Origin of the sequence: Kaistia defluvii, from assembly GCF_040548815.1 — a bacterium.
Lineage (GTDB): Bacteria > Pseudomonadota > Alphaproteobacteria > Rhizobiales > Kaistiaceae > Kaistia > Kaistia defluvii_A.
In genome coordinates this window covers 1,301,544-1,415,718 of the sequence record NZ_JBEPSM010000001.1, presented here as the reverse complement: position 1 = coordinate 1,415,718, position 114,175 = coordinate 1,301,544, and the positions used below count along the sequence as shown (strand labels likewise).

Below are 114,175 nucleotides of genomic sequence, written 5' to 3'. Positions count from 1 at the left end.
AACGGCGCCGGCAAGTCGACGCTGATGAAGGTATTGGGCGGCAGCTATCGCCCCGACAGCGGCGACGTGCTGCTCGAAGGCCAGCCTGTCCGCTTCCAACATCCGCGGGAGGCGAGGGCGGCCGGCATCTCGATCGTGCATCAGGAACTCAGTCTGCTGCCGTTCCGCACCGTGGCCGAGAACATCTTCACCGGCATGGAGCCGACGCGCTGGGGTTTGCTCGACCGACGGCAGATGCAGGACCGGTCGCGCGCCCTGCTGCAACGCCTCGGCGCCTCGATCCCGACGACCGCGCTGGTGGCCGATCTGTCGATCGCCGAGCAGCAATTGGTCGAGATCGCCAAGGCCATGCTGATCAACGCCAAGGTCCTGGTGATGGACGAGCCGACGGCGGCCCTCGACGATCGTGATGCCCGCGCCTTGCTGGATCTGGTCGGCCGGATGAAGGCCGAAGGCGTGGCCATCATTTATAGCTCGCACCGCATGCCGGAAGTGATGGCGATCGCCGACCGGGTGACCGTGCTCAAGGATGGCCGCCATATCTGGACGCGCGACCGGCAGGACGTGACCGTGCACGACATCGTCACCGCCATGGTCGGGCGCGAGTTGCAGGACTTCTACCCGCCACGCGGCGTTGCGAAGCCCGGCCTGCCGGTGTTGCAGATCGTCGGCGGTCACAACCGACATCTCCGCGACATCGACATGGTGGCGCGGGCTGGCGAGATTGTCGGCGTCGCGGGGCTCGAGGATTCCGGCAAGAACGCGCTCGCGCAGGCCCTGTTCGGCGATGCGCCGTTCGACCGCGGCGAATTCCGCATTTCCGGCAAGGTCGTCACCATCCATTCGGCGCGGCAGGCGACCGCGGCGGGGATCGGCTATCTGCCGGGAGATCGCAAGCGGGAAGGCATCGCGCCGCGCCAGTCGGTACGCGACAACGCACTGCTGACGCTGCAGGCGAGGGCGCCGGCCCTGCCCTCGCCGCATGGCGGAGGGCGAGCGCGATCGAAGGTCGATGAGAGCCTTCGGGCCATGGATGTGCGGGCGGGCGATTTCGGGCAGGAGATCGCGACGCTTTCGGGCGGTAATCAGCAGAAGGCGATCATCGCCCGCTGGCTCCTGCAGGATCCGCGCGTCTTCGTATTCGTGGAGCCGACGCGCGGCATCGACGTCGCCGCCAAGGCCGCGATCTACGAGACCATGCGGACGCTTGCGAATGAAGGCCGCGCCATCGTGATGGTGTCGTCGGACCTGCCGGAAATCGTCGGGGTCAGCGACCGCATCCTCGTCATGCACCAGGGTCGCATAGCCGGCGAACTGCCGGGCGGCGCCGAGGAAGGGGCTGTCATGGAATTGGCGCTTGGGGTCTCGGCTGCGGTTGCCGCGGGGAGGCCGTCATGAGCGTCGATACCGTTGCTGCCCCCCGGACGAGTCGTGGCTTCCGGGATCTGCCGGTGCCGCTTGTCGTCATCGCGCTCGCGGCCATCATCTACGTGACCGCCGCAGTCGTGACCGGACAGACGAACCAGATCTCCCTTGCTGGCCTCGCAGGGCTGCTGCAGCGGACCGTGGCGCTCGGGCTGGTCGGCCTGGGCCAGACCTTCGCCATTCTCGTCGGCTCGATCGATCTTTCCGTCGCGGCGCTGATCAGCACCGTCGCCGTGCTCGCCTCCTATCTGATGCAGGGCGATCCCGGCATGATCGTGCCGGCGGTCGCAGCCTGCCTGGCGCTTTCGCTCGTCATCGGCGCGATCAATGGCGGACTGGTCGCCTATTGGGGCATCAATCCGCTGATTGCCACCCTAGCGACCGGGCTCATCCTGCAAGGCTTGCTGTCGGCCGGCTTCACCTATCTCGGCGGCCGCGTCGCGCCGGAGTTCCAGGCCTTGGCCTATCAGGGGCTCTTCGGCGTGCCGCTGCCGGTGCTGCTGCTGGCAGTTTTTGCGCTGCTGGCCTGGTTCGTGCTGGCCAAGACGCGCTTCGGCGCGCATCTCTATGCGGTTGGCGGCAACCCGGATGGCGCCAAGCTCGCGGGCCTGCGGGTCGAGCGTTTCGTGCTGTCGGCCCACATCCTCGCCAGCCTGGGCGCTTGCATCGCCGGCCTCTATCTCGCCGCGCGCCTGCAATCCGGCACGCCTTGGATCGGCCGCGACGGCATCTACGATCTCGAATCCATCGCCATCGTCGTCATCGGCGGGACGGCGCTTTCGGGCGGCAAGGGCGGCGTGCTCGGCACCATTGCCGGCGTCCTGCTGTTTGCGAGCCTCGATGCCAGTTTCAACATGTTCGGCGTCGATGCCTTCCTGAAGCAGGTGTTGCGCGGCGCCATCGTCATCGCGGCGGTCGCGGTCTATGCGGTCCGCAACAAGGGGCACGTCGCATGACCGCCATTCCCGACACCGCCCGTCCGGCAAGGCGCATCTCGCTGCGGGGGCTCAATTTCGCGCTTCTGATATTCGTCGTCCTCTATGCGGGGATCGCGATCCTGCAGCCCAACTATCTCGACGCCGCGCTGTTCATGAACTTCCTGCGCCGCGCCGCCCCTCTGATCATCCTCGCCTGCGGCCAGCTCTACGTCATCCTGTCCGGCGGCTTCGATCTTTCGATGGGCGCCGTCGTAACCCTGGTCGTGCTGGCCGCGTCGATGCTGATCGGCGGTGATCCCACCATGACCTGGCCGGTGATCGCCGGGCTCTATGCGATGGGGCTGGCGGTCGGTCTCGCCAATGGACTGATCGTGTCGTTCCTGAAGGTGCCCTCGATCATCGCCACCCTGGGCATGATGCTGCTCATCAACGGACTGGCGCTTGCCTGGTCCGGGGGCGCGCCGCGCGGAGACCTGCCGGACAACTTCCGCGATCTTGGCCGACTGGTGCTGCGCGACGTGCCGCTGCTCGGCGTCCTGCCCATTGCGGTCATCATCCTGGTCGTTGTCACGGCTCTCGCGTGGTGGGGATTGCATGCGACCGCCTATGGCAAGCGGCTGCTCGCCGTCGGCGACAATCCGCGCGCAGCGGAACTCGCCGGTGTCCCGGTTAAGCCGACGCGTATTGCCGCCTTCGTCATTTCCGCGCTGTCAGCCGTCACGGCCGGCATCCTGATCGGCGGCTTCTCGGGCGTCTCGGTCAATGCGGGGCGGGGACTGGAATTGCAGGCGATCGCCGCCTGCGTCATCGGCGGGGCGCAGTTGCTCGGAGGGCGCGGCTCCGTCGTCGGCGCCCTGTTCGGCGCGCTCAGCCTGTTCGCGCTGTTCACCTTGCTCAACCTGCTCGGCCTTCCGCAGGCACTGCGCGACAGCCTGCAGGGCGTCATCCTGATTGCGGCCGTAGGGGCGAGCGTCCTGCGCCACCGCCGCTCAAGCTGATTGTCCGCTCCGGCGGCAATTCAAGAAGAAGTTCGTCAATGGAGAGGAGACGAGGGATGCAATTCAGATCGATTTTGGCGGCAACGCTGGCGGTCGCGTTTTCAACCGCTGCCTATGCCCAGGAATTCAACGATCCCGTCGAGTTCAAGAAGCAGCGCGACCTGCTCTCGACCAAGGCCGAGGGCCCGGATGGCAAGCCCTGGGAGCAGCATCTCGGCGGCGCGATGATCGATACCGCCAAGTTCAAGAAGGACGGTCCGCATACGATCTGCTTCTCGAACGCCGGCGTCTTCAATCCCTGGCGTGTGGTCGGCCTCAACAATCTGAAGGGCGAGGCCGCGCTTCAGAAGGACCGGATCAAGGAACTCGTCATCCTCGACGCCGAAGGCAAGGACGACAAGCAGATCTCCGACATCCAGTCGCTGCTCGATGGCGGCAAGTGCGACGTGCTGATCGTCTCGCCCACCACCACCGCCGCGCTGACGCCCGCGGTCGAGGCCGCCTGTGAAAAGCTGCCGGTCATCGTCTTCGATCGTGGCGTGAACACCAAGTGCCCCGTCACCTACATCCACCCCGTTGGCGGCTATGGCTTCGGCATCACCTCGGGCGAATTCATCGCCAGCAAGCTGCCGAAGGGCTCCAACGTGTTGGCGCTCCGGATCGTCGCCGGGGTTGACGTGCTCGAGACGCGCTATTCGGCCGCCAAGTCGATCTTCGACGAGGCCGGCATCAATGTGATCGGTTCGGAATTCACCGGCAGCGATCGCGCCAAGACCAAGTCGGTGGTCGAGGACTACATCAACCGTGGCCAGAAGATCGACGCGGTGTGGATGGACGCCGGTGATACGGCGACCGCCGCGCTCGAAGCCTTCGAGGATGCCGGTCTGCCCTATCCCGTGATCAGCGGCGAGGACCAGCAGGACTTCCTGCGCAAGTGGCAGAAGGAAAATCTGGTCGCCATTGCTCCGTCCTATCCGACCTATCAGTGGCGTACGCCTGTTATCGCGGCGCTCGATATCCTCGACGGCAAGTCGATCCCGGGTCCGGAATGGAACCTGCCGCAGCCGGCCATCACGCAGGAGACGCTGGCGAGCTATATCGACGAGCGCATGCCGGCGCTGCATTACAGCCTCTGCGGCTGCCAGGACCTGCCGGGCTACCCCGAGCAGTGGGGCGGCAAATAGGCTTGGCTCCGATGCAATCGGTTCCGTCCTGCAAGGGGCGGGGCCGGTTCCTCTCGCCAGCGCAGGACAAGAAGCGTCGCGAGCCCTCGCGACGCTTCTTTCGTTTCCGTCACCGCGCGCTATAACCTCATGCAAACATGAGGTTTTCAATGTCGGATCCAGAACGCAAGGCCATGCTGGCGGTGGGCGAGGTTGCCCGTCGCAGTGGGATTGCCGTCTCCACGGTGCATTTCTACGAGGCCAAGGGGCTGATCGCCGGCGAGCGTACGCAGGGAAACCAGCGGCGTTACCCCCGCTCGGTGCTGCGCCGGATAGCCATCATCCGCATTGCCCAGCGCGCGGGCATCCCGCTTGCCACGGTGAGCGAGGCGTTGCGCGACCTGCCGCACGATCACACGCCAAATGCGCGCGACTGGCGTCATTTCACCGAGACCTGGAAGGACATGCTGGAGGCGCGGATCGAGAGCCTGGTGCAGTTGCGCGACCAGCTCACCAGCTGCATCGGCTGCGGCTGCCTGTCCCTGGAAGATTGTCCCCTGCGCAATCCCGACGATGAACTGGGTCAGCGTGGTTCCGGCCCGCGCCGCCTGTTGCCCACCGAGGCGGCAAGCGATGCGGATCCGACCCTTGACCTCAACATTGGTTGAGGTTCTATAAGCCGTGTCGGTTGGCGACGACTCGTCGCCCAATGGAGTGCCGACATGAATTTTGATCTCGATGTGCCAGCGCCGACCGCTGGCCAGATGGTGGCGAGTGCGCCGCCGACTTCCCCCGCGGGTTGGGGCGAATTGCTGACCGGCAAGAACGCCATCTATGCGATCGCGCTTTCGGGCGGCGTCACACTGCATGCGGTGAACATGTATATCGCGACGACCGTGATGCCCTCGGTGATCGTCGATATTGGCGGTCTCGACTTCTATGCGTGGACCACCACGCTTTTCGTCGTGGCGTCGATCCTCGGCGCGGCGCTGACCGCCAAGCTGCTGCGAAGCGCCGGCCCGCGCGCCGCCTATGTCGTGGCGTCGATGCTCTTCGCCGGCGGGACGCTCATCTGCTCGCTCTCGCCCAACATGCCGGTCATGCTGGTCGGGCGGAGCGTGCAGGGGCTGGGTGGCGGATTCCTCTATGCGCTGGCCTATGGCCTGACGCGCCTGGTCCTGCCGGAACGGCTCTGGGGCAGGGCGATCGGGTTGGTGTCGGCGATGTTCGGCGTCGCCACGCTGGTCGGACCGGCCGTGGGCGGCGTGTTCGCTGAATATGGCGCCTGGCGGGCGGCGTTCTGGTCCCTGATCCCCTTGACGGTCGCTTTCGCGCTGCTCGCCTTTGCCACGCTGCCAAGAGCCAGCCGGGATGGGCAGGAACAACAGTCCGTGCCGCTGCTGCAACTCGTTCTTCTGACAGGGGCGGTGCTGGCAGTTTCGGCCGGCAGCCTTTCGGCGGAATTGTCGTGGAATCTCGCGGGCTTGCTGGCCGGTCTCGCCATGATTGCCCTGATTGCGGCGGCGGATGGCAGGGGCGGCACGCGGCTGCTTCCCAAGCGGGCCTTCAGCATCGCGACCCCGCTCGGCGCCTTGTACCTCACCATCGCGTTGCTGATGATCGGTATGCAGCCCGAGGTCTTCGTGCCCTATCTGCTGCGCCAGTTGCATGGCCAGTCGCCGATCTGGGCCGGCTATCTCGCCGCCCTGATGGCGCTTGGCTGGACGGCGGCGTCGCTGCTGAGCTCGCGCTGGCAGGAAAGCCATGGCGACAGGCTGGTTGTCGCCGGGCCGGTACTGGTCACGACAGGCCTGACGCTGTTCGCCTTCTTCATGCCGGTGCATGGCGCGGGCGACCCCGCCTATCTGCTGCCGATATGCGTCGGCCTCGTGCTGGTCGGGTTCGGCATCGGCCTCGCCTGGCCCAGCCTGGTGACGCGGGTCTATGGCAGCGTCACCGACGGTGATCAGGATCTGGCCGCCGGCGGCGTGACGACCGTGCAGCTCTTTGCCATCGCCTTCGGCACGGCCTGCGCCGGCATGGTGGCCAATTTCGCGGGAATCGCCGAGCCGGGCGGCATCGCCGGGGCATCGAAGGCGGCGCTTTGGCTGGGGTCCGTCTTCGCGCTGGCCCCGCTGCTCTGCATCGTCGTCGCGCTTCGGGCCGTCCGCCTGACATCGAAGGCAAGGCGTCGACCCGCCTGACCGGGACGCGAATGGAAGAGGCCGGCATCGCCAAGGCGGCGCCGGTCTTCGCTCCGCTTCAGGCACGGCAAGGGTTTGGCGCGTCCGCCCGAATGGCTATAAGGCCGCTTCAGATCCTCCCGGACGCCGCGGACCCCATGATTCGTCTCGATAACATCTCCAAGCAGAACGGCCATCAGATCCTCTTCATCGACGCGTCGATGGGACTGCAGAAGGGCGAGAAGGTCGGCCTCGTCGGACCGAACGGCGCCGGCAAGACCACGCTGTTCCGCATGATCACCGGCGAGGAGAAGCCGGACGACGGGCAGGTCTCGATCGATCCGGGCGTGACGATCGGCTATTTCAGCCAGGATGTCGGCGAGATGTCGGGCCGCAGCGCGGTGTCGGCGGTGATGGACGGCGCGGGACCCGTGAGCGAACTGGCCGCCGAGATGGCCGAGCTCGAGTCGGCCATGGCCGATCCCGACCGGATGGACGAGATGGATGCCATCGTCGCGCGCTATGGCGATATCCAGGGCCGCTTCGAGGAGCTGGATGGCTATGCGCTGGAGGGCCGGGCGCGCGAGGTGCTCGCGGGGCTGAGCTTCAGCGAGAAGCGCATGGACGGCGATGTCGGCGGGCTCTCGGGCGGCTGGAAGATGCGCGTCGCTCTCGCTCGGATCCTGCTGATGCGGCCGGATGGCATGCTGCTCGACGAACCGAGCAACCATCTCGATCTCGAAAGCCTGATCTGGCTGGAGGCCTTCCTCAAGGGCTATGACGGCGTGCTGCTGATGACCTCGCATGACCGCGAGTTCATGAACCGCATCGTCAACAAGGTGGTCGAGATCGACGGCGGTTCGCTCACCACCTATTCTGGCAACTACGATTTCTACGAGCAGCAGCGCGCGCTGGGCGAAAAACAGCGCCAGGCGCAGTTCGAGCGCCAGCAGGCGATGCTGCAGAAGGAAATCAAGTTCATCGAGCGCTTCAAGGCGCGCGCATCCCACGCCGCGCAGGTGCAGAGCCGGGTGAAGAAGCTGGAGAAGATCGACCGGATCGAGCCGCCGCGGCGCCGCCAGTCGGTGCAGTTCGAGTTCCGCCCCGCGCCGCGTTCGGGCGACGACGTCGTCAGCCTCAAGAACGTGCACAAGGGCTATGGCAGCCAGTCGATCTATGCCGGCCTGGATTTCCAGGTCCAGCGCAAGGAGCGCTGGTGCATCCTGGGCGTCAATGGCGCGGGCAAGTCGACGCTTCTGAAGCTCGTCACCGGCACGTCCGATCCGGACCAGGGGACGGTGACCCTCGGCGGCAGCGTCAAGATGGGCTATTTCGCCCAGCACTCGATGGAACTGCTCGACGGCGACGAGACGGTGTTCGAGTCGCTGGAAGGCTCGTTCCCGCAGGCGGGGCAGGGCGCGCTGCGGGCGCTCGCCGGCTGCTTCGGCTTCTCCGGCGACGATATCGACAAGCGTTGCCGCGTGCTGTCGGGTGGCGAGAAGGCGCGTCTGGTCATGGCCAAGATGCTGTTCGATCCGCCGAACTTCCTGGTGCTCGACGAGCCAACCAACCATCTCGACATGGCGACCAAGGAAATGCTGATCGCGGCGCTCTCGGAATTCGAGGGCACCATGATCTTCGTCTCGCACGATCGCCACTTCCTGGCCGCGCTTTCCAATCGCGTGCTCGAACTGACGCCGGACGGCATCCACCAGTATGGCGGCGGCTACAGCGAGTATGTCGCCAGCACCGGCAGCGAGGCGCCGGGACTGCATCCCGGCGGCTAGCTCTCACGGTTCGGCTGCGCTTCAGGCGACCTTGGCCTGGCGCGCGGCGCGGGCAGCCTCGAAGGCCGAGGTGTCGAGCTCGACGACGTCATAGGCCTGCAGGCTCGGCAGGTAGGTCTCGGCATCGTCGAGAAAGAGCTGGCGCGTGATGCCGAGCGCGATCCGGTCTGTGCTGAACTTCAACTGCGAGATGCCGGCCGCGCCGCCAAGGCTCGCCATGGCGCCGAAGGTGTGGCTGTAGACATGCTTAAGCCATGGCGCGCCGCCGGGCACCTTCTCGGTGAACTGGAAGCTGCCGGAGAGATAGGGATAGCCGGCCAGCGTCTTGTCTTCCTGGCCGGGCGCTGGCTGGAAGCGATCGGACCAGAGCGCGATCTTGTCGGCGAAGCCGGCGGTTTCCGGCCGATTGGTCAAGTCGATGACGAAGCCTGTCCCCACGATCAGGAAGTCGCAATCGAACGTGCCGCGCGGCGTCCTCAACCGGATCGCGTGGCCGTCGAAATCGACGCTATCGAACGGGCTGCCGAGATGCAGATCGAATTGATCGAAGCGGGCGCAGCGTTCGAAGGTGTCCTGCGGCGGCGGCTGGTTCATGCCGAGGAAGTGCCGCATGAACGACCATTTCTGCGCATCGTCCAGATCGCCGAAATGGCGCATGAAACCGACAAATTCGATCCAGCGGTTCGGATTGATCCGGGGCAGGACGCGGCGACGCGCGAACAGGTCGACGGAGGCCGCGCCATGCTCCAGCGCGGTCGCGGCATTGTCGAAAGCCGAGGCGCCGGCGCCCAGTACGGCGACGCGCTTGCCCTGGAGGGCCGCGAAGTCGATGGCCTCGGAGGTGTGCGCATAGCGCTCGCGCGGCAGAGCCTTCTCGATGAGCGCGGGAACGGCCCAACGCCCGGCGCCTTCGATGCCGGTCGCCAGGACGACATTGCGCGCCAGGATCGTCTCGACCACGCCGCCAATCCGGGCGGCGACCGCGAGGTAGCCGTCCTCGCGGGGCGCGATGTCGACGACTTCGGCGTCGTGGGTCGTGGGGATGCCGACCGTGTGCCGCATCCATTCGAGATAGTCGTGCCAGTCGCCGCGCGGGATCTTGCCGAGCCGGGCCCAGGCTTCCTTGCCGTATTTTGCCTCATACCAGGCCCGGACGGAGAGGGCGGCCGTGCCGAGCTCGGGGCCGGAGACCGTCTTGGGCGTGCGCAAGGTGTGCATGCGGGCATAGGTCTTCCACGGCCCGGCGCGGCCGGCCGGGTTGCGATCGAGCACGCGGATATTGGTGACCCGCTCCTTCATGAGGCGAAACGCGAGGGCGAGGCCGTTCTGGCCGCCGCCGACGATGACGACGTCATGCACGGGCTGGCCGTCCACGAAACGCGGCGTCACCCATTCGCGCGCCGGATAGTTGACGCAATCGAGCTCGAAGCGGGCGCGCTGCGCCAATTCGTCGAGTTCCCGGGTGTCCTGTGTCATGCCTGCTGCTCCGTGATCGCGCGCGCCGGCCGCCCGGTGGTCCGGGCGGCGCGGTCACGTTCGATCGAAGCAAGTGTCGTACCAGCGCAGGAAGGCGCCGTTGCGCGCGCTATCCCTTGGCGAGCGCCACGACCGGATCGAGCCGGGAAGCGTTGCGCGCCGGCAGATAGCCGAAGACCACGCCGATCAGGCTGGAGCAGAAGAAGGCGACGACGATCGAGGTGGTCGAGTAGATCAGGCTGAAATTGGAGCTGAAGGCGCTGAAAACGGCGCCGAAGCCGAGCGCCGTGCCGATGCCGATCAGCCCGCCGATAAGACAGACGAGAATCGCCTCGATCAGGAACTGTTGCAGGATGTCGCCCTGCCGCGCGCCCACGGCCATGCGCACGCCGATCTCCGAGACGCGTTCCGATACCGAGACCAACATGATGTTCATGACGCCGATCCCGCCGACGATCAGCGAAATGACCGCGATCGAGGCGACCAGCAGCGTCAGCGTCGCCGTCGTGGCGGTGATCGTCTGGCGGATGTCGTCGGTGTTGAGGATGAAGAAGTCCTTGGTGCCGTGTCGTTGGGTCAGGAACGTCGTGACTGCGGCTTCGGCGAGGTCGGTCGGCACGTCGTCGCTGACGCGGACCGTGATGGAGCGCAGCGAGGGGCTGCCGAGGAAGCGGGCCTGCACCGTGGTGTAGGGCAGGAACAGCGACAGATTCTGGCTTGAGCCGAAGCCGCCCTGCTGCGGCTTGGCGACGCCGACGATGCGCGCCGGCACCTGGCCGATCAGGATGACCTGGCCGACCGGGCTGCCGTTGAAGTCGGAAAACAGCGCCTTGCGGGTGTTCTCGTCGATGACGACGTCCTGCGCCATCGTCCGCACGCTTCCCGCGTCGAAGAACTGGCCGGCCGCAAGTGTCGTGCCCTTGGCGGCGAAGTACTGTTCGCTGACGCCATTGACGAGCGCGCTTGCCTCCTTGGAGCCGAAGCGGACCGAGCTGCTGGTGGAGACGGTGGGCGTCACCGCCGCGACATAGGGCTGCTTCGCCAGTTCGTTGGCGTCGGCCACGACCAGCGTCGTGATCTTGCCGGAGCGTATGTCGCCGAAATCCTTGCCGGCGAAGATCTCCAGCGTGTTGGTGCCGAGGCCTGAGATGTTGGCGAGCACCTTCTGGCGCGAGCCTTCGCCCAGCGCGACCACGCTCACCACCGACGCGATGCCGATGATGATGCCGAGCATGGTGAGGAAAGTGCGCAGCTTGTGGGCGCGCATCGACAAGAGCGCCATGCGCAGCGCTTCGCCGGCGCGGTCGAGGATCGAGGTCCAGCGGCGACCCTTGGACCTTGCGGGCGATGTGCCGCGATCGGAGGCCGGGGCAGGGATCTCCTTGGCCTTGCGCGTATCCGAGATGATGACGCCGTCGCTGATCTCGATGATGCGTTCGGCGCGGGCTGCGACCGCCATGTCGTGGGTGACGATGATGACCGTCTTGCCCTCGGCATGGAGCTCTTCGAGGATCTTCAGCACTTCCTCGCCGCTATGTCGGTCGAGCGCGCCGGTCGGCTCGTCGGCGAGGATGACGTTGGCGCCGTTCATCAGCGCGCGGGCGATCGAGACGCGCTGCTGCTGGCCGCCGGAAAGCTGGCCCGGGCGATGGTCGGTGCGGTCGGCCATGCCGAGCCGGCCCAGCAGGGCGGCGGCGCGAACCTGCCGGTCCTGCGGGGATTGGCCGGCATAGACGGCGGGGATCTCGACATTGCCGAGCGCGGTCAGTTCGGCCAGCAGGTGATAGCGCTGAAAGATGAAGCCGAAATGTTCGCGCCGCAGCGCCGCCAGCTCGTCCGGCTCCAGCAAGGAAGTCTCCCGGCCGGAAATGCGATAGCTGCCGGTCGTCGGCCGGTCGAGGCAGCCGAGAATGTTCATCAGCGTCGACTTGCCGGAGCCGGAGGCGCCGACTATGGCCACCATTTCGCCGGCGGCGATCGAGAGATCGATATCGCGCAGGACCGCGATCGTTTCCTCGCCGGAGGGAAACTCGCGCCGGAGACCAGTCAGCTTGATCAGCGGCTCCGTGGCCGAAGGGGCGTGCATCGGCTCAGAACCCCATGGGCGGGCCGCCCATCCGGCGTCCGCCCGGGGCGCGCGCCGTGGCCGATCCCTCGCCCGTCACGACCTTGTCGCCCTTCTGCAGGCCGGAGCGGACTTCGGCGATCACCTTGTCGTTCAGGCCGATTTCGACTTTGCGGGGCGAGATCTTGTCGCCCTCGACGACCCGCACCGTATAGCTGCCATCGGCGTTGCGGGGCCCAAGCGCCACGGCCGGCACGATCAGGGCGTCGTCGGCGCGGCCGAGCACGATGTGCACCTCCGCAGTCATGTAGGTGCGGAGCCGGCCATCCTCGTTCGGGACGTTGAAGATGCCATTGTAATAGATCGCCGACGACGTCGCGGAGGACGAACTCGTGGTGGCCGACGTGCTGAAGCTGCTGTCGTTGCGGATAGATTCAGGCGCCGGCTCGATCGAGGCGAGGGTCGCCTCGTAGCGCCGCTCGGGATCGCTCAGGATGGTAAAATAGATCGGCTGGCCCGCCTTCACGCGGACGATGTCGGCCTCGGAGATTTCGGCACGAACCGTCATCACGTCGAGCTGGCCCATGATGACGATGGTCGGCGCCGACTGCGCGGCGTTGACCGTCTGGCCTTCCTGCGTGACGACGGACAATACGGTGCCATCGATCGGCGCGGTGATCTGCGTGTAGCCGAGATTAGCCTCGGCGGTCGAAACGGCGACTTCCGACTCGATGATGCTGGCGTCGAGCGCTTCGATCTGGGCGCGTGTCGTCTTGACGTTGGCCTCGGCGGTCTCGAAATCGGCCTGCGAGACGGCCTTCTGCGCCAGCATGGACTTCTGCCGTGCTAGCGTCTGCTCGGCCAGCCGCAGCGAGGCTTCCTTCTCGACACGTTGCGCGCGGATGTTGGCAAGCGCGGCTTTGGCGGTGCGGAGCGCGTTTTCCTGCGTCACCGAGTCGATCTCGGCGATCAGGTCGCCCTTCTTGACCTGCTGGCCCAGCTCGACCTTGAGCGATGTGACCCGGCCGGAAACCTGCGCGCCGACGGCAACCAGCTTCGACGGCTTCAGCGTGCCGGTCGCCAGAACGGTTTCCTCGACGGCGCCGGTGGAGACGATCGCGGTCATCATCGGCGGTGCCTCGGGGCCCGTGAAACTGGACCGGAAGAAATAGCCGACGCCCGCCAGCACGATCAGCGCAACGACCAGGAGGGAGATGCGGGACTTTCGTCGCGGGGATTTCGGGCTCATGCGGACGGCTTTCGAACAGGTTGTGGGAGACGCCGGGACCGGGTGCGCGATCGGTCGGCGCACGACGTCGGTTGGGCGGTGTCGTCGGAAAGGGCGGCGGCGCGGTGTGGACTAGGGCCGGGCAAGATGGGGGCCCGTCCGCTTGTCGACGATGACCGGCCGCGAACTGTCGATCGCGCCGTCCCAGCCGCCGCCCAGCGCCTTGTTGAGCGCGATATAGTCCGTAGCGATGGCGACCCGGCTCTCGATCCGCGCGTCCGACGCCGAATAGAGCGAGCGCTCGGCAGTGAGCACGTCGAGGAAACTCGACGAGCCGGCCTGGAACAGCGTGCTGGCGAGGCGGTTGGCCTCGGCATAGGAGCGCGCCGCGGAGGCGAGCTTGCCGGAGCGGATGCGCTCCTGCGCCAGCGCGACAATGGCGTTCTCCACGTCTTCCAGCGCGGAGAGCACGGCCGCCTGATAGGCGATGAAGCTCTGGTCGCGCTGCGCCTGGGTCACCTCGACGGCGGCCTTCAACTGTCCGGCATTGAAGATCGGCACGGTCAGGCTGGGGCCGAAGGACCAACTGATCGACGAGCCCTTGCCGAGGTCGCCGAGCTTGGCGCCGCTGGTGCCGATGTTTCCGGTGAGGCTGGCGCTGGGATAGCGCGCCGCTTCCGCCTGGCCGATCTTCGCCGTGGCGCTGGCATATTGCGCTTCGGCAAGGCGGACGTCCGGCCGGGCCGTCAGCACATCGGCCGGGATGCCGGTCGGGATCGGCAGGCGAGGGGCGGGAACCGGCTTCGGTGCCTTCATGCGGTCGACGAGCGCGCTCGGCGCGCGGCCGGTCAGGACGGAGAGCCGATGCACGGTTTCGGCATAGGCGGCTTCGAGCGACGGAATGCCGGCCTCGGTGCTGCTGGCCTGGCCCTCGGCGGTCGCGACATCGGCGGCCGTGGCGCCGCCGGCCTCGAACTTGTTGCGGGTGATCGCCGCCGTCTCCCGCTGCGAGGCGGCAGTGCGCTTGGCGAGCGTGATGCGTGCCTGATAGCCGCGCGCCGAGACATAGTTGGTGGCGACGTCGCCGATCAGCGTCAGCAGCGTGGCGCGCAGCTCTTCCTCAGCCGCATCCATGCCGTAGCGGGCCGCCTCGACCGCGCGCTTGTTGCCGCCGAACAGGTCGAGCTCCCAGCTGGCGTCGAGCCCGGCCTGGAACTGGTTCGAGACATAACCGCCGCTCTTGCCGCGATCGGCGCCGGCCGAGCCATTGGCGGAGGGAAACAGGGCGCCGACCGTCTGGCGGTAGCTGGCGCGCGCTTCGCGGATGCTGGCCTTGGCGCTGGCGACGTCGAGATTGCCGGCGACGGCCTCGTTGACCAGTTCGTCGAGCATGGGGTCGCCCAGCCGCCGCCACCATTGCGAGAGTTCCGGCGGCTTGGACGGCTTGGAGGCGGTGCCGCTGCCCCATTTCGTCGGCAGCGAAAGGTTGGGCTTCTGGTAGTCCGGTCCGACGACGACACAGCCACCCAGCGCCGTCGTCAGCGCGAGCAACAGCGCCAATCGGGGCAGGGACGTGCGACGGCGGAGCCCCCGGCCCTGTCCATCGGGCATCGAGCGCGGAGCGGCGGTCAGGCCGGCGGCCGGAAGCCTTTGAACAGTCAAGGGTGAATCCACGTTAATGATAATGCAACCGAAGCTATATTCGGCGTGCCATCTGCAGGTCAATCGCACCGGACAGGGCGCATGGCCGCATGCCCTGGGTGACGGGGCTTTCTGGCACGCGGATGTGCCCGCGCCGCGCGCAGCCCGTTATGATCCGCGGAGGGAATCGGCGGCCTGTTCCGCCGCCGCTGAGATCGACAGGAGAGACGGCGTGACGGTTACCATCTACGGCATCAAGAACTGCGACACGATGAAGAAAGCCCGGCAGTGGCTTGATGCGAAAGGCGTTTCCTACGCGTTCCACGACTACAAGGCGACCGGAATCGACCGGGCGCATCTCGACCGCTGGGTCGGCGAGCTCGGCTGGGAAACCGTGCTGAACCGGGCCGGTACCACCTTCCGCAAGCTCGCCGACGCGGACAAGCAGGATCTCGACGCGGACAAGGCGATCGGCCTGATGCAGGCGCAGCCCTCGATGATCAAGCGCCCGATCGCCGATCTCGGCGACGGTCGACTGCTGATCGGCTTCAAGCCGGAAGCCTATGAGGCGGCCTTCCAATAGCCGAAGTCTATGCGGATATAAGGATATCTTTATATCCGACTTGACGGACCACAGCGCTGTCCCTAGGAGTGGTTCGTCGTGGTTCCCTGGGCCGTTTGCGCGGCGCCAGGGCTAAGAGGGAATCCGGTGCGTCTCGTCCGAGGCAATACCGGAGCTGCCCCCGCAACTGTGAGCGGCGAGCCCGGGTCCAATTCGTGTCACTGAAGCGATCGCTTCGGGAAGGCCGGACCGGGGCGGCGACCCGCGAGCCAGGAGACCTGCCGCGACATCATAACGTCCCTGGGCGGGGTGTCCCGGTGGTGCGCTTGCGCCCGCCGTTCCGACGCCGGGACCTCACGCATGCGTCCGCTCGGCCTTTGCCCCCAAACAATTGGGGTAAGCCGATGTCTTTCTCTTCTCTTCCCGTTGCCACGCTCGGCACGCCGCGGATCGGTCTGCGCCGCGAGCTCAAGACCGCGCTGGAAAGTTACTGGTCCGGCCTGTCGAACGCCGACGACCTGCTCGCCAGCGCCGCTGCACTGCGTGCCGCCAACTGGGCGCGCCAGCACGCCCATGGCGTCACCGTCATCCCTTCGAACGATTTCTCGCTCTACGACCATGTGCTCGATACCAGCGTCATGGTCGGCGCGATCCCGGAAATCTATGGCTGGCCCGGCGGTCCCGTGCCGCTCGACATCTATTTCGCCATGGCGCGCGGCAGCCAGGGCGATGCCGGACATGCGGATTGCGGCCATTCTCACCACGGCGCCGCCCAGGGCGTGCCGGCGCTGGAAATGACGAAATGGTTCGACACCAACTATCACTACATGGTGCCGGAATTCACGGCCGGTCAGCGCTTCAGCCTCGCCTCGATCAAGCCGCTCGACGAATATCTGGAGGCGAAGGCGCTCGGCTATGAGACCCGTCCGGTGCTGCTCGGACCGGTGAGCTATCTCAAGCTCGGCAAGAGCAAGGACGCCTCGCTCGATCCGCTGTCGCTGCTGCCCGGCCTGCTGCCGGTCTATGTCGAGATGCTGCGCCGGTTGGCGGCAAACGGCGCCGACTGGGTGCAGATCGACGAGCCCTGCCTGGTGCTCGACCTCGACGACAAGACGCGGCAGGCGCTTCGTGTCGCCTACGGCATGTTCGCCTATGCGCTGCCGAAGCTGAAACTGATGCTGACGCCCTATTTCGGTGCGCTCGGCGACAATCTCGATACGGCACTGGAACTGCCGGTGGCGGGCCTGCATCTGGATCTCGTCCGCGCCCCGGAGCAGCTGGACGCCGTGCTGGCCAAGGCGCCGCGCGGGCTTGTGCTGTCGCTCGGCGTCATCGATGGCCGCAACATCTGGCGCGCCAATCTTGCCACCCTGCTCGACCGGCTAGAGCCGGTAGTCGCGCGCCGCGGCTTGGACCATATCCAGATCGCGTCTTCCTGCTCGCTGCTGCATGTGCCGATCGATCTGGAGCTCGAAGCGGAACTCGACGCCGAACTGAAGAGCTGGCTGGCCTTCTCGGTCCAGAAGATGGACGAGTTGGCGACGCTCGGACGCGCGCTTGCCGGAGGCCGGCAGAGCGTGACGCCGGAGATCGCCGCCTCGGTGCTGGCAGCCAGCACGCGCGCGTCGTCGCCCCGCGTGCATGATGCGGCGGTGGCTGCGCGTTCCGCCGCCGTCACGGCCGAGCACGCCCGCCGTACCAGCCCGTTTGCCGAGCGGCGCAAGCTGCAGCAGGCGGTGCTGGACCTGCCTTCCTTCCCGACGACGACGATCGGTTCGTTCCCGCAGACGTCAGAGGTGCGCAAGGCGCGTGCGGCGCATGCCAAGGGCGCGCTGGACGAGGCTGCCTATGAGGCGTTCCTGCGGCAGGAGACGGAAGCCGCGATCCGCTGGCAGGAAGAGATCGGGCTCGACGTGCTGGTGCATGGCGAATTCGAGCGCAACGACATGGTGCAGTATTTCGGCGAGCAGCTTTGCGGCTTCGCCTTCACCAAAGCGGGCTGGGTGCAGAGCTATGGCTCCCGCTATGTCCGCCCGCCCATCCTGTTCGGCGACGTCTCGCGGCCAAAGCCAATGACCGTCGCCTGGTGGGCCTATGCCCAGTCGGTCACGGACAAGCCGATGAAGGGCATGCTCACGGGGCCGGTGACGATCCTCAACTGGTCGTTCGTGCGCGATGATGTTCCGCGCAGCGTCGCCTGCCGGCAGATCGCGCTCGCCATCCGCGACGAGGTGCTGGATCTCGAAAAAGCCGGCGCGCGGATGATCCAGATCGACGAGGCGGCGCTTCGCGAGGGGTTGCCGCTGCGGCGTGGCGAGTGGAGCTCCTATCTCGACTGGGCCGTGGAGAGCTTCCGGCTCTGCGCCTCGGGCGTTGCCGACCGGACGCAGATCCACACCCACATGTGTTACTCCGAGTTCAACGACATCCTCGACGCCATCGCGGCGATGGATGCCGACGTGATCTCGATCGAGACCTCGCGCTCGAAGATGGAACTGCTCGAAGCCTTTGTCGGCGACAATTACCCGAACGACATCGGCCCGGGCGTCTATGACATCCATTCGCCGCGCGTCCCGGCCGTGGCCGAAATGACCGACCTGCTCGGCAAGGCGGCCGAACGGCTCCGGGCCGGGCAGATCTGGGTCAATCCGGATTGCGGGCTGAAGACCCGCAAGTGGGAGGAGGTCCGTCCGGCGTTGATCAACATGGTCGCCGCCGCCCGGCAGCTGCGCGCACGCTTCGCTGAAGCCGCCGAATAGCGTCTCCTTTCCAATCAGACATGCCGGGGAGAGATCTCCGGCATGGCGAGGCCCTGGCGCCGACAAAAGCGAATCCGGTCAGAGCTTTGCGCGGTTATCCTCGCAGCGCGCGCAAGGCATTCAGGATCACGGCGACGTCGATCGCCTCCTGCAGCAGCGCGCCCTGCAGCGGCGGCAGGTAGCCGAGCGCGGCGGCGATCATGGCGAGGATCGACAGCCCGAGGCCAACGACCACGCTCTGCAGGGCAATTTTTGCCGAGCGATGCGATATGCCGATCGCGTCGGCCAGGCGGTCGAGCCGATCGACCAGCAGCACGACATCGGCGGATTCCGACGAAGCCGCCGCGCCGCGTGCGCCCATGGCGACGCCGACATCGGCGACGGCAAGAGCCGGCGCATCGTTGACGCCATCGCCCACCATCATGACGGGGCCGGCCGCGCGGGCGGCCAGCACGACATCGACCTTCGCCTGCGGTGACAGATCGGAGCGCAGTTCGTCGAGACGCATCTGGTCCACGATCGGTCGGGCGACCGCGGCGCGGTCGCCGGTGGCGAGCACGATGCGGTCGATGCCGGCCTTGCGTAGTCGATCGATGACCGATGCGGCATCGGTGCGGAGCGGGTCAGAAAGCACGAGAATGCCCGCCAGCGTGCCGTCGACGACGACGTCGATCGTCGCGGTGCTGCTCGGAAAGCGCGGCGTCACCCGGTTAGGCGGGAGGGTGATGTGAGACTTGGCGAAGGCGCTGCCACCGACCGCGACCCGGCGGCCGTCCACGACGCCGGAAAGCCCCGCGCCGGCCATCTCGTCGACCTCGGTCGGCGTCGAAAGCTGAAGCGAGCGGGCGTGCGCCGCCTGGATCAGCGCCTGCGCCATGACATGGGTTGACGCCTGGTCGAGCGAGGCCGCCAGCCGCAGTACCTCATTGGCGTCGAAGGTCGGCGCGACCCAGGTGTCGGTCAGTTCCGCGTGGCCATGGGTCAGCGTTCCCGTCTTGTCGAGCACGGCGACGCGGGCGCGGCCCAGCGCTTCCAGAGCATCCCCGCCCTTGACCAGCACGCCCAGCTTGGCGGCGCGCGATATGCCGGCGATGATCGCTACCGGAACGGCGAGGATCAGCGGGCAGGGTGTCGCCACCACCAGCACGGCGAGCGCCCGGATCGGATCGCCGCTCCAGATCCATGCGCCACCCGCCAGAAGCAGCGTCAGGGCGAGGAACCAGAGCGCATAGCGATCGGCCATGCGCACGGCCGGCGCCTTGGATTGCTGCGCCGCCTCGACGAGGCGGACGATGCCCGCATAAGCGCTTTCCGCCGCCGGTCGGGTCGCGATCAGATCGAAGGAAGAGCCGATCCCCATCATGCCGCTCAGCGCTTCGTCATCGGCCGATAGCCTGACCGGCATGGATTCGCCCGTCAGGGCCGACGTGTCGATCTGGGCACTTGCGGAGGCGATGCGGCCATCGACGGGCAGGACCTCGCCCTTGCGGATCAGAAGCCGGTCGCCCGGCTTGATCGAGTCGATGTCGACCTCGCGCAATCCGTCTGCCGTGTGCAGCATCGCGGTTCGCGCGACCCGGCCAAGCAGGGCCGTCATCTCCAATCGCGCGCGTCGCTCGGCGTAGTTCTCGAGAAACTGCCCACCCGCATACATCAGCGCCACGACATTGGCGGCGAGCGGCTCGCGGAAGATCAGAGCCGCCGACATCGAAAGCGCCGCGATGATGTCCAGCCCCGCATCCCCGCGTCGGAGCGAGGTGACGATCTGGACCAGCAGGCTGAGAAGGACGGGGAGGGTGGCGAAGCCCCAGACAAACGATGCCGATCCCCGGCCGCCGACGAAATAGAGCATCAGTCCGGCCGCGAGTCCGCCAAGCGCGGCCGCCAGGAGCGCGACATTGCTGGACCAGATCGGCCTGCGCTTTTGCGGCATGGGTAGCGAGATCCCCCAGACGGTGTGCGTGGGCGGCGATGGCGAAGACGAAGGGCGCGGTTCCGATAATGCCGCGCCGCGTGCGACACCAGCGCATTTTGTCATGGCTGTCGATGGGGGACGGTGGAACTAGGCTACGCCAGGTGCCGAATTTCCGGATTGCAGCACTTCCTTCAGCACGACCGCCTGATTGTGCGCCTCATCCTTGGCCCCGTAGAGCAGCGTAGTGACTTGGCCGGCGCATTTTTCCCGCAGCGCGGACACAGCCTCGGGATTGGCGGCCAGTTCCTGGCGGTAGCGGAGGACGAATTCGTCCCAATTGGCCGCCTCGTGATGAAACCACTGGCGCAGTTCGGTCGAGGGCGCGACATCGCGCGCCCAGAAATCGACCGCGGCGCGCGCCTTGGAGACGCCGCGCGGCCAGAGCCGGTCGACGAGCACCCGGAAGCCATCTTCCGGACTGACGGGCTCGTAGATGCGCTTCAGCTGAATCATGCGGCGATCATCCGACGAAGCCGGTTTCTCGTCCAGACCCGAGCCTCGCGCTCGATTTTAACCCTTGGCCGGGGCGAGCGTCTTGGGCGGCGTCTGCTGCGCCCGCTGGCCAAACCAGATGCTGCCGAGCACGGCGACCATGCCGAGCCACTGGGCGGGGCTCAGCGTCTGGTCGAGCCACCACCAGCCGAGGATCACGGCCGTCAGCGGGCTCAGGAAGCCGAGCGGCGATACCGTGGCGGGGCCGAGCCTCTCAATGCCGCGGAACCACAGCGTATAGGTCAGCGCCGCGCCGATGAGGCCGAGATAGACGAAGCCGACAATGTTGGCGCCTGTGAGCGGGGGGAGCGCTGGCTCCAGCCAATAGGCTAGCGGCAGCAACAGGATGCCGCCGGCGGTCAGTTGCCACGCGGTGAAGGTGAGGGGCGATACCGGCGGTTGCCAGAGCCGCGTCAGCACGCTGCCGCAGGCCATGGAGAGCGCCCCGGCGAGGCCCGCCGCGACACCCACTGGATCGAGGCTCGCCTGCGGCGTCAGGATCAGCAGCGCGACGCCGCCAATGCCCACGATCGCCGCCAGAATGGCCGCGACGCGCACCGCCGTGCCGAGCAGCGCCCGCGCCAGCAGGATCACCACCAGCGGCTGGATCGCGCCGACCGTCGCCGCGACGCCGCCCGGCAGGCGATAGGCCGAGACGAACAGCATCGCCCAGAAGATCGAGAAATTGAGCGCCCCCAGCACCAGCACTCGTCCCCACCAGACGCCATGCGGCAGCTTGCGCACCACCAGCAAAAGCAGGATTCCGGCCGGCAGGGCGCGCAACACGGACACCGTCAGCGGGTAGCCGGCGGGCAACAGCTCCGTGGTCACCAGATAGGTGCTGCCCCAGATCGCCGGGGCGATCGCCGTCAGCAGGAGGTCGAGATTGCGGTGCATGGCGCGAGCCTCGGTAATTTATCTTGACATCAAGATACCCAGATATGTCTTGACGTCAAGATATCTTCGATGGGACGATGCGGGCATGGACGCTGTCGACGAAATCCTGGCGCAATGGAACCGCGAGCGGCCCGATCTCGATTTCGGGCCGATGGGGCTGATCGGCCGTCTTGGCCGAATCGTGCACTTTCTGACGCGCGAGATGGACAAGACCTTCGTCGAATATGGCCTGACCGGCGCGAGTTTCGACGTGCTGGCGACGCTGCGCCGCTCCGGCGCGCCCTATAGCCTGTCGCCGGGCGACCTGCTTTCGACGATGATGATCACCTCTGGCACGCTGACCAACCGGATCGACCAGCTCGAAAAGGCGGGGCTGGTGGCGCGGTCGCACAACCCCGATGACCGCCGCAGTGTTAGCGTCCTGTTAACCCCAAAGGGCCTCGCGACGATCGAAGCGGCGGTGACGGCGCATGTCGCGACGCAGAAGCGGCTGATCGCGCTGCTGTCACCCGACGAGCAGGCGGCGCTCGATCCCTTGCTGCGAAGTTTCCTCGCCGGCATCGCCGGACGCGCGTCAGGCTGAAGCCGTGTGCCGGGCCTCGTGGTCGAGCAGCCAGCGCTTGCGCGCTGTCCCGCCGCTATAGCCGGTCAAGCCGCCATCGGCCCCGACGAGCCGGTGGCAGGGGATGATGACGCACCACGGATTGGCGCCATTGGCGTGGCCGACCGCCCGCGCCGATTGCGGCCGCCCCAGCCGTTCGGCCAGCCGGCCATAGTTGAGGGGGCTGCCGGGCGGGATGGTGCGCAGAGCCTGCCAGACCGTCTGCTGGAACGGGGTGCCGCCGGATCGAACCGCGATCGCATCCAGGGCGGCGAGGGCGCCGGCGAAATAATCCCGCAGGCTCGCGGCGATGGCAGCCGGGACCGCTTCCCGCGTCAGCGCATAGCCGCCCCGACCCAGCCGGCGATCGAGCAGCCGCGCCAGCCGATCTTCGCAATCGGCGAAATCCGCCGCGCGCAGAAAACCCTCTCTGTCGGCGACCAGCAGCATGTCGCCGATCGGCGTCGGGATGACCTCGAGCGACAGGCGGATCGCGCCGCCGCTTGCCGCAGTCGTCCCGAAGCCGGCCGGGCGCGGGTCGGCGTTCATCCGCACGCTTCCTTGTCCAGCAGCGCCCGCTTGCGCTCGACGCCCCAGCGATAGCCCGACAGCGCGCCGTCATTCCGCACTACGCGGTGGCAGGGGATCGCCACCGCGATGGCATTGGCGGCACAGGCGCCGGCCACCGCCCGCACCGCCTTGGGCGCGCCGATGCGGCGGGCAATGTCGGCATAGCTCGCCGTCTCGCCGGGCGGGATCTCGCGCAGCGCCTGCCAGACCCGCTGCTGGAAGGCGGTGCCGCGCACGTCGAGCGGCAGGTCGAGCCCGAGTTTCGGCGCCTCGACGAAGCCGACCACCTGCGCCACCAGCCTTTCGAATTCGGCGTCGCCGCCGATCAACTCGGCCTTGGGAAACCGGTCCTGCAGCTCGCGCGCCAGCGGCTCGGGGTCGTCGCCCAGCGTGATGGCGCAGATACCCCTGGAACTGCGGGCGACCAGGATGGCGCCGAGCGAACATTGCCCGATCGCGAAGTGGATCCGCGTGTCGGCGCCGCCGGCCCGGAACGCTGTTGGCGTCATGCCGAGCACGGCGTTCGAGGTCGCATAGAAGCGGCCGCTCGACTGGAAGCCGGCATCATAAATCGCCTCGGTGACGCTGCCGGCCCCGCCCGCCAGTTGGTTTCGCGCGCGCGACGAGCGGTGCGCCGCCGCATAGGCCTTGGGCGTCACCCCGGTCAACGCCTTGAAGATGCGGTGAAAATGGAAAGGACTGAGGCCGACCGCGCCGGCGAGCTTGGCGAGCGACGGCTCCGTCTCGGCCTCCTCCAGGATCCGGCAGGCGCCGGCCACGATTTCGGCATGCTGCTCGGCCAGCGACGCGGCGTTGGGCGTGCAGCGCCGGCAGGCGCGGAAGCCTGCCGCCTCCGCGTCCTCGCAGGCGTTGAAGAAGCGGACATTCTCCGGCCTGGCGTGGCGGGAAGGGCAGGAGGGCCGGCAATAGATTCCGGTGGTTCGGACCGCGAAAACGAACGCGCCGTCGAAGGCGCGATCGCGCGCCAGCACCGCCCGCCAGCGCGGATCGCGCTCGACTGGCGCAAGCGCATCAGCGGGCGCGGCGGCCTCGGCGGGGGCAGGGACGTCTGGGTGCAGGGCGTGGGCCATGGGCATCATCCTTCGCATGGATCATGCTCCCTAGGTAGGCCCCGGAGACTCCGCGCGCACTCCGGGCCTTGCTTTTGAATTTTTTGGGGGAAGCGAGGAGCTTGGCCCCTGTCCCCTGGCTTTGCGCTCCATTTCCGGCAGTCTTCGCCAATTGCACTTTTCCTCAACAGTTACCGTTGGCGCTCTGAGCGAGAAGGGCCGAGTAGGGGTGGGAAGCGTCCTGGCTGTTTATGGGCGGCGGGACTGACACAGCGGCCGTTCTATGGCCGAAGACTGCAGGTTCGCGGCAGGTGGGACATGTGATAAAGCTTTTGGTTGGACTGCAAAGGCAAATGGAATAATGCTTCGTGGAATATTTGGATCGATTAGAGTATAATCGTCATGGCATTCTCGAACCCGCAAGTATACATGGACGAACTCGCGGCGCCACTCTGCCGTCGTTTCGAGGCGGAGCCGACCGCCTACGACCTTGCCATTTCTGCCTGCATAATTCTGTACCACTTTGCTGATGTAGTGGCGCACGTCCGAAGCGGAAAGCCGCACGACGTCGCGGAGGAAATTGCAGCGAAGGTCCCAGCCTTCCACACGATCCGGGCAATTGCCAACGCCGGCAAGCACGTAGAGCTTACACGCCACCCGAAATCCGAACTAGTTGGGTTGCGTGCTGAGCACCTGGTCAGAGGGAAGGGGGCGGCGTTTGACAGCGGGTCTTACTATTCCGATGTCACGACGCATTCTGACGCAGGCGAGACTGTTGTGGTAGCTACACCGGATGGAGAGAAACACGATGTGCTGCACGTCTGCATGTCTGTGCTAACCGCAATTTCCAATGAGCGGGGGTTCTTCGAGGTATAGCGCCTGTTGAGGGCTGCAGTCCGCGAAATACTCTATAAGCGTCACCGCTTTGGTCGGCTTGAGTTCCCATCTGGTCTTTCGACATGTTTGATCGAAAGGCAGCGGATACGATGTCTTGCCGTTCGGCTTCTGTTCCTTCATACATTTCTCGGGGAACCAACGCGTACTGAAGCAACAGGGTGGGGCTTGAAATGAAGCTGAAGCAGTACCGGGTCCGTGAGTTCCGCAGCATCTGGGACAGCGGGCAGATTGAAGTTGATAATCAAACCACCTGCTTCGTGGGCAAGAACGAGGCGGGAAAGACCACGGTTCTCACCGCGCTCTACCGCACGAACCCGATCCGCAAGGCCGATGCTGTGTTTGACGAGACCTACGACTACCCGAAGCGGGAGGTCGAGGACTACCGCTTCGCCGTCGAGAATGGTGAGCGCGAAAAAGCCGTCGTGGTCGAATGCACCTACGAGATGGAGACGGCCGACTTCAGGGTAATTGAAGATGTTTTTGGCCCCGAAGCGTTCACTGACAAGACGTTCAGGCGAGAAACCTACTATGGGAAGTCGAACAGCAGGGCTTTCCTGAGCGTGAGTGAATCAGGTGCTCGTAAGCACCTATCGGCGAATCCAGCACTTCCTGATGATCTGAGGACAAAACTTTCAGCGGCCAAAACGTGGGATGATTTCGGCGCAGAGCTCGATGCGTCGGAAGCCACGGAAGCAGTTCTTGCGCTCAAGAATCTTGTGACGAAGGTGCGCGAAAACGGTCTGCGCTCTTATATATTCTTCTCTCTCATCTGGCCCCGCGCGCCGAAATTCCTGTACTTTGATGAGTACTATCAAATGGAGGGGCAGGCCAACCTCAACTCCCTGATCGCGCGCGAGGAAGACGACAAGCTCCTCGACTCGGACTACCCGCTCATCGGCCTCATAAACCTCGCGCGTCTCGACCACCGCAAACTCGTGGCCACCAACAACACCGTCGAGCTGAAGAACAAGCTGCAAGGTGCCGGGAACCATTTGACGCAACGTATCGTCAAATACTGGTCGCAGAACAGGCACATACAGATGCGGTTCGATGTTCGTGACGCCAAAGCTGGAGACCCTGAGGGAATGCAGCAAGGGGTTAACGTATGGGGCGAGGTCTACGACTCCGTGCACTGGGCTACCACGCCATTGAGCAACCGCTCGCGGGGCTTCGTGTGGTTCTTCTCATTCCTTGCATGGTACGAGGACGTGAAACGCCAAGGGCAGAACGTCATTTTGCTATTGGACGAGCCTGGGCTGTCGCTGCACGGTCGCGCGCAGGCCGACTTGCTGCGCTACTTCGACGCCGAGCTGTCGGGCCACCAGCTTCTGTACACCACGCACTCGCCGTTCATGATCGACCCGACCAAGTTCGAGCGGGTCCGGATCGTGCAGGATCTAGGCATCGACGCACCCGAGGCACTTCCCAAGGATGAAGATGGAACCAAGGTGCTGGCCGATGTGTTCGACGCGACCGACGATAGCTTGTTCCCCTTGCAGGGCGCACTCGGCTACGAGATCCAGCAGACGCTTTTCGTTGGGCCGAACTCGCTCATCGTCGAGGGCGTCGCCGACATGCTCTATCTACGGTCGGTGTCGGCTCAAATGGAGCGCGAGGGCCGCGAAGGGTTGTCTGAGCAATGGGTCATCACGCCCGTCGGCGGCAGCGGGAAAGTGCCCACGTTCGTGGCGCTCCTTGGCTCGCAGAAGGGGGTCAACGTGGCCACGCTGCTGGACATTCAAAACAGCGACAAGCAGCTCATCGAAGACCTGTATAAGAAGAACCTACTCACCAAGAAACAGGTATCGACCTACGCGGACTTCACTGGCACCGCTGAGGCCGATGTGGAAGATATGTTCGACCGGTCGTTTTACATAGAGTTGGTCAATGGCGAGTATGGCAAGCAGCTTACTTCGAAGATCACGCTCGCGAAGCTCAACCAGAATGTACCGCGCACGCTTCGGGCGATTGATGCCTGGCTTGCCGACCACCCCATGAAGTCTGGTTCGTTCGGCCACTACAGGCCCGCGCGCTACTTCACCGAGCAGTTGGCCACGCTTTGGCCGAAGGTGTCCAACGAGACGAAGGATCGATTCGAGGCGGCGTTCAAACATTTGAACGGGCTCTTGCGCAAATAGCCGCCGCCGACCGCATCCTTCGTGCGCTCCAGAGTCGGCTTGAACAATCTCTGTACTGTGAACCGGACAGGCAGGTATCGACCAGTTCTAGCCGAAATCCGGATGCCTTTCGAACGGCAGGTTTCGGCTTGCGAGCAAACATTGCTGAACGACCACAATGGCGTCGGTAACTGCCGCTCGACTGTAAAGCAATGTGGCTGCCTCGCTTTCCTCGTCCGAGACGCACTTTACTAAAATCGCCTCCAAAGCCGGTCTCGGTCCCAATGCGTCGTGAAATCGGGCATCCGTCGAGCGCCGCTCTCTCCCGCTGAAACCTTCCCATGCGGAAGGTGGCGTCGTATAATGGGAACGTAGGACAGGAACCAGGCCGCAGCGCGCTTTCTAGCGGCATTTCCGTTGCCGTTTCGATCCCTGCGACGGCCTGCCAGAGGGCGCGGACAAGGGCTAGCCAAACGCACCCGCGCACTTCTTTCGCCGGCAAATTTTTCAGGAGGAAGACATGGCCGAAATCAAGGACGTCGATGTCAATGCGCCGCCGCCGAGTGCCGAGTCGTTGCGGAAGGCCATTCTGGAAGAGCGGATGAAGGAGGTCGCCAAGGAACAGGCGCATCGGTCGTCGCAGAACGAGGCGCTCAACCAGTTCACCGAAAGCTTCCTGCGCGACCAGGTCAGCGACGAGGAGATCGCCAGCGTGCGCCGGGTGGCGATGAACGCGGTCAAGAACGGCAAGTACGAGGCGATGGTCTACACCTTCCCCTCCATGCTCTGCACCGATAGCGGGCGGGCGATCAACAGCGCCGACCCGGACTGGCCCGAGACGCTGCAGGGCAAGGCCCGGCAGTTCTATGAACGCTATCTCCAATACGCCAAGCCGCAGGGTTTCCGGCTCAGCGCCATGATCATCAATTTTCCAAACGGCATGCCCGGCGATGTCGGCTTCTTCCTGAGCTGGAAGAGCGAGGTCCAGTAGGGCGACCCGCCGGGAGCAGGCCATGGAGAGGCGGAGGACAACCGCCTCCCCGAATGGACCCAGGGCGGGCGGCCTTACTTGGAAGCAGCCTTGGCGCGCGACGTGCGGGCGATGCTTTCCGCGAAAAGCGGCGTCTCGCGGCTGTTGTGGTCGCCGCCTGCGGCCTGGCGCGCGGCTGCGGCCTGCTCGAAGGTCTGGCCGTGTTCCGCGATGAAGGTCATGAAGACGTCCGTCGGGTGACAGGTGACCTTGTTGGTGTAGCGGGTGCGGTTGCCCTCGATCGGCTCGGCGATCAGTTCCCAGATGACATTGACCTGCGTCCGTCCGCCGGTGGGAGGGAACACATCGGAGATCGAGTTCATGCGGCAATAGGACGGCGTCGCCTCGTCGGCGACATAGTGCTGGACGACCAGGCTGGTGCCGATCATCTCGACATTGATCGACATCTTGCGACCATCGTCGGTGGAGGTGGTGCCGGCGGCGATATGATCGGGCGGGCAGCAGCGCTGATACTCGGCCTCGGGCAGATTGAAGAGCCAGTCGGCAATGTCGATCTGGTCGAAGGGAATGTCGAGTTCGTGGCTGAAGGCGGACTGCGAGAGCATCTTGTCGGTCAGAATTTTCATAATGTATTCCCTTCCTGCTGTTCGATATCGCGGCCGGGACCGGCGGGTATTCCGTCGGCGCCTCGTTGGCGATGGCTGCCAAGCCCGGTGCGTTGGCTCGAGGGGAAATCTGACAGCCGGCGGGCTTCGCGAAAATTATACACGCAGGGCCAGGCACTTATCCTTTGGTATAGACGCCCCTGGGGAACCCGGGAGCCGAGCCTGAGGGAGGCCTTTCGGGAACCGGTGGTTCGCGCCCAGCGAGGCGGAGTCTGCGCAGTCCTACCGGGACGGGCCGTCGGCGCGCATGCCTTTGGGCCGGATGAATGGTCCCGCGGGACGCGGCGACGCTCGGGCGCGGACCGGCGCGCGCGAACCGACATCCCGCTCGCGCCAAAAAGGAGTTCAGCCCAGAATGTCCGGGACGATGTTGCGCGGCGCAGGGTCCTCGGTGAAATCGGACGGGCGCTTCTGCCGCTTGCCGAATTTCGGGATGTCGAAGGGCACGTGCTCGTAGGGAATCTGGCTCAATATGTGGGCGATGCAGTTGATCCGCGCGCGCTTCTTGTCGTTGGACGGCACGATCCACCAGGGCGCGTGGCGCGTATCGGTGGCGCTGATCATCTCGTCATAGGCGCGGCTATATTCCCACCAGCGATTGTAGGATTCGATATCCATCGGGCTCAGTTTCCATTGCCGCAGCGGGTCCTTGACGCGCTGGCGGAAGCGGCGCTCCTGCTCTTCCTCGGAGACATCAAGGAAATATTTGAGCAGGGTGATGCCGCTCTCGATCATGGCGGCCTCGAAGCGCGGCGTCAGTTCGAGGAAGCGGCGGGCCTTCTCCTCGCTGCAGAAGCCCATGACGCGCTCGACGCCGGGGCGGTTGTACCAGGAGCGGTCGAAGATCACGACCTCGCCGCCGGCCGGCAGATGCTGGACATAGCGCTGCATGTAGATCTGGGTCTTCTCGCGGTCGTTCGGCGCGGGCAGAGCGACGACGCGGAAGACCCTGGGGCTCACCCGCTCGGTGAGGCGCTTGATCACGCCGCCCTTGCCGGCCGCGTCGCGCCCCTCGAAGACGATGACGATGCGGGCGCCGGACTTTTTCACCCAGGACTGGAGATGGGCGAGTTCCACCTGCAGCCGCGCCAGCTCGCTGGCATAGCTCCTGCCCTGGCCGTCCGGCGCTGCCTCGGCGACGACCGATCCCGAGCCATGCGGGGCTGATGCCTGCTTGGCCTGCTTGGCCTTCTTGTCCTTGCTCATTCCCACCTCCTGCTGCGCACCGTTGTGGAGCGATCAGCGCCTCGCCTCGAACGCCTGATACGCGTCCTCGAGGATGTCGAAGATCATGTCGGCGCCGACGATGTCGATGATGCCGGCGCGCTCGAGCATGTCGCGCGCCTCGGCGTGCAAATCGGCGAGGCCGAGCCGGATGTCGCGCTGGCGCAGTTCCTCGCAGACCTCGCCGAGCATCTCCGCCGCCGAGCTGTCGATCTGCGCGACCGCGCTGGCGTCGAGCACCAGCCAGCGCGTGCCAGCCGGCAGGCCGGCGGCGATGGCGCGCAGGCGCGTCGCGATATAATCGGTGTTGAAGAACAGCAGGCTGCCCTGGATCAGGCAGACCGCGAAGCCCGGCACGGCGCGCGCCTCCGGGCTCCGGTGCAGCTTGTAGAAGCCCTCGTGATCGGCGATCCGGCCCAGCATGGCGTCTCGCGGGAACATCAGCTTGCGCAGCACATAGGCGAGCGTCGCGCCGATGGCGATGACGACGCCGTTGAGCACGCCGAGGCCGATCGGCCCCCACATCGCGATCAGCGCGAACACGAATTCCATCGGGCTGATGCGCCAGATCTGCCGCATGGCGCCGATGTCGATCATGTTGAGCGCCGTGGCGGCGAGGATGGCGCCCAGCGCCGGGAGCGGGATGATGCGCAGCGCCGGACCGAGGAACAGCAGCGTCGCCACCAGCGTCAGCGCGGCGACCAGGCTGGTCAGCTGCGAGCGGCCGCCGACGGCGAGGTTAACGGCGGTGCGCGAATCCGACGCCGAGACGGGGAAGGCGCCGAACAGGCCGGCGGCGAGGTTGGCGGCGCCGAAGCCGATCAGCTCGCGGTTGGGGTCGACCGTCTCGCCCGAGCGGGCGCCGAAGCTGCGCGCGGTGATGATGCCGGCGCCATAGCTGACCAGGAAGATCGCCGCCGAGCCCAGCGCCAGCGTCTGCAGCGGCAGGCCGGCGAAGCGGGGCAGGGTGAGGTGGGGCAGGCCGGCCGGAATGTCGCCGACGATGGCGATGCCGCGCGCCTCGAAGCCGAACACCGCCGAAAGCAGCACCGACAGCACCACCACCAGCACCGGCCCCGGCACGGGGAACTTCGTGATCCGCACGATCTGCAGCAGCGCGAACATGCAAAGCGCCAGGATCAGCGACGGCCAATGGATCAGATTGGCCTTGCGCAGCAGGTCGATCAACGGCCGCAGCAGGCCCTCGGAATCGACCTTGACCCCGGTGACGCGGCTGATCTGGCCGATCAGGATCGAGAACGAGATGCCGATGAAGAAGCCGGTCAGGATCGGCCGCGACAGGAAGCTCGCCAGCACGCCGAGCCGGAACAGCCAGGCGAGCAGGCAGAGCAGCCCGACGCCGAGCGCCAGCATCGCCGCAATCGCCACCCGCTCGCCCGCGCCGACATCCGGCACGCTGGCCGTGACGGCCGCGAGCGTCGCCGCCAGCACGGTCATGGTCGCGGCATCAGGCCCGACGATCAGGTTTTTCGACGGGCCGAACAGCGCATAGGCAGCGAGCGGCGCGATGCTCGCATAGAGCCCGGTCTGCGGCGGCAGGCCGGCAATGGCGGGATAGGCGATGGCGCTGGGCAGGCCGACGGCCGCGACCGCGAGCCCGGCCGAGAGATCACGCGACAGCCAGGCCGGCTGGTAGCCGGCAAGGCCCGCGGGCATGCGAAGCGGAAAGGTCCACCGGCCGGAGTGCATGTTGACCACCTGAGCCGGCTTTTGCTCGAAGGCCGGCCTCCCTCGTCATGCGATGCAGTCCATCGACCACGCCGCCGAGCATACACCGGATGACCCAAGGGAAACAGGTGGCGCGGCGGGTGCCTCCCGCGCCGGTTGAAGGCGGACGCGGCGTGCCGCATCCCCCGCCGGCCCGGCCGCCTCCCATCTCCGGTTGCGAATGCGCCGCGCGTCAATTGACCGGCGCGGGGCGGGCCTGTTCAATGCAACCGGGAGTGCACAGGGGACTGCCATGCAAAGATTGATTCGAAGACTGGCCGCCGTCGCGGTGCTGGCGCCGGCGCTGCTGATCGCGCAGGGGGCGCCCAGCCACGCCAAGGACGGCCGCAACACCGCCGCCATCCTGGGCGGCATCGCCGGCGTCGCCGTGGGGGCTGCCATCGCCGACAGCGCCAACCGCAACCGCGAGATCTATGGCGCGCCGCCGCCGCCCGCCTATCGCCCGCCGGCGCCGTTCTCGCCCGCCGGCGGCATCATCTGCTATCCCGAACAGCGCGCCTGCTACAACAATGGCGGCGCCTATAGTGGCAACTGGACCTGGCGCGTTTATGGCCGCTGAGGGGAACACCATGCTCGCACATAGCTTCCGGCCCGCCCGCGCGATCCGCGGCGCGCTCGCCGCCACCGCGCTCGCCGCCCTTTTCGCCGCCGCCCCCGCCTGGGCGCAGACGGCGAACATCGCCCCGGCGCCGCCGGCCGGCGCCACCGCGCCCGCGCCCGACGCCGACAATGACCGCGTCGACGGAGCCTGGGCCGATTTCCTGGAGACCGAGGGCGCCATCCTCGCCGATGCCCAGTTCGCGGCGCTGAACAACCTCGCCTTCCAGGCGGCGGCGGTCCGCGTCTGCGAAGGCCACGGCCTCGCCAAGGAAACGTTCGGCAAGGCGATCGGCGACGTGATTGCCAGCGGCGACAAGGAACTGACCGACGAGCAGGCCGAGGAACGCAAGACCGCCATCCTCGTCGCCTTCGGCGCCCGCTACGGCCTGTTCATCGCCGAAGCCCATGGCGACAAAGCAGACTTCTGCGCCGCCGCCGCCAAGCTGAAGGCCGAGCCGGACGGCACGCCGGTGTTTATGGAGTAGGGATTTTTGGGGAAAGGGGCGGCGCCTTGGCGCCGCTCTAGTGGCGATTTCCGTCGTCTTAGGATAGCGCCACGGCTATACTTAGCGTCTGCGATAAGCAGGTTTGCAACGATAGCGCCATGCGCAAATCTGCACTACCAAGTAAAAGCTCGTTAGTTCGTCTCCGACGAGGCAGTTGGCTTGATTCAGCCTAACTGGAAAATGGCGATCCGGTCTAGTTGGTGAATCCGAGTTTCTCCATGTCTCGAACAGCCGCGTTCAGCAGTATAATCTGATCAGGCGTCAATGTCTTTTTTTCTGCGAGATGCATCTTAATTTTGTTATGTAAAAAGCTAAGATTAATCACGTCAGTATTTTCTGCCGCCTTAAATGTATATTCGACACCTTCCTGGCTCGAGCTTCTGTATACCATCCCCAGCAAAAGGTTAGCCGTGAATGTTCCGCTGCGCTCGACGCCTTGCTGAATCCAGTAGCGAATATCGTCAATGTCACCTAAATGCTTCCAAGAAACAATTATAGGCCAGAAGATCGGATAGTTGCCGAGGGAGTCGTCCTGCTTCGCTTTGAGTATTTTTTTCAAGAGAATACTCCCTAATGCGTCAAACGTATCTTGGTCGATTATCGCTTCCCTTGGGCTGTCGGTTGGGAATACGCCCAATTCTCGCCCTCGCAAAACATAGATGGCTGACAGTGTTAGCACTGAGCCAGCGGAGGAGAATAATTCCAACAGAGTGCGCTCAACGTCATTCTTATTCAGCGCCGCTAAAATGTCCGTGACCAAAAATTGCAGAGTCAGGTTGGGTTCGACTGAAAGCATCTCGCCGCTCCAAGGAATTCTAAAGACGTCATCTCCGATGGAGACTAACGCCTTGAGAAAGCCCAAAACCTTTACGGGGTTGTTTTCATTGAGTCGAAGGCGAAGATCTCGCAAAAGCAAGCCGATCATTGGCTTGCCGAGGCTATTTATTTTGTTAAGATAGGATTTTAGTACTCTGGACGCCTCCGCCTCGCTGTCGAAGTTGGCAATAATATCATCAAGTACGGCCTTCGGGATCGCGTCAGCAGAAGGATGGAGCGCGAAATAGCCGTCGTATCCGGCTTCGCTGGCTAGACCCCGGCGATTTTGAACGGAGATATTTGTCTCGCCAATCGAATAGCTATTTTCGAGAAACCACTTAGCGTGTAGCGGAAATAATGTGGCGAGCAGCTCGAGACTCGCAGAAGAGGAATTATCGGATAGTAGTTCTCGAATATTTCGGACGTGTGACTTTCTTTGCTCATCGTTAGCGATAAAAAACTCCCCCTCGTTAAAGAAGAAGTCTCGATTTGTTCGAATCCAGTCAAACATTCGTGGTTCGAATAGCCGAATCCCTTCTATCGCGACAAGATCTGCTCCGTCGAACTCTTCTCGCAGCGCTGGCCAAGAGAATTTGAGTGCGTTCGCTAGGCGAAGGACATCGCGCGGACTTCTAACCCAGCGATGAACGCCATTGCTAAGGAGGGAGTGCCAGCGCGTGGAACCTTCGATTCTTTTTAGCAGGAAGCTAATTTCTCGATCCAGTATTCCTAGCAACGCGCCCCTTGATGGTTGAGGTAGCGCGACCTCCTGCTGGACTATCTTTTCAGTGAACCTTGGGGACGGCTCTTTCACGTCTGCATCGATTGCGACGGATACAATGTCTCGATCATACGACAGGATGTAAATGACATTGGGCAGTCGGCCGATGGTCTTGACCATCTGCATGACTGATCTGATCTCGTCGTTGTCTAGTCGATCAATATCGTCGATCGTAACGACAAATTTTCGTCCGCTCGCCAGGAGTTGTTCTCTAAGATCTTGATAAGCTTTCTGGAGAGAAGGCTCCTCAAGATATCGGCTAAGTAACTGCGGAAGGGATGTTTTTGCTAGCCCACCCGCAATGCCGGTGACCGCTCCAAAACTTGGGTCAGCAGCAATCGCCAGTGTTGCAGCCGCATCGATGAGTGGATCTCGCGCCCTATATAGAAATCGCACTCTGCTCCTAATTGATCTCTTAAGGCGGCCTTCGGACGGTCCAAGATTTTCTGACAGAATTTTGAAGAATGCTGCAATTAGATCGTGTTGGCCAGACACGATCCATGGGCGGAATTCAATGCATTCGACTTTTCTGGAATTACCTTCTATTTCTTGGTTGTGCTTATCGATGTGGGAAAGAACGAAGTTGATAGCTGTGGTCTTTCCACTTCCCCATTTCCCATGAATACCAATCACGAAGCCATTGGGGGCCGCCATGTTAATTATAACATCCGCCAATCGCCGGGCGAATGGAGCGTAGCCAAGTTTGTCTTCCCGCCACGGATTCTGTTTCGGTTGATCATCACCTAAGCTATATTCGTCCCAACGCATCTCGGCGTTCCCTTTCGCGAAACGACTTCGGGACTACTATCGCTTATTTAGAATTGCGTACAACCTCATGGGCATCGGCTTGGAGATTGTGCAACTCTCAATATTGGCGAGCGGGTCAAAGTGCCGATAGAATTTTGGCTAGTATCTGCGCCGGGTTGAACCAAAGCTCATCCCCCCGCAAACACCTTCGCCACCACGGCCCTTGCGTCCGACTGGATCTGGGCCAGGTGCTCGGCGCTTAAAAAGCTCTCCGCGTAGATCTTGTAGACTTCTTCCGTGCCGGAGGGGCGGGCGGCGAACCAGCCGTTTTCGGTCACCACCTTGATGCCGCCGATCGAGGCGTCGTTGCCCGGCGCGCGGGTGAGGCGCGCCGTCACCGGCTCGCCGGCGAGCTCGGCCGCGTCGATCTTGGACGGGTCGAGTTTTCCCAGGATCGCCTTCTGCTCCACCGTCGCCGGGGCGTCGATGCGCGCATAATAGGATTTGCCGAGATCCGACGTGACCGACTGGTAGAGCTGGTTGGGGTCCTGGCCGGTGGTGGCGGTGATCTCGGCCGCCAGCAGGCCCATGATCAGGCCGTCCTTGTCGGTGGTCCAGACAGAGCCGTCGCGGCGCAGGAACGAGGCGCCGGCGCTTTCCTCGCCGCCAAAGGCGAGCGAGCCGTCGATCATCCCGGCGCTGAACCATTTGAAGCCGACCGGCACCTCGACCAGCTTGCGGCCCATCTTGGCGACGACGCGATCGATCATGCCGCTGGAGACGGCCGTCTTGCCGAAGGCGCTCGCTTCGCTCCATTCCGGCCGGTGGCGGCAGAGATAGGCGATCGAGGCGGCCAGGAACTGGTTGGGGTTCATCAGCCCGCCCGACGGCGTGACGATGCCGTGGCGGTCGGCGTCGGTATCGTTGGCGAAGGCAATGTCGAATTTTGCGGCGAGCGCGATCAGCGGCGCCATGGCGTAGGGCGAGGAGCAGTCCATGCGGATCTTGCCGTCCCAGTCCGCCGTCATGAAGGCGAAGGTCGGGTCGACGACGTCGTTGACGACGGTGGCGTCGAGCTTGAAACGCTCGATCATCGGCTCCCAGTAGCGCACGGCGGCGCCACCGAGCGGGTCGATGCCGATTTTTACACCCGCGGCGCGAATGGCTTCCATGTCGATGACGGAGGCGAGATCGGCGACATAGGGGGTGATGTAATCGTACGAGCGGATGCAGGCTTCCTTGCGGGCGTGGGCGAAGGGCATGCGCTTCACGCCGGCGAGTTTGGTCGCCAGGAACTCGTTGGCCGCCTTGCCGATCCAGCCGGTGACGTCGACATCGGCCGGGCCGCCATTGGTCGGGTTGTACTTGAAGCCGCCATCATCGGGCGGATTGTGCGACGGGCTGATCACGATGCCGTCGGCGAGGCCTTCGGTGCGGCCTTTGTTGTAGGTGAGGATGGCATGCGAGATGACGGGCGTCGGGGTATAGCCGAGATGCTCGTCGACCATGGTCTCGACGCCATTGGCGGCCAGCACCTCGATCGCCGAGGTGAGGGCGGCTTCGGAGAGGGCGTGGGTATCCATGCCGATGAAGAGCGGGCCGGTGATGCCGGCATGCTGGCGATAGAGGCAGACGGCCTGGGTGATCGCCAGGATGTGCCATTCGTTGAAAGCGCTAGCGAAGGCCGAGCCGCGATGGCCCGACGTGCCGAACGCCACCTTCTGGGTCGCGATCGCCGGGTCCGGCGTCAGCGCGAAATAGGCGGTCATCAGCCGCGGAATGTTGGTGAGGGCCGAGCGGGGAACCGGCTTGCCGGCGAGAGGATGGAGCGTTGCTTCCGACATATTGTTTTCTCTGCGATTCCACACGATCGGGAGAGGATCATGATCGGCGGCGCGGGCGCGGGCAACCACCGTTTTCGGGTTCGTTCGCGAGGCGGGGATAGCGGGCGGGGGGCCGGGTCAGCCGGCGCTCGGTTTCCGGGGCTTTCTGGCCTTGGCCTGGTTCCGCGCGATCGCCGCGCGGATCAGCGCCTGGAACGCCGCCGCGTCGATCGCCTCGCCCTCGTGGAGGTCGATGGCGCGGCGGGTATTACCCTCGAGGCTCGCATTGAACAGGCCGGACGGGTCGCCCAGCGCGGCGCCGTTGGCGAAGGTCAGCTTGACGGCGGATTTGTAGGTCTCGCCGGTGCAGATTATGCCGTCATGCGACCAGACGGGCACGCCGCGCCATTTCACTTCCTCCACGACATCCGGGTCGGCGTCGCGGATCAGCCGGCGGACCTGCGCCAGCGTCTCGCCGCGCCAGTCGGCGAGGTCGCGGATCTTCGCGTCGATGATGTCGGAGGCGGTGGCGCCTTCCGCCGGCTCTGCGTCGTGCGTCGGATTGGTCATGGCGTGTCCTCCCGTCACATCTTTTCGCCGGGCAGGCGGCTCGCCTGCTTCACCCAGGCCTCGAACTGCGCCTCGTCGAACGGGCGATCCTCATGGATATGGAAGTAGCGCACATGGGCCTGCTTGGAGGATTCCGGCGGCGGCGGATCGAGGGCTGCGCCGCGGAAGAAGGCGACCTTGACGTATTTGGTCATGCAGTGAAGGCCGAGGAACCAGCCGTCCTCGTCGGCGCCATAGAGGGGCGAGTTCCATTTGACCGCCTTGCGCACGCCCGGCACCGCGCGGGTGATGATGGCGTCGAGGCGCTTGCCGACCGCGTGCTTCCATTCCGGCATGGCGGCGATATAGGCCTGCACGGGTTCATCGCCAAAGCCCTTGGGAATCTGCGGATTGCCGCCGGCGAGGAGTGGGGGTCTTGCCGGATCGTTGTCGGCCGCGGGCTTCGCGGCGGATCTGGCCGTGGCGCGCTGTCTCGCCGGCTTTTCGGTCATGGCTTCGCTCCCCATCTTGTTGTTCAACGCAGCGTTTGCCGAAAAGCATAGCGGCGGGGCGTAACAAGACCAAGGCGGACTCGGCGCTATTCCGGCTTGCGAAACGTCAGGCCGTGCTCGACGGCGGCCTTGCCGAACTTGCCGCGCACCTTGTCGATCGCGGCCTCTGCCTTGGCGCGCTTGGCGGCGGCGGGGTCGACGAGATCGTCCGGATCGGCCCGCTGCGGATCGGAGAAATCCGATACCGACACGCCGATCAGGCGATAGGTGGTGCCGTCGGTCTCGTGCGCCAGCAACTGCTCCGCCGTGCGAAAGATGCGGTCGGCGAGGCGGGTCGGGTCGGCGAGCTGGCGCGAGCGGGTGCGAAGTTTGAAATCGGAGGATTTGAGCTTCAGCGTCACGTTGCAGGCGGCGAGCTCGGCGCGCTTCAGGCGGGCGGAGACCTTTTCCGACAGGCGGCGCAGGATCGGGCGGAGCGTCGCGAGGTCGGCGTGGTCGTGGTCGAAGGTGGTCTCCGCGCCGATCGATTTCGCCTCGTGGCGCGGCTCGACGGTGCGGCGGTCGTCGGCGCGGGCAAGGCGGGCGAGCCGCAGCCCCATGACGCCGTAGCGCTTGGCGAGGTCGCTCTCCTCCATGCGCTGCAGCTGGCCGATCGTCTTGATGCCCTGTTCGGCGAGCTTCGCCTCCAGCGCCTTGCCGACGCCCCAGATCATGCCGACCGGCTTTTCGGCCAGGAAGGTCAGCGCTTCGGCCCGGCCGATGACGGAGAAGCCGCGCGGCTTGTCGAGGTCGGAGGCGAGCTTGGCGAGGAACTTGTTGAAGGAGAGACCGACCGAGATGGTGATGCCGATCTCCTGTTCGACGCGGCGGGCGAAGCGGGCGATGGTCAGCGCCGGCGGGGCGCCATGCAGCCGTTCGGTGCCGGAGAGATCGAGGAAGGCTTCGTCGATCGAGATCGGCTCGACAAGCGGCGTCAGCTCCTGCATCAGCGTGCGGATCTGGTGGCCGACGGCGACGTATTTCTCCATGTTCGGCCGAATCACAACTGCGTCCGGGCAGAGGTCGAGCGCCTTGTACATCGGCATGGCCGAGCGGACGCCGTGGATGCGGGCGATGTAGCAGCAGGTCGAGACGACGCCGCGCTTACCCCCGCCGATGATGACGGCCTGGTCGGCAAGGCTCGCGTCGTCGCGCTTCTCGATCGAGGCATAGAAGGCGTCGCAATCGACATGGGTGATGGAGAGCGTGCCGAGTTCCGGGTGCGCGGCGATGCGCGGGCTGCCACAGGCGCGGCAACGCGGCCCGGAAGCGGGCGTCAGGCAGTCGCGGCAGAAGCCGGCAATGGCATTGGCAGAGATCGACATGACGGCCCGGTGGCGGCGCGATGCCGCGATACGCGAAACTATCCGTCCGGGAGCGGGGCTGCAATTGATGCGGCAGGGCGGCGGCGCAAGGTCGCTGCGGGCGGCAATCCTTCCTGCTTTCGGCCTGTTCAGTTGCGATGCGGCAGAGGCGGGTGATATAGCGAGCGGATCATTTCCGCCGTGGCCGCCGCGCTCAACCGGCTCTCAACGGCTCTTGCCAAAGGGTTCTCGCCATGTCCGTCGACATCGCCACCGTCAAGCGGGTCGCTCATCTCGCCCGGATCGCTGTCACCGAGGAGGAAGCCCAATCCTTCCAGGGCGAGATCAACGCGATTCTCGGCTTTGCCGAGCAATTGAACGAGGTCGATGTCGAGGGCGTCGAGCCGCTGACCTCGGTCGTCGCCCAGACGATGAAGAAGCGCGCCGATATTGTCACCGACGGCTTCTATGCCGATCGCGTCGTCGCCAATGCGCCGATCTCGGATGATGATTTCTTCGTCGTGCCCAAGGTCGTCGAGTGACCGCCGGGCGCTAGACGCCGACTTTTCCGAAGAGGGCGCCGCGCGTCCTCAAGCCCGGTGACGCCGCGCACCGCCTCCTGACATTCGAGATGCCGATGTCTTCGACCGACCTGACCAGCCTGACCATTGCCGAAATCCGCGACGGCCTCACCGCCAAGGCCTTCTCCGCCTCGGAACTGACCAAGGCCTATCTCGCCTCGATGGAGGCGGCTCGCGCGCTCAACGCCTATATCGTCGAGACGCCGGAGCAGGCGCTCAGCATGGCGGCGGCTTCCGACGAGAAGCTGGCCAAGGGCGAGGCGCGTGCGCTGGAAGGCGTGCCGATCGGCGTCAAGGACCTGTTCGCGACCGAGGGCGTGCATACCCAGGCCGCGTCGCACATCCTCGACAAGTTCAAGCCTAACTATGAATCGACCGTCACGGCCAATCTCTGGAATGACGGCGCGGTCATGCTCGGCAAGCTGAACATGGACGAGTTCGCCATGGGCTCGTCGAACGAGACGTCGTTCTACGGCCCGGTCGTCAATCCCTGGCGCAAGGAAGGCTCCAACGCGCCGCTGGTGCCGGGCGGCTCGTCGGGCGGTTCCGCCGCCGCCGTGGCCGCGCGCCTTTGCGCGGGTGCTACCGCAACCGATACCGGCGGCTCGATCCGCCAGCCGGCCGCCTTCACCGGCACGGTCGGCATCAAGCCGACCTATGGCCGCTGCTCGCGCTGGGGCACGGTCGCCTTCGCCTCGTCGCTGGACCAGGCCGGCCCGATCGCCCGCACCGTGCGCGACGCCGCCATCCTGCTGAAGTCTATGGCTTCGGTCGACGCCAAGGACACCACCTCCGTCGACGTGCCGGTGGGCGATTACGAGGGCGCCGTCGGCCAGTCGGTGAAGGGGCTGCGGATCGGCATCCCGCGCGAATACCGGCTCGACGGCATGTCGGCCGAGATCGAGGCGCTCTGGCAGCAGGGCATCGCCTGGCTGAAGGAAGCAGGCGCCGAGATCGTCGACATCTCGCTGCCGCACACGAAATATGCCCTGCCTGCCTATTACATCGTGGCGCCCGCTGAGGCTTCGTCGAACCTCGCCCGCTATGACGGCGTGCGCTATGGCCTGCGCGTGCCGGGCGAAGACATCGCCTCGATGTATGAGAACACTCGCTCGGCCGGCTTCGGTCATGAAGTGAAGCGCCGCATCCTGATCGGCACCTATGTGCTGTCGGCCGGCTATTACGACGCCTATTACGTCCGCGCGCAGAAGATCCGCACGCTGATCAAGCGCGATTTCGATCTCGCTTTCGAAGCCGGCGTCGACGCCGTGCTGACGCCGGCGACTCCTTCGGCCGCCTTCGGCCTCGCGGAAATGACGACGGCGTCGCCGGTGGAGATGTACCTGAACGACATCTTCACCGTGACGGTCAACATGGCGGGCCTGCCTGGCCTGGCAGTCCCTGCCGGCCTCGACAAGTCGAAGCTGCCGCTCGGCCTGCAGCTGATCGGCCGCCCGTTCGAGGAAGAGACGCTGTTCCGCCTCGGCCAGGTGATCGAGGACGCCGCCGGCACGTTCACGCCGTCCAAGTGGTGGTGACATGATCCGCAAGCCGGCCGACTGCATCACCAAGGCGCATATCCGCACCGAGATCGATCGGCTGGATGCCGATCTCGTCGCCTTGCTGGCCGAGCGCTTCGGCTATGTGCAGCGGATGGCCGAGATCAAGTCTTCGCCGGACGAGGCGCTGGTGCCGGAACGGGTTGACGAGGTGCTCGACCGCGTCGCCGTGGCGGCGGGGGAAGCTGGCCTTGACGAGCAGCTGGCGCGCGATCTCTGGCGCCGGCTCATCGAGTGGAACATCGAGTTCGAGCGGCGCACCATCGCCGCGCGCCTCGCGCAGTAAGGCAAGGCCGGCTGCGCTTAGGAAGAATCAATCGGGTTTGAAGCACCAACTTTCACCTCTCCCTGAGGGAGAGGTCGACGCACGCAGTGCGGCGGGTGAGGGTTTACGGCCTCACCAGATGGTTCCCTAAACCCTCTCCCAGAGCTTCGCTCCAGCCCCTCCTCAGGGAGAGGTGAAGGGCAAAACTGCCTCCTTGATGGTCGTCTTCCAGTCCGTAGCCCTCGTACCGCAACTGGGGAGGCCGGCGAGCCCGAGAGTCCGCCGGCCTCGTTGTTCAGCGGTTGTCCAACTGGGCCCGCACCGCGTCCAGGCCTGTCCGCGTGATGCGGTAGGGCGCGCCGTTCTGCGACGCGATCAGCCGCCGCCGCTTCAGGCGCTGGAACAGGTCGAGCGAACAATCCGTCAGGATCCAGCCGTCCCGGGTTGTGCAGTCCACCGCGATGATGCGGCCGGAGTCATTCTTGCGATGGCGGATAACGCCGCCCTGGGCGAGCGCGTGCAAGACACGCTGCTCGACTTTCGAGACATTCATGATGGGATTTCGTTCAGGAATCAGGTGATCGCAGCCGCGATTCCGCGGGCCGCGCGCCAAGGGCGCGAGGACTTCAATCCCTGCCGCTTACGGGCAGGGGATCACCGGGACTGCGAAGTAGTCGACATCCAAACTCCTGAGACAGTAGAGCTTGTAATGCTGTCCATTGGCGCGGGCAAGCCAGTTTGGCATGGTAAGGGCCGCGCGTTGGCCTCATTGCTTCGCTGCAACGTTTGTTTGGGAAGGAAGAGCATGGATCGGACACCTACCGCATCGCCGGAAAGCTTCCGCGCGACGCTTGCCGATGCCGAGCCGCCCCCGGGGCTCTCGGCGCCGCTGCGGGCGCTCTGGCATCTGGAAAAGGGCGAGTGGGAGGCGGCGCACGCCCTGGTCCAGGATGACGCCAGCCGCGCCGGCGCCTGGCTGCACGCCCATGTCCACCGCATCGAGGGCGATCTCTGGAACGCGCGCTACTGGTATGGTCAGGCCGGACAGAAGGCGGGCGAGGGCGACCTCGCCGCCGAGCGCGCGACGATCCTGGCGGCTCTGCTGCGGGATTGACCGGCAAAAGGAAACCCGGCGCATCGCTCCGCCGGGTCCAGGATCCATGCCTCGCGGCGTGGAGCCGTATCGCTTACCAGGAGCGCTTCAGCCAGATCGTGGTCGACCAGGCGTCGCCGTCGATGGCAGCCGTATCGGAATCGATCTTGTTGTAGGCAGCATCGACCATCAGGTCGAGGCCCTTGACCGGGGTGAAGTTGACGGCGCCGCCAACGCGGAAGGCGTCGAATTCGCGGTCAGCCCAATTGGTATAGTCGGCGGTGCCGTCGAACTTGGCGTAACCGACCGTGAGCGCCGACCAGACGCGATCGGTCCAGACATGCTTGTAGGACGCGAAGGTGCTCCAGCTGTCGCCCGGGACCTGATCGAGACCCTTGCCGCCCGTCATCGCGCCGTAACCGGTGTAGCCGGCGACCGACGAACCGCCCGTGATGCCGGTAAACGAGTTGCCGTTCTGGGCATAGGCCGCGTAGAGCTGGAACTTGTCGCCCTTCGTGATGCTGTCGAGCGCCAGTTCGACGATACCGCCGACGGCGAAGCCATCCTGCGGGTCACGGCGGTTGTTGACGATATCGACGGCGTGCTTGAAGTAGGCACCCGCAATCTTGGTCTTGAAGATGCCGCTGCTATAGGTCACAGCGCCGATGACGTCCGGCATGTTGTCGTTGCCGCCATACGTCTCAGAATAGCCGACAGCGTTACGATCGCGCGGATCTTCGAGCGAGACGGCGAGACCGAAGCCGTTCACCGTATAGGAAAGCTCGATGTGGTCGGTCTTGGTGTCCGACGAATAGCTGCCCTTATCCGTGAAGCCCTGGCCGAAATCGAACAGCGAGTCGAAGTAACCGGCTTTGACCGGGCCGAACTGCAGCCAGGCCGTGTCGACATAGGCCGAGTTGGTCGAGGCGTTGACGTAGTCCGCGACCGTCTCGCCGCCGTCGGCGGTGTTGCCGGTCTTGGCGCGGTAATCGATCCAGCCGGTCAGATTGCCGTATTCGGTGATCGACGAAGCCGTGACCTGGATGGAGGCCTCGGTGACGAAGTTGCCCCAGTTGCTGGTCGGGTATGCCTTGTTATAGGCGGGGAAGTTTGAAGAGTTGTCACCGAACGAGGTGATGAACTTCACATAGCCGCCGACCTTGATGCAGGTGTCGGTGCCGGGCGAATAGAAGAAGCCCTTGCCGAAGGCGTCGCAGACCTTCACGTAGTCGACCGGTTCGGCGACGGTGAGATCGGCGGCATTGGCTGCGCCAGCGACCATGATCGCGGCCGCGGAGCCGAGAATTACAGACTTAAACGTCATTTCTGACCTTCCAAAATTGGGAGGGTACAAATGCGCAGCCGCTCCGGCCCCGTGCTGACCCGCAGATCAGACCGGTGCGACAGCAAAGCGCCCCAGACCCCCATTCCTGTTGGCCGTCGCGCATCCGTGTTTCGGACACTGCGTACGGTGCCCGCTGCGACCCCTCGCGGCTGGCACCGGCAACCTAGCCACCGCAGACTATGGTGCAACGCAAAAGCAGCGACATTTGAAGTATAACGGTTTTATGAATTTCACTAGTGGCTTAATTATCCCGACTTATGCATCATTTTGCCGGCTCTTCATAATTATGATGAAAATCTATATTCTATAATCTATGTAGATATATAATTGACCGGATCTGCTTCACAAAAAAGGGCAAGCCGCAACGGTCCTTGCGAGGTATGCGCGGCGGAATCAACATGATTCCCAATGTTGCCATGTTTGATTCAAGCTTTCGCCACGATCTCGATCGCTCTCTCATGCCGTAGAGTTAACCACGATATTGCGAGTGCCAATCATAGCAAGTAATGCGGTTTACCACGCCGTCTCACCGTATTGCGATGCAGAAATTAATTCAAAATTCGAAGTGAATGGCAATTTGATCCGGGCATATCCGGCTTGGAATCGATATATTCTGTAAGATTGTCGATTTATTATTTTAGTCTCCTTGAAACCTTCTAAGGATAGTTGGCGTTAAATCGTCCTAAGGGTGGGCTTTGTGTAACGTGCAGCAATGGAGGGCTTCATGATCGGACTTCGAATCGCGGCCACATCGGCAGCGTTGCTGATGGGAACCATGCTGGCGCCGGCTTACGCCGACGGCGGTCTAGGCGGTGTCGTCAGCGGCGTTACAGGAGCCGTCGGGGGAACCGTGTCCGGTGTGACCGGAGCGGTGGGCGGAGCCGTCGGTGGCGGTCTCGGCTCCACGGTCTCCAATACAGGCAATGCCGTGGGTGGAACGGTTGCCGGTGTCGGCAATGCCGTCGGCGGCACCGTCAATGGCGTCACCGGCGCCGTGGGCAACACCGTCGGGAGCGTCACGGGCGGGCTGACCGGCAATACGTCCGGCACCTCGTCCATGAGAAACACCTCGCGGTCGACGCTGCTTTCCGGCATCGACGCTCGCGTCGATGTTCTGTCCAAGCGCGAACTGGTCCGGCTGTGCCTCAGTGTCGGCGGGCAGGCGGGCTGCGGCGGAAGCCGCGAACAGGTCATCCAGCTGGTCGATGCCAGGCTCAAGCTCCTCTCCAAGGACCAGCTGGCCAATGTCTGCGTCAATGTCGGCGCAAGCTGCGGCGGCAAGGACGCCCGAGGCGGCACCAGGGTCACCGCCAATGTGCTCGGCAAGAACGGCGTCGCCAATGCCCGCGTTCGGTCCAGGCTGATCGGCGGCATCAACGCAAAGGCGGCGGTGCTGTCCAAGAAGGAACTGGCGAAGGTCTGCCTCAATGCCGGCGGCGGCTCCGCCTGCGGCAGCGGCGATCGCAGCCAGATCCTGGGCGTGCTCGATACGCGGCTGGCCGTGCTTCAGCCCGGCCGTCTGCTCAATCTCTGCCTGAGCGTCGGTGGCTCGTGTGGCTCCGGCACGGGCGGTCCGGGAGGCCCTGGTGGCCCCGGAGGTCCCGGAGGCCCTGGCGGACCGGGAGGCCCTGGCGGTCCCGGTGCCGGCAATCCCGACGGCCCGACCTCCGTCTCCGACAGCGGCCTGAGCGGCGCGGACAAGCAGGCCCTTCGCAACAAGTGCCCGACCATCCTGCGCAATCCGTTCACCTTCGACGCAGACCTGGTCAAGCTCTGCAAGATGGCGCGCCGGATCTAACCGGTAGCCTGTGAAAACAAGAGAGCCGCCGCACCCCTCGATGCGGCGGCTTTTGTTTGGGAAGGACGTTTGGGGCCGGTCAGGTCTGCGCCTTACCCGAGGCCATGCGGGCGATCATCAGCGCGCCGAGGATGATGGCGCCATAGATTGCCTGGATCCAGAACGAAGGCACCTGCGCCAGCGTCAGCAGGTTCTGCACGACGCCGAGCAGCAGCACGCCTGTGAGCGCGCCGAACATGGTGCCGCGCCCGCCATCGAGCGAGATGCCGCCGATCACCGCCGCGGCGAAGACGGTGAAGATCATGCCATTGCCCTGGTTGGCGCTGATGGCGCCGACATAGCCGGTGATCACCAGCCCGCCAACCGCCGCCAGCATGCCGGCCAGGATGTAGACGCCGATGGTGATGCGCTCGACCCGGATGCCGGCAGCGCGCGCCGCCTCCGGATTGCCGCCGATTGCATAGAGCGCGCGGCCGAGCCGGTGATAGCGCAGCACGATGCCGGCGACGATGAACGCGAGCGCCGCCAGCCAGACCGCCAGCGGCAGGCCGAGGATGGTGATGATCATCAGCGCATAGAAGGCGTCCGGCAGGTCGAACAGGGTTCGCCCGCTGGTGGCGCCGACCAGCATGCCGCGCAGGATGATCAGCATGGCCAGCGTCACGATGAAGGCGTTCAGCGTGAAGCGGACGACGAGGATGCCGTTGATCAGGCCGATCAGCGCGCCGACGCCGATGACGATCAGGATGCCGACAAAGGTCGGCAGCTCGACCCCGAAGCCGTTATTGGCGACGGGAAGTACCAGCAGGGCACCGATCGCAGGCGCAAAGCCGGCCGTCGATTCCAGCGACAGATCGAACTTGCCGGTGATGATGATCAGCGATTCCGCCAGCACCACGAGCGCCAGCGCGGCCGAGGAGGTGAGGACGGTGTTGATGTTGCCCTGGGTCAGGAAGGCCGGGCTGATGAAGGCGCCGATGATGATCAGGATCACCAGCGCCGGCAGCAGCGCCAGGTCATGCAGGCGGATCATCGAGCGGCGCGGCGCGGGCTTGGTGCCGGCTCCGAGCGTTGCCGCCGTGGCTGTGGGTTGCGTGTTCATGCGAGCTCGATCCCTTCGATGGAGGCGACGAGCGCATTGTCGCTCCAGCCTGCCTTGTGTTCCGCGACGACCGATCCATGCTGCATCACCAGCACGCGGTCACAGGTTCTCAGATCCTCGATCTCGCTGCTGACGACGAGGATGGCCTTGCCCTCCTGCCGCATCCGCTCGATGACGGTCAGCAGCGCTTCCTTCGACTTGACGTCGACGCCGGCGGTCGGGTCCATCAGGACGAGGACGGACGGGTCGTTGGCGAGCGCGCGGCCCATCACGACCTTCTGCTGGTTGCCGCCGGAGAGGCCGGAGACCAGCTGGTCGGGCCCCTGGGTGACGATTCCGAGCGAGGATATCGTCCGGTTGGTCAGTTCCGACCGACGCTTCGGCGCGATGAAGCCGAAGGGGCCGAGATGGCGGTTCACCGTCATGATCGCGTTGTCGGCAACGGATTGCGACAGCACCAGCCCCTGGTCGTGCCGGCTCTTCGGCACGCAGCCGACGCCAAGCTCCAGCGCCGCGGCAACATCGCCGGAGGGCAGGGTCTTCTGGTCGATGCGGATCGTCCCGCCGCTATAGGGCGACAGGCCCGCCACGGCTTCGGCGAGGCCGATACGCCCGCCGCCGGTCGGTCCGGAAAGGCCGACGACTTCGCCGCGGCGGATATTGAAGCTGACGTCCTGGAAGTCTTCGCCGGATACGCGGTCGATCTCGAGCGCCACGGCGGCGCTTTCCGGCACGGTGCGGCCGGCGGCGTCGGAGACGCCGAGATGGACATGCTCGCCCGTCATCGCCTCGATCAGCCGATCCTTCGGCAGGTCGGCGACCGGCGCGGTGATGATGTGGCGCGCGTCGCGCAGCACGGTCACCGCCTGGCAGATTTCGTAAACTTCCTGCAGATGGTGCGAGATGAATAGGAAGGTGACGCCGGCCGCCTGAAGCTCGCGGATGCGGGTGAACAGGCGCTTGATCTCGTCGCCGTCCAGCTGTGCCGTCGGCTCGTCGAGAATGATGAAGCGGGCGCCATAGGAGAGGGCGCGGGCGATCTCGACCAGCTGCCGCGCCTCGATGCGAAGGTCACCGGCGCGGGCATCTTCCGAGACATTGACGCCCCACTGATCCAGCACCTCGCGGGCGCGACGGCGCAGCGTCGACCAGCTGATGAAGCCGCGCTCGGTCGGATGGCGGTTGATGAACAGGTTTTCCGCGACCGTCAGGTCGGGAATGATCGTCGAGTGCTGGTAGACGCAGGCGACATGCTTGCGCCAGCCTTCGCGGTCGGAGATGGCCGGGGCCGGCACGCCGGAGAACAGCACCTGGCCGGAATCCGGCGCGCGCAGGCCGGTCAGGATGCCGACCAGGGTCGACTTGCCGGCGCCGTTGCGGCCGACCAAGGCGTGCGACTCGCCGGCGAAGACCTTGATATGCGCCTCGTGCAGCGCGGTCGTCGGACCATAGCGTTTGGAGACGCCACGAGCCTCGACGATCGGAATGGTGGTGGCGTCAGGCGGCTGCATGGTGCCTCCGTCCGGCGTCGAGAAGAGAGGGAAACTGCATCGGGGTCTCCGGAGTTCGGGAGGCCTGACCCATGCCGAAGGCATGGGTCAGGCTTATGAAAACCTCACGCCAAGTGCATGATTTCGTTCGAAATCACGCCCTTAGAGCTGGTTGCCCCAGAAGCTCTTGTCGTCGACGTTTTCCTTGGTGACGAGCGGCGCCGAGAGCTGGTCCTCCAGCACGCCGGGGCGCACTTCGAGGATGGTGCTGTCGTGGTCGGTCGGGCCGGCGGCAAACGTCTTTCCGGCCATCGCTTCCTTCAGGTACTGGATGCCGTACTTGGCATAGAGATCGGCAGGCTGCGAAACCGTGGCGTCGATCTCACCCTTGCGGATGGCATCGAATTCCTGCGGGATGCCGTCATTCGAGACGATGACGATGTGGCCGGCTTCGCCGGCGGGCTTCAGCAGGTTCTTGCGCTTGAGGGTCTGCAGGGTCGGCGCCAGGAACACGCCGCCGGCATGCATGTAGATCGCCTTCAGGTCGGGCTGCGCGTTGAGCAGCGCATCGAGACCGGCGGCGGCGTCCTCACCCGACCAGGCCTTGGTCGGGATCTCGAGCAGCTTCAGGTTCGGATAGTTCTTGGTGATGCACTCGCGGAAACCGTTGCCGCGATCGCGTCCGTTGATCGAGGCCTGGTCGCCCATGATCTGGACCACAGGGCCTTCCTTGACGTTGTCGCCGATATATTTGCAGGCCTTCTCGCCATAGGCGAGGTTGTTGGCGCGCACGACGATCGCCACCGGGCCGGCATCCGGCGCGACGTCGACGGCCACGACCTTGGCGCCGGCCTTCTCGGCCGCCTTCAGCACGGAGCCGGCGGCAGCGGATTCGAACGGCGAGAAGATGATGCCCTTGGCGCCGAGCGACAGCGCGTTCTGGACGCCGGTGATCTGCTTGGCCGTGTCGAACTCGGAATTGAAGGGCTCGAGCAGGTCGACGCCCTGCTTCTTCGCTTCCTCGACGATGTACTTGTTGTACGAGGTCCAGAACGGCGAGGTCAGCGTCGTCAGATCGACGGCCACCTTCTCACCCTCGGCCTTGGCCGCACCGGCGCCAAGCAGGGTGGCCAGCATTGCCGCGCCCAGAATAGGGGCGGTCTTCTTCAGCATCTTCATGTGGTTCCTCCCACGGGTTCATTCACGCAGTCCCGTGCCGCGGAGCGTCCGGTTGACCCGGTTTGTCGTTTCCGCGGCGACGTCCTCCTCCGACATCGCGCTTCACCTCGGCTGTCGTCCGCCTCAGGCGCGGACCGGAAAATCCTCCGGTGCGCGCGACATCATGGCGTCCCGGCTCGCGGCCAGATGGGCCTTGAGCGCCGAGACCGCCTGTTCGGCATCGCCGTCCGCCACCGCCTCGACGATCGCGGAATGCTCCTGCCGCGTCCGTTCCAGCGTGTAGCTCTTCAGCGTGAAGTTGCGGATCGTCTGGGTCTGGCGCTGGATGACGCGATGCCAGCTGGCGATCGTGTCATTGGCGCCGAGCTGGACAATCAGCTCGTGAAACTCGCGGTCGAGGCGGATGGCATCGACCAGCGCCTCGTCATTCTGCTTGGCGACCTCGGTCATGTGCGCATCGAAGATGGCGCGCAGACGGGCCACGAATTCCGGCGTGGCGCGGCCGGCGGCGATGCCCTTGGCGATGGCGTCCAGCTCGACCAGCATCCGGGCCTCGAAGATTTCCTCGATCGCGGCCGGGGTGAAGCGGCGCACGATGGAGGAACGCCGCGCCGTGCCCTCGACGAGCCCGTCGCGCTCCAGCATCGCGATCGCTTCCTTGACCGGCGTCTGGCTGATCAGGAGCTCTCCCGCCAGTTGCTCGGCCAGCAGGCGTTGGCCCGCCGGCAGGCGTCCGGAGACGATCTGGCTCCGCAGCTCCTCATAGGCCTGTTCTGCGAGTGTGGCGCGCTTCAGCTTGGGCATGCCGCAACGATAGGCTTGGATTTACTCGCCACGCAATAAAAAATTTTATGTTTCATTTAGGCAGGCGATGGGCTAGCAGCGTTAAGGAGAAACGGGATTTTTGAGCAGAGCCCCCTCGCCATGCCGAACCCTTTGCCTGATCTTGCAATCGCTGCGAGCGCGACGGACAGCCGACTGCTTTTGCTGTTCGAGGACGACAATGTGCTGGTCGCGCGGATGCGGATCCGGGCTGGCGAGTGCCTCCTCGTCGCGGGAACCGAGGTGATGCTCGCCGCCGACCTGCCGCTCGGCCACAAGCTGGCGCGGCGCCCGATCGCGGCCGGCGAGAAGATCGTCAAATATGGCGCGCCGATCGGCACGGCGACGGAAGCGATCGCCATCGGCACGCCGGTCCACGTGCACAACGTCAAGAGCGACTACACGCCGACCTATCATCTGATGGACGCGGACAAGCCGGGAGCGGGCGCATGAGCATGGCTGTCGCCACAGGGACCGCGGCGTCCGTCCCATCCAGGGTCGCCCAGACGGAAACCATGCGCGGCTGGCTGCGCAGCGATGGCCGCAAGGGCATCCGCAACACGGTCGTCGTCGCCTATCTCGTCGAATGCGCCCATCACGTTGCCCGCGAGATCGCGATCCCGTTCCGCGAGCACGACGTGCACGTGATCGGCTTTCCCGGCTGCTATCCGAATCCCTACGCTGAACGGATGATGCAGCGCCTCTGCACCCATCCCAATGTCGGCGCGGTGCTGCTGATCTCGCTCGGCTGCGAGAGCTTCAACAAATACGCGCTGGAAAAGAAGGTGCGCGACAGCGGCCGGCCGGTGAAGACCATAGTCATCCAGGCCGCCGGCGGCACGCGCAAATCCATGGCCGAGGGCAGGGCCTTCGTCGCCGAGCAGCGCGCGGCACTGGACGAGGCGCCGACGGTTGAAATGGATCCAAGCGAACTGATCATCGGCACGGTCTGCGGCGGTTCGGACGGCACGTCCGGCATCTCCGGCAACCCTGCCGCCGGCCGCGCCTTCGACCAGTTCGTCGAGGAAGGGGCTGCCTGCATCTTCGAGGAAACCGGCGAACTGATCGGCTGCGAGCACATCATGGCGGCCCGCGCCGTGACACCGGAACTGGGCGCCATCCTGGAAGCCTCGGTCGCCAAGGCGGCACGCTATTATGCGACGCTTGGCTATGGCTCGTTCGCCGCCGGCAACGCCGAGGGCGGGCTCACCACCATCGAGGAAAAGTCGATGGGCGCCTATGCGAAGTCAGGCGCCTCGCCGATCTCCGGGCTGATCAAGCCGGGCGACGTGCCGCCGCATGGCGGGCTCTATCTGCTCGACGTGGTGCCGGATGGCGAAGTGCGCTTCGGCTTCCCCAACATCAACGACAATGCCGAAATCGCCGAACTGATCGCCTGCGGCAGCCATGCCGTGTTGTTCGTGACCGGGCGCGGCTCGGTCGTCGGCTCGGCGATCTCGCCGGTGGTGAAGATCTGCGCCAATCCGGAGACCTATCGCCGGATGGAGGACGACATGGATGTTGATGCCGGCCGGATCATCGAGGGTCGCGCCAGCCTCGACGAGGTCGGGCGCGAGATCCACGACCTCGTCGTCGACCTGGCGCGCGGCAAGCGCACCAAGTCGGAGGAACTGGCGCATCAGGAATTCGTGCTCGGCTACAAGAGCTTCGAGCCGATCGGCCCGGCCTGCCTGCCGGTCTGACATGGAAGAAAAGACATCGGGGAGGATGTTTTGACCGATCTGACCGCCCGCCTGGAGGCATGCTACACCGGCGTCGTGCATGATGTGATGCGCGCCATGGGACTGCGCGATTTCACGCTGCCGGCCGAGATGCGCCCGATCATGCCCGAGCGGACGCTGGCGGGGCCGGCCTTCACCATCGAGGGGCGCGCCGATCCGGATGCAGATGGCCATGAGACGCTGCTCGCCTGGACCGGCCTGCTTTCCAAGGCGCCTTCCGGCTCGATCTGGGTGTCGCAGCCCAACGACCGCATCGTCGCGCATATGGGCGAGCTTTCGGCCGAGACGCTGAAGAACAAGGGCGTGCGCGGGGCGATCGTCGATGGCTTTATCCGCGATACCAATTTCCTGCTCGAAATGGGCTTCCAGACCTGGTGCCGCGGTTTCACGCCGCGCGATATCGTCGGGCACTGGTTGCCGGTGGCGACCGATGTGCCGATCGTGATCGGCGGCATCGACATCCGGCCGGGAGACTATTTCCTCGGCGACCGCGATGGGCTGGTCCGTATTCCGGCCGGGCATCTTGCCGAAGTCGTCGAGCGGGCCGAGACTGCGATCTCGACGGAAAACCTCGTCCGCAAGGCGATCCTCGCCGGCACCGATCCGCAACAGGCATATCTGAAGCATGGCAAATTCTGATCTCGCGACGGTCGAGCCGTTGCACCCGCTGCTCGCCGAAGGGGTGAAGGCGCGCCAGACCCGGCCGGCATTCCCCGATATCGGGCCTGAAGCCGCGAAGGCGCTGTTCGAGGCGATGCAGGCGAACCCCAGCGGACAGCCGGAAGTCGCCGGCACCGAGGAAACGACGGTCGCCGGCGCCGAAGGCCCGCTTTCGGCCAGGATCTACCGCCCCGAAGCCAACGCGGAACAGCCGCCCCTCATCGTCTATCTGCATGGCGGCGGCTTCGTGCTCGGCAGCTACGACACGCATGATCGCAACGCCCGCCGCCTGGTCAACGCGACCGGCGCGCTGGTGGTGTCGGTCAACTACCGGCTGGCGCCGGAAGCACCGTTTCCGGCCGGCGCGAACGACGCCTTCGCGGCGGTGGTCGATCTGGTCGCGCGGGCCGCCGAACTGGGCGTCGATCCCGAGCGCATCTTCCTCGCCGGCGACAGCGCCGGGGCGACGCTGGCGATCGCCGCCATCCTTACCGGCCGCGACGGGCGCGGTCCCGATCTCGCCGGGCTGGTCGCCTTCTATCCCGTCACCGACATGACGGCGATCGGGGCGGGCGTCTCCTACGAGGCGTTCGGCGACGGCTCGGTCGGCCTTTCCGAGGCGGACATGATCTGGTTCCGCGACCTCTATGCGCCCGATCCGGCCGACTGGAACGACCCGCGCTGCTCGCCGCTCACTGCCGAGCTTGCCGACCTCGCCGGCTTCCCGCCGACGCTTGTTTTCACGGCCGCCTATGACGTGCTGGCGGAGGATGGCGCGCTGTTCGCCGCGCGGCTGAAGTCGGCCGGCGTGGCCACGACCTATCTGCATGTCGAGGGCGTCAACCACGGCTTCATCGGCGCCCCCAACCCGCCGCCGGCGACGCTGGCGACCTATGAGGCGGTGGCGGACTGGATGAAGTCGCTGGGGTGATCGGACTTAAAGCAGACCCTCACCCCAACCCTCTCCCGCGAGCGGGAGGGGGGATCGCCGGCGCCTTTCAACCAAGCTCAACCGCCCATGAAGCACGCCGGCAGAAAGCCCTCGCCCGCTTGCGGGAGAGGGTAGGGTGAAGGTCTTGCTTGATCCTAAAACCGTCGCGCCATGGTCAGTCCGCCGGAGGGCAGTTCGTCCGAGATGACCGGGGCGAAGCCGAGCTTGCGGTAGAAGGCGATCGCCGAATGGTTGTGCGGGCTGACGTCGAGATGCATGCCGGGCGAGCCGGCATCCTTGAGCGCCGTCATCAGATGCTCGAAGCCCAGCCTGCCCCAGCCGAGACCGCGCGCCTCGGGCAGGAAGTCGACATGGCCGTGCGACGGATAGGGGTGCAGGGCCGGCGGATAAAGATAAGGCGGCCGGTGGATCAGCCGGCGCACCCAGTCGCTGCCGAACCAGCGGCTTTCGTCATCGCCGGGATCCCTGACCCGGCCGCGGATGCGCGAGAGCCAGTCGCGCTCCATGCGCAGGTAGAAGTCCGGCGTGTCGAGCGCGCCCATGACATAGCCGGCGACGCCGTTCGGCCCGTCGAGCACGAAGGCGAAATCCGGCTCCAGCACCAGATAGGGGCCGATGAACATGTGGCCGAGCGCGTCGGGATCGTCTTCGCGATCCGTTGCGTCCTGACCGGCATTGCCGGTCTTGAGACAGACCCGGTAGACGGCCGGCATGTCGGCCAGATCGGCCGGGCGCAGGCGGAAATCCTCGCGGGTCAGGGGCGTCATTTCGGTTCCAGCAGCAAATAAGAACGGCCGGGAAGATCTCCCGGCCGCGATATTGAAGGCGATCAGGCCAGCGTGCGCCCGCCATTCACCGCAAGCGTCTGGCCGGTGATGAAATCGGCGGCCGGCGAGGCCAGGAAGGTGACAATGCCGGCGATATCGTCGGGCACGCCCTGGTGGCCAAGCGGCACCAGGCGGCGGTAGTCCTCGAGTTCGTCGGCCGTGGTGTCCGAATGACGCTCCACCGGAATGAAGCCTGGCGCCACGAGATTGACGGTGATGCCCTCGGGCCCGAGTTCGCGCGCCCAGGAGCGCGTCAGCCCGACCATCGCCGCCTTGGCGGCGACGTAGTGGCCGAATTGCGGGTTGCCCATGTCGACCACTTCCGAGCCGATATGGATGACGCGGCCGGCATGGCGCACGCGCCAGTCGGGCAGCACCGCCTGCAGCAGCAGGAGCGGCGCCTTGACGAAGAAGCGAAGCTGGTCGAGGTGGTCGTCCCAGGTCTGCTCCTCGATCGGGATCAGCGGTTGCGGGCCGGTGGCGTTGTTGACGATCACGTCGACCGGGCCGATCTGGCGGTCGATCTCGGCGATGCCGTGGCGAACGCTGGCCTTGTCGGTGACGTCGAACTTGAAGGCGGCGGCCTTGCCGCCCGCGCTGGTGATGGCGTCGACGACGCTGCCGGCGCCCCGGTCGTCATGTGCGAAGTTGACGGCGACCGTCCAGCCGGCGGCGCCCAGTCCCTTTGCGATCGCTGCACCAAGTCCGCGCGACGCGCCCGTGACGAGTACTACTCCCACAATCATCCTCCCGAAATGACGCCCGTCTCTGGGATTCGATGCGGGCTGAATCGATCGAAGCACAGCCCGTGGGGATTGTCTCCCGACTTATGATCCGCCGGCGTCGATCGTCCGCCCGGCGGGGGAGGCCGGCAGGGTCTCCTTGGCGTCGAAGATGATGCCTTCGACCAGATTGCGGCCGGCGGCCTTGGCGACATAGAGCTGCTTGTCGGCCGCCTTGATCCAGGCTTCCGGCTGGCTGCCGGGCAGGCAGGGCGCGGTGGCGACGCCGAGGCTGACCGAGACATAGGGCGAGGCGTCGGAGCCGGAATGCGGGATGCCGAGCGCCTGCACGCGGTCGCGGATGCCGAGTGCTATCTCCATCGCCTCGAGATGCTCGATCTCCGGCAGCACGCAGGCGAATTCCTCGCCGCCATAGCGAATGGTCACGTCGCTGGCGTGGTGGACGGCGCGGTTAAGCGCCGCCGCCACCATCATGAGGCAGCGGTCGCCGGCGGTGTGGCCGTAGAGATCGTTGAATTTCTTGAAGAAATCGATGTCGAGGATGATGACGGAAAGCTGGCCGCCCGTGCGCGACAGGCGCGCCGTCTCCTGGTTCAGCGCCTTCTCCAGCCGGCGCCGGTTGCCGAGGCCGGTCAGCGCGTCGGTGACCGCCATCTCGGCCAGCTCGTCGCGCATCCGTTTCATGTCGAGATGGTTGCGCACGCGGGCCTTCACCACGATCGGCAGGATCGGCTTGGTGATGTAGTCGATGGCGCCGAGCATCAGTCCCTTTACCTCGGCCTCCTGGTCGCCCAGCGCGGTGGTGAAGATGACGGGAACGTCGGCGATCAGCGGATCGGCCTTGATCGCCGCGCAGACCTCGTAGCCGTCCATGCCCGGCATCAGCACGTCGAGGAGAATCAAATCGGGCAAAGTGGTGCGCGCGATCTCCAGCGCCTCGGCCCCCGAGGTTGCAAAGTAGATATCGTGATCCTCTTCGAGCACGGCGCTCAGGATCTCGATATTGCTGACTTCGTCATCGACGATGAGGATCGACGGCCGCTCGCTCAATTCTGCACTTCCCTAATATCGAAATGACGCTCGACGGCGTCCAAGCCCTCAAGCGCATGGCTGAAATCAAGCCGGCTGATCGGGTCGCGGATCTGGCTGAGATGGGCGGCCTCCGGCGTGCCCTGCAGCGCTGTTTCCAGCGCCTCGAAGGTCTTGCGTGCGCGCATGCTGCGTTTGACCAGTTGCTGGCGCAACTCGCCGAGCAGTCGCGTCGCCTTGGCCCGCGCCGCCGGATCCAGACTCGCGTCCGAGGCGGTCGCAATTGATGCATCGGCGGAGGTCAGCGAACCGGCTGCGGCGAGCGCCGGTTGCAAGGCCAGGTCCAGGCGCTCGATGAGATCCTCGATATTCATCAGTTCCCGATGCGCGATCGCATCCTCCAGCTGACGAGATGCTTCGGATACCTTACGCAATTCCAGGGATCCGGAAACCCCCTTGAGCGAATGCGCCAGGCGCCGCGCATCGTCGAGCTTGTCGGCCTCGATCTCGGCCCGCAGCGTGGCGATGACGTCGCCGTAATTGGTTGCGAAGCTCAGGATCAGCTTGCGCAGCAGCGCCTTCTTGCCGTTGACGCGGACGAGGGCGGTGTCGAGATCGAAGGGCGGCAGTGCGGCGGGCAGGTCCGCCGGCGGCTCTGCCGGGGCAGGGGCGGCCGTGGCCGCCGTTGGGCCGCCGGCCTCGGCCTTGTGCGGCTTCAGCCAGCGCTCCAGCGCGCGCATCAGCGTCGCCGGGTCGACGGGCTTGGCGACATGGTCGTTCATGCCGGCGTTGAAGCAGTTCTGCCGCTCCTGCTCATAGGCATGCGCCGTCATGGCGAGGATCGGCAGCCGGTCGGCCGGGATCGTCTGGCGGATGCGCTTGGTCGCCTCGATGCCGTCCATCTCGGGCATCTGCACGTCCATCAGCACCAGATCGTACTGCCTGCCGGAATCGAGCGCCATTTCGCAGGCGATGCGGCCATTGGTGGCCAATTCCACGACGAGCCCGCCATCGGTGAGGATCTCCATCGCCACCTCGCTGTTGATCTCGTTGTCCTCGACCAGGAGAATTCGCGAGCCGCGCAACTCCGGCGCGACCATGGGAATGGACTGGACGGCGGGCGCTGCGACGCGTTCCTGGCTGGACGAGGCGCCGATCAGCCGGGTGATCTCGGCCAGCAACAACGCCGTGTCGATCGGCTTGACGAGGAAGGCGGAAATGCCGGCTTCGCTGGCGCTCTCCATCGCCTCCTCGCGCGCATAGGCGCTGACCATCATGATGGTCGGCAGGCGGGTCAGCGTCTCGCTGCTGCGCATCGCCTCGACGGATTCGATGCCGTCCAGGCCCGGCATCTTCCAGTCGATCAGCATCAGATCGTAGGAAACGCCGCGCGCCTGCGCCTCTTCGAGCAGCGCGATCGCTTCGGTACCGGAGGCGACGAGATCGGCCTGCACCGACCAGCCCTCGAAGACCGAATGCAGGATTTCGCGGGAGGCCGGGTTGTCGTCGGCGATCAGGACGCGGAGCCCGCGCAGCGTCTCGACATCGGCCGCCTCGGCCAGCAGCTGCGCGTCGCCTTCTTCCATCTGCACGGTGAAGGTGAAGGTGCTGCCGGCGCCCGCCGCGCTTTCGACGCGGATCGAGCCGCCCATCAGCTCGACCAGCTGCTTGCTGATCGCGAGCCCGAGGCCGGTGCCGCCGAACTTGCGCGTCATCGAGCTGTCGGCCTGGCTGAACGAGCGGAACAGCACCTGCTGCTGTTCCGGAGTCATGCCGATGCCGGTATCGCGGATGGCGACTTCGAGGACGAGCTTGCGCTCCCGCTTCTCCAGTGTGCGGATCGACAGGATGACGCCGCCGCGCTCGGTGAACTTCACCGCGTTGGAGACCAGGTTGAGGATGATCTGGTTCAGCCGCAGCGCATCGCCGAGCAGGGTGGTCGGCACGTTGTCGTCGATGTTGATGCGGATATCGACGCCCTTCTCGGCCGCCTTGACGGCGGAGATGGCGGTGGCGTTCTCGATCGTCTCGCGGATCTTGAAATGCGTGTTCTCCAGCGAGAGCATGCCCGCCTCGATCTTGGAGAAGTCGAGGATGTCGTTGATCAGCGCCAGCAACGCCGTGCTCGCCGCCTTGATCTTGCTGACATAATCCGCCTGCTTCGGAGTCATCTCGGTGCGCAGCGCCAGATGGCTGAAGCCGAGGATGGCGTTCATCGGCGTGCGGATCTCGTGGCTCATATTGGCCAGGAACAGGCTCTTGGCGATGTTCGCGGCATTGGCCTCGCGCGTGCGCTCGGCCACCTTCTGCTCCAGCGTTTCATTGGCCAGAACGATCTCGTCGCTCATCGTCTTGATGCGGCGGAAGCTCGCGACCAGGCGCATGCTGAGCCAGACCAGCACGACGGTCTGGAACGCCACGATCGCGGCGTGCAGATAGACGCGGGGCAGGTCGGCGCCGAGCGGGAACACCGCATAGGGGAAGACGAAATTGAGCATCAGGTGATGTACGGCGACCGCGACGGCGGCGACGACGACCGGGCGCCAGTCGCACCAGCCGATCACCAGCGCCAGCGTGGCGAAGAAGTACATGTGCATGTCCATCTGCCACGGATGACCCGAGAACATGAACACCAGCAGCGCCGGCTGACCCATCAGGGCGACGGCGGAGACATAGCGCGTCACCGGCGCGGGCCCTCGCAGCGTCCACGACACCTGCAGCGCCACCGCCAGCAGGATGGCCACCAGCGTCGGCGCGACGATGCCGCGATCGATCCACCACGCCACGAAGGCGATGAACGGGACATGCGCCCAGATCAGGAAGACCAGGAACAAGCCGAACCTGTGTCGCAAACTGTCGAGTTCGGCCATGCTGAAATCCTTGAAAACGATCTGTGTGTGTCGCCTAGACGGAGAGGCAGCCGCGGAGCTTCACGGCATCGAGGACGAGCCATGCGCCGGAGCGATAGAGCGAGGCGATGAAGTCTGGATTGTCCGACTGGGCGATGATCACATTGGAAAGCCCGGCGCTGGCGACGATGCTGCCGCCGGAGCGCGCCACGATCTCCGCGGCTTCGGCGGCGTTGGCCCATAGGGGCGCGACCACGGCCACCTCCCGGCTGCCACCGTCTGCCGTGAGCGTACCGACAAAGATCGCGATGGCGCTTACGACCAAAAGCATGCCGGCCGGAATCAGATCCAGCCAGCTACCGCGTTCGATAGACTGTGCGCTAGGCCGACCAGAAATCTCAGGCTCCCGTCGGTAAGAATGCGGCTGCATAAAACCCGGTTAACCCTAAGAGATCAATAGGGATAGCGCAGCAGCCACCGGCGGCGGCGACTGACGCAGCGTCCCGTGGGGGCTTCCGGTTGCAATCGATCGGGATGCGAAGAAAGGCTTCAGCAAGGGTTGTGGAGAGGACCGCGCAGGTGGCGATCCGAGGTTGTCGCAGCGGCGCGATTCGCGTCAGGCCGCTGGCCGGCGAGAGGTGAGTCTCAATCGAGGTGGAACACTTCTTCCATCGGAGACCACCATTCGCCGGAGGCTGCCGAGGCGAGGGGGTGCTGGCAGGGATCCGTCTGGCCGAGCCAGGCCCGGATCGCCGGTTCCTTGTCGAGGCGGGCGGCATCGGCCGGCCAGTCGGCGCCGTGATATTCCCAATAGCCGAACAGCAGGTTTTCCGGCTCGCGCAGATAGATCGAATAGTTCCTGACGCCACAGGCCGAAAGCAACGCGTTGACCTCGGCCGAGCCGGTCGCGTGCAGGCGCTTATATTCCGCAATCGCCTCCGGCTTCACGCCGATCACGATCCCCATGCGCTGCATTTCTGGATCCTGCTCCTTTGAGGTTTCAACTCGGCGTCATCCCCGCGAAGGCGGGGATCCATACAGCCTGAGGCCTGAGCTTTAAGCCCTGAAAACCCAGCTGTATGGGTCCCGGGTCTCCGCTGCGCTCCGCCCGGGATGACGGCGAGCACGGGATGAAGGGGCTACCCCTTCACCGCACCCACCGCGATGCCGTTGACGATCTGGCGCTGGAAGATGACGTAGATCAGGACGATCGGCGCCGCGGCCAGGCAGATGCCGGCGGCGAGCAGGGGGACGTTGGTGGTGTATTCGCCCCGGAGCGCGGCGATGCCGACCATCAGGGTCCGCTGGTCCTGCAGCACCAGCAGCGAGATCAGCACGTCGTTCCAGCAATAGAGCGTGTTGAGGATGCCCAGCGTCACCAGCGCCGGCTTTCCCATCGGCAGCATGATGTGCCACCAGACCTGGAGCAGATTGGCGCCGTCGATCTGCGCCGCCTCGAACAGTTCGCGCGGCAGGCGGGCATAAAAGGCGGTCATCAGATAGACGCTGAACGGCAGGAAGAACGCCGTATAGGCGATGATCAGGCCCGGCCGGCTGTCGATCAGGTTGAGGCCGATCATGGTGCGGTAAAACGGCACCAGCACGACCTGCACCGGGATCATGAGGGACACCAGGATGGTGATGAAGATGATCTTACGGCCGCGGAAGCGCAGGATGGCGAGCGCGAAGCCGGCCATGGAAGCGACGACCAGCAGAACGATCACCGCGCCGACCGTGACGACGACGGAATTGGTGAAATATTCCGACAGGCGCGACTGGTTCCAGGCCTGCGAGAAGTTGACGAAGGTCGGGTCGGTCGTCAGGCCGAAGCGGTCGAGCACATAACCCTTGCGGGTCTTCAGCGCGGCGTTGATCGTGAAATAGACGGGATAGACGGCGGAGAGGGCGAGCAGCGCCATCGGGATCGAGAGGATCCAGAGAATGCGCTTCTCGCGGGTCTGAACGGCTGCCATGGCGCGGGCCCTAGATGTCGGCGTTGCGGGACATGATGCGGATCTGGATGGCGGCGAGGCCGGCCATCATCAGGAACAGCACCATCGAGATCGCGCTCGCATAGCCGGGGCGGTTCATCTTGCCCTGCTCGAGCCAGATCAGGAATTCCGGCAGGATGGTTGAGGTGCCGGGGCCGCCGGCGGTGAGCACGTAGATCAGCCCGAACATCGAGGTCAGCATGCCGATCGTGGTGACCACGGCGGCGAATTCGATGATCGGCCGGATCGACGGGATCACGATGTACCACCAGGTCTGCAGCAGCTTGGCGCCATCGAGCTTGGCGGCTTCCAGCATTTCGGCCGAAACGGTCGAGAGGCCGGCGATGAAGATCAGCAGACTCATGCCGAAGGTCGCCCAGAGCTGCACCGCGATCAGGCTGAACAGGGCCGTCGAGGAATTGCCGAGCCAGTCGACGGCGGAAAAGCCCATCGCCTTCAGGAACAGGTTGAACGAGCCGTCATAGCGCAGCAGCACGTTGAAGATCGCGCCGACGATGACCGAGGAGAGCACGGCCGGGAAGAAATAGACGGCGCGGAACAGCTTGCCGCCCGGCACGCCCTGATGGATCAGGATAGCGAGCACCAGCGGCAGGCCGATCCAGATCGGCAGCGTCGCCAGCAGGATCAGCATGTTGACCAGGCTGTCGAGGAAGACCGGGTCATGCGCGATGCCGATATAGTTGTCGAGTCCGACGAAGCGCGGCGCCGACATGCCGTCATAATCGGTGAAGGAATAGCCGAGGCCCCAGATCAGCGGGATGATGCGGAACACCACGACCAAGGCCAGCGCCGGCAGCACGAACAGATAGGCGAGGCGCTCGGCATTGTGGCCGCCGGAACGCCGGCGCGGCGCGGCGGCGCTCTTGCTGTCCTTGGCGGTCAGGGTCTGGGTCATTCGAGGGCCTCTGGTCATCAAAATGGGAGAGGTTCCGGGCAAGGCTTGTTTCGTCCGGAACATCGTTTCGCTCGGCGGCTGGCCCCAGCCTCCGTCATCCCCGCGCAGGCGGGGATCCATACAGCCGTAACCCCAGGGGACTGTGGCTGTATGGATCCCGGGTCAAGCCCGGGATGACGGCGGAGTGGGGTGGCGCGCCCCGCGATTTCGGAGGTTGCGAAGATTACTTCTTCTTCGCCTGGGCCTGGACTTCGTCGAGGCGGGCGACGGCCTTGTCGACCGTGGTCTCGCCGGTGAGCAGCATCTGGCTCTGGCGATGCCATTCCTCGGTCTCGGCCGTGGACGTGTTGTTGTGCAGCAGCGGCGCACCGTCCGAGAGCGAACCCAGCACGATCTTGGCCGAGGGGCTATCGACCTTCGACGTATCGACGGCCGTATCGGAGGGAACCGCGCCGGCTGCCTCGAAGAACACCTGCATCGCCGGGGTCGCGGCGAAGCTCTTGGCGAGCTCGACGGCGAGGTCCTGGTTCGGCGAGAACTTGGTCACGGCATAGCCGATGCCGCCGGCAAGCGGCATGCGCAGCTTGTCGTTCACGCTGGCGGTGACCGGCGGCATGACGAAGACGCCGACATTCTGCGGCTCGAGGAATTCATCGAATTCCTTCCAGTGCGCGACGTCGGACAGCAGGCCGATGGTGTTGGCGTTCTCGCCGCGCTCGAAGCTCTGGTATTCGTCCATGAACTTGGCGGTCGAATTGGCGCCTTCCGCGTACCAGCCGTCCTTCTGGGTATCGACCCACTTCTGGACGATCGCCTTGATTTCCGGGCTCGACCACTTCAGGTCGCCGGTGGTCCAGGCGGCCTGCTGCTCTGCGGTCAGCGCGTTGGCGGCGGCGGCGGAATAGAAGAAGTCGGCGCCGAAGCCTTCCTTGTTGCCGAGCGCGAAGCAGGTCGTGCCGGCGGCCTTTAGCTTGGCGCAGATCGCCTCCAGCTCGGCCCAGCTCCTGGGTGTCGCTTCGGGATCGAGGCCGGCCTTCTTGTAGAGTTCCTTGTTGTAGTAAACCGCCAGGCCCTGGATCGAGATCGGCACGGCATAGGCGCTGCCATCGGGGCCGGCGAACTCGTCCCAGCCGGCGACGCGCGTCTTGATGTCGGCGATTTTGTCGTCGAGCTTCGAGAAGGCGGCGATGCGTTCCTTGGCCTGCGAACCGCCATGCACGAGCACGACGTCCGGGCCCTGGCTGGCGGCGATCGCCGTGCCGAGCAGCGTGTAATACTGGTCATGCGGCTGCATGACGAACTTCACAGTCACGCCGGGATGGGCGGCCTCGAAATCGGTCTTCACCTTCTCGAAATAGGGAGCCGTCGTCGGATCGCCCGACTTCCAGTCCCAGACGGTCAGGGTGGTATCAGCCTTGGCGGACGTCGCCACGCCGAGCGTCATGACAAGCGCGGTGGCGAGCATCGTGCCGGCGCGCAGGATCCGGTTCGTCGTCTTCATGTCTGTGTCTCCTCCCTCGCAGATCTCTCCCCACCCAAAGCCGGCGAGCGCGGCTTTGGGCCCCTCAAAACTCAGTGCGGCAGGCGCGTGTTGACGGGGCCGGCCGGCAGATCTTCATTGGCCATCACGTCGGGAACCGCCCAGTCGCTGCGCGCGGATTCCGCCAGCACCAGGCCGTGGCCGGGGCGGTCATGCGCATGGATCCAGCCGTCGCGGATCTCGAAGGGCTGCTCGACCAGATGGTCGAAGTTCTGGAACGAATATTCGAGCCATTCGACCTCGGGCAGGGCGATCGCCATGTTGACGCCGATCTCGAGGAACGAATTGCCGAGGCTGACCGGGATGCCGTGCTCGGCCGCCAGCCAGCCAATGCGCATCACCTCCGACACGAAGCCGTGCACGTTGATCATGTCGGTGCCGCGCGCTTCGATCAACTGGCGCTTGCCATGGGCGTCGAAATACTCGCCAGAATTGACGAGTGTGAACGGGCAGCCCTGGCGGATCATCTTCAGGCCCTCGAAATCGTAGCGAAGGCACGGATCCTCGATCCAAAGGATGTCGAAGCCGGCATCCTTAATCTTGTTCATGTTTCGGACGGTCTGCTGCGGCGACCAGCCTTCATTGGCGTCGATCATGATCGCCTCGGGCTTGCCGACGGTCTTTACCAGCAATTCGAGCCTGTGCAGGTCGCGCTCGATGTCCGGGTGGCCGACCTTGATCTTGAAGGATTTGTAGCCGACCGACGCCGCATGCTCGAACAGGGCGCAGAAGTCCTCGTCCGAGAGGTGATAGTCGAGGCCGCTGGCATAGGCCTTCACGCGCGACTTGGTGCCGCCGAGAAGCTTCCACAGCGGCATCTTCAGTTCCTTGGCGGTCAGGTCCCACAGCGCCTGGTCGACGCCTTCGCCGAAGGGCAGCGACGCGCCACGGATGTTGCCGCCGCGCGGGCGGCGAACGCGGTGGACGAGGCCCGCCGGTTCCTGGCCTTCAAGGCTAGGCCAGATCTCGGCGCGGAAAATCCGCTCGATTTCAGCCTGCGACGGCAGCGGATTGAACAGCGAGGCGCAGAAGCCAAGCCCGACCAGGCCGGTGTCGGTGATCAGTTCCAGCGTTGCGACATGGGCATGCGCGATGCGGACCTGACTATCGCCGATGACACGGTCGCGGGCGAACTGGAAACGGACAATTCGAAAATCCACGATGCGCATGCTATGCTCGCCTAATCGATCAAATGAGAGTGTTGATATGTCACGTAGCCGATCTGATAGATCAGATCCGATTGTATCGCAAGATGTCGGCGCCCCCGAGCCGGCCGAGCGCGTCGCCGACAGTGTCACCGTTTCGTTGAGCGAACTCGCCTATGAGCGCATCCTCGCCATGTTGTTCGGGCGGGAATTGCCGGCCGGCGCCTTCGTCTCGCAGAACGATCTGGTCAAGCTGGTCGGCGTGCCGGTGGCGCCGCTGCGCGATGCGCTGCGCGTGCTGCAGACGGAAGGATTGCTGACGATCCATCCGCGCTCGGGCATCCGCTTCATGAAGGCCGACTTCGAATTTGCGCGGAATACCTATCAGTTCCGCTCGATCCTGGAGCGCCCGGCGGTTCGGGTCTTCGCCGAGACGGCGACGCATGAATTGCTCGATGCGATGATCGAGCGACATCAGCGCAGCATCGCCGAACTGGAAAGCACGGGCTTCACGCCGGCGATCGCGCCGGAGATCGGGGCAATCGACGCGGCGCTGCATTTCGAGATCATCGGCTCGCTGGGCAACGTCCTGGTCGGATCGACCTATCGCCGCGTCCACAATTATCTGCAGCTGATTCGTCTCGATCGCACGCTCACCACGCCGATCGTGCTGCGCACGCTGCGCGAGCATCTGGTGCTGCTGGAAGCCTGCAAGGCGCGCGACGCCGACGCCGCCGAAGCCGCGCTGCAGACGCATTTCTCCAACGCGCTGCAGCGGACGTTGGGGATTTTCTAGCTCTCATTGGGGCTTCGGGTGGGTGCTTAAGGCGCCGGCCTTGCGGGCGCCTTAGCCTGTTTGGGGCCTGAGGGTAGCAAGACCCTCACCCCAACCCTCTCCCGCGCGCGGGAGAGGGGGCTGACCTCGGCCAGCCTCGCTGTCGACATTACCCAGACGGAAAGCCCTCGCCCGCTTGCGGGAGAGGGTGGGGTGAGGGGCTTGCTTGCCTTCGGCTGGATCGCATTTCGCGTGCCAGAATCGCGAAAAGGCTCTTCTCAGCTCGCCTTGGTCACCCAGCCCAGCACGTTCTTCCACAGACGCGCATAGCCCGGCCATTCGACGAAGCTGTTGGGCAGCCAGTGCGGGCCAATGTCGGAGGTCCAGGCGACGCTGCGGCCTTCGCCGAACTCGCCCGCCACCAGCAGCGGATGACCGCCTTCGGACTCGGGCAGGCGGGCCAGGAGCTCGACATCCGGCCGGTCGCGCAGCTTGACCTCGTTGGCGCCGAGCAGCAGCGGCCATTCGCCGTCGAGGCCGGCCAGCAGTGGATGCGCGCGATTGCCCACGATCTCGGCGCGGAATCCTTCCGGCACCTCGATGCGGTCGTCATGCGGCAGGCAGGTTACCGGCAGCGCGTCCTCGACCGCCGTGCGCGCCCAGCGGCCACGGCCATCAATGCCCTGGAAGGTCAGGTAGCCACCGATCATGATCAGCCCGCCGCCCTGGCGCGTCCATTCGCGCAGCAGCTTGACCCGGTTCGGCATCGGCTTGCCGTGCAGCCAGACGTCGGGATGCAGCAGGATCGAATTCGAGCCGATATCGGACAGGATGATCGCGTCATAGGCGTTGAGCCCCTCCAGCGTGAGGGGCAGTTCGGTCGGCACCTGATGCGCCTGCATGTAGGTGAGTTCAAACTCGCTGCCGGCCAGCGCCTTCACGAGCGGCTCGGCGCCGAGATGGAAAGTCACGCTGCCGAACTGGTCGAAGCCCTTGTAGTGCGTGGCGCTCGACATCCAGCTTTCGCCGACGAGCAACACCTTCTTGGCGGTCATTTTCTTCCCCTTTGGTGCCGCCCTCAACGGTGGAGCGGCTTGACGGAACTGCGGATGATCAGTTCGACGGGAAGCAGTTCGGTGACCGGCGCCAGGCTATCGCCCTTGATCAGGGAGAACACCCGTTCGACAGCGCGCCGGCCCAGCGCGGCGACGGGCTGGCGGATGGCCGTCAGCGGCGGATCGAAAAGTTCCAGCGGACCGACATCGTCGAAGGCGACGACGGAGATATCCGCGCCGACCTTCACACCCTGCTGTTTAAACACCGTGAGCAGGCCGAGGACAATCTCGTCGCTGGCAACGAAGATGGCGGTGGGGCGAGGCTCGAGCGCGAGAAGCTGGTTCGCCGCGTTCCGGCCATGCTCCGAGGAATAGGGGCCCTGCAACTCCGCCACGACCGTGACCGAGCCATTCGCCTTGGCGATGGCGCGGCGGAAGCCGCCGAGACGGCCCCGGCTGCTGGAAAGCCCGGCAGGTCCCCCGACATAGGCGATCCGGCGATGACCATTCTCGATCAGGTGCGAGCCCGCGAGAAATCCGCCCTGGTCGCTGTCGGCCATGATCGTCGGCGCGGTCGCCCCATCGATGTCGTCATCGACGAGCACGACGGTATCGGAACCCTTCAGCGCGAGGGCGAGGGCGGGGTCATCGCCATTGTTGGTGACGAAGAGCAGCCCGTCGACATGGCGCCCCGACAGGCGACCGAGATAGTCGATCTCGCGATCGGTGCGGCTGAGGGTAGGGCAGAGCAGGAGGCCGAGCCCGAATTCGGCAGCCGCGCGTTCAACCCCCGCCGCGAGATGGGCGAAATACGGATTGGCAATATCGGGAATCACGAGCCCGATCGTCTCCGAGCGGCCGAGGCTCAGGCTGCGGGCATGCGGGTTTGGCTGGTAGCGCAGCTCCCGGATCGCGGCGTCGATGCGGTCGGTCGTCGCCCTCGGCAGCTTGATGGAGTGGTTGAGATAGCGCGAGACCGCCGCCACGGAGAGGCCGCAGGCTGCCGCGACATCCTTGAGCGTCGCGTTCCTTCGCGCAGGTTCGTCCTGCTTCCCGGTCATCTTGCCCCCTGGCGGCTACCGAAACGGCCCAGCATGTCTCGCCAGATTGTCATGGCGCCTGACGGGAGCATGACTAGTGACGGCGCCTGTCAGTCATTGACTGTAACGCTTCCAAGTTGCATTGGCCAATCGTTCCAACGGCAGTGTTGCTGCGGCACAATGCAAGCCTGGCCAGGCGCGCCGAAGCGACCGTCCAGGCGCCGCTGCAACGCGCGGTAGTCCTTGCAAGTCCCTCCGCCACGTCGCTGCGTGACGCTGGATCTCATTGCGGTTTCGGAATTTTTACGAAGGCGACCGTTCAATCTGAGGCGATGGGGTTGGTCGAGCCCGTGGAGCGCGCCAGCCTGCTGGTGGCAGGCCTGCGGAACGACATGGCCGAGATGGCGGAGTTCCGAAGTGACGCCGGCCCTTGGACTAGCCGGAGCCGGCATGGCGGTCGATTCGCCATGGGCGAGAAAGCCCTCTCCCGGCGGCCGGGAGAGGGTTGGGTGCGGGGCTGTCAGGCCGCGACGGATTCGCCGAAAGCGGGGATCGTCGAAGCGATCTTGTCGCCCGTGAAGTTGGCGACCCAGCCATCCGGCGAGATGAACAGGCGGATGCAGGTGAAATTCGGCTCCGGGCCCATGTCGAACCAGTGCAGCGTGCCGGCCGGGACCGACAGCAGGTCGTCACGGGTGCAGACGACGCGATAGACCTTGTCGCCCAGATGCAGGTAGAACGCGCCCGAGCCTTCGACGAAGAAGCGGACCTCGTCCTCGTCATGCGTGTGCTCGTCGAGGAACTTGGTGCGGATCGCCTGCTTGTTCGGATTGTCCGGCGTGATGCGCATCACGTCGATCGTCTGGTAGCCCTCGGCGGCGGAAAGCCGGTCGACCTCGGCCTTGTAGGCGGCGAGGATGTCTTCATGGCTGGCATTGGCGGCGAGCTCGGCGCCGGCCTTCCAGCGCTCGAACAGAACGCCGACCTTGTTCAGCGCGGCCGCGATCTCGGCCGGGTCGGACGTGACGAGGTCGGGATTGGCCGGATCCTTGTCCGGGTAGATCGTCAGTGTGGTCATGGCGTGAACCTCCTGTAGGAAAGCTCGAATTCGAACAGCGTTTCGAGCGCTTCGAGATGGCGGGCGGCCTCCGCTTCGGTGGCGCCCCATGCATAGAGTCCGTGTCCGGCGAGAAGATAGCCGGGCGCGACGATGGCGTCACCGCCGGGCTCGGCCAGGCGGGCGTCGACCCGGCCCGACAGGGCAGAAATGTCCTGGTCGTTGGCGAAGACGGGAATTTCGACGATCGCCTCATGCGTGCGCACGCCGGAAAGCGCTTTCTGCAGTTCCCAGCCGGTCAGCAGCAGCCTGCCTTCGGGCGCAGCGAGACGGGAGAGCACGGTCGCGGCGGGACTGTGGACATGAAAGATCGCGCCGAGGTCCGGGCGCTGGCGATAAAGTGCGGTGTGCAGCTCCGCCTCGGCCGAGGATCCCGGCAGCAGGGGCACGGCCAGCGGCTGGATCAGGATATCGGCCAGCTGGAGATTGCCCTTGTCGACGCCGGAACGCGTGATCGCGATCGTGTCGGCATCGATGCGGACGGAGAAATTGCCGGAGGTCGCCGGCACCCAATGGCGAAACGCCGCGGCGCGGCCGGCGGCGATGACGCCCGCGACGGCTTTGGCCAGGGCGCTCTCGTCGCTGGCGGACCCGCATTCGGTCTTCAAGGAAATCGTCTGCGCCAACCACGCTACTCCGTCAGAAAAAGGCGATGCCGGCATGGGGTCTTCACCCGGCCGGCCGCCACCATACTAGCTAAAACGCGCGCGCAAGGATGGGGTAGATCAAATTTCCCATTCCGGCTCGAATAAAGAGAAAATCCTTCGTTCCTCGCCCGTCAGCGGTCGCGCTATCAGAATTATATTGCAACATCGCCAGCAGGTGGCGCGCGTTGCCGGGTCAAAGCCGTCCGGAAGGACGCGAGGGAGAGACAAGTATGAAGCGTTTCGCAATCGGCCTCGCCGGAGCGGCTCTCATGGCCACCAGCCTGCTGGGCGCGCCGGCCTATGGCCAGGGCATCGCCGGGGCCCCCGCTCCCTTCGACAAGGGTGGCGTCAAGGTGGCGCTGGTGACCTTCATCTCGGCCGGCGACTTCTTCCAGGCCTACCAGGCCGGTGCGCAGAAGCAGGCCAAGGCGCTCGGCATCGACCTGCAGATCTTCTCCGGTCGCCAGGACGCCGCCGCCCAGCGCGAGCAGGTCGAACAGGCGATCAATCTCGGCGTCCAGGGCATCATCATCGACCATGGCCAGCCTGAAGCGCTGAAGGACGTCGCGCAGAAGGCCCTCGACGCCGGCATCAAGGTCGTCGCCTTCGACGTCGATCTCGGCAATCCGGCCATCCCGCAGGTCGAGCAGTCCGACCATGAGCTGGCCAAGGCCGCGCTCGGCCAGGCGATCGCCGACAACGGCACCGCCTTCAACGCCGGCTATGTCTATGTCGCCGGCTTCGCGCCGCTCGATCGCCGCAACGAGATCTGGGAAGAAACCAAGAAGGCCAATGCCGGCATCGTCGAGAAGGCGCGCTGGGGCGCGGTGAACGACACCACCGCCTCGTCGACCGCCGACCAGACCAAGGCCGCTTTCCAGGCCAATCCCGACATCACCGTCGTCTTCGCGCCCTATGACGAATTCGCCCGCGGCGTGAAGCTCGCCACCGACGAACTCGGCATCTCCGACAAGGTGAAGATCTATTCGGCCGATGTCTCCACTGCCGACATCACCGAGATCGCCGCCGAGGGCAGCCCGTGGGTCGCCACCGCCGCCACCAACCCGGCCGTTGTCGGCGAAGTTTCGGTGCGCGCCGTCGCCAAGTTGATCGCGGGTGAAGATCCTGGCCACAACATCATTGTGAAGCCGGTCCTGATCACGCAAAAGGATCTGCGCGACAATGCCATCAAGACGGTCGAGGATCTCGACGCCAAGCTGCCGGCTTTCGGCAAGAGCGACGCGGCGAGCGCCAGCTGGATCCCCGTCGCGACACAGTAGACGAATGGAAACAGACCTATGAACCTGCCCATGCGCAGCAAGTTCGGCAAGGCGGCCCTCGGGGCCGCTTTTGTCGTGATGGCGGCCACGGCCGCTCAGGCGGCCGAGCCCGTCCTGATCTCCTATGAGGCGGCGCCTTCCTCCGGCTTCGAATTGCCGAAGCTGGACCAGGCGACCTATGCGGTGCGCGCGGCCTTCGCGCTCCAGGCGCTGACCGACATCGTCCCGAAGATCGCCGCCGCAGCCGGAGTTCCGGTTTCGAAGATGGTGAGCGAGGTGACCCCCGGCGGCTACCTGCTCAAGACCAATGCCTCGCTGCAGACCATGGCCGACCTCGACGACGAGGCTGCCGATCGCTTCGCCGCCAGCCTCGGCTATGTCTTCCGCCAGTACAGCGTGCTGATCTCGCGGCTCGACGATCCGAGCGGCCAGACCGATTTCGTCAAGGTCACGTTCCCGCGCGACAAGCTCGACTCGGCCGTGGCGCAGGCTTTCTTCGAGAAGGCGGCGTCGGTCGACAAGGGTCTCGGCGGCGGCTACACGGCGTTTGGCGACGACCAGATCTTCCTGAACGTCACGGATTCTGCCGGCAAGCCCTATAGCGGCCTCGACCATGCGGCGTTTCTCGCGGGCCTCGAAAAGGCCGCGGCCGAGTTCGAGCCGGTGAAGCCCACCGTCTCCAACAATGGCAAGGCGGTTGCCCGGTTCGTCGAGAATGACTGGGCTGCCAAGCCGGCCGGCGAGGACTATATCGCCCGTCTCGGCGGCGCCGGATCCGATCTGGTCAAGAAGCTCGACGCGATCGAGGCGGACTATGCCGCCCTGGTCGGCGCGGCTGCCACCCGCTACGGCTGGAAATAGGCTTTCTGCCAACGCTTTCCCGGGAGAACGGGCCGCGCCCGCTCTCCCGGTTTCGTCTCATGCTTCACGTCGCGCTTTCTGAGCAGGTTCCATGTCGCTTCCCACGCCCGCCGGCTACTATGCCCTCGACAATCATTCGGTCCGCACGTTCCTGAACGATCTGCCGGAGATGCGCGCCAAGCTCGGTGGCGCACCGGAGAGTTGGGCGGTCGAGGAAGTCGGCGACGGCAATCTGAACCTCGTCTTCCTGGTCGACGGGCCGGATGGCTCGGTCTGCGTGAAGCAGTCGCTTCCCTATGTGCGCGCGGCGGGCGAAAGCTGGCCGCTGCCGCTCGACCGGGCGTTTTTCGAGCAGTCCTATTACCGGGCGGTCGGGGCGCATGTCGAAGGCCTGGCGCCGCGCTTCTACCACTACCAGCCCGAGCTCTACGCCTTCGTGATGGAGCGCCTGTCGCCGCATATCATCCTGCGGCGCGGCCTGATCGAAGGGCGGCGCTATCCCCACGTCGCTCAACATGTCGGCGAGTTCGCCGCGCGCTCGACCTTCGCGACCTCCGATATCGGCGCGACGATCGAGGAGAAGGCGGAATGGACGGCGAGCTTCGCCAAAAACACGTCGCTGATCCGCATCACCGCCGAGGTCGTTTTCTCCGACCCGCTCAGCGAATCTCCGCGCAATCGCTGGACTCGCCCGGAACTGGATGGCCTGGCGCGCGCGTTCCGCTCCGATTCCGCGTTGAAGGGGGCCGTCGCCGATTTCGGCTGGCGCTTCCTGACCACTGGCCAGGCGCTGATCCATGGCGATCTGCACACCGGCTCGGTGATGGTGACCGAGACCGATACCAAGGTCATGGACCCGGAATTCTCCTTCGTCGGGCCGATCGGCTATGACGTCGGCGCCTTCCTAGCCAATCTGGTGATGAACTACCTGGCGCAGCCCGGCCATGCGACCGCCGCCGATGACCGCCGCGAACAGGCCGACTGGGTGCTCGACCAGGTGCCGGTTTTCTGGAACACGTTCAAGACGCGCTTCCTGGCGCTCTGGGAAACCAGCGCCCGCGGCGACGCCTATCCCGCGACGATGTTCGCCCATCCGGCCGATCAGGCCGTGCTGGCGGCCCGGCGCGAAGCCTTCCTCGATGGCGTGTTCGCCGATGCCGTCGGCTATGCCGCGGTCAAGACGATCCGCCGGATCCTCGGCTTCGCGCACAATATCGATTTCGAATGGATCGCCGACCCGGCCCGCCGCGCGCCGCTGGAAAACAAGGCGGCGCAGCTCGCCCGCAAATTCCTGCTGGAGCCCCACAGCTTCCGCACGCCGGAGGATATCGTCGCGGGCGCGAAGGCGATCTGACGGTCTTGCCGGTAATTCTAAAAGCGATGCCGATAGCCCACTCGGGCCGCGGTGGCCACCTACCTCTCCCTCAGGGAGAGGTGAAGGAAGGTAATTCAGACCACGTCAGCGAGGAGGTTTAAACTGCCTCCACTCTTCAATCACGTAATACGGACAGACACTGAGGCGGACCGCGTTTCGCCGCTTCAGTCCGAGCAGGGGCGGGGCTCGCGGGGGGATTCGTTTCCTTGCGAGGCCCTCGCCATGATCTCGCGCACATGCGGCGTCGTGAACTGGGACCGGGCGCGGGCGGTGTAATAGACGATCTTCCAGTGCTTCGGGCGCAGCGAAAGCAGGCCGACGACCGTGCGGCGCGCCTTGGTGAATTCGGGAAGGTCGCGCGGGCGCGGAAAATCGGAGCCGGAGAGCTTGCGATAGGCCTCGTAGATCGCCGCCAGCGGCGCGCGCCGCTTCTGCCAGGGCTTGTTGTTTCCCGTGTAGTGGACGATCGCCGGAATGATGCCGGGGATGGCCTTATAGTTCCACGAGAAGAAATTCCAGCGGCGGTCCAGGAACTTCACTCTTCCCTGAACCACGGCGTTGATCGCCGACTGGTCCGGGAAGATCAGCTCGGTGTTGGCGAGGAGGTACTCGACAACCTTCTGGGCGGTGTTTTCCTTGCGCCACTGGGCAAGGTCGAACACCAGAACGCCCGAGTTGATGTACCGGTCATTGCCGATCTTCACATGGTCGAGTTCGCTCTGGTGCACGCTGCCGTCCAGCACCCCGGCCAGCAGGTTGCCGTCCAGCGGCATCGACCAGAGCTCGGACAGATCCGAGATGACGGTCGCATCCGCGTCGATATAGATGGCCCGGTCATGCTGCGGCAGCAATTGCGGGATCAGGAGCCGGGCATACATGGCCGACGTCCAGTAGGGGTTCTTCGGCAGGCTGGCGAGATGCGACTTGTCGGCCAGCAGGATCTGCGAACGGATGTTGTTCCGGCTGGAGAAGCGCGCGATCAGGTCGATGCTCGCCGCGCTCAGCCCGGCATCGATGATGTAGAATTCGGCGTCCTTGTTATGAAAGAGCGTCGAATAGAGAAGGTTGAGCAGTCCGGGGACGAAATTGTCGTCACTCGCGCTGACGATGATCATCGACTCAGACCCTATCCCTGACCGCACCTGCCCGGCGCCACCGTAACGCGGCGCGGTCACACGGACGGCATCCAATCCGCAACCGGCAGGCCGCAATGCCGCTAACCCGCCGTTCGGATTTTGCATAGCGGAACAAGGCGGCCGGGGCCAGCGGGCTTCGTCCCGCCGGCGCGCGAAGCGACCTCTAGCGCTTCTTCTTCCCCAGTCCAAATGTCAGCGCCAGCGCGCCGACGAGCACGACGCCCTTGACGAAGTCCTGCGTGTAATATGGGGCGTTGAGCATCGTCAGACCGTTCAGCAGCACGCCGACGAAGATCGCGCCGAGCACGGTTCCGAGCACATGCGGGCGGCGCTTGTCGAGCACGGCGAAGCCGATCAGCGAGGCGGCGACCGCATCCAGCAGCAGCGAATTGCCGGCCGAGACGTCGCCGCGGCCGACGCGCGAGGCGACGATCAGGCCGCCCAGCGAGGCGAGCGTGCCGGAAAGCACATAGGCCCAGAGCCGATAGGCCTTGGTCGGCGCGCCGGCGAGATGGGCTGCCGTCTCGTTGCCGCCGATCGCGTAAAACACCCGGCCCCAGCGCGTCCGTTCCATCAGGAACCAGGCAAGGATGGCGACGATGCCCATGACGATGACCGGATAGGGCACGGTATCGAACAGGCGCCCGCGCCCGAGGACCAGGAAGGCCGGATCATAGGCGCCGGCCGCCGTGGTGCCGTTCGGCAGCATCATGCCTGCGGTGATCGAGCGGCCGCCGGTCGGGATCAGCTGCAGGCCGGCAAGCAGGAACATGGTCGAGAGCGTCGCCAGCAGGTCCGGCACGCCGACGCGCACGATCAGCAGGCCGTTCACGAGCCCGATGAAGGCGCCCATCAGCAGCACGAGGCCGAGCGTCTCGAAGGCGTTCATCTGCAGCACGACCATGGCGTAGCTCGCCGCCATCACCGAGGAAGCGGCGACGCTGCCGACGGAGAGGTCGAAGCCGCCGGCCGACATGGTGATCGAGACGCCGACGCCGAGGATGGCGACGACGGAGACCGCCTGCAGGATGGAGAACAGATTGGCCGAGTTGATGAAGGCGGGCTGGGCCGACCAGAACCCGACCAGCATCACCGCCAGCAGCACGAACAGCGCATATTTGCGGGCGGTCTCGGCAAAGGTCGAAGCCGGCTTCGACGATGCGGTGGCGTGATCCGTCATGGTGTTTGTCCTGTGCCGGCAGCTCGGGTCTCGATGCTCTCCACGCTGCCGATGACGGCGGCGAGCGATTCATGACTACCGTCGGCCTCGTAGAGGGAATGGTCGCGCATGACGAGGATGCGGTCGGCAACCTCGAGCGCTTCTTCGGTGTCGCTGGTGGCGATCAGCGTCGCCGAGCCGGACTGGCTGTTGCGGATCGCGGCGATCAGGTCGGTGCGGGCGCCGACATCGACGCCCTGGAAAGGTTCGTCGAGCAGCAGCAGCCGGCAGGGCGCCGCCTGCCAGCGCGCTAGGACGACCTTCTGCTGGTTGCCGCCCGAAAGCTGGTCGAGCGTATCGTCGGGGCCGCGCGCCTTGATGCCAAGGCGGCCAATGGCGTCGCTCGCGACCAGGCGTTCGCGTGTCTCGCGCAGCAGGCCCAGCGGGAACCAGCGCGGCAGATGCGGCAGGGCGATGGTACCGGCAATCGAGGCGCCGGGAATTTCCGGCGGCAGCAGCGACGACGCCCAGCGATCCTCGGCCACCATGAACACGCCATTCTCGATCGAGCGGGCAGGGCCGTTCGAGAGCCACGGCTTGCCGTCGAGCGTGAATTCGCCTTCGGCCAGTTGCTCCAGTCCGAAAAGCGCGCGCAGCAGGCGGCTCTTGCCCGAGCCGAGCGTGCCGGTGATGGCCACGACTTCGCCGGAGCGGAGGTCGAGATCGAACGGCCTTGCGCCGGGGATGAGGCGCGCCCGCTTGACGGAGGCGAGGATCGGCGCGTTCGAGACCGTGCCGTCATGCAGGGCGGCGTCGAGCGTGCGGCCGATCATGGCGGCGACGGCGGCGGAAAAGTCGATCGGCTTGGCGAAGGAGGCGACCACCTTGCCGCCGCGCAGCACGACGGCGCGATCGGCGATCGCGGCGAGGTCGCCGGTGCGATGCGAAATATAGAGGATGGCGATGCCGCTCGCCTTCAGCCGCCGCAGCACGGAGAACAACCGCTCGGCCTCGGTCGAGGACAGGCTGGAGGTCGGCTCGTCGAGGATCAGCACGGAGGTCTTGGCCGCGACGGCGCGGGCAATGGCGATCAGCTGCCGCTCCGCCGGGCGCAGGTCGGCAAAGTCGCGGTCGAGCGGCAGGTCGAGATCGATCAGCGCGGCGATCTCGGCGGCCCGCTTGCGGGTCGAGCGCGGCGAGACGAAGAAGCTGCCGGTGCCACAAAGCTCGTTCAGCGTCAGGTTCTCGGCAACCGTCAGTCCCGCAGCGCCCGCCTGATCGGTCGCCTGGTGCACGGTGGCGATGCCGGCCGCCTGCGCTTCGCCGGGCGAGGCGAAGGAGACTTGATTGCCGTTCAGCAGGATCGTGCCGCCATCGGCGGAGATCGAGCCGGAGAGGATCTTGACCAGCGTCGACTTGCCGGCGCCGTTGGCCCCCATCAGCGCGACGATCTCGCCGGCCTCGACGATGAGATCGGCGCCCGCAAGCGCCCGCGTCGGGCCGAACGACTTTTCCAGTCCCGTGACGGAGACGGCGATTTTCTTGGGCGGAGAAGAGGTGGACAAGGTGTCAGAGGCCTCCGGGCAGGGCCCGCTTCTTTACCTCTCCCTGAGGGAGAGGTCGGCCCGAAGGGCCGGGTGAGGGTTTACGGTGTTTCCGGTGAGGCCGTAAACCCTCACCCGCCGGCTTCGTCGTCAACTTCTCCCGTGAGGGGAAAGGTGAGGCGCGCCTAGCCTCCATACTCCATGATCGCCAAGCCGGCATTGTAATCGGTCGAGTAGATAATCCCGTTGGCGTCGACGAAGAGATCGGCTGACTGGATCACGCGCGGGCGATTTCCCCGCTTGTCGACCATGCGCTCCGGCGCCGCCGGCACCAGCGCGCCGGTCTCCTTCGGCTCGAACGGGTTGGAAATATCGAACACCCGTACGCCGGCATTCTGGTAGGTGGCAAAGATCAGCGTGTCGGAGACGAAGCTGCCGGGCCGGTTCTCGTGCAGATTGTGCGGGCCGAAATGGCCGCCCTTGGCCGTGTAGTCGGCCTCGGCCGGCGTCGGCAGCGTGGAAATCGAGATCGGGTTCGCCTTGTCCTTTATGTCGAAGATCCAGGTCCGCTTGCGGCCGTCCTCCTCGTGATCCAGAACAGCCTCATCAGCCACGATCAGCAGGTCGCGCTTCGGCAGGGGCAGGGGCGAATGGGTGCCGCCGCCGAACGGGGGCGACCAGTTCTTGTGCGTGATCAGTTTCGGCGCCGACTTGTCGGCAATGTCGAGTATGGAGAGGCCGCCATCGCGCCAGCAGGCATAGGCGGTGTCGCCGTCGACCAGGCTGTGATGCAGCGCATAGCGCCGACCTTCGCCCCAGCTTGGGCTTTCGCCACCGGCCAGATGCATGCCGGGGATCCACCAGCGGCCGGCTTCGACCGGCCGGGTTGGGTCCTGAAGGTCGACGATCATGAAGATGTAGTCGCTATAGCCGTCGACGAGCGCCGAGACATAGGCGTAGCGGCCGCCGACATACCAGATGCGATGGATGCCGACGCCCTCGACCGGGAAGAAGCCGATCTGGCGCGGTTCTGTCGGCCTGGAAATATCGTAGATCGCCATGCCGGCCGACCAGTTGCGCGATACCTTCGCGCCGCCGGCCGTGCCGACCGTCTCGCCGACCGACTTGGTGTAATAGACCTTCTCGTCGACCGCGAAGGCGGCGTCGGCGAACAGGTCGCGCGCGTGGATGACCAGCAGCAGATCGTCATGCGTCTGCAGGTGGATCGTCCAGGTGTTGGGCGGCGCGGGAATGAAGGTGGTCTCGCCGGGGTTCTTCGGGTCGCGCACGTCGATGATGGAAAAGCCCTGCGACCAGGGATGCGCGACATAGGCGAAGCCGCGATGCACCATGACCTGCAACGCATCCGGCCGCCCGCCCTGGTCGGAATGGCCGATCAGGCGAATGTTCTTGGCATAGTCGGGGGTCGGAAGGGTCATGGTGTCGTCGGCTTTTCGGTTTGTCGATCATGGCGTTGCCGGGCAGGGAGCCCGGCAAGCGTTCTTCACCTCGCCCTGAGGGAGAGGTCGGACCGCAGGTCCGGGTGAGGGTTTACGCCCTCTCCGGATAATTCCCTAAACCCTCACCCGCCGCACTTCGTGCGTCGCCCTCTCCCTTAGGGAGAGGTGAAGGGAAGGCTTTGCTGGGCCCGTTTCTTCTCCCTCGCCCGCTTGCGGGAGAGGGTGGGGTGAGGGGCTGCTGGAAAGGCCCGGGTCATCCGGAATGCATAGCCCTCGCCGTCATCCCCGCGAAAGCGGGGATCCATTCAGCCGGGAACGTCCACGGCTGAATGGATCCCGGGTCAAGCCCGCGATGACGCCAGAGTGTGGTCCGAGGTTACTTCGAGGCCGGGATCCAGTCCTTCTTGGCCGCGTCGCTGTCCTTGAAGGCCGGGAACTTTTCCTGCAGCTCCTCGATCGTCTTGATGTCGTTGTCGACCAGCGTCTGCTTGGTGACGAGGGTCGGCTGGATCAGCACCGAGTGGCCGGGGTCCTGGCCGGCGATCAGCTGGGCCAAAGCGCGCACCGAGACTTCGCCGACGACGGCCGGGTTGGTGGCGGCGGTGGCGACCCAGGGGCTGTTCGGCTCGCGCATGGCCTGGATGTCCGAGGTCGAGATGTCGACGCCGTAGATCTTGACCTTGTCGGCGACGCCGGCCTCGTCGATGGCGAGCTTCACGCCGCGGGCGAACTCGTCCCAGGGGGTGAAGACGACGGAGAGCGTCGGGTTGGCGGCGAGCACGGCCTTGGTCTGGTCGGCGACGGAAGCCGGAACGCTGTCGTTCACGACGCCCCAGGTGGCGACTTCCTTGATGCCCGGATACTTCTTGCCAAAATCCTTCCAGACGGCATAGCGGCGGTCGAGCGGCGCGAAGCCGGAGACGTAGACGGCGCCGCCGTCAAAGGTCTCGCCTTGTTCCTTGACGGCCTGTTCCAGAACGAGGCGCGCCATGTCGGCATCGGACTGCTCGATCTGCGGGATCTTGGCGTTGTCGAGGTTGACGTCATAGGCGACAACCGGGATGCCGGCGTCGAGCGCCGCCTGGGCAACGTCCTTCAGCGCTTCGGGCTGGCCATTGTTGATGACGATGCCCTTCACGCCGAGATTGATCGCCTGCTGGATCAGCTCGCGCTGGGCGTTGATGTCGTTGCGGGCCTGGGAGAGGTTCGCCTCGACGCCGAGCGCATCGGCCTGACGCTTCACGCCGGCTTCGAAAGCCTGCAGCCAGTCGCCCGAGCCCAGGAAGCTGATGACGGCGATCTTGACGCCGCCCTTGTCGAACGGCGCCGGTGCGCCGGCGATGCCTTCGGCGAAGGCGCCCGAGGAGAGCGCGGTGAGGCTCGCAGCGAGTGCGAACGAGAGAAGCTTCTTGCCCATATCCATACCCCGTCAGTTTCTGAACGTCGCTCGCGGTGGCCGAGGCGACCGCGAACGGTCCGCCGGCCGGTCGCCGCAATTCGATGCCAAGCTAGCGTTCCGCCGATGGGCATAAAGAAAAGCGATTTCAATTCAAGCGGGAATCGGGGTCGTTTGTTGCGTCGCCTGGTTTCGGGCGACGCGCCCTGGGAAGCGGCGGCTGAAGCAACATCGATATTAGTGGAATCGGCCTCTCACCTCCCTCAGGGAGAGGTGAAGAAAGCGCCTGCATCCAAGCAGATGTGTCTTGCCCTAGAGGGCCTCTCCCGAGACGCCGCGGCCGCCGATCCAGACGGCAGCGAGATTGGCCTTCGACGCCGTGTAGACGATCTTCTGCAGCGCGTCCTCGTCGCTGTCGATATCGTCCCAGATGCGCATCGTGCCGCCCGGCGCGTCGGGGTCGACGAGGATGGCGTCGAAGTGGAAGCCGGGCGCGAACTGGCCGACGGGGAGGTCGAGCGCGTCGCCGCCGCCCGCCGTGGCGAGGTGGAAGGCGATGTCGAAATCGATGCGCGAGCCGGGCCGACCGCGTGCGCCTTGCGGCAGCGCGGGGTCGACGCCGGTTTCCAGCATGCGCGAGGCGGCGATGGCCATGCGCTGCGCCTCGATCATCGAGGCGGTCGGGCCCCCGGAAATGTCGGTGCCGAGGCCGACGCGCACGCCCTTCGCCAGGGCAGCGCGGAGCGGGAACACCGAATTGGCGAAATAGGCGTTGGAGAGCGGGCAATGGGCGACGCCGGCGCCGCATGCCTGGATCAGGTCCATGTCGCCGTCGGTCAGAAAATTCGAATGCGCCAGGACGGTCCGGCGCGTCATCAGCCCGAAGCGGTCTAGCGTCTCTGCGTCGGTGCGGCCGAAGCGGTCGAGCACATAGCCATGTGCCCAGTCGCTCTCCGAGCAATGCGTCTGGACGTGGCAGCCGCATTCGCGCGCGAGTTCGCCGAGGCCTTCGAGCATCGGATCGGTGCAGGATGGCACGAAGCGCGGCGTGATCACGGGATGGACGAGGCCGTGGTTTTCCGGGTGGGCGGCCACATAGTCGATCAGCGCTTTCGTGCCGGCGATGCCTGCTTCAGCCGAGCTATCGCGGTAATAGTCGGGGCATTCGGCCGGATTATCCATCGCCACCTTGCCGACCAAAGCGCGCTGGCCCTTTTCCAGGCAGATGTCGACCAGCGCCTTCGAGGCTTCGACGTGCTGGGTGGCGAAATAGAGCGCCGTCGTCGTGCCATTGGCGATCAGGTCGTCGACCAGCGCGGAATAGTGGCGCTTGGCGAAGGCGAGGTTGGCATAGCGCGCCTCGAGCGGGAAGGTGTGCTGCTGCAGCCATACCTCGAGCGGCACGTCGAGCGCCTTGCCGAGCTGCGGGTATTGCGGCGCGTGGATATGCAGATCGACGAAGCCGGGCAGGATGTAGCTGCGCGGCGGCGCGACGACGAGCGTTCCCGCCGCCTCCGCCGCTGCGCGTGTCTCGGCATGGGCGGCGCTGCCGGCGGCTACCACCTTGGCGATCCGGCCCTCACCGTCGATCTCGACCAGCGCGTCCCTCAGGATCTCGATCTCGCCCAATATCGGCGCATGGCAGAAGGTGCCGGCGATCGTCTTGTGGCGGAGATCGGTCAAGGGTTGGGTCCTGTCGTATGTCGCGGGGCTCAGCCGAGGCTGCGCTTGCGCAGCGCATGGGCGCGGGTGCGGAACTCGCGGCGGATTTCCGCTTCGTCTATACCCGCGACGATGCGGTTTTCCATCAGCATTCGCCCATTCACGATCGTGTGCGTGACGTCGTCGGCCCGGCTCGAATAGACCAGCGCGGCAGCCGTATCATAGACGGGCAGGCTGTGCGCCTTGTCGAGATCGACGACGATGACGTCGGCCGCCATGCCCGGCACGAGCCGGCCGGTCTCCGGACGGTTCATCGCCTTGGCGCCCTGCGCGGTCGCAAGTTCCAGGATCTCGTGCGTCTTCAGGAACTCGACGTCGTTGGTCTTGTCCTTGTGGATCAGCCCCGCGAACTTCATCTCCTGGAACATGTCGAGCGTGTTGTGGCTGGCCGGGCCGTCGGTGGCGAGGCCGACCGTGATGCCGTGCTCCAGCACGCATTTGAGCGGCATGGTGCCGGAATTGAGCTTGGCGTTGCAGCAGGGGCAATGGCCGATCTTGACGTCATGCGCCGCCAGGATCCGCATGTCTTCCTGGTCGAGCTGCGTGCAGTGCGCGGCCGTGATGTCTCCCTTGAGGAAGCCGAGCGATTCCAGCCAGCGCACCGGCGAGGTGCCGTAATTCTCGGCCATGTAGGCCATTTCCTGCGTGCCTTCGGCGAGGTGGGTGTGGATCGGCACGCCGTAGGCGTCGGCCACTTCGCGCGTCAGCCGGTACATTTCTTCGCCGCAGGAATAGGGCGCGTGCGGCGACAGGCCGATCTGCAGCAGGCCGTCGCGGGTCTTGTGATGTCTGGCGACGAGATCGCCGAAATTGTTCAGCGTCTTCCAGGACCAGTCGGTGATCGGCGCATAGAGGCCGCGATCGGCGAAGCCATAGCCGAGTGTTGCCCTGAGCGGGATCTTCTTCAGCGCCTCGATCTCGGGCTCGACGGCATAGGCGTCGAAGTGCTCGTTGAAGGTGGTGATGCCGGATTTCACCATTTCGACGAGGCCGGTCAGGCTCGCCCAATAGAGCGTCTCCGGATCGAAATTGCGCTTCAGCTGCCACATGGTCGAGAGCCATTCGAACAGCTTCGCATCCTCCAGCAGCCCGCGCAGCAGCATGTTGGAGGCGATGTGGGTGTGGCTGTCGCAGAAGCCCGGCATGACGGCGGACAGCGATGCATCGACGACCTTTCGCGCGCCGCGGATGTCGACCGCGTCGGCCGGGCCGACGGCGGTGATCGCGCCGCCGGTGATGGTGACGACGCCGTTCTCGATCGGCTTGGCGCCGCCCATCGGGAGCACGGTGCCGTTGATGATGGCGATATCGATGGTCATGGAGCGTTCGGCCTCGGGATCATGCGGGGTTTGGCAGGCAGCCACCATCGTCCGGCGGACCGGCGCGAGGGCGGAACGGCAGGGTGGCTCAGGCGGCGCGTTCGGCGGTGCCGAAGGTGACGCCCTTCTCCTTCAGCCAACGCCGGTAGGCGACGGAGGAGATGTCGGCGCGTGTCGGGATCTCCGCGCGCGGTTCCAGCGGCAGAAGACGCGGGCGCTGGTTCTCCAGGATGATGCGATCCTGCAGGAAGATCAGCTGCTGGAAATGCACCATGCTGGTCAGCGTGCTCTCGTCGTCGATAATGAACATCACCGGATGGGCGCGGCAGCGGTCATGCTCGAGCGGCTGCACGAACAGGCAGATCACGTCCCAGCGGTTCGCCGCCGCGGGGCAGGTCTTGTAGAGCAGCGTCTGGAACGGGGCGGCGACGCGGTACATGTATTGCGTCATGATCCCGCCCGAGGCGGAAAGCGCCGCCTGCGGCTGGAAGAACTCGCAATTCGTCGCCCACACCTCGTCGACGTCGCGGCGGATCTCGGTCGTGTAGTGACGCACTTCCGTGTGCGGCTCGGCACCGAGGATATCGGTGTGGACGAAGGGGAAATGCGCCATGTCGAGGAAGTTCTCGACGATGCGAAGGCCCGACGCGCGCACCGCGACGGCGCCGCAGACCACGTGACGACGGTCCGGCTCGTCTGCCTCGGGAATGTCGAACAGCTCGCGCTCCGGCGTGCCCAGAGTTGTCCAGATGAAGCCGTAGCGATCGCGCGTCGGCAGCGGCTCGCCCAGGGCGCCGCCCTCCAGCTTTTCGCGCACGATGACCGTGCCTGCCGCGTCGCGGCACACGACAAGGTCGCGGCCGAGCAGCCGGTTCGGCTTCGCCTCCGCCGGAATTTCGGCCGCGATGTCGATCACGTACCATTGGTCGAGGGATGCTTTTTCAGCCGGTCTTGCCATGGCCAGTCTCCTCAAGGGGCAGAGGCGGCGGGGTGCGCCGTGGAAATGTTGCAGAAGCCTGGCCTCGCGGCCAGGCGGGCTCATCGTTCGTCGCGGAAGAACGGCACGCCGAGGCCGGCCGGCGCGGTGAAGCCGAGCCGCAGGCGACGCCAGAGGAACACCGGCAGGATCATGGCCAGCATGGTGCCGAGATAGGGCAGCATCGACAGGAAGGTGGGCGAGATCGGCCAGTTGCGCGCCTGCCCGACATAGCCGATCGCCGTGATGACACCGAAGAGCAGCGCGCCGAACACCGCGCCGAATGGCCGGTAGCCGGCGAAGATCACCAGCGCCACGGCGATCCAGCCGCGCCCCGCGACGACGCCGTCCGACCAGGACGGCACGAAGGCGAGCGTCAGATAGGCGCCGGCCCCGGCGCCGAGCGCCGCGCCGATGGTGACGTAGCAGAAGCGGATGAGCGTCACCGGAATGCCGGCGGAATCGGCGGCAGCCGGGTTTTCGCCGACGGCACGGACATTCATGCCGTGGCGGGTGCGGAACAGCACGAAGGAGATCACGGCCGGGATGATCAGGTAGATCAGATAGACGAGGATGTTCTGCGAGAAGAAGGCGCGGCCGAGGATCGGCAGGTCGCTCAAATAGGGGACGATGATCTTCTCGAAAGTCGCCTTGGCCGGCATGCCGGAATAGCCCTTGCCGATGGTGACGGCGAGGCCGGAGCCGAGCATGGTCAGCGCCAGGCCGCACAGCACCTGGTTGGCGCGGAAGACGACGGTTGCGAGCGCGAACAGCGCGCCGAAGCCGAGGCCTACCAGCAGCGCCATGGCGAAGCCGAAGAACGGGTTGGGGTAGAGCGTCACGGCGATGATTCCGGTGACGCCGCCCAGCGCCATCAGACCTTCCACGCCGAGATTGAAGACGCCGACGCGTTCGGCCAGCACTTCGCCAAGCGCCGCGAGCGCCAGAACGCCGCCCGCCAGGACCGCCGTCGTCAGTATGCCGGTGATGAGTTCCATGGGATTTCCTCAGCCCGCTGCCGTCGCCGCTGCCGGGACGGGCAGGGCGCGGACGAGGCGGTAGTGGGCGAACTGGTCGGCAACGGCCGTGAACATCATGATCAGGCCGGTGAGCGCCAGCACGGCGGCCGTGGTCAGGCCCTGCGTCTGCAGGATAATCCCGGCATTCAGGATGATCGCCATCAGAGCCGCGCCGGCGATGACGCCGACCGGCGAACCGCGCGCCAGCACCGCGACCATGACGCCGAGATAGCCGTAATTGTTGGAGATGCCGCCCTGAAGCCGATGCACCGTGCCGGTCACTTCCAGCATGCCGGCGAGGCCGGCGATGGCGCCGGAGAGCAGCATGATGGTGATCATGCGGCGGCGGACGGGGATGCCGGCATAGTGCGCGGCTTCCGGATTGGCGCCGGTCAGTCGGATCTCGTAGCCCCATTTGGTGTAGCGCAGCAGCAGCCCGAACAGGACGGGCGCGATCAGCGCGATGACGAAGCCCCAATGCAGCGAGCCGAAGAAATCTGGCATCTCGTAGGGCACGCGGCCAGTCGAGGCGACGGTGCCGGTGGTGCGGTCGCGCCAGGGGCCGGTGGCGACGTAATAGACCAGCAGCAAGGCGACGAAGTTCAGCAGCAGCGTCGTGATGATCTCGTCGACCTTGCCATAGGCCCGGGCGAGCGTCGGCACCAGGATCCAGAGCGCGCCTCCCGCCGCCCCGGCGATGAAGCAGAGCACCAGCATGGCCGGCTCCGGTCCCTTGACGAACAGGCCGATGGCGGTCGCCGCAAAGGCGCCGATATAGAACTGGCCGTCGGCGCCGATGTTCCAGAGGCCGATCTTCATCATCACGGTGACGGCGAGGCCGGTCAGGATCAGCGGCGTCAGCAGCAGGCCGAGATCTTCCAGCCCGAAGCGCGAGCCGAGGCTCTTCTTGAGGATCTGGGTGCCGAGATGCAGCGGGTCGAAGCCGCAGGCGGCGAGAACGATCGCGCCCACTGCCAGCGCCGCGATGAAGCTGATGACGCGGGCAGCGAGGATCCGGCGGCCGGAGACGGCCGAGACGCGCACGAGGCGAAGGGATTGCAGGCCGCTCATGTCATGCCGCCTCGACGGTTGGCGCGGTGGCCTGCTTCGTCTGGCCGCCCATCAGCAGGCCGACCGTCTCGAGATCGGCGTCCTTTGTCTCGAACAGGCCCATCACCCGCCCCTTGAACATGACGGCGATGCGGTCGGTGACATCGAACAATTCGGATAGCTCCTCGGAGATCAGCACGACCGCCACGCCGGCATTGCGCAGGTCGATCAAGTAGCGAAGCAGCGTCGAGATCGCCCCGACATCGAGGCCGCGGCTCGGATAGGCGGCGACGATGGCGAGGCGGGCGATGCGCATCTCGCGCCGGGCGACGAGGCGCTGCTGGTTGCCGCCGGAAAGGTTGCGGATCGGCGTGCGCAGCGACGGCAGCGTCACCTCGGCATCGGCCGCAATCTGTCTGGCGAGCGTGTCGGCGGCGCCCGGCCTGAACAGGATTCCCTGCGCGATCGGCGGCTCGGTGTAGGCGCGCAGCACCGCGTTGTCGCTGACCGAGAGGCTGGGCGCCACGCCGCTGCGCAGCCGGTCCTCCGGGATATGGCCGACGCCGATATCGAGGAAGAGGGCGGGCGAGGGATCCTCGACCGCGACGCCCTCGATGAGGATGTGGCCGCTGGTCGGCTTGCGAACGCCGGTGAGGATTTCGGAGAGTTCGCGCTGGCCGTTGCCGGCGACCCCGGCGATGCCGAGGATTTCGCCGGCGCGGACCGGCAGGCTGGCCTCGATCAGCCCGGCGCGGCCGCGATCATCGGTGGCAGAGACGTTTTCAAGCGAGATCACGATGCGGCCCGGTTCGCTGCGCGGCGCCATCGCCTCGCGCAGGCCGCCCAGCACCATTTCGCGCCCGACCATCAGCTGCGCCAGCCTGGTCGTGGTGCAGTTGGCCGTCGCTTCGGTGATGACCTTGCGGCCGCCGCGCAGGACGGTGACGCGGTCGGAGATTTCCAGAACTTCGTCCAGCTTGTGGCTGATGAAGATCACCGAATTGCCGGCCGCCTTGAAGGCTCGCAGCGCCTTGAACAAAGTGCGCGCCTCGCTTGGCGTCAGCACGGCGGTCGGTTCGTCGAGGATCAGCACGCGCGCCTGCCGCGCCAGCACGCGCAGGATCTCGACGCGCTGCTGTTCGCCGGCCGAAAGCTCGTCGATGCGCGCATCAGCGCGGACGGCGAGACCGTAGCGCTCCGACAGGTCCCGCGTCCGTGCTTCCAGCGCCTGGGCGAAGGCGAAGCGCGGCGTTTCCTTCCAGCCGAGATGCACGTTCTCGGCGACGGTGAAGGCGCGCACCAGCTTGAAGTGCTGATGCACCATGCCGATGCCGGCAGCGATTGCCTCGACCGGCGAATTGAACGTCTGGGCCACGCCATCGAGCCAGATGTGGCCGGAGTCCGGCCGGTAGATGCCGGTCAGGATGTTCATCAGCGTCGACTTGCCGGCGCCGTTCTCGCCGAGCAGCGCGTGGATCTCGCCGGCTCGGAGGTCGAAATCGACATCGGCATTGGCGATGACGCCGGGAAATACCTTGCCGATTCCCTCCAGCGTGATGACGGGCTGTTCGAGGGTGGCCAGGGCGGGAATGTCGTTCATCGGAGGGTTCGTTCCTCGGCGCCGGGATGCGTATGTCGGCCCCTCCCGTGCCAGGGAGGGGCCTATTGCGTGCCGTCAGACCTTGAGGCCCGACACGCCTTCGATCGACCAGTCCCAGGTGTAGAGGGCTTCCGGGCTCATGGTTTCGCCGGCCTTGACGCGGACATTGCCGTCGACGTCCTTGATCTCGCCGACGAAGGGGTTGAAGCCGTCATTCAGGATGCGGTCGCGCACGGCGTCGGCCTTGGCGACAACGTCGGCGGGAACCTTGGCGCCCCAGGCGTCGCGGTCGATGCCCTTGCCCATCGGCAGCAGCGTGCCCTCGCCGCCGGTCCATTCGCCGGCCAGGCGCTTGCGGACCTGGTCGATGTAGTACTGGTTCCAGTCGAGCACGATCGAGGTGACATAGGCATCCGGGCCGTAGCGGCGGATGTCGGTGTTCCACATGGCGGCCCAGACGCCGCGCTCCTGCGCGACCTGGAGGTAGGCGGCCTCGTCCATGATGCCGAACAGGAAATCGCAGCCATTGTCGATCAGCGCGGTGCCGGCCTGCTTGGCGCCCTGCGGGTCGAACCAGGAATTGATCACCACGGTCTGCAGCGTCGCTTCCGGATTGACCGTGCGCGCGCCCATCAGGAAGGCGTTGGTGCCGCAGAACACGGCCGGGACCGGGAAGGAGGCGACATAGCCGAGCTTGCCGCTCTTCGATAGCAGGCCGGCCGCGACGCCCGCCACATAGGTCGGGAACCAATGCTGGATGTAATAATAGGAGAGATTGTCGGCCTTGCGGTGGCCGTCGCATTCCATGAAGGCGACGTCGGTGGCGCGGTCGGAAACCTCGTAGATCAGGTCGCCATAGTTGGAGGTCGAGATGATCATGTTGGCGCCGTCCGACACCATCTGGCGGTAGATGCGCGTGCAATCGGCCGAGAAGGGGATGTTCTCGACTTCGAGATATTTCGCCTTCGGGAAGGCGGCCTTGACCGCTTCCAGGCCCTGGTGGTGGCTCCAGGTCCAACCTTCATCCGAGATCGGGCCGACATGGCCGAAGCCGATCACGGCGTCCTCTTCCTTCACGGCGGCGAGCGGCGTGGCGCCGAAGGCCGGCCGGGCGAACTGCGGTAGCATCAGCGACGAGGCAGCCGTCATGCCGGCAAGGCCCATGAAGCGGCGGCGGTCCATATTCTTGAAGTCGATCATTCTGTCCCCTCGGTTGCGGATGGTGTTGTTCAGGAAGTGACGCGTGGTCGGGATTGGGCGGTCGCGGCGTCGAGCTCGGCCATCAGCCCGTCGATCTCGGTCGTCCAGGCGGCGAGCCAGTCGCGCTTGGTGCCTTCGTCGAGCCAGGATGCGCGGATGCTGTTGAGTGCACATTTCTTGAGCATTGGCGCGTCCATGCGCAGCTTGGAGGCGGCCAGGACGTACTCATTGGCGAGATCTGTGGCGAACATCGGCGGATCGTCGGAATGGATGGTCACGTTGAGGCCGGCATCGAGCATCTGGCGGATGGCGTGATCTGGCGCCGCCAGGTCGCGCCACTTCGTCGTCGCCTCGGTGGTGCTCGGGCAGCAGGTGAAGAAGGTGCCGGCCTCGCGGCATTGCTCGACCAGCGAGGGGTCGTCGACGATGTGATAGCCGTGGTCGATCCGGTCGACGCCGAGGATCTCCAGGGAATCCCGGACATTCGCGGCCGGGCCGCCTTCGCCGGCATGGGCGGTGACATGCAGGCCCGCCTGCTTGGCGCGCTCGAACAGCGGCTGGAACGGCGCGGGCGGGAAGGGCGCCTCGTTGTAATCGAGGCCGATCCCGATGATCGCGTCGCTGCGATGGGCCAGCACCATGTCGAGGAATTCGAGGCCGCGCTCGAGGCCGAGTTCCCGGCTATGGGCGGGGATCAGCCGCGAGGTAAGGCCGGTGTCGGTCTCGATGTCGGCCATCGCGGCCAGGATGCCGGAAAGCATGGTCTCGTAGGCGACGCCATGCGCCTGATGAGCGTGCGCCGAGACGAAGAACTCGACGTGGCGGGCGTTGCTGGCGGCGCAGCTTTCCAGCATTTCGTAGGTGATGCGGTGAAAGTCGTCGGCGTCGCGGATCGAGCGGCTGACGAGGTCGTAGATTTTCAGGAAGTCCGGCAGATTGTCATAGCTATAGAGTTCGCCGATCTCGCCAAAGGCCGGCAATGGCACGGCATTCTTCCGCGCCAGCTCGACGAAGGTCGACGGCCGCACCGCGCCCTCGAGATGAAGGTGCAGTTCGATCTTGGGGATGCGGCGCGCGAAACTGGCAAGGTCCATCGGTTCACTCCTGGGGTCCTGTAAAGCAATGTTCAGGCCAGCCGGCGTTCCGGCGCTGGCGGCTGAAGGACGGGCTGGCCGGGCGATCCAAGGCGGTGGGAGGCTTCCGCGTCCAATGCTGCGGGCCGCGTTGCGCTCTCGCGCCGGTCGTGTTGCGCTCCGCGGAGGGTGACTGCGCGGTCGCCAGTGCGAAGGCGCATTGATGTCGCATTGCCTACAGGTTAGACATGCCTGAATGTTAGGCGATGGCCGTCCGCTGCCTGCCACGAGGGAAATTCATGCTTCCGTCCGGTGCCCGCACCCTGCTCGATCATCCCGAATGGGAAGCCCGGATGTGGCAGAGCTGCAGTCCGATGACCGTGGCGCCCGGCGACCGCGCCGGCTTCCGCGCCAGCCTCAATCTCTGGGATCTCGGCACGCTCGGCCTGCGCCTGTTCAAGGCGCCGCGCTACGTCGCCGTCCAGACCCCGCACGAGATCTACCGCGCCCACCGCCAGCGGCTGGTGCTGACCATTCCGCTCGACGCCCGCTGCAGCTTTTCGCAGTTCGGCCGCACCGTGCAGCTCGAAGCCGGCCAGGCGGCCTTTCACCTGACCACCAGCCCGCTCGAATATGTCCAGGTCGAGGAGGGCGCCGTCGTCATCCTGCAGGTGCCGTCGAACCGCATCGGGCTCTATGCCTCCTGCCTGGAGGACATCTGCGCCGTGCGCATCGAGGCGAGCGACCGCATCCTGGCCACCGTGCTCGGCAGCGCCCGCGCCATTCCCGACATCCACGCAATCCCCTCGGCCCGGGCCAAGGATGCCTTCGCCGAAGGTGTCGTCGCGAGCCTCGGCGCCCTGGCGGCGCTGCTGTCGGAAGCGCAGGAAAACCAGAGCTCGGTGATCAAGCGCCGCCGCCTCAACGCGGTCAAATCCTTCATCGACGCGCAGCTTGCCGATAGCGGCCTCAATCCCGACCGCATCGCCAGCGCCAACGGCATTTCGGTGCGCTACCTGCACCATCTGTTCCAGGGCGACGGCCAGTCCGTCACCGAATGGATCCGCGAACGCCGGCTCGACCAGAGCCGCAAGGGACTGGAGAGCGCCGATCTCCGCGCGCTGACCGTCAACGAGATCGGCCTGCGTTCGGGCTTCAACAACGACGCGCATTTCCGCCGCGCCTTCAAGTCGCGCTATGGCGTCGCGCCGCGCGACTATCGCCGCCAGCAATGGCCTGAAATCGAGGATGCGCGCGCGTGACGGGACAATTCGGGCAGGCCCTGCCGCAGCCGGTGACGATGGTGTTCCTCGGCCGGTTCGAGCCCGAGAGCTTTGCCGAGTTCGTGCGCCATCGCGCCGCCCGCCTGTCGCTCGGCCTGCGCCTCGGCGCGGTCGGCGGCGAGCGGGTCGAGGTTGCGGTCCAAGGCGCTGCCGATCTCGTCGACATGTTCGAGATGGCCTGCAGCCTCGGGCCGATCGATTGCCTGGTGCTCGACATCCATCGCCATGCGGAGCGGCAATGACCGCTCCGGAATATCCAGAAAACAGGGGAACGGCAGTCATGAGGTTTGCAGCCGGCTGGTACGCGCTAGCGCTGGGCGACGGCTTGGAGCCGGGCACGTCGGCGGGAACGCAATTGTTCGACAAGGAGCTGGTGGTCTGGCGCGATGCCTCGGGCGCCAGCCATGTCTGGGAGGATCGCTGCCCGCATCGGGGCATGCGGCTTTCCTTCGGCTTCGTGCGCGGCAATCACATCGCCTGCCTCTATCACGGCTGGCAGTATGACGAGGCCGGCCAATGCCGCCACATCCCGGCCCATCCGACCCTCGAGGTGCCGGAGACGATCAAGGTGCCGACCTATGCCTCGGTCGAGGCCGCCGGGATGATCTGGGTGCGGTGGGACGGGGAGGCGGCCGGGCAGCCGCCGGAAGACCTCGCCGCCGCACCCGTGCGCAGCCTCTACCTCGACCGCGCGCCGGAAGCGGTCGCGCGGTTGCTGGAGGCGGGCCTGGCCGGAGCGTTCGAAACCTTGTCGCCCGGCACCTTCGCGACGACGCTGGAGGGCGCCGATCTGTTCCTGGCGCTCCAGCCCTATGGCGCCGAACGCACCGCCCTGCATATCGCGCGCACCGGCGGCGACCTGCCGCTGAAGGATATAGCCGTCTGGGCCGAGGAACTGCGCGCCAGCCTCGAAACCTTGCCGGCGGCAGGTCTCGCGCCGGCGGCCCAGCAGGCGGGAGCTGCAGCATGAGCCTCGTCCTGCACGACTACGAACTGGACGCCGACAGCTACAAGGTTCGGCTGCTGCTCTCGGCGCTGGGCGTCGAATACAGCAAGGTGGCGGTGAACGTTCACCCTGGCCATGAACAGCGCTCGCCAGCCTATCTGCGCCTGAACCCGCTCGGCAATTTGCCGATCCTTGTGGATGGCGAGACAACCTTGCGCGATTCCGGCGCGATTCTCGCCTATCTCGCCCGCCTGCATGAGGGGGAGGGCCAGTGGCTGCCGGCCGATCCCGTGCACTTCGGCGAGGTGATGATGTGGCTGTTCTTTGCCAGCGCCGATCTTGCGCCCGCCACGCTGGCGCGGCTGCATCACATGTTGGAGGTCCCGGCCGATGCGGCAGCCGTCGGCGCCGCCTCGCGCCGCGCTTTCCGTATTATGGATGACCACATGACGAAGCGGGAACTCGAAGGCTTTGCCTGGTTCGTCGGCGATTCGGCCACGCTGGCCGACATCGCTCTCTTCCCGGCGATCGCGCTGTCGCGTGACTTTGGCATCGATCACGACGAATATCCGGCTCTCCGGCGCTGGATGCGGCGGGTTCGGACGATTCCGGGTTTCATCACCATGCCCGGCATCCCCGACTATCATTGAGGTTCTATGCTTTCCTCACCTCTCCCTGAGGGAGGGTGAAGAAACGTTCTCGGCAGATTATGCCGCCATCGATCGAGGTTGAAATGACCAGGCTCACCCGCTTCTCCGTCGCGCCGCTGGCCACCATGACACGACGTCTCGCCGACGTTGCCTCCGGCCGCGCCGCGCCGGATCTCGTCATCCGGGGCGCCCGCGTGCTCTCGACCTATTCGGAGCGCATCCTGCCCGAGCGCGAGGTCTGGATATCGGGCGGTCGCATCGCCGCCGTGAAGCCTTCCGGCACGCACAAGGGCGGCGCCAAGGCGATCTACGACGCCCGGGGCGGCATCATCGCGCCCGGCCTGGTCGACCCGCATATCCACATCGAATCATCGATGGTCACGGCCTGCGCCTATGCCGAGGCGGCGTTGCTGAACGGCACGACCACGATCTTCTGCGACAGCCACGAGATCGGCAACGTCATGGACGTCGCCGGCGTCGAAGCCATGCTGGAAGATGCGCGCGTCGCGCCGCTGTCGATCTTCCTGACCGTGCCGTCGACCGTGCCGGCAACCTCGCCCGAACTGGAAACAGCCGGCGGCGACCTGACGCCGGACAAGATTGCGGCGCTGTTCGACAAGTGGCCGGAAGCGGTCGCGCTGGGCGAAAAGATGGATTTCGTGCCGGTCGCCATGGGCGACGAGCGCAGCCACGCGATCATCGCGGCGGCGCTTTCGCGCGGGCGTCCGGTGTCGGGCCACGTCTATGGCCGCGAATTCGTCGCCGCCTATGCCGCCAGCGGCGTCACCGACACGCATGAGGCGATCGATCGCGAGATTGCCGACGACATGCTGGAGGCCGGCATCTGGCTGTTCCTGCGCGGCGGCCCGCCGACGACGCCGTGGCACTCGCTGCCGCAGGCGATCAAGATGATCACCGAACTCGGCGCCTCGCACAAACGCGTCGCCGTCTGCACCGACGACCGCGACGCCGACGACCTGATGCAGTTCGGGCTCGATTGGGTGGTGCGCGAGGCCCTCAAGGCCGGCATGTCGCCGGAGCAGGCCTGGTCGATGGGTTCGCTGCATGGCGCGACCCGCTTCGGCCAGGATGGCGAGATCGGCGGCATGGGCGGCGGACGCCGCGCGGATCTGGTGCTGATGAGCGACGATCTCGATCCGCAATCGACCTGGTATGGCGGAGAACTGGTGGTGGACGGCGCGAAGATCACGCCGCTGCTCGATGCCGCGCTTTCCGATCGCTATCAGTATCCGAAGGCGGCCTATCAGACGGTCAAGCTGCCCGCCGGCCTGAAGCTGACCCCGGATCTGCCGGCCGGTCCCGGCACGCTGCACGCGATCCGCACCGAGCTTCCCGGCATCACGCTTGGCCATGATCGGATCGAGATCGAGGCGGCGAACGACTGGGAGACCCTGTTCGAGCGGCATGGGCTCTGCTTCGTTACCGTCGTCGAGCGGCACGGCAAGTCGGCCGGCAATGTTGCGCATGGCGTTCTCTCGAACTTCAGCCTGCTGCGCGGCGCCGTGGCCTCGTCGGTCGGGCATGACAGCCACAACATCATCATCGCCGGCACCAACGAGCCGGACATGAAGCTGGCGCTCGAAACGGTCGCCGCGACCCAGGGCGGCGTCTGCGTCGTGGCGGATGGCAAGGTGCTGGCGAAGATCGACTTGCCGATCGCCGGCCTGCTCTCGGACAAGCGCGTCACGGAAGTGGCTGAGGAGACGAAGGCGCTGAAGATCGAGTGGGAGAAGGCGGGTTGTTCGATCCCCTATATGGGCTTCAACCTGATCCCGCTTTCCGTCATTCCGGAAATCCGCATCACTGACAAGGGTCTTGTGCTGGTGCCGGAAATGGCAATCCAGGTCATGTTCGAGCCCGCCTGAGGGTAAAACAAAACACCCCGGCATCGTGGGATGCCGGGGTGTTTTGTTCGCCGGGCAGAAGCCCAAACTATGCGCCGAGGGCCGTGAGGCTCTGTCGACTAGCCGATATTGCAATCCGAGCCGATACATTCAGCCGCAATGCGGTCGAGCTTCTCGCGCTTGATTAGAACCGGCGTCTCATAGGTGCGCTTGGTCATTCGTAGTCCCCCTGTCGTATCGGATGATGCAAATTGATGGCGGCAGCAGGCTGTCCCTCAATGGGAACAAGCGGCGTACCGCGCGCGAATTATTGCGGGCCGCAGGGACCCGAAACCGGGCAAGGGGCTGCCGTGATGCGGTCCAGCTTCTCGCGCTTGGTCAGAACCGGCGTCTCATAGGTGCGCTTGGTCATTCTGTCGTTCTTGGTGATGTGTAGTAGATTTGAGTGAATTGCGATCGCCGCCCGTCTCCCCTGCCGAGAAGCGAGGGCGATGAATCCTCAGACCTGGCAGTTCGAAACCGGGCAATCCGCCGCGATGCGGTCGAGCTTTTCGCGCTTGATCAGAACCGGAGTCTCGTAGCTACGCTTGGTCATGTAGGCCCCCTTGGTAATAATGACAGCTGAATATTTCTCGGTTTCCCCTATGTCGCGCAAGCATTTAGGTGGCGCAGCAAAGGTCATGAAATATCATTTCGGCGGTGGCGTTGCCGTAATGTAACGCTGTCGTTCCGGCGGGCCGCGAAAGTGCAAAAACCCGGCCTGGCCGGCCGGGTTTCCTGGTCGAACTGGAAGGCCGTTGGCTGGACGGGCCGCTAGCGGCGCACGTTGCCCGCCTCAACTTACTTGCAGTCCGAGCCGACGCAGCCAGCCGCGATTCGGTCGAGCTTTTCGCGCTTGACCAGTGCCGGAGTCTCGTAGGTACGCTTGGCCATGGTGCCCCCCTTATGGCGTTGAACAAAGCCCGAGATGCATCTTCCTTTTGGCGATTCCTGGCAATCGGATTCCTTAGGCAATGCACGGTTCAGGCACCGCTCCTCAGCGAGTTCGGGGCGATATGACGGAACGGCAACAGGAAGGTCAGCGGCCGCGATCCCTGGGGGCTCGCGCCTCGGCTACAGCGCCGAGGCGACCAGTTCGCGGGCCTGCCGATCGGCATCCTGCAGCGCGAGGAAGACGCGATATTTCGCGTCGTGGATTCCCGCCGTCGTGCCGCCCGCCGGGCGATAGACGGAGCCCAGCCGGGACATCTCGTCGATGGCCGCGACCGTCCCGGCAAAGGCGCCGGCTGCGACCGCGCCCAGGATGGCGGCGCCGAGCAGCACGGGCTCGGCCGATTCCGGCACGGCGATGGCGAGCCCGGTCGCGTCGGCCATGACCTGGCGGACCAGCGGGCTCTGTCCGGCGCCGCCGGAGACCACGATGGTGTCGAGTTCCGCGCCCTGCTTCGCGAGCGCGTCGACGATCTGCCGCGCGCCATAGCCGAGGCCGCAAATGCCGGCGAGATAGAGTCGCGCCAGGCTGTCGAGATCCTCGTCCATGTCCAGCCCGGCGATCACCGCGCGGGCTTCGGGATCGGCGTTGGGCGAGCGGTTGCCGAGGAATTCCGGCACGACCTGGAGGGTCGCTGCGAGGCGGGCGATCGCCTCCGGCGTCGTGGCAAGCGCCGCCACGCGGGCTTCCAGATAGCCCAGCAGCGACTTGCCCTCGGCCTTGGCGGAGGCGACTGCCTGCGGATAGGCGGGGTGCAGCTTGGCCAGGTGGTCGATGGCGGCGCCCGCTGCCGACTGACCGCCCTCGTTCAGCCAGAGGCCGGGCAGCATGGCCGAGAAATACGGACCCCAGACACCGGGCACGAAGCGCGGCTCGACGGTCGTCGTCATGGCGCAGGCCGAGGTGCCGAAGATGTAGGCCATCTGGCGCTTGGCGTCGGTCGGCTGGTTCGACGTGTCGCGTGCGCCGACCGAGCCGACGCCGCCGGCATGCGCATCGATCATCGCCGCACCAACTGGCGTGCCGGGCTGGAGCCCGAGTTCTTCCGCGGCGCGCGCCGTCAGGCCCTGGCCGAGCGGCGTGCCGGGATCGACGACCTCCTTGCCGATGCGCGCAAAGCCCTCGTCGGCAAGCTGGCCGAGGCCGATCTGCCGAAAGTAGCTCTCGTCCCAGCGCTTTTCATGCGCGAGATAGGTCCACTTGCAGGTGACGGTGCAGACCGATCGGGCGAGGCTGCCGGTGGCGCGATAGGTCAGCCAGTCGGAGAGATCGAAGAAGTGCTTGGCCGCCGCGAAGCTTTCGGGCTTGTTCTCGGACAGCCACAGCAGTTTTGGCGTTTCCATCTCCGGCGAGATGACGCTGCCGACATAGGCGAGCACCGGATGGTGGGTCGCGTTGATGCGGCGGGTCTGGTCGGTGGCGCGGTGGTCCATCCAGACAATGATGTTGCGATCGGGATTGCCGGAGGGACTGACGGTGACGGGCTGGTCGTCGGCGCCGATCAGCACGAGCGAGCAGGTGGCGTCGACGCCGATGCCGGCGACCTGGTCGGCCGGAATCGCCGCCGTCGCCATCGCTTCGCGCACCGAGGCGACAATCGCCTGCCAGATGTTCTCCGATGACTGCTCGACGACATCGCCCGGCTCATGCCAAAGCGTGATCTCGCGCTTGGCCGAGGCCTTCAGCACGCCGGTCGCGTCGAAGATGCCGGCGCGGGCGCTGCCCGTGCCGACATCGATGCCGATGAAATAGCTCATGCAAACGTCCCTGTTCGCGTCTCAGCCGGCGGCATCCGCTCCATAGCCGGGCCGCAGCAGCACCTTGATCGAATCCAGTCCATAAGCCTTTTCGATGGCGACGTCCCAGTCCTTCAGGCCGTAATGGTGGGTGACGATGCCCTTGGAGGTGACGAGGCCGCGCTGCAGCAGGTCGATCGCGACGGGATAGCAATAGGGCGCCAGATGCGCGCCGCGAATGTCGAGTTCCTTGCGGTCGCCGATGATCGACCAGTCGGCCGTGGTCTCGGCGCCGAACACCGAGAACTCGACGAAGCGGCCGAGCTTGCGGATGATCTCCAGCCCTTGCGTGACGCCGGCCGGCACGCCCGTCGTCTCGATATAGACGTCGCAGCCATAGCCTTCGGTCAGGCCGCGCACGATCTCGATCGGATCCTCTTCCCGCGGGTTGATTACCACGTCGGCGCCAAACGATTTGGCCAGCGCCAGGCGCTCCGGCACCAGGTCGATGACAACCAGCTTCTTCGGCGTCTTCAGATGCGCGATCTGCGTCATGAACAGGCCGAGCGGGCCGGCGCCGGCGATGACAACGACATCATCCAGTTGGATGTCGCCGCGATTGACGGTGTGGATGGCGCAGGCGAGCGGCTCGATGATCGCGGCGTCCTCGAGCGAGATCTCTTCCGGGATCTTGTGGACGCGGGCGGTCTCGGGGATGCGCATATATTCGCACATGCCACCATCGGCGACCTGCTTCTGGAAGCCGAAGATGTTGTGGACCTCGCACATCCAGTAGCTGCCCGAGCGGCAGTACCGGCACTTGTCGCAGGGCACGATCTGCTCGGCGATGACGCGGTCGCCCACGGCGACGCCAAAGTGCTCGGCCGCTTCCTCGCCGATCTGGTCGACCCGGCCGAAAAACTCATGGCCCGGAATCACCGGCGGCTTCACATAGGGATTCTGCCCGCCCCAGAACATGTTGGCGCCGGACCAGCACTTGCAATCGCTGGCGCAGATGCCGCAGGCGTCGATCTTCAGCACCAGTTCGCGCCGCTTGGGCTCCGGCCTGCCCACCGCCTCGACGCGATAGTCCTTCGGTCCATGGCAGACGATCGCCGTCATGGTGCGCGATTGAAACATGGGAGGCCTCCCCAGGCATGTGGCCCGTTTGGCGGGCGCATCGGTTGGATGGATCAGGGCCGCGAGAATAGGATCTGCACGCCTGCCGCGCCAATGCCGAAACGCACGCCGACTGATACGGATTTGACAGGCGGGCGAGGGAGGCGAGGGGGATGGGGAGGTTGTTGTGGCCGATCTCCCCCAGGCTCGCCGTCATGCCCGGCTTGACCGGGGATCCATGCAGCCGAAGCGCGAGCCGTGCGAGACTACCCAAATCCCGGCTGAATGGGTCCCGGGTCTCCGCTACGCTGCGTCCGGGATGACGGCGAGCGTGGGGAAAGGGCGAGAGGCGAGGCGGATCGGGCGCAGCGACGTCCAAATCCTCACACTTCCGGGATATTTTCCTTGAAGATCGCCTGCAGGCGGGTCGCCGGGCCTGAGGGGTTTTCCTCGCCGCGGGCTGCGCGGGCGAGGCGGTCGACGGCTTCGCGGGCTTCGACGCGCGGGTTCTGGTCAATCGCGGCGTCCATCGTGCCGGAGATGAGGAAGCGGCGCGTGTGCTCGGTCAGTTCGTGGCCGATGAAGACGACGGATTTTTCACGTCCCGCCTCCTGCAGCGCGCGCGAAATGCCGCGATTGCCGGCTCCGATATTGTAGATGCCGGCAAGGTCGGGATAGCGCGCGAGCAGCGCCACCGCCTCGCTATAGGCGCGCTCGGTATCGTCGCGGATCTCGCGCAATTCGACGATCGAGAGCCCCGGATATTCCTCGCGCAGCATGTGGCGAAACCCCATCTCGCGCTCTTCATGGCCGCGATAGGAGAGCGAACCGGCGAACAGGGCGACCTTGCCGGTCTCCGCCTTCATGAAGCGGCCGAGCAGATAGCCGGCGAGCCTTCCGGCGGCGCGGTTGTCGATGCCGACATAGCCGACGCGCGGCACGTGGCTGATGTCGGAGATCAGCGTCATGACCGGCACGCCGGATCCGGCGAGCGAACGGATCGCCTCGCGCACGACCGGATGGTCCAGCCCGATCAGGCCGACGCCCTGGCTCTTGCCGCGCAACGCTTCCAGCTTTTCGGCCAGCAGGACCGGCTCGAAGCCTTCGATCGAGTGGATGCGCAGATTGACGTCCGGGCGGACCGCGGCGGTGTCGGCGAAGCGCGCGGCGAGGTTGTTGATGAAGGTGTTGGTGCCGCCGGGCAGCACGATGTCGAGGTCGACGATGCCGCCGGGCAGGCTGGCGAGCGAGGCTGGCAGGACGGGGCGGGCCCCTTCCTCGACATAGCCGAGCTTTCCCGCGACCGTCAGCACGCGGTCGCGGGTGCGCTCCTTGACGCCATCGCGATTATTGAGGACGCGGTCGACCGTCGCGGTCGAAACCCCTGCCTCCCGTGCGATGTCCGCCAGCGTCGTCCGCATTCCGTGTGTCCGAGTCGTTTCAGGGCCGAAGACCTCGCAAGGTACGCCGTTTGCCCGGAGGACCGGAAGCGGCGGCAGCGTCGCGATGTCAAATGATGTCTTTGATGTAAAATGATGTCAATGAGGTATTTGATGGATTTTGCATGCCGCGCGGTGGCGTGGCCGAAGGATTCGCAAAGCGGACGTCCGATCGTGATTTCGCGCGGAATTACGCCGTTTTACGGGCATCTCTGCATCTATTGTCCTGTTCTCAAAGAGACTTGGCCGACTTGTGATGCTGCGACGCATCAAAAATGCCCAGCGAATATGATGCATTGCATCGCCTGTTGACATCGAAACAAATCAATATCAATCATCTCCGCCGATGTGACGGATCAGCGAATGATCCGCTTGTCCTTGGGAGGGGAAATCATGTCCACGCGCGGTTCTTCCGCCGGCTCGTCCGGCTTCACCCGCCGCCGTCTGCTGAAGACGGGCGGCTCGGCCTTTGCGCTCACGGCAGCGATCGGCATCGCGCCGAAGTTCCTGCGGCCGGCTTTCGCGGATACGGCGCTGTCGCCGGGCATGATCGGCGGCCCCACGGGCTTTCCCGGCGCCGAGCGCTACCAGTATGGCGCGGATACGCCGGAAGGCCGCGCCGTCGAGGGCATCAAGGCGCTCAAGGCCGCCGGCAAGGCGCCGAGCAAGATCGTGCTCGGCCTGTCGGACGGCTCGATCGGCCAGCTGACCAAGCCGTTCCCGGAAGGTGCGCCGTCGATCAAGGACCTTTGGGAGAAGGAAACCGGCGTCACGCTGGAGATCGTCGGCCAGCCCAACGGCCAGGAATTCACCAAGGCGATGCAGGACATCTCCACCCAGGGCGGCGCGTTCGACATCTACGCCGTCGAGTGGAACCGGCTGGGCGACCTCGCCGAGACCAATGGTCTCGTCAAGATGGACGATTTCGTCGCCCAGTATAAGCCGGAATGGGACAATCCCGAGCGCGGCTATCCTGGCGGCGATGCCGGCGTCAGCCTGTTCAACCGCTATCGCGGCTCCGTCTACGGCGTCTCGCTCGATGGCGATTACCAGTGCTGGGTCTACCGCACCGATCTGTTCGGCGACGCGGCCGAGCAGTCGGCCTTCAAGGACAAGTTCGGCTACGATCTGGCGCCGCCCACCACCTGGAAGCAGCACAGCGACATCGCCTCGCATTTCCACCGCCCGGACAAGGGCCTGTTCGGTTCGACCGACCTGCGCAACCAGGGCTGGGGCTACACCAACTGGTACCAGCGCTTCGTCTCGACCGCCTCGCCGAACCAGTTCCTGTTCGACGACAATGGCGCGCCGCTGATCAATTCGGCCAATGGCATCCTGGCGACGACCGAATATGTCGACAGCCTTGCCCATCATTCGCCGGACGCGATCTCCTGGGGCTGGCCGGAGCAGTATGGCAATTTCGGCAATGGCGGCGCGGCGATGACCTGCGCCTTCTCCAACCTGCCGAAGTTCCTCGACAACAAGGCCAATGAAGGCTCGAAGGTCACTGGCAAGATCGGCTCGATGCTGCCGCCCGGCCGCGTCATCGACGACAAGCTGGTCCGCCGCTCGGTGCTCTGGCTCAATCTCTCGGCCTCGATCTCGGCCCAGAGCCAGCATCCGGAAGCCTGCTACCTGCTGCTGCAGTGGCTCGGCTCCAGCCGGATCTATTCCTGGATGACGGCCAATCCGGGCGGCTATTTCGATCCGTTCCAGCTGGCGAACTTCGCCGATCCGCTCGTCCGCGAGACCTACCACGCCTACCACATGGACAATCTGCGCGAGGTCGTCGCGCGCACGGTCCCGACCATCAACTATCCGGGCGCAACCGCCTTCCACAACGCGCTCGACGAGAACCTCGTCGCCGCCTGCACCAAGTCGAAGACGCCGGAACAGGCGATGGCCGACACGGAGCGCGAATGGAAGCGGATTGCTCGCCGTATCGGCGAGGACAAGCTCCTCGACGCCATCCGCAGCAACAAGGCCTCGTGGCCGACGGTGCTCGATCCGGTCGTGACGTAGCCGAAAGAGGCGGAGACCCTCACCCCGACCCTCTCCCGCCAGCGGGAGAGGGGGCGCTTATCACAGGCCTCGAGGTCGATGCAGAGCGCCGGCGAAAAAGCCCTCTCCCTTTGGGAGAGGGTTGGGTGAGGGCCTTCGGTCACAGGCTGAGAATCCCCTTCACCTCTCCCATGGGGAGAGGTCGACGGCGAAGCCGGCGGGTGAGGGGGTAGGGAATTTTCCGGAGAGGACTCAACCCCTCACCCGGACCTGCGGTCCGACCTCTCCCCATGGGAGAGGTGAGGGCCGCTGCCGAGGAAACGAGTAGGCCGATGCGGCGTTCACCCGCCTTTGAAATCTTCCGTTATGCGGCGATCGCGCTTGCGCTCGCGCTGACGCTCTTGCCCATCCTCTGGATGGTGTCGATGGCTTTCAAGCCGATCCCGGAATGGTCGGCGACGGGCGCCGACCTGACCTGGATTCCGCGCGCGCCGACGCTGGATAATTTCCGCTTCGTCTTCGGCCAGAGCACCTCCGACCTGATCGTCGCGCTGGAGCGCACCGCCTGGCGGCCGATCCTGTCGTCGCTGCTCTCGGCCGTGTTCGGCACTGTTATCGCCATGGTCTGCGGCACCGCCGCCGCCTATGGCCTGTCGCGCTTCGGCTCGGGCAAGAACCTGCCACTGGCGCTGATCCAGCTGCGCCTGTTCCCGCCCATGGCGGTGATGATTCCGGTCATGATCATGTGGGCGTTTCTCGGCCTGATCGATACCTGGTGGGGCCTGGCGCTGATCTACGGCATCGTCACGCTGCCCTTCGCCTTCTGGCTGATGAAGACCTTCTTTGATGAAATGCCGCGCGAGATCGAGGAAGCAGCCCTCGTCGAAGGCTGCTCGCGCTTCCGCGTCTTCATGAAGATCACGTTGCCGGTGATGCGCGCGCCGCTCGCCTCCTCGGCGCTGCTCGTCTTCATCCTGAACTGGTCGGACTATCTGATCGCGCTGCTGCTCACGACCAAGAACTGGGTGACGATCCCGGTCTACATGGCCTCGCTCTCGTCCTCGATGACCGGCCAGCTCTATGGCGCCAAGGCAGCGCTGGGCCTGCTCGCGGCGATCCCGCCCGTCATCCTCGGCATCGCCATCCAGAAGCATCTGGTCCGCGGCCTGACCTTCGGAGCGCTGAAGCAATGAGCGCGACCGAAATCCTGCCGGGCGCCGCCGAAGCCGCGCCGCGCACCATCCCGCCGGTCGACCGGGAATCGCGTCGGCTCGGCTTCCGCCTGACCCTGCCGACCCAGCTGCTCGTGCTGTTCATCGCCGGCTTCCCGCTGCTGATGCAGCTCTATATCAGCCTCACCGACTGGTCGCCGCTCGATGGCGTCGGCTGGTGGAAGGCTTGGCAGTCCTGGAACAGCTTCGCCAACTACACCGACCTGCTCGAGGACCGGCGCTGGTGGGGCGCGCTCTGGCGCACCTTCATCATCATGCTCGTCTGCGTTCCGGCCGAGTTCCTGCTGGCGCTGGGCCTCGCCACGCTGTTCATGGACGACTTCCCCGGCAAGCGGGTCTTCTACTCGATCCTGCTGATGCCGATGATGGTCGTGCCCGCGGTCGCCGGCTACATGTTCTTCATGCTGTTCCAGTCGGGCGGGCCGTTCAACGGCATCCTCTCGGCGCTGTCCGGCATGGACATCAAGATTGCCTGGCTGTCCGATCCGACGCTGGCGCTGGTTGCCGTGATGATCGCCGACATCTGGCAGTGGACGCCGCTGATGTTCCTGATCCTGCTCGCCGGTCTGGTCGGCGTGCCGGAGGACCAGCTGAAGGCGGCGACCCTGCTCGGCGCCAACTGGCGGCAGCGCTTCTTCACGATCATGCTGCCGCGCATCAAGACGATCATGGTGATCGCGCTGGCGATCCGCGTCATCGAGATCTTCAAGATCTTCGACACGCTCTACATCATGACCGGCGGCGGCCCCGGCGTCGCGACCGAGACGATCTCCGTCTACATCTACAAGGTCACGACCCAGGACCTGATCTGGGGCTATGTCGCGGCCATCGCGCTCGTCATCCTGATCGCCCTTTCCGTCCTCGCCGTCTTCGCCATGAAGCGGATGGAAGCTGCCAAAAACGGGGGACGGGCATGACGACAATCCGTCTGGAAAACCTGGTGAAGCGCTTCGGCGATTTCACCGCGCTGAAGACCATGGATCTCGAGATCCGCGACGGCGAGTTCATGGCGCTGCTGGGGCCATCCGGCTGCGGCAAGTCGACGACCATGAACATGATCGCCGGCATGGAGGACCCCTCCGGCGGCCGCATCCTGTTCGACGGACGCGACATGAACGGCGTGCCGATGGGCAAGCGCGGCGTCGGTTTCGTGTTCCAGAACTACGCGATCTTCACCCATATGACGGTTCGCCAGAACCTCGCATATGGCCCGAAGATGCGCGGCATGAGCCGGGCGGAGATCGACCGGCGGGTGAAGAACATCGCCGATTTCCTGCAACTGACGCCGATGCTCGACCAGAAGAGCGCCAAGCTCTCGGTCAACATCCTGCAGCGCCTCGCCATCGGCCGCTCGGCCATCGTCGAGCCGGCGATCTTCCTGCTCGACGAGCCGCTGTCGAATGTCGACGCTGCCTTCCGCGCCGTGATGCGGACGGAGCTGAAGCATCTGCAGAAGCAGTTCAGGCAGACCATGGTCTATGTCACCCACGACCAGCTTGAGGCCATGACCATGGCCGACCGCATCGCGGTGATGGACCATGGCGTGCTGCAGCAGGTCGGCACCCCGCTCGAGGTCTACAACAACCCGGCCAACATCTTCGTGGCCAAGTTCATCGGCGCGCCCGGCATGAATTTGATCGCCGGCGAACTGGCTGAGACGGACCGCGGCCTGGCCGTCGATCTCGGTCCCTGGGGCGTCTCGCCGCCGCTGCCGGACGATCTCGCCGCGGCGGCGCGTGCTTCCGGCAGCCGGGCCGTGCAATACGGCTTCCGGCCGGAAGAGGCGACGCTTGGCCTTGAAGGGCAGGGGCTGCGCGCCCGCGTCACCTTCGTCGAGCGCATCGGCGCCCGCACCATCGTCCATGTCGAAAGCGGCCAGTCGGTCAAGATCGTGACCGAGAACGATGTCGGCTTTTCCATCGGCGACGTCGTCTCGATCGTTCCGGCGCCGGCAGCGGTCCGCCTGTTTGACGCCGCTTCCACCGCCGCGATCCGGGGAGGCTGAGCATGGCCGAGATCACCTTCGACAACGTCTCGAAGCGCTATGGCGACACGCTGGCGCTCGACCGCGCCTCCTTCACCATCCGCGACAACGAGTTCTTCTGCTTCTTCGGCCCGCCATCCTCCGGCAAGACGACGATTTTGCGCCTGATCCTCGGGCTGGAGACGCCGGACGAGGGCGAGATCCTCATCGGCGGCAAGCGCGTCAACGCCGTGTCGCCGGCCGAGCGCAACGTCGCCATGGTGTTCCAGAACCTGGCGCTGTTTCCGCACATGACCGCGCGCGAGAACATCCGCTTTCCGCTGGTTGAGCGGAAGGTGCCGGAGGCGCAGATCGCGGCCAAGCTCGCCGCCGTCGCCGAGAAGCTCCATATCGGCCACATCCTGCATAAGCCGCCCGCGCAGCTTTCCGGTGGCGAGCGCCAGCGCGTGGCAATCGCCCGCGCCCTGGTCCGCGACCCTGCCGCCTATCTGATGGACGACCCGATCTCGGCGCTGGACGCCCGGCTGCGCGAGGAAACCCGCGTCGAGCTGAAGCGCCTGCAGCAGGAGCTCGGCCACACGCTGGTCTATGTCACCCACGACCAGGAAGAGGCGATGTCGGTCGCCGATCGGATGGCGATCCTCGATGCTGGCGTTATCCGCCAGGTCGATACGCCGCGCGCGATCTATGATCGTCCGGCAAGCCGCTATGTCGCCAGCCTCGTCGGCGCTCCGACGATCAATCTGCTCGCCGGAACGGCCGATACGGTTAACGGAAGGCTAACAGCGGCGGAGGGTGTTATCCGCCTGCCGCTCGCTGCCGTGCCGGACCGCACGGCCGCCTTCGGCATCCGCCCCGAAAGCCTGAAGCTCGCGCCCTGGCGCGAAGGCGACGGCGCCGCGGCGACGATCTTCGAGGTCGAGCCGCTCGGAGGCTTCACCGTAGTGACGCTGACCGCCGGGGAGGAGCGCCTGCGGGCGTTGCTGCGTGGCCAGCCGAAATACGCGGCGGACGAGAAGATCACCCTCTCGGTCGATCCGGCCGACATCCACTTTTTCGCCGCGGACGGGACTGCCGTTCCTCGCGTGAACCCCTAAGCAGACGGAGGAAATGATGGCTGATTCCAAGGGCTTCTCGCCGGATCCGGAGATCCGGGTCAACGATCTCCGGATCGGCGCCATCGGCGCCGGCATGATCATGGCCGAATGCCATCTGGCCGCCTATCAGGAGGCCGGCTTCCCGGTCGTGGCGATCGCGTCGCGCACCAAGGCCAACGCCGCCAAGGTGGCGACACGCTGGTCGATCCCGACCGTGCATGAGACGCCAGAAGCGCTGATCGAAGACGAAAACGTCGAGATCCTCGACCTCGCCTTTCCCCCCGACCAACAGCCGGCTTTGATCCGCCATGCGCTGAAGCAGAAGCATATCAAGGGGATCCTGGCGCAGAAGCCGCTGGCGCTGACGCTGGAAGACGCCATCGCGCTGCGTGACGAGGCCAAGGCCGCTGGCAAGATCCTCTCCGTCAACCAGAACATGCGCTACGACCAGTCCATGCGCGTGCTGAAGCAGATCCTCGACAAGGGGGAACTGGGCACGCCGGTCATCGCCACGATCGAGATGCGCGCCATCCCGCACTGGCAGACTTTCCTGGAGGAGTATGACCGGCTGACGCTCTCGAACATGAGCGTGCATCACCTTGATGTACTTCGCTTTCTGTTCGGTGAGGTCGACGAGATCTACACCGCCGCCCGCACCGATCCGCGCACGAAATTCGAGCACACGGACGGCATCACCGCCTCGACGATCAAGTTCGAGTCCGGCGTGATGGCCGTGTCGCTGGAGGACGTTTGGTCCGGCCCGCGCGGAGAGGGCTTCGACTCCGACATCTACATCAAGTGGCGGGTCGAGGGCACCGATGGCGTCGCCCAGGGCACGATCGGCTGGCCGACCGGCGCCGCGTCGACGCTGACCTATGCCTCGAAGACCACGACCGGCGGCAAGTGGGTCACGCCGGAATGGGACACGATGTGGTTCCCGCACGCCTTCAAGGGCGTGATGGAGCAGCTGCAATATGCGGTGAAGACGGGCGATGCGCCCGCGCTCACCGTCGCCGACAACGTCAAGACCGTGGCGCTGATTGAGGCGGGCTACCGCTCGATCGCCGAGGGTCGCGCCGTCAAGCTTTCCGAAATCACTATCTGAATTCCAGGGAGGAACTCATCATGATGCAGTCTGGCATTTTCACCGGCTATTTCCCCTATGGCCTTGAAGAGACGGCCAAAAAGATCCGCGCGCACGGCTTCAACACCGTCCAGCTCGATCTCCATTTCAAGGATATCGACCTCGGCGCCGGCCAGATCACCAAGGAGAAGGCCAAGAAGGTTCGCGATACGTTCCGCGACAACGACCTGCCGATTTCGTGCATCTCCGGCTACACCAACATCATCCATCCGGACCTCGCCCACCGCGAGGCCAATGTTGAGCGCCTGAAGGAAATCATCCGCAACGCCCGCGACCTCGGCTCGCCCTACGTCATCTCCGAAACCGGTACCTACAATACCGAGAGCGAATGGATGAGCGATCCGAAGAACAAGTCGGAAGAAGGCTTTGAGATGTGCCGCGCGGTGATCGCGGAACTGGCGCAGGAAGCCTATGACCATGGCTCGATGTTCCTGCTCGAAACCTATGTGAACAACGTCGTCGGCTCGGTCGAGGAGACGGTCCGCATGTTCGCGCAGGTCGATCATCCGGGCCTCGGCCTGCTGATGGATCCGACGAACTACTTCGAGGATCACAACATCGACAGCATGGACAAGGTGCTGAACCAGGTGTTCGACACGCTTGCCGACAAGATCAAGATCGCACACGCCAAGGACGTTGCCCGCGCCGGCGACGACAAGAGCGAGAAGCACGCCGATATCGGCGATGACGACGCGCTCGCCTCGCACACCTTCCGCGGCGTCGGCGAAATGGTCCTGAACGCACCGGGCACCGGCTCGCTCAATTACGACCTGTATCTCCAGCGCCTGTCGGAAAAGCACCCGAACATCCCGGTCATCATCGAGCATCTGTCGGAAGACGATGTTCCGCGCGCGAAGAAGTTCCTCGACGACAAGTTCCGCGCGAACGGACTGTAAGACCCTCACCCGGCCTCTCCCGCCAGCGGGAGAGGGGCGCTCCCATGAGGCCGCGAGGTCGATGGAAGAGCGCTGGCAGAATGACCCTCTCCCGCTGGCGGGAGAGGGTTGGGTGAGGGACTTCTTCGCCCTTCACGAAACAGGACAATCAGGACACGACCATGGTGCAACTTTTCGGGCGGACTTTTTCGCGGCGCGAACTGGCGGAGCATTCCGGTATGCTGTCGCAATTCGCCGGCGTCCGGCTGACGACGCTCGGCGACGGTGTCGAACGCGGCATTCGCATGCTCGAATTCCGCACCGGGTCCGGCCTGCGCTTCACCGTGCTGGTCGATCGCGCGATGGATATCGCCGATCTCGATTATCAGGGAACCTCGATCGGCTGGCATTCGCCCGCCGGATTCCGCAATGCGTTCCTGCATGAATATGAGGGCGAGGGCGGCCTCGGCTGGATGCGCTCCTTCTCCGGCCTGCTGGTGACCTGCGGTCTCGACCACATCCTGTTCATGCACGAGGCGCCGGCCGACAGCTATGTCTACGGCCCGCGCAAGACCGTGAAGCACTCGCTGCATGGCCGCGTCGGCACCATCCCGGCCCGGCTCACCGGCTATGGCGAGGCCTGGGACGGCGACGAATGCACGCTGTGGGCGGAAGGCGTGGTGCAGCAATCGACGGTTTTCGGCGAGGACCTGCACCTGATCCGCCGCATCGAGGCCCAGGTCGGCTCCAGCGAGATCAAGCTCACCGACCGCGTCGTCAATCACGGTTTCTACAAGACGCCGCACATGTACTGCTACCACATCAATCCGGCCGCGCCGCTGCTGGAAGAGGGCGCCCAGTACGTCGCGCCGATCGAGGAGGTGGTCTGGGCCGCCCATGCCGGCGCGGACTACCGCAAGCAGGGCGTTGGCTATCGCACCCTGCCGGCGCCGCAGAAGAACTTCCATGAACAGGTCTGGCAGCACGAGATGAAGGCCGACGCCAACGGCCTCGTGCCGGTGGCGCTCGTCAACGATCGCCTCGGCCTCGCCTTCGAGGTCGAAACCCGCAAGGACCAGTTCCCCTGCCAGTTTGAATGGCAGAACCTGCAGGCCGGCCAGTACGCCATCGGTCTGGAGCCCTCGACCAACCATGTGCTGGGTCAGACCTATGCCCGCGAACACAACGAGCTGATCTGGCTCGAGCACGGCGACGAGCGCCGCTACGACACGACGTTCCGCATTCATGCCGGAAAGGACGCGACGGCCGCGCTCGAGCAGCGCATCGCCGGGCTCGCCGTGCAGCCGACGGACGAATATCCGACGCCTACGGGCCATCATCGACCGATCCGGGGGCGGTGATATGCGCTTCTGGCTGTCGCTCCCAACTCGCCGTCATCCCTGCGAAAGCGGGGATCCATTCCGCCGCGCATCCGGGAATCCGGCGCCTCTCCTGTCGGCGATACGGCTGAATGGATCCCGGGTCGCGCTGCGCTTGCCCGGGATGACGGCAGAATTCGGGATCTTTGGAACTGACAAATGACCATTCAGAACAAGACCATCCTCTACACCGGCGCCGCAGGCGGTCTCGGGCTGCCGGCGACGCTGGCATTCCTGGAAGCGGGCGCCACCGTCGTCGCCATCGACAATGATCCGGCCAAGGGTGAGGCCCTGAAGGCAGCCGCCGGCGAGCGCGGCCTCGACAGGCTGGTTTTCAAGGCGCTCGATCTGTCCGATCTCGCCGGGCTGCGGACGGCGCTCGAAGCGCTCTCGGCCGAGGTCGGCGGCTTCGACATCGTCATCAACAATGCCGCGATCTATCCGTCGAAGCCGTTCGAGGAATACACGATCGAGGAGCACCAGGCGGTCCAGCGCATCAATGTCGATGCCGGCATCGTCTGCGTACAGGTCGCGCTGCCCTCGATGCGGGCGAAGGGTTTCGGCCGCATCATCAACATCGCCAGCGTCACGCTTTCGGGCGGCTGGGCCAACCTGTCGCCCTACATCCAGTCGAAGGGCGCTCTGGTCGGACTGACGCGGGCGTGGGCGCGCGAGTTCGGCCCCTATGGCGTCACGGTCAATGCGATCTCGCCCGGCGCCTTCCCGACCGACGCGGAAAAGATCCATCCCGATCCCGAGGGCTACAATCGCCATGTGCTGGACCGGCAGGCAGTCAAGCGCCGGGGCGAGCCGGCCGATATCGCCAACGCACTGATCTTTTTCGCCTCCGAAAACTCCGGCTTCGTCACCGGCCAGACGCTCAACGTCGATGGCGGCTGGTGGATGACGTGATCCATTCGCATGCGCGCCGCCGTCATCCCGGGCGGAGCGAAGCGGAGACCCGGGATCCATGCGGCCTCCTCCAATAGGCTGAATGGATCGCTGCTTTCGCAGGGATGACGGATTGTTCGGATCTTTGAGGTTTTAGAAAATGGGCATTCTTTCCGGGTACCGCGTACTCGATTGCTCGATCGCCATGGCCGGGCCGTTCGCGGCGCAGCGTCTGGGTGATCTCGGCGCCGATGTCGTCAAGGTCGAGCCGATCAACGGCGAGTGGCAGCGCCATGTCGCGGCTGGCGGCGCGCGGGGCAACAAGGTCAACGTCTCGTTCCTGTCGCTCAACCGCAACAAGCGCTCGCTCGCCATCGACCTGAAGAACCCCGACGGCAAGGCGATGCTGCTCGAACTGGTGAAGACGGCTGACGTCTTCCTGCAAAACTATCGCCCCGGCGTCGCCAAGCGCCTGGGCGTCGACTACGAGAGCCTGTCCAAGATCAACCCGAAGCTGATCTATGTCTCGATCTCGGGCTATGGCGAGGACGGCCCGTATCTGAACCGCCCGGGCCAGGATCTGGTGCTGCAGGGCATGTCCGGCGCGATGCTTTCGGCCGGCCGCGAGGGCGAGCCGCCGACCCCCGCCGGCCAGTATCTGGTCGATGCGATCACGGCCTACACCGCCTTCGAGGGCGCGCTGGCAGCACTTCTGCATCGCGAGCGGACGGGCGAGGGCCAACTGGTCCAGGTCAACATGCTGGATGCCATCACCACGATCCAGATGCAGGAGCTTTCGGTCTTCACCGTCGCCGGCAAGCCGCAGACCCGGTCGGCCGAGCCGCATGCGCATGTCTATATCCGCGCGCCCTACGGGGCGTTCGCGACCACCGACGGCTTCATCATCGTCTCGTTCCCGAAGCTCGCCACGCTCGGCGCGGTGATCGGCGAGGACAGCTTCCTCACCATGGACGACGAGGTCGACACCTGGGAGAAGCGCGACGAGATCTTCGCCAAGACGCGCGAGAAGCTGAAGACGAAGTCCTCGGCCGAATGGCTGGAACTGCTGCGCGCAGCGGATATCTGGTGCGGCCCGGTCTATGGCTATGCCGACCTCGTCGAGGACGAGCAGATCAAGCACAACGGCACCTTCGTCGAATATGACCATCCCACCGAAGGCCATGTGAAGACGCCGGGCTTCGCGATCAAGTTCTCCAAGACGCCCTCGACCGTCGAGCGCGGCGCGCCGCTGACCGGCGAGCATACGCGGGCCGTGCTTCGGGAAGCCGGCCTGGACGAGGCTGCGATCAACGATCTGCTCGCCAAGGGCGCCGTCAGTGAGGGCTCGGCATGACCGACGACATCCTCTTCACCGTCGACGGCCATGTCGCGACCATCACCCTCAACCGGCCGGCCAAGCTCAATGCCGTCACGCCGGAAATGTCGAAGGCGATCGTCGCCGCCGTGCAGGAATGCAATGACAGCGACACGATCCGTGTCGTCATCGTCACCGGCGCGGGGGAGCGGGCATTCTGTGCCGGCTCCGACATCAAGGAACTCGACACCTATGCCTCGCCCTGGCAGTTCCGCAATCGCGCCGATTACTGCGACGCGATCCGCAAGCTGCTGAAGCCGACCATCGCGGCGGTCAACGGCTATGCCTTTGGCGGCGGGCTGGAAACGTCGCTCTCCTGCGACATCCGCATTGCTTCCGACAACGCGCAGTTCGCCGCCCCGGAAATAAAACTCGGCTGGATCGGCGGTGGCGGCATGGCGACCTTCCTCGCGCATTCGGTTGGCCCATCCAATGCGGCATTGATGATCATGACCGGCGATCCGATCCCGGCCGAAAAGGCGCTGGCCTGGGGGCTGGTGTCGGAAGTCGTGCCACAGGCCGATCTTCTCGCCCGGGCACGCGCCATCGCCGACGTGATCGCCAGCCGGGCGCCGATCGCGGCCGAAACGGCGAAGCTCAACCTGCAGGCGGCGTTCACCATGCCGCAGGAGCAGGCGATCCACTACGAGCGCGACCTGCAGACCATCTGCTTCGCCACCGAAGACGCCGCCGAAGGCCGCGCCGCCTTCAAGGAAAAGCGCCAGCCCACCTTCAAGAGACGCTGATCCATGAACGCTGCCACCGTCATCCGTTTCGTGCGGACGCGCCGCGAGGCGACCGTTCTCGCGATGCTCATCCTCGTCTTTCTCGGGCTGACCTTCACGAGCGAGTTCTTCCTGACTGGGCGCAACCTCTCCAATGTGGCGCGCCAGATCTCCGTGGTCGGCATCGTCGCGCTGGGCCAGGCGCTGGTGATCATCGCCGGCGGCATCGATTTGTCCGTCGGTTCGGTGATCGGCCTTTCGGCCGTCACCGGGGCGATCGTGTCGGCGACCACCGGAATGCCGTCGCTTGGCATTGTCGGCGCGATCGGCATCGGCATGGCGATCGGCTTCACCAATGGCGTGCTGATCACCAAGCTCCGGATCAACCCGTTCATCACCACGCTCGGCACGCTGTCGATCGCGCGCGGCGCGGCGCTGCTGATCACCAATGGCAATCCGCAGCGCTTCGACAACTGGGCGGCGTTTCTGGGCTACGGCAAGATCGGCGGGTTGCCGGTGCAGTTCATCCTGCTGGTGGCGCTGACGATCCTCGTCTGGCTGTTCGCGACGCGAACGCGCTGGGGTCGCAATGTCTATGCGGTCGGCGACAACGCCCGCGCCGCGCGCCTTGCCGGCATCGACGTGGCGAAGACGCGGATCCTGGTCTTCACCGTCTCGGGCAGCCTCGCCGGTCTGGGCGGCCTGCTGCTCGGCGGCATGCTGACCAATGCCAACCCCAATCTCGGCCTCGGCTACGAGCTCGACGTCATCGCCGCAGTTATCCTCGGCGGCGTCGCGCTGGCCGGAGGGCGCGGCTCGATCGGCGGCGTCGTCATCGGCGCGGCGCTGATCGGCCTGCTCCGCAACGCGTTCGTCCTGCTCAACGTCTCCGGCTACTGGCAGACCATCACCATCGGTCTGGTCGTCATCCTCGCCGTCGGCGCGGACAGCCTGAACCGCCGCAGCGAAGAAGACTGAGGCGGTCCGAACGGCCGCCCCACTACCAAGCTCAACTCTGGAGGAAACCATGACCACATTCGATCGCCGCCGCTTCCTGATGCTCTCGGCAGCCGGCCTGGCGCTGCCGCTCGTGCCGGGATTCGCCCTGGCCGAGGCTGCGCTCTCCGAAGGCGCCAAGGCCGTTGGCGGCACCGTCGCCGCCCAGGGCCCGGCGCCCAAGCCGCTGCGCCTCGCTGTACTCTCGTTCCAGGGCTCGTCCTTTTGGGAAGCGGCAGACAAGGGCATCGCCGCCGCCACCGAATATCTGAAGCCGCTCAACACCACCGTCGACTACATCCAGCTCGGCACCGGTCTTACGGCCGAGGTGATGGTCGCCGGCATCGATGGCGCGCTGACCAAGCAGTATGACGGCATCGCTGCCGTGCCGATCTTCGATGGCACCGTCGCCAAGGTGAACGAGGTCGTCGCCGAGGGCGTGCCGTTCATCTCCTTCATCGCCGACTCCGCCGAAAAGTCGAACCGCAACGTCTCGATCGGCATGCTCGCTTATGACGCCGGCGCCAAGGCTGGTGAATTCATCGCCAAGCAGACCGGCGGCAAGGGCAAGATCGCCGTCATCACCGGCTATCTGGGCGCCGCCCAGCACGACGCCCGCATGAACGGCGCGCTCGATCTGCTGAAGAAGAGCTACCCCGACATCACCATTGTCGGTCCGTTCGAATGCAAGGACGACGACGCTACCGCCTATTCGCAAGCGACCGACGTCATGACGTCCAACCCCGACCTGTCGATCCTCTATGTCACGGCCGGCGGTTCGGAAGCGGCGGCCAAGGCCGTGCGCGACGCCAAGGCGACCGGCAAAGTCGGCGTCGTCGGCTATGACGACCTGCCGGAGAAGCAG

General features: G+C 65.4%; 99 protein-coding genes and 1 riboswitch (2 of these 100 only partly in view). Of the genes, 46 read left to right on the top strand and 53 right to left on the bottom strand.

The features are described 5' to 3' along the window. The 7 genes from ABIE08_RS06625 to ABIE08_RS06595 form a co-directional block, all read left to right on the top strand. A protein-coding gene (locus ABIE08_RS06625) for a sugar ABC transporter ATP-binding protein (RefSeq protein WP_354549662.1) crosses the window boundary here: on the top strand, positions 1 to 1,398 show its 3' portion. The gene continues 114 nt to the left of window position 1, outside the view; the window shows 1,398 of its 1,512 coding nt (coding positions 115-1,512); its start codon lies off the left edge, out of view; the stop codon is at positions 1,396 to 1,398. Continuing rightward, on the top strand, positions 1,395 to 2,381 hold the full coding sequence (locus ABIE08_RS06620; protein WP_354549660.1) for an ABC transporter permease: 987 nt from the start codon (positions 1,395 to 1,397) through the stop codon (positions 2,379 to 2,381). The genes ABIE08_RS06625 and ABIE08_RS06620 overlap by 4 nt, the downstream gene beginning before the upstream one ends. Next, a complete protein-coding gene (locus ABIE08_RS06615; RefSeq protein WP_354549658.1) occupies positions 2,378 to 3,361 on the top strand; it encodes an ABC transporter permease in 984 nt (327 codons plus the stop codon). Before ABIE08_RS06620 ends, ABIE08_RS06615 begins: the two co-directional genes overlap by 4 nt. A 56-nt stretch (positions 3,362 to 3,417) precedes the next feature. Beyond that, complete coding sequence (locus ABIE08_RS06610; RefSeq protein WP_354549656.1) at positions 3,418 to 4,545, top strand: substrate-binding domain-containing protein; 1,128 nt, start codon at positions 3,418 to 3,420, stop codon at positions 4,543 to 4,545. Positions 4,546 to 4,694: 149 nt separating this feature from the next. Then, entirely contained in the window at positions 4,695 to 5,192 is a 498-nt protein-coding gene (gene soxR / locus ABIE08_RS06605) for a redox-sensitive transcriptional activator SoxR (protein WP_354549654.1), read from the top strand. A gap of 54 nt (positions 5,193 to 5,246) precedes the next feature. Then, positions 5,247 to 6,728 (top strand): MFS transporter, encoded by a 1,482-nt coding sequence (locus tag ABIE08_RS06600; protein WP_354549653.1) that lies wholly within the window; start codon positions 5,247 to 5,249, stop codon positions 6,726 to 6,728. A gap of 137 nt (positions 6,729 to 6,865) precedes the next feature. Continuing rightward, positions 6,866 to 8,494 (top strand): ABC-F family ATP-binding cassette domain-containing protein, encoded by a 1,629-nt coding sequence (locus tag ABIE08_RS06595; RefSeq protein WP_354549651.1) that lies wholly within the window; start codon positions 6,866 to 6,868, stop codon positions 8,492 to 8,494. Between the two features lie 21 nt (positions 8,495 to 8,515). On the opposite strand, the gene ABIE08_RS06590 is transcribed toward ABIE08_RS06595, so the two are convergent. From ABIE08_RS06590 to ABIE08_RS06575, 4 genes are all read right to left on the bottom strand, one after another. After that, on the bottom strand, positions 8,516 to 9,970 hold the full coding sequence (locus ABIE08_RS06590) for an NAD(P)/FAD-dependent oxidoreductase (RefSeq protein ID WP_354549649.1): 1,455 nt from the start codon (positions 9,968 to 9,970) through the stop codon (positions 8,516 to 8,518). 109 nt (positions 9,971 to 10,079) lie between these two features. Next, the gene (locus ABIE08_RS06585; protein ID WP_354549647.1) at positions 10,080 to 12,056 is read right to left on the bottom strand and encodes a MacB family efflux pump subunit; all 1,977 of its coding nucleotides are present in this window, start codon (positions 12,054 to 12,056) and stop codon (positions 10,080 to 10,082) included. 4 nt (positions 12,057 to 12,060) lie between these two features. After that, on the bottom strand, positions 12,061 to 13,284 hold the full coding sequence (locus ABIE08_RS06580; RefSeq protein WP_354549646.1) for an efflux RND transporter periplasmic adaptor subunit: 1,224 nt from the start codon (positions 13,282 to 13,284) through the stop codon (positions 12,061 to 12,063). Between the two features lie 111 nt (positions 13,285 to 13,395). Further along, on the bottom strand, positions 13,396 to 14,874 hold the full coding sequence (locus ABIE08_RS06575) for an efflux transporter outer membrane subunit (RefSeq protein WP_354551602.1): 1,479 nt from the start codon (positions 14,872 to 14,874) through the stop codon (positions 13,396 to 13,398). A gap of 262 nt (positions 14,875 to 15,136) precedes the next feature. Here ABIE08_RS06575 and ABIE08_RS06570 point away from each other — a divergent pair, with 262 nt between their 5' ends. Further along, positions 15,137 to 15,487, top strand: a complete 351-nt coding sequence (locus tag ABIE08_RS06570) for an ArsC family reductase (protein ID WP_354549644.1) — start codon at positions 15,137 to 15,139, stop codon at positions 15,485 to 15,487. 62 nt (positions 15,488 to 15,549) lie between these two features. After that, positions 15,550 to 15,766, top strand: a riboswitch (cobalamin riboswitch). A 104-nt stretch (positions 15,767 to 15,870) separates the two neighbouring features. Then, positions 15,871 to 18,225, top strand: coding sequence for a 5-methyltetrahydropteroyltriglutamate--homocysteine S-methyltransferase (gene metE / locus ABIE08_RS06565; RefSeq protein WP_354549642.1), 2,355 nt, complete (start codon positions 15,871 to 15,873; stop codon positions 18,223 to 18,225). A gap of 94 nt (positions 18,226 to 18,319) precedes the next feature. On the opposite strand, the gene ABIE08_RS06560 is transcribed toward metE, so the two are convergent. From ABIE08_RS06560 to ABIE08_RS06550, 3 genes are all read right to left on the bottom strand, one after another. Continuing rightward, positions 18,320 to 20,158 (bottom strand): heavy metal translocating P-type ATPase, encoded by a 1,839-nt coding sequence (locus ABIE08_RS06560; protein ID WP_354549640.1) that lies wholly within the window; start codon positions 20,156 to 20,158, stop codon positions 18,320 to 18,322. Positions 20,159 to 20,287: 129 nt separating this feature from the next. Beyond that, a complete protein-coding gene (locus ABIE08_RS06555) occupies positions 20,288 to 20,653 on the bottom strand; it encodes a DUF488 domain-containing protein (protein ID WP_354549638.1) in 366 nt (121 codons plus the stop codon). A 57-nt stretch (positions 20,654 to 20,710) separates the two neighbouring features. Beyond that, positions 20,711 to 21,589, bottom strand: a complete 879-nt coding sequence (locus tag ABIE08_RS06550) for an EamA family transporter (protein ID WP_354549636.1) — start codon at positions 21,587 to 21,589, stop codon at positions 20,711 to 20,713. 85 nt (positions 21,590 to 21,674) lie between these two features. Here ABIE08_RS06550 and ABIE08_RS06545 point away from each other — a divergent pair, with 85 nt between their 5' ends. Then, entirely contained in the window at positions 21,675 to 22,172 is a 498-nt protein-coding gene (locus ABIE08_RS06545) for a MarR family winged helix-turn-helix transcriptional regulator (protein WP_354549634.1), read from the top strand. On the opposite strand, the gene ABIE08_RS06540 is transcribed toward ABIE08_RS06545, so the two are convergent. Then, positions 22,164 to 22,739: a methylated-DNA--[protein]-cysteine S-methyltransferase gene (locus ABIE08_RS06540; RefSeq protein ID WP_436409506.1), complete on the bottom strand. Its 576-nt coding sequence runs from the start codon at positions 22,737 to 22,739 to the stop codon at positions 22,164 to 22,166. The genes ABIE08_RS06545 and ABIE08_RS06540 overlap by 9 nt on opposite strands. Continuing rightward, a complete protein-coding gene (gene ada, locus ABIE08_RS06535; RefSeq protein ID WP_354549632.1) occupies positions 22,736 to 23,851 on the bottom strand; it encodes a bifunctional DNA-binding transcriptional regulator/O6-methylguanine-DNA methyltransferase Ada in 1,116 nt (371 codons plus the stop codon). The genes ABIE08_RS06540 and ada overlap by 4 nt, the downstream gene beginning before the upstream one ends. A 381-nt stretch (positions 23,852 to 24,232) precedes the next feature. Between ada and ABIE08_RS06530 the strand changes: the two genes are divergently transcribed. From ABIE08_RS06530 to ABIE08_RS06520, 3 genes are all read left to right on the top strand, one after another. Continuing rightward, positions 24,233 to 24,706 carry a hypothetical protein gene (locus tag ABIE08_RS06530; RefSeq protein ID WP_354549630.1) on the top strand — a complete coding sequence of 158 codons (474 nt, stop codon included), beginning with the start codon at positions 24,233 to 24,235 and terminating at the stop codon, positions 24,704 to 24,706. 191 nt (positions 24,707 to 24,897) lie between these two features. After that, positions 24,898 to 26,865 carry an ATP-dependent nuclease gene (locus ABIE08_RS06525; RefSeq protein ID WP_354549628.1) on the top strand — a complete coding sequence of 656 codons (1,968 nt, stop codon included), beginning with the start codon at positions 24,898 to 24,900 and terminating at the stop codon, positions 26,863 to 26,865. 499 nt (positions 26,866 to 27,364) lie between these two features. Further along, positions 27,365 to 27,835, top strand: coding sequence for a histidine kinase (locus tag ABIE08_RS06520; RefSeq protein ID WP_354549626.1), 471 nt, complete (start codon positions 27,365 to 27,367; stop codon positions 27,833 to 27,835). Positions 27,836 to 27,909: 74 nt separating this feature from the next. Here ABIE08_RS06520 and ABIE08_RS06515 read toward each other — a convergent pair whose 3' ends face one another. The 3 genes from ABIE08_RS06515 to ABIE08_RS06505 form a co-directional block, all read right to left on the bottom strand. Continuing rightward, positions 27,910 to 28,461 carry a hypothetical protein gene (locus ABIE08_RS06515; RefSeq protein ID WP_354549624.1) on the bottom strand — a complete coding sequence of 184 codons (552 nt, stop codon included), beginning with the start codon at positions 28,459 to 28,461 and terminating at the stop codon, positions 27,910 to 27,912. A gap of 384 nt (positions 28,462 to 28,845) precedes the next feature. Then, positions 28,846 to 29,706: a polyphosphate kinase 2 gene (ppk2, locus tag ABIE08_RS06510; RefSeq protein ID WP_354549623.1), complete on the bottom strand. Its 861-nt coding sequence runs from the start codon at positions 29,704 to 29,706 to the stop codon at positions 28,846 to 28,848. Positions 29,707 to 29,739: 33 nt separating this feature from the next. Next, positions 29,740 to 31,401 carry a SulP family inorganic anion transporter gene (locus ABIE08_RS06505; protein ID WP_354549621.1) on the bottom strand — a complete coding sequence of 554 codons (1,662 nt, stop codon included), beginning with the start codon at positions 31,399 to 31,401 and terminating at the stop codon, positions 29,740 to 29,742. 304 nt (positions 31,402 to 31,705) lie between these two features. Here ABIE08_RS06505 and ABIE08_RS06500 point away from each other — a divergent pair, with 304 nt between their 5' ends. Together ABIE08_RS06500 and ABIE08_RS06495 are read left to right on the top strand one after the other, a co-directional pair. Continuing rightward, positions 31,706 to 32,032 carry a hypothetical protein gene (locus ABIE08_RS06500; RefSeq protein WP_354549619.1) on the top strand — a complete coding sequence of 109 codons (327 nt, stop codon included), beginning with the start codon at positions 31,706 to 31,708 and terminating at the stop codon, positions 32,030 to 32,032. A 10-nt stretch (positions 32,033 to 32,042) separates the two neighbouring features. Further along, positions 32,043 to 32,558, top strand: a complete 516-nt coding sequence (locus ABIE08_RS06495) for a hypothetical protein (protein ID WP_354549617.1) — start codon at positions 32,043 to 32,045, stop codon at positions 32,556 to 32,558. Positions 32,559 to 32,772: 214 nt separating this feature from the next. Here ABIE08_RS06495 and ABIE08_RS06490 read toward each other — a convergent pair whose 3' ends face one another. From ABIE08_RS06490 to ABIE08_RS06470, 5 genes are all read right to left on the bottom strand, one after another. Next, positions 32,773 to 34,944 carry a KAP family P-loop NTPase fold protein gene (locus ABIE08_RS06490; RefSeq protein ID WP_354549615.1) on the bottom strand — a complete coding sequence of 724 codons (2,172 nt, stop codon included), beginning with the start codon at positions 34,942 to 34,944 and terminating at the stop codon, positions 32,773 to 32,775. A 167-nt stretch (positions 34,945 to 35,111) separates the two neighbouring features. Continuing rightward, complete coding sequence (gene pgm, locus ABIE08_RS06485) at positions 35,112 to 36,767, bottom strand: phosphoglucomutase (alpha-D-glucose-1,6-bisphosphate-dependent) (RefSeq protein ID WP_354549613.1); 1,656 nt, start codon at positions 36,765 to 36,767, stop codon at positions 35,112 to 35,114. A gap of 117 nt (positions 36,768 to 36,884) precedes the next feature. After that, positions 36,885 to 37,316, bottom strand: a complete 432-nt coding sequence (locus ABIE08_RS06480; protein WP_354549612.1) for a DUF1801 domain-containing protein — start codon at positions 37,314 to 37,316, stop codon at positions 36,885 to 36,887. Between the two features lie 14 nt (positions 37,317 to 37,330). Continuing rightward, positions 37,331 to 37,807, bottom strand: a complete 477-nt coding sequence (locus ABIE08_RS06475; protein WP_354549610.1) for a DUF1801 domain-containing protein — start codon at positions 37,805 to 37,807, stop codon at positions 37,331 to 37,333. Between the two features lie 86 nt (positions 37,808 to 37,893). Beyond that, a complete protein-coding gene (locus ABIE08_RS06470) occupies positions 37,894 to 39,171 on the bottom strand; it encodes a DNA polymerase IV (protein WP_354549608.1) in 1,278 nt (425 codons plus the stop codon). A 233-nt stretch (positions 39,172 to 39,404) separates the two neighbouring features. Here ABIE08_RS06470 and gatC point away from each other — a divergent pair, with 233 nt between their 5' ends. The 3 genes from gatC (at position 39,405) to ABIE08_RS06455 (ending at position 41,576) form a co-directional block, all read left to right on the top strand. Further along, entirely contained in the window at positions 39,405 to 39,692 is a 288-nt protein-coding gene (gene gatC / locus ABIE08_RS06465; protein WP_354549606.1) for an Asp-tRNA(Asn)/Glu-tRNA(Gln) amidotransferase subunit GatC, read from the top strand. Positions 39,693 to 39,787: 95 nt separating this feature from the next. Further along, positions 39,788 to 41,269 carry an Asp-tRNA(Asn)/Glu-tRNA(Gln) amidotransferase subunit GatA gene (gene gatA / locus ABIE08_RS06460; RefSeq protein WP_354549604.1) on the top strand — a complete coding sequence of 494 codons (1,482 nt, stop codon included), beginning with the start codon at positions 39,788 to 39,790 and terminating at the stop codon, positions 41,267 to 41,269. Position 41,270: 1 nt separating this feature from the next. After that, the gene (locus tag ABIE08_RS06455) at positions 41,271 to 41,576 is read left to right on the top strand and encodes a chorismate mutase (RefSeq protein WP_354549602.1); all 306 of its coding nucleotides are present in this window, start codon (positions 41,271 to 41,273) and stop codon (positions 41,574 to 41,576) included. A 274-nt stretch (positions 41,577 to 41,850) separates the two neighbouring features. Here the strand turns inward: ABIE08_RS06455 and ABIE08_RS06450 are convergent, their stop codons facing one another. Then, a complete protein-coding gene (locus ABIE08_RS06450) occupies positions 41,851 to 42,108 on the bottom strand; it encodes a YjhX family toxin (protein ID WP_354549600.1) in 258 nt (85 codons plus the stop codon). Positions 42,109 to 42,360: 252 nt separating this feature from the next. Between ABIE08_RS06450 and ABIE08_RS06445 the strand changes: the two genes are divergently transcribed. Next, positions 42,361 to 42,669 (top strand): hypothetical protein, encoded by a 309-nt coding sequence (locus ABIE08_RS06445; RefSeq protein WP_354549599.1) that lies wholly within the window; start codon positions 42,361 to 42,363, stop codon positions 42,667 to 42,669. Between the two features lie 73 nt (positions 42,670 to 42,742). Here ABIE08_RS06445 and ABIE08_RS06440 read toward each other — a convergent pair whose 3' ends face one another. After that, positions 42,743 to 43,972, bottom strand: a complete 1,230-nt coding sequence (locus tag ABIE08_RS06440; RefSeq protein ID WP_354549597.1) for a porin — start codon at positions 43,970 to 43,972, stop codon at positions 42,743 to 42,745. 745 nt (positions 43,973 to 44,717) lie between these two features. Here ABIE08_RS06440 and ABIE08_RS06435 point away from each other — a divergent pair. Further along, complete coding sequence (locus tag ABIE08_RS06435; protein WP_354549595.1) at positions 44,718 to 45,791, top strand: hypothetical protein; 1,074 nt, start codon at positions 44,718 to 44,720, stop codon at positions 45,789 to 45,791. Between the two features lie 79 nt (positions 45,792 to 45,870). On the opposite strand, the gene ABIE08_RS06430 is transcribed toward ABIE08_RS06435, so the two are convergent. From ABIE08_RS06430 to ABIE08_RS06415, 4 genes are all read right to left on the bottom strand, one after another. Then, positions 45,871 to 46,893 carry an ABC transporter permease gene (locus ABIE08_RS06430; protein WP_354549593.1) on the bottom strand — a complete coding sequence of 341 codons (1,023 nt, stop codon included), beginning with the start codon at positions 46,891 to 46,893 and terminating at the stop codon, positions 45,871 to 45,873. Further along, positions 46,890 to 48,404: a sugar ABC transporter ATP-binding protein gene (locus ABIE08_RS06425; protein ID WP_354549591.1), complete on the bottom strand. Its 1,515-nt coding sequence runs from the start codon at positions 48,402 to 48,404 to the stop codon at positions 46,890 to 46,892. The genes ABIE08_RS06430 and ABIE08_RS06425 overlap by 4 nt, the downstream gene beginning before the upstream one ends. Positions 48,405 to 48,545: 141 nt before the next feature. After that, positions 48,546 to 49,562: a sugar ABC transporter substrate-binding protein gene (locus tag ABIE08_RS06420; protein WP_354549589.1), complete on the bottom strand. Its 1,017-nt coding sequence runs from the start codon at positions 49,560 to 49,562 to the stop codon at positions 48,546 to 48,548. Between the two features lie 123 nt (positions 49,563 to 49,685). Then, entirely contained in the window at positions 49,686 to 50,366 is a 681-nt protein-coding gene (locus tag ABIE08_RS06415; protein ID WP_354549588.1) for a GntR family transcriptional regulator, read from the bottom strand. A gap of 132 nt (positions 50,367 to 50,498) precedes the next feature. On the opposite strand from ABIE08_RS06415, the gene ABIE08_RS06410 reads away from it, so the two are divergent. Genes ABIE08_RS06410 through ABIE08_RS06395 form a run of 4 tightly spaced genes read left to right on the top strand, consistent with a single transcriptional unit; the run spans position 50,499 to position 53,717 of the window. Further along, positions 50,499 to 50,837: a UxaA family hydrolase gene (locus ABIE08_RS06410; RefSeq protein WP_354549586.1), complete on the top strand. Its 339-nt coding sequence runs from the start codon at positions 50,499 to 50,501 to the stop codon at positions 50,835 to 50,837. Further along, entirely contained in the window at positions 50,834 to 52,087 is a 1,254-nt protein-coding gene (locus tag ABIE08_RS06405) for a UxaA family hydrolase (protein WP_354549584.1), read from the top strand. Before ABIE08_RS06410 ends, ABIE08_RS06405 begins: the two co-directional genes overlap by 4 nt. A gap of 30 nt (positions 52,088 to 52,117) precedes the next feature. Then, positions 52,118 to 52,765, top strand: coding sequence for an RraA family protein (locus ABIE08_RS06400; protein ID WP_354549582.1), 648 nt, complete (start codon positions 52,118 to 52,120; stop codon positions 52,763 to 52,765). Then, positions 52,752 to 53,717, top strand: coding sequence for an alpha/beta hydrolase (locus ABIE08_RS06395; protein WP_354549580.1), 966 nt, complete (start codon positions 52,752 to 52,754; stop codon positions 53,715 to 53,717). The genes ABIE08_RS06400 and ABIE08_RS06395 overlap by 14 nt, the downstream gene beginning before the upstream one ends. 155 nt (positions 53,718 to 53,872) lie before the next feature. Here the strand turns inward: ABIE08_RS06395 and ABIE08_RS06390 are convergent, their stop codons facing one another. The 10 genes from ABIE08_RS06390 to ABIE08_RS06345 all read right to left on the bottom strand — a co-directional run bounded on the left by ABIE08_RS06390 (position 53,873) and on the right by ABIE08_RS06345 (position 64,802). Beyond that, positions 53,873 to 54,505, bottom strand: coding sequence for a GNAT family N-acetyltransferase (locus ABIE08_RS06390; RefSeq protein WP_354549578.1), 633 nt, complete (start codon positions 54,503 to 54,505; stop codon positions 53,873 to 53,875). Between the two features lie 62 nt (positions 54,506 to 54,567). Next, positions 54,568 to 55,311, bottom strand: coding sequence for an SDR family oxidoreductase (locus ABIE08_RS06385; RefSeq protein WP_354549576.1), 744 nt, complete (start codon positions 55,309 to 55,311; stop codon positions 54,568 to 54,570). 81 nt (positions 55,312 to 55,392) lie between these two features. Continuing rightward, positions 55,393 to 56,358, bottom strand: a complete 966-nt coding sequence (locus ABIE08_RS06380) for a diguanylate cyclase (protein WP_354549574.1) — start codon at positions 56,356 to 56,358, stop codon at positions 55,393 to 55,395. Then, entirely contained in the window at positions 56,355 to 59,207 is a 2,853-nt protein-coding gene (locus ABIE08_RS06375) for a hybrid sensor histidine kinase/response regulator (protein WP_354549572.1), read from the bottom strand. The genes ABIE08_RS06380 and ABIE08_RS06375 overlap by 4 nt, the downstream gene beginning before the upstream one ends. Positions 59,208 to 59,241: 34 nt before the next feature. Continuing rightward, the gene (locus ABIE08_RS06370; RefSeq protein ID WP_354549570.1) at positions 59,242 to 59,442 is read right to left on the bottom strand and encodes a hypothetical protein; all 201 of its coding nucleotides are present in this window, start codon (positions 59,440 to 59,442) and stop codon (positions 59,242 to 59,244) included. Between the two features lie 389 nt (positions 59,443 to 59,831). After that, complete coding sequence (locus ABIE08_RS06365) at positions 59,832 to 60,161, bottom strand: L-rhamnose mutarotase (protein ID WP_354549568.1); 330 nt, start codon at positions 60,159 to 60,161, stop codon at positions 59,832 to 59,834. Positions 60,162 to 60,325: 164 nt separating this feature from the next. Continuing rightward, positions 60,326 to 61,159: a carbohydrate ABC transporter permease gene (locus ABIE08_RS06360; RefSeq protein WP_354549566.1), complete on the bottom strand. Its 834-nt coding sequence runs from the start codon at positions 61,157 to 61,159 to the stop codon at positions 60,326 to 60,328. A 10-nt stretch (positions 61,160 to 61,169) separates the two neighbouring features. Beyond that, positions 61,170 to 62,093 (bottom strand): carbohydrate ABC transporter permease, encoded by a 924-nt coding sequence (locus ABIE08_RS06355; protein WP_354549564.1) that lies wholly within the window; start codon positions 62,091 to 62,093, stop codon positions 61,170 to 61,172. Between the two features lie 223 nt (positions 62,094 to 62,316). After that, positions 62,317 to 63,594, bottom strand: coding sequence for an ABC transporter substrate-binding protein (locus ABIE08_RS06350; protein WP_354549562.1), 1,278 nt, complete (start codon positions 63,592 to 63,594; stop codon positions 62,317 to 62,319). A 71-nt stretch (positions 63,595 to 63,665) separates the two neighbouring features. Continuing rightward, on the bottom strand, positions 63,666 to 64,802 hold the full coding sequence (locus ABIE08_RS06345) for a mandelate racemase/muconate lactonizing enzyme family protein (RefSeq protein WP_354549561.1): 1,137 nt from the start codon (positions 64,800 to 64,802) through the stop codon (positions 63,666 to 63,668). 136 nt (positions 64,803 to 64,938) lie between these two features. Here ABIE08_RS06345 and ABIE08_RS06340 point away from each other — a divergent pair, with 136 nt between their 5' ends. Continuing rightward, entirely contained in the window at positions 64,939 to 65,574 is a 636-nt protein-coding gene (locus ABIE08_RS06340; RefSeq protein WP_354549559.1) for a GntR family transcriptional regulator, read from the top strand. 257 nt (positions 65,575 to 65,831) lie between these two features. On the opposite strand, the gene ABIE08_RS06335 is transcribed toward ABIE08_RS06340, so the two are convergent. The 4 genes from ABIE08_RS06335 to mtnB form a co-directional block, all read right to left on the bottom strand. Then, positions 65,832 to 66,608 (bottom strand): glutamine amidotransferase, encoded by a 777-nt coding sequence (locus ABIE08_RS06335; protein WP_354549557.1) that lies wholly within the window; start codon positions 66,606 to 66,608, stop codon positions 65,832 to 65,834. A 23-nt stretch (positions 66,609 to 66,631) separates the two neighbouring features. Continuing rightward, complete coding sequence (locus ABIE08_RS06330) at positions 66,632 to 67,669, bottom strand: LacI family DNA-binding transcriptional regulator (protein WP_354549555.1); 1,038 nt, start codon at positions 67,667 to 67,669, stop codon at positions 66,632 to 66,634. 499 nt (positions 67,670 to 68,168) lie between these two features. Then, a complete protein-coding gene (locus ABIE08_RS06325; protein ID WP_354549553.1) occupies positions 68,169 to 68,726 on the bottom strand; it encodes a 1,2-dihydroxy-3-keto-5-methylthiopentene dioxygenase in 558 nt (185 codons plus the stop codon). Further along, positions 68,723 to 69,391, bottom strand: coding sequence for a methylthioribulose 1-phosphate dehydratase (gene mtnB, locus ABIE08_RS06320; RefSeq protein ID WP_354549551.1), 669 nt, complete (start codon positions 69,389 to 69,391; stop codon positions 68,723 to 68,725). Before mtnB ends, ABIE08_RS06325 begins: the two co-directional genes overlap by 4 nt. A gap of 251 nt (positions 69,392 to 69,642) precedes the next feature. On the opposite strand from mtnB, the gene ABIE08_RS06315 reads away from it, so the two are divergent. The 3 genes from ABIE08_RS06315 to mtnK all read left to right on the top strand — a co-directional run bounded on the left by ABIE08_RS06315 (position 69,643) and on the right by mtnK (position 72,907). After that, positions 69,643 to 70,692, top strand: coding sequence for a substrate-binding domain-containing protein (locus tag ABIE08_RS06315; protein WP_354549550.1), 1,050 nt, complete (start codon positions 69,643 to 69,645; stop codon positions 70,690 to 70,692). A gap of 18 nt (positions 70,693 to 70,710) precedes the next feature. After that, positions 70,711 to 71,553, top strand: coding sequence for a hypothetical protein (locus ABIE08_RS06310; RefSeq protein WP_354549548.1), 843 nt, complete (start codon positions 70,711 to 70,713; stop codon positions 71,551 to 71,553). A gap of 91 nt (positions 71,554 to 71,644) precedes the next feature. After that, positions 71,645 to 72,907, top strand: a complete 1,263-nt coding sequence (gene mtnK / locus ABIE08_RS06305; RefSeq protein WP_354549546.1) for an S-methyl-5-thioribose kinase — start codon at positions 71,645 to 71,647, stop codon at positions 72,905 to 72,907. A 185-nt stretch (positions 72,908 to 73,092) separates the two neighbouring features. Here the strand turns inward: mtnK and ABIE08_RS06300 are convergent, their stop codons facing one another. The 13 genes from ABIE08_RS06300 to add all read right to left on the bottom strand — a co-directional run bounded on the left by ABIE08_RS06300 (position 73,093) and on the right by add (position 89,603). Beyond that, the gene (locus tag ABIE08_RS06300) at positions 73,093 to 74,043 is read right to left on the bottom strand and encodes a glycosyltransferase family 8 protein (RefSeq protein ID WP_354549544.1); all 951 of its coding nucleotides are present in this window, start codon (positions 74,041 to 74,043) and stop codon (positions 73,093 to 73,095) included. A 184-nt stretch (positions 74,044 to 74,227) separates the two neighbouring features. After that, on the bottom strand, positions 74,228 to 75,244 hold the full coding sequence (locus ABIE08_RS06295; RefSeq protein WP_354549542.1) for an ABC transporter permease: 1,017 nt from the start codon (positions 75,242 to 75,244) through the stop codon (positions 74,228 to 74,230). Beyond that, positions 75,241 to 76,788 (bottom strand): sugar ABC transporter ATP-binding protein, encoded by a 1,548-nt coding sequence (locus ABIE08_RS06290; RefSeq protein WP_354549541.1) that lies wholly within the window; start codon positions 76,786 to 76,788, stop codon positions 75,241 to 75,243. Before ABIE08_RS06290 ends, ABIE08_RS06295 begins: the two co-directional genes overlap by 4 nt. Before the next feature lie 164 nt (positions 76,789 to 76,952). Next, the gene (locus tag ABIE08_RS06285; protein ID WP_354549539.1) at positions 76,953 to 78,206 is read right to left on the bottom strand and encodes an LVIVD repeat-containing protein; all 1,254 of its coding nucleotides are present in this window, start codon (positions 78,204 to 78,206) and stop codon (positions 76,953 to 76,955) included. A gap of 397 nt (positions 78,207 to 78,603) precedes the next feature. Beyond that, positions 78,604 to 79,644 (bottom strand): substrate-binding domain-containing protein, encoded by a 1,041-nt coding sequence (locus ABIE08_RS06280; protein WP_354549537.1) that lies wholly within the window; start codon positions 79,642 to 79,644, stop codon positions 78,604 to 78,606. A 291-nt stretch (positions 79,645 to 79,935) separates the two neighbouring features. Next, positions 79,936 to 81,306: a guanine deaminase gene (gene guaD / locus ABIE08_RS06275; protein ID WP_354549535.1), complete on the bottom strand. Its 1,371-nt coding sequence runs from the start codon at positions 81,304 to 81,306 to the stop codon at positions 79,936 to 79,938. A gap of 29 nt (positions 81,307 to 81,335) precedes the next feature. Then, positions 81,336 to 82,664 carry an amidohydrolase family protein gene (locus ABIE08_RS06270; protein WP_354549533.1) on the bottom strand — a complete coding sequence of 443 codons (1,329 nt, stop codon included), beginning with the start codon at positions 82,662 to 82,664 and terminating at the stop codon, positions 81,336 to 81,338. Positions 82,665 to 82,752: 88 nt separating this feature from the next. Beyond that, the gene (locus ABIE08_RS06265) at positions 82,753 to 83,622 is read right to left on the bottom strand and encodes an aromatic ring-hydroxylating dioxygenase subunit alpha (RefSeq protein ID WP_354549531.1); all 870 of its coding nucleotides are present in this window, start codon (positions 83,620 to 83,622) and stop codon (positions 82,753 to 82,755) included. A gap of 80 nt (positions 83,623 to 83,702) precedes the next feature. After that, on the bottom strand, positions 83,703 to 84,638 hold the full coding sequence (locus ABIE08_RS06260) for an ABC transporter permease (protein WP_354549529.1): 936 nt from the start codon (positions 84,636 to 84,638) through the stop codon (positions 83,703 to 83,705). Between the two features lie 9 nt (positions 84,639 to 84,647). Continuing rightward, a complete protein-coding gene (locus tag ABIE08_RS06255) occupies positions 84,648 to 85,730 on the bottom strand; it encodes an ABC transporter permease (protein WP_354549527.1) in 1,083 nt (360 codons plus the stop codon). Position 85,731: 1 nt separating this feature from the next. Further along, positions 85,732 to 87,309: an ABC transporter ATP-binding protein gene (locus ABIE08_RS06250; protein WP_354549525.1), complete on the bottom strand. Its 1,578-nt coding sequence runs from the start codon at positions 87,307 to 87,309 to the stop codon at positions 85,732 to 85,734. Positions 87,310 to 87,384: 75 nt separating this feature from the next. Beyond that, complete coding sequence (locus ABIE08_RS06245; protein WP_354549523.1) at positions 87,385 to 88,509, bottom strand: BMP family ABC transporter substrate-binding protein; 1,125 nt, start codon at positions 88,507 to 88,509, stop codon at positions 87,385 to 87,387. Positions 88,510 to 88,538: 29 nt separating this feature from the next. Next, on the bottom strand, positions 88,539 to 89,603 hold the full coding sequence (gene add / locus ABIE08_RS06240; RefSeq protein ID WP_354549521.1) for an adenosine deaminase: 1,065 nt from the start codon (positions 89,601 to 89,603) through the stop codon (positions 88,539 to 88,541). Positions 89,604 to 89,881: 278 nt separating this feature from the next. On the opposite strand from add, the gene ABIE08_RS06235 reads away from it, so the two are divergent. The 5 genes from ABIE08_RS06235 (at position 89,882) to ABIE08_RS06215 (ending at position 94,347) form a co-directional block, all read left to right on the top strand. Beyond that, entirely contained in the window at positions 89,882 to 90,844 is a 963-nt protein-coding gene (locus ABIE08_RS06235) for a helix-turn-helix domain-containing protein (RefSeq protein ID WP_354549519.1), read from the top strand. After that, a complete protein-coding gene (locus ABIE08_RS06230; RefSeq protein WP_354549517.1) occupies positions 90,841 to 91,107 on the top strand; it encodes a hypothetical protein in 267 nt (88 codons plus the stop codon). Before ABIE08_RS06235 ends, ABIE08_RS06230 begins: the two co-directional genes overlap by 4 nt. Positions 91,108 to 91,145: 38 nt before the next feature. Beyond that, positions 91,146 to 91,835: a Rieske (2Fe-2S) protein gene (locus tag ABIE08_RS06225; RefSeq protein ID WP_354549515.1), complete on the top strand. Its 690-nt coding sequence runs from the start codon at positions 91,146 to 91,148 to the stop codon at positions 91,833 to 91,835. Beyond that, positions 91,832 to 92,461, top strand: coding sequence for a glutathione S-transferase family protein (locus ABIE08_RS06220; RefSeq protein ID WP_354549513.1), 630 nt, complete (start codon positions 91,832 to 91,834; stop codon positions 92,459 to 92,461). The genes ABIE08_RS06225 and ABIE08_RS06220 overlap by 4 nt, the downstream gene beginning before the upstream one ends. Positions 92,462 to 92,544: 83 nt before the next feature. Beyond that, the gene (locus tag ABIE08_RS06215) at positions 92,545 to 94,347 is read left to right on the top strand and encodes an adenine deaminase (protein ID WP_354549511.1); all 1,803 of its coding nucleotides are present in this window, start codon (positions 92,545 to 92,547) and stop codon (positions 94,345 to 94,347) included. Between the two features lie 1,092 nt (positions 94,348 to 95,439). Here ABIE08_RS06215 and ABIE08_RS06205 read toward each other — a convergent pair. The 3 genes from ABIE08_RS06205 to ABIE08_RS06195 form a co-directional block, all read right to left on the bottom strand. After that, positions 95,440 to 97,074, bottom strand: a complete 1,635-nt coding sequence (locus ABIE08_RS06205; protein ID WP_354549507.1) for an FGGY-family carbohydrate kinase — start codon at positions 97,072 to 97,074, stop codon at positions 95,440 to 95,442. A gap of 21 nt (positions 97,075 to 97,095) precedes the next feature. Then, positions 97,096 to 98,193, bottom strand: coding sequence for an alcohol dehydrogenase catalytic domain-containing protein (locus ABIE08_RS06200; protein ID WP_266332612.1), 1,098 nt, complete (start codon positions 98,191 to 98,193; stop codon positions 97,096 to 97,098). A gap of 362 nt (positions 98,194 to 98,555) precedes the next feature. Continuing rightward, on the bottom strand, positions 98,556 to 99,593 hold the full coding sequence (locus tag ABIE08_RS06195; protein ID WP_354549505.1) for a LacI family DNA-binding transcriptional regulator: 1,038 nt from the start codon (positions 99,591 to 99,593) through the stop codon (positions 98,556 to 98,558). A gap of 411 nt (positions 99,594 to 100,004) precedes the next feature. On the opposite strand from ABIE08_RS06195, the gene ABIE08_RS06190 reads away from it, so the two are divergent. The 13 genes from ABIE08_RS06190 to ABIE08_RS06130 form a co-directional block, all read left to right on the top strand. Further along, positions 100,005 to 101,633: an extracellular solute-binding protein gene (locus tag ABIE08_RS06190; RefSeq protein WP_354549504.1), complete on the top strand. Its 1,629-nt coding sequence runs from the start codon at positions 100,005 to 100,007 to the stop codon at positions 101,631 to 101,633. A 311-nt stretch (positions 101,634 to 101,944) separates the two neighbouring features. Beyond that, positions 101,945 to 102,805: a carbohydrate ABC transporter permease gene (locus ABIE08_RS06185; RefSeq protein ID WP_354549502.1), complete on the top strand. Its 861-nt coding sequence runs from the start codon at positions 101,945 to 101,947 to the stop codon at positions 102,803 to 102,805. After that, positions 102,802 to 103,761 carry a carbohydrate ABC transporter permease gene (locus ABIE08_RS06180; protein ID WP_266332606.1) on the top strand — a complete coding sequence of 320 codons (960 nt, stop codon included), beginning with the start codon at positions 102,802 to 102,804 and terminating at the stop codon, positions 103,759 to 103,761. The genes ABIE08_RS06185 and ABIE08_RS06180 overlap by 4 nt, the downstream gene beginning before the upstream one ends. Next, positions 103,758 to 104,849: an ABC transporter ATP-binding protein gene (locus ABIE08_RS06175; protein WP_354549500.1), complete on the top strand. Its 1,092-nt coding sequence runs from the start codon at positions 103,758 to 103,760 to the stop codon at positions 104,847 to 104,849. Before ABIE08_RS06180 ends, ABIE08_RS06175 begins: the two co-directional genes overlap by 4 nt. Before the next feature lie 2 nt (positions 104,850 to 104,851). Then, positions 104,852 to 105,925 (top strand): ABC transporter ATP-binding protein, encoded by a 1,074-nt coding sequence (locus tag ABIE08_RS06170; protein WP_354549498.1) that lies wholly within the window; start codon positions 104,852 to 104,854, stop codon positions 105,923 to 105,925. Between the two features lie 16 nt (positions 105,926 to 105,941). Further along, entirely contained in the window at positions 105,942 to 107,030 is a 1,089-nt protein-coding gene (locus tag ABIE08_RS06165; protein WP_354549496.1) for a Gfo/Idh/MocA family protein, read from the top strand. A gap of 20 nt (positions 107,031 to 107,050) precedes the next feature. After that, positions 107,051 to 107,965: a sugar phosphate isomerase/epimerase family protein gene (locus ABIE08_RS06160; protein ID WP_354549494.1), complete on the top strand. Its 915-nt coding sequence runs from the start codon at positions 107,051 to 107,053 to the stop codon at positions 107,963 to 107,965. Between the two features lie 161 nt (positions 107,966 to 108,126). Further along, a complete protein-coding gene (locus tag ABIE08_RS06155; protein WP_354549492.1) occupies positions 108,127 to 109,305 on the top strand; it encodes an aldose 1-epimerase family protein in 1,179 nt (392 codons plus the stop codon). 177 nt (positions 109,306 to 109,482) lie between these two features. After that, complete coding sequence (locus ABIE08_RS06150; protein WP_354549491.1) at positions 109,483 to 110,235, top strand: SDR family NAD(P)-dependent oxidoreductase; 753 nt, start codon at positions 109,483 to 109,485, stop codon at positions 110,233 to 110,235. A 139-nt stretch (positions 110,236 to 110,374) separates the two neighbouring features. Next, entirely contained in the window at positions 110,375 to 111,568 is a 1,194-nt protein-coding gene (locus tag ABIE08_RS06145) for a CaiB/BaiF CoA transferase family protein (protein ID WP_354549489.1), read from the top strand. Beyond that, positions 111,565 to 112,335 (top strand): enoyl-CoA hydratase/isomerase family protein, encoded by a 771-nt coding sequence (locus ABIE08_RS06140; RefSeq protein WP_354549487.1) that lies wholly within the window; start codon positions 111,565 to 111,567, stop codon positions 112,333 to 112,335. The genes ABIE08_RS06145 and ABIE08_RS06140 overlap by 4 nt, the downstream gene beginning before the upstream one ends. Before the next feature lie 3 nt (positions 112,336 to 112,338). Further along, positions 112,339 to 113,292 (top strand): ABC transporter permease, encoded by a 954-nt coding sequence (locus ABIE08_RS06135; RefSeq protein WP_354549485.1) that lies wholly within the window; start codon positions 112,339 to 112,341, stop codon positions 113,290 to 113,292. A gap of 49 nt (positions 113,293 to 113,341) precedes the next feature. Beyond that, on the top strand, positions 113,342 to 114,175 hold the 5' portion of the coding sequence (locus tag ABIE08_RS06130) for a sugar ABC transporter substrate-binding protein (protein ID WP_354549483.1). Its footprint extends 168 nt past the window's final position; 834 of the gene's 1,002 nt are visible here — the first part of the coding sequence; its start codon is at positions 113,342 to 113,344; its stop codon lies off the right edge, out of view.

Coding starts and splice junctions, on each gene's coding strand:
- ABIE08_RS06295 (WP_354549542.1), bottom strand. CDS start 75,244: ATGACGGATCACGCCACCGCATCGTCGAAGCCGGCTTCGACCTTTGCC.
- ABIE08_RS06195 (WP_354549505.1), bottom strand. CDS start 99,593: ATGCGGACGACGCTGGCGGACATCGCACGGGAGGCAGGGGTTTCGACC.
- mtnK (WP_354549546.1), top strand. CDS start 71,645: ATGTCGCTTCCCACGCCCGCCGGCTACTATGCCCTCGACAATCATTCG.
- ABIE08_RS06140 (WP_354549487.1), top strand. CDS start 111,565: ATGACCGACGACATCCTCTTCACCGTCGACGGCCATGTCGCGACCATC.
- soxR (WP_354549654.1), top strand. CDS start 4,695: ATGTCGGATCCAGAACGCAAGGCCATGCTGGCGGTGGGCGAGGTTGCC.
- ABIE08_RS06495 (WP_354549617.1), top strand. CDS start 32,043: ATGCTCGCACATAGCTTCCGGCCCGCCCGCGCGATCCGCGGCGCGCTC.
- ABIE08_RS06200 (WP_266332612.1), bottom strand. CDS start 98,193: ATGTTTCAATCGCGCACCATGACGGCGATCGTCTGCCATGGACCGAAG.
- ABIE08_RS06235 (WP_354549519.1), top strand. CDS start 89,882: ATGCTTCCGTCCGGTGCCCGCACCCTGCTCGATCATCCCGAATGGGAA.
- ABIE08_RS06265 (WP_354549531.1), bottom strand. CDS start 83,622: ATGGCAAGACCGGCTGAAAAAGCATCCCTCGACCAATGGTACGTGATC.
- ABIE08_RS06515 (WP_354549624.1), bottom strand. CDS start 28,461: ATGAAAATTCTGACCGACAAGATGCTCTCGCAGTCCGCCTTCAGCCAC.
- ABIE08_RS06540 (WP_436409506.1), bottom strand. CDS start 22,739: ATGAACGCCGACCCGCGCCCGGCCGGCTTCGGGACGACTGCGGCAAGC.
- ABIE08_RS06270 (WP_354549533.1), bottom strand. CDS start 82,664: ATGACCATCGATATCGCCATCATCAACGGCACCGTGCTCCCGATGGGC.
- gatA (WP_354549604.1), top strand. CDS start 39,788: ATGTCTTCGACCGACCTGACCAGCCTGACCATTGCCGAAATCCGCGAC.
- ABIE08_RS06180 (WP_266332606.1), top strand. CDS start 102,802: ATGAGCGCGACCGAAATCCTGCCGGGCGCCGCCGAAGCCGCGCCGCGC.
- ABIE08_RS06395 (WP_354549580.1), top strand. CDS start 52,752: ATGGCAAATTCTGATCTCGCGACGGTCGAGCCGTTGCACCCGCTGCTC.
- ABIE08_RS06415 (WP_354549588.1), bottom strand. CDS start 50,366: ATGCCCAAGCTGAAGCGCGCCACACTCGCAGAACAGGCCTATGAGGAG.
- ABIE08_RS06245 (WP_354549523.1), bottom strand. CDS start 88,509: ATGATCGACTTCAAGAATATGGACCGCCGCCGCTTCATGGGCCTTGCC.
- ABIE08_RS06205 (WP_354549507.1), bottom strand. CDS start 97,074: ATGAGCTATTTCATCGGCATCGATGTCGGCACGGGCAGCGCCCGCGCC.
- ABIE08_RS06155 (WP_354549492.1), top strand. CDS start 108,127: ATGGTGCAACTTTTCGGGCGGACTTTTTCGCGGCGCGAACTGGCGGAG.
- add (WP_354549521.1), bottom strand. CDS start 89,603: ATGGACCTTGCCAGTTTCGCGCGCCGCATCCCCAAGATCGAACTGCAC.
- ABIE08_RS06255 (WP_354549527.1), bottom strand. CDS start 85,730: ATGAGCGGCCTGCAATCCCTTCGCCTCGTGCGCGTCTCGGCCGTCTCC.
- ABIE08_RS06490 (WP_354549615.1), bottom strand. CDS start 34,944: ATGCGTTGGGACGAATATAGCTTAGGTGATGATCAACCGAAACAGAAT.
- ABIE08_RS06420 (WP_354549589.1), bottom strand. CDS start 49,562: ATGAAGATGCTGAAGAAGACCGCCCCTATTCTGGGCGCGGCAATGCTG.
- ABIE08_RS06585 (WP_354549647.1), bottom strand. CDS start 12,056: ATGCACGCCCCTTCGGCCACGGAGCCGCTGATCAAGCTGACTGGTCTC.
- ABIE08_RS06360 (WP_354549566.1), bottom strand. CDS start 61,159: ATGGCAGCCGTTCAGACCCGCGAGAAGCGCATTCTCTGGATCCTCTCG.
- ABIE08_RS06595 (WP_354549651.1), top strand. CDS start 6,866: ATGATTCGTCTCGATAACATCTCCAAGCAGAACGGCCATCAGATCCTC.
- ABIE08_RS06225 (WP_354549515.1), top strand. CDS start 91,146: ATGAGGTTTGCAGCCGGCTGGTACGCGCTAGCGCTGGGCGACGGCTTG.
- ABIE08_RS06190 (WP_354549504.1), top strand. CDS start 100,005: ATGTCCACGCGCGGTTCTTCCGCCGGCTCGTCCGGCTTCACCCGCCGC.
- ABIE08_RS06500 (WP_354549619.1), top strand. CDS start 31,706: ATGCAAAGATTGATTCGAAGACTGGCCGCCGTCGCGGTGCTGGCGCCG.
- ABIE08_RS06615 (WP_354549658.1), top strand. CDS start 2,378: ATGACCGCCATTCCCGACACCGCCCGTCCGGCAAGGCGCATCTCGCTG.
- ABIE08_RS06550 (WP_354549636.1), bottom strand. CDS start 21,589: ATGCACCGCAATCTCGACCTCCTGCTGACGGCGATCGCCCCGGCGATC.
- ABIE08_RS06165 (WP_354549496.1), top strand. CDS start 105,942: ATGGCTGATTCCAAGGGCTTCTCGCCGGATCCGGAGATCCGGGTCAAC.
- ABIE08_RS06580 (WP_354549646.1), bottom strand. CDS start 13,284: ATGAGCCCGAAATCCCCGCGACGAAAGTCCCGCATCTCCCTCCTGGTC.
- ABIE08_RS06590 (WP_354549649.1), bottom strand. CDS start 9,970: ATGACACAGGACACCCGGGAACTCGACGAATTGGCGCAGCGCGCCCGC.
- ABIE08_RS06520 (WP_354549626.1), top strand. CDS start 27,365: ATGGCCGAAATCAAGGACGTCGATGTCAATGCGCCGCCGCCGAGTGCC.
- ABIE08_RS06300 (WP_354549544.1), bottom strand. CDS start 74,043: ATGATCATCGTCAGCGCGAGTGACGACAATTTCGTCCCCGGACTGCTC.
- ABIE08_RS06450 (WP_354549600.1), bottom strand. CDS start 42,108: ATGAATGTCTCGAAAGTCGAGCAGCGTGTCTTGCACGCGCTCGCCCAG.
- ABIE08_RS06355 (WP_354549564.1), bottom strand. CDS start 62,093: ATGACCCAGACCCTGACCGCCAAGGACAGCAAGAGCGCCGCCGCGCCG.
- ABIE08_RS06285 (WP_354549539.1), bottom strand. CDS start 78,206: ATGACCCTTCCGACCCCCGACTATGCCAAGAACATTCGCCTGATCGGC.
- ABIE08_RS06310 (WP_354549548.1), top strand. CDS start 70,711: ATGAACCTGCCCATGCGCAGCAAGTTCGGCAAGGCGGCCCTCGGGGCC.
- ada (WP_354549632.1), bottom strand. CDS start 23,851: ATGGCCCACGCCCTGCACCCAGACGTCCCTGCCCCCGCCGAGGCCGCC.
- ABIE08_RS06375 (WP_354549572.1), bottom strand. CDS start 59,207: ATGGCCGAACTCGACAGTTTGCGACACAGGTTCGGCTTGTTCCTGGTC.
- ABIE08_RS06330 (WP_354549555.1), bottom strand. CDS start 67,669: ATGACCGGGAAGCAGGACGAACCTGCGCGAAGGAACGCGACGCTCAAG.
- ABIE08_RS06430 (WP_354549593.1), bottom strand. CDS start 46,893: ATGAACACGCAACCCACAGCCACGGCGGCAACGCTCGGAGCCGGCACC.
- ABIE08_RS06250 (WP_354549525.1), bottom strand. CDS start 87,309: ATGAACGACATTCCCGCCCTGGCCACCCTCGAACAGCCCGTCATCACG.
- ABIE08_RS06175 (WP_354549500.1), top strand. CDS start 103,758: ATGACGACAATCCGTCTGGAAAACCTGGTGAAGCGCTTCGGCGATTTC.
- ABIE08_RS06475 (WP_354549610.1), bottom strand. CDS start 37,807: ATGACCGAAAAGCCGGCGAGACAGCGCGCCACGGCCAGATCCGCCGCG.
- ABIE08_RS06160 (WP_354549494.1), top strand. CDS start 107,051: ATGATGCAGTCTGGCATTTTCACCGGCTATTTCCCCTATGGCCTTGAA.
- ABIE08_RS06470 (WP_354549608.1), bottom strand. CDS start 39,171: ATGTCGATCTCTGCCAATGCCATTGCCGGCTTCTGCCGCGACTGCCTG.
- ABIE08_RS06480 (WP_354549612.1), bottom strand. CDS start 37,316: ATGACCAATCCGACGCACGACGCAGAGCCGGCGGAAGGCGCCACCGCC.
- ABIE08_RS06280 (WP_354549537.1), bottom strand. CDS start 79,644: ATGGGCAAGAAGCTTCTCTCGTTCGCACTCGCTGCGAGCCTCACCGCG.
- ABIE08_RS06150 (WP_354549491.1), top strand. CDS start 109,483: ATGACCATTCAGAACAAGACCATCCTCTACACCGGCGCCGCAGGCGGT.
- ABIE08_RS06610 (WP_354549656.1), top strand. CDS start 3,418: ATGCAATTCAGATCGATTTTGGCGGCAACGCTGGCGGTCGCGTTTTCA.
- ABIE08_RS06505 (WP_354549621.1), bottom strand. CDS start 31,401: ATGCCCGCGGGCCTTGCCGGCTACCAGCCGGCCTGGCTGTCGCGTGAT.
- ABIE08_RS06440 (WP_354549597.1), bottom strand. CDS start 43,972: ATGACGTTTAAGTCTGTAATTCTCGGCTCCGCGGCCGCGATCATGGTC.
- ABIE08_RS06425 (WP_354549591.1), bottom strand. CDS start 48,404: ATGCAGCCGCCTGACGCCACCACCATTCCGATCGTCGAGGCTCGTGGC.
- ABIE08_RS06545 (WP_354549634.1), top strand. CDS start 21,675: ATGGACGCTGTCGACGAAATCCTGGCGCAATGGAACCGCGAGCGGCCC.
- ABIE08_RS06170 (WP_354549498.1), top strand. CDS start 104,852: ATGGCCGAGATCACCTTCGACAACGTCTCGAAGCGCTATGGCGACACG.
- ABIE08_RS06315 (WP_354549550.1), top strand. CDS start 69,643: ATGAAGCGTTTCGCAATCGGCCTCGCCGGAGCGGCTCTCATGGCCACC.
- ABIE08_RS06385 (WP_354549576.1), bottom strand. CDS start 55,311: ATGATTGTGGGAGTAGTACTCGTCACGGGCGCGTCGCGCGGACTTGGT.
- gatC (WP_354549606.1), top strand. CDS start 39,405: ATGTCCGTCGACATCGCCACCGTCAAGCGGGTCGCTCATCTCGCCCGG.
- ABIE08_RS06600 (WP_354549653.1), top strand. CDS start 5,247: ATGAATTTTGATCTCGATGTGCCAGCGCCGACCGCTGGCCAGATGGTG.
- metE (WP_354549642.1), top strand. CDS start 15,871: ATGTCTTTCTCTTCTCTTCCCGTTGCCACGCTCGGCACGCCGCGGATC.
- ABIE08_RS06530 (WP_354549630.1), top strand. CDS start 24,233: ATGGCATTCTCGAACCCGCAAGTATACATGGACGAACTCGCGGCGCCA.
- pgm (WP_354549613.1), bottom strand. CDS start 36,767: ATGTCGGAAGCAACGCTCCATCCTCTCGCCGGCAAGCCGGTTCCCCGC.
- ABIE08_RS06350 (WP_354549562.1), bottom strand. CDS start 63,594: ATGAAGACGACGAACCGGATCCTGCGCGCCGGCACGATGCTCGCCACC.
- ABIE08_RS06455 (WP_354549602.1), top strand. CDS start 41,271: ATGATCCGCAAGCCGGCCGACTGCATCACCAAGGCGCATATCCGCACC.
- ABIE08_RS06435 (WP_354549595.1), top strand. CDS start 44,718: ATGATCGGACTTCGAATCGCGGCCACATCGGCAGCGTTGCTGATGGGA.
- ABIE08_RS06365 (WP_354549568.1), bottom strand. CDS start 60,161: ATGCAGCGCATGGGGATCGTGATCGGCGTGAAGCCGGAGGCGATTGCG.
- ABIE08_RS06135 (WP_354549485.1), top strand. CDS start 112,339: ATGAACGCTGCCACCGTCATCCGTTTCGTGCGGACGCGCCGCGAGGCG.
- ABIE08_RS06405 (WP_354549584.1), top strand. CDS start 50,834: ATGAGCATGGCTGTCGCCACAGGGACCGCGGCGTCCGTCCCATCCAGG.
- ABIE08_RS06145 (WP_354549489.1), top strand. CDS start 110,375: ATGGGCATTCTTTCCGGGTACCGCGTACTCGATTGCTCGATCGCCATG.
- ABIE08_RS06335 (WP_354549557.1), bottom strand. CDS start 66,608: ATGACCGCCAAGAAGGTGTTGCTCGTCGGCGAAAGCTGGATGTCGAGC.
- ABIE08_RS06560 (WP_354549640.1), bottom strand. CDS start 20,158: ATGCCGCAAAAGCGCAGGCCGATCTGGTCCAGCAATGTCGCGCTCCTG.
- ABIE08_RS06325 (WP_354549553.1), bottom strand. CDS start 68,726: ATGACCACACTGACGATCTACCCGGACAAGGATCCGGCCAATCCCGAC.
- ABIE08_RS06260 (WP_354549529.1), bottom strand. CDS start 84,638: ATGGAACTCATCACCGGCATACTGACGACGGCGGTCCTGGCGGGCGGC.
- ABIE08_RS06220 (WP_354549513.1), top strand. CDS start 91,832: ATGAGCCTCGTCCTGCACGACTACGAACTGGACGCCGACAGCTACAAG.
- ABIE08_RS06555 (WP_354549638.1), bottom strand. CDS start 20,653: ATGATTCAGCTGAAGCGCATCTACGAGCCCGTCAGTCCGGAAGATGGC.
- ABIE08_RS06575 (WP_354551602.1), bottom strand. CDS start 14,874: ATGCCCGATGGACAGGGCCGGGGGCTCCGCCGTCGCACGTCCCTGCCC.
- ABIE08_RS06390 (WP_354549578.1), bottom strand. CDS start 54,505: ATGACGCCCCTGACCCGCGAGGATTTCCGCCTGCGCCCGGCCGATCTG.
- ppk2 (WP_354549623.1), bottom strand. CDS start 29,706: ATGAGCAAGGACAAGAAGGCCAAGCAGGCCAAGCAGGCATCAGCCCCG.
- ABIE08_RS06185 (WP_354549502.1), top strand. CDS start 101,945: ATGCGGCGTTCACCCGCCTTTGAAATCTTCCGTTATGCGGCGATCGCG.
- ABIE08_RS06445 (WP_354549599.1), top strand. CDS start 42,361: ATGGATCGGACACCTACCGCATCGCCGGAAAGCTTCCGCGCGACGCTT.
- ABIE08_RS06620 (WP_354549660.1), top strand. CDS start 1,395: ATGAGCGTCGATACCGTTGCTGCCCCCCGGACGAGTCGTGGCTTCCGG.
- ABIE08_RS06525 (WP_354549628.1), top strand. CDS start 24,898: ATGAAGCTGAAGCAGTACCGGGTCCGTGAGTTCCGCAGCATCTGGGAC.
- ABIE08_RS06215 (WP_354549511.1), top strand. CDS start 92,545: ATGACCAGGCTCACCCGCTTCTCCGTCGCGCCGCTGGCCACCATGACA.
- ABIE08_RS06345 (WP_354549561.1), bottom strand. CDS start 64,802: ATGCGCATCGTGGATTTTCGAATTGTCCGTTTCCAGTTCGCCCGCGAC.